This window comes from Parafrankia soli, from assembly GCF_001854695.1.
GTDB classification, from domain to species: Bacteria; Actinomycetota; Actinomycetes; order Frankiales; family Frankiaceae; genus Parafrankia; species Parafrankia soli.
On the sequence record NZ_MAXA01000214.1, the window covers coordinates 1 to 87,572 of the forward strand.

The following is an 87,572-nucleotide window of genomic DNA, read 5'->3' on the forward strand; positions in this document are numbered from 1 at the left end:
GAGGAGGGCATCGTCGCCGGCGGTGGCGTCGCGCTCCTGCAGGCCGCGACCAGCGCCTTCGAGAAGCTCGACCTCTCCGGCGACGAGGCCACCGGTGCGAACATCGTCCGTCTCGCCCTGGAGGCGCCGATCAAGCAGATCGCGTTCAACAGCGGTCTCGAGGGCGGCGTCGTGGTCGAGAAGGTGCGCAACCTCCCGACCGGGCACGGCCTGAACGCGGCGACCGGCGAGTACGTCGACATGGTCGCCACCGGGATCATCGACCCGGCGAAGGTCACCCGCTCGGCGCTGCAGAACGCCGCGTCGATCGCCGGCCTCTTCCTCACCACCGAGGCCGTCATCGCGGACAAGCCGGAGAAGGACAAGGCCCCGGCCATGCCGGGCGGCGGCGGCGAGATGGACTTCTGAGTCCTCTCCCCCACGCTCTCTGGCGAGCACAGAAGGGCGGTTCCGGCCATGGCCGGGGCCGCCCTTCGGCGTTTCCGGGCAGCCCGGGGCCTCTTCCGCCGGCAGCCCGGAAGCTCGAGCGGGGACGGTGGTCCGGGGGCGTGGTGGTCCGGGGGGCGTGGTAGTCGGTCACCCAGCCGCCGGGTGGGAGGTGCCACGGCGGCGGGTGACCGCCCGCGGGATGCGCCGATTGGGGACGGAGCCGGCGCGGTCAGTTCCCGCGGTGCGAGGCGTCCCCCACGGAATCTCCCTCCAGCCGCTCCCAGGCGGCCGGAGAAGGGATACCGCAAAGAGTCGCCCCGGTCGGTCCCGGGCCGGATGAGCCAGCCCTGATCGACTGGACGTGAAGTTACCAGGGAGTAATTAGATCAACAAGAGGTCGGCGCTTCACCAGGACATAGATCACGGGTATGAAATCGACCTTTCTGGACTTAGGCCCCGTTATCGGACCGTTTCTCCCACACCGAAGGAGCCAGTGCGGCAAGCACCATCGGGTGCTCGGCGGTCCGAAGCGCCCGGCCCGGACGACCCGGACAATCCGTGGGCGTCCCAACCTCGCCGCGCGGCCGCAAGTCCGTCCACGGAGGATCATCGGGGGAGCACTGGCAGACGACAACCGGACGGCTGCGCCCCGGCGCGCCGACGTGCGTCATCGGCGGGTCGACACCCACACCTTCGACAGCGGACGGAGCAACAGGCACGATGAGCACTGTGGTTCAGGCTCCCACCCCACTGCGATCCCACCGCCCGACCCTTACGCTGCCGGCCCCACCGGTGTCCGTCGCGGATCTCGACGCGACGGCCCTGGAGGACGCGCGTGTCGAGGTGCTCGACGGGCTGTGTGTCACCCGCCCCTGGCCGACTCCGCTGCGGGCCCGGGTCACCGATCGGCTGCGGGCGCTGCTCGCCCAGGCGGCGACCTCGGGCGCACAGGTGTTCACCGGCGTCCAGGTCGAGCTGTCGCCCCGGTGCCTGCTCGTGCCGGACGTGGCCGTGGTCGCGGTCGGCGACCCCGACCGGCGGCGGATCACCGAGACGCCGTTCGGCGTGGTCGAGGTCGCCGACGCCAGCACCCGCCGCTACGACCGCACGCTGAAGCTCGACGTGTACCGGGAGCACGGGGTCCCCGTGTGCTGGCTCGTCGACCCGGATTCGGCGACGATCGAGGCGTTCGAGCTGGTCGGCCGCGACTACGTGCCGGCTGGCATCGTGTGCGGCGACGAGGAGCTCAGCGTCCTGCGGCCGTTCCCGGTGACGGTGACCCCGGCCGAGCTCATCGACCCGCCCGACGACTGACCATCCCGGCCGTCAGGCCACGTCGGTCGGCCGACGTGGGTCAGGCCACGTCGTCGGCGTCGACGATGGTGTAGGCGTAGCCCTGCTCGGCCAGGAAGCGCTGACGGTGCGCGGCGTACTCCTGGTCGAGGGTGTCCCGGGAGACCACGGTGTAGAAGTGCGCGGAGCGGCCGTCCGCCTTGGGCCGCAGCACCCGGCCGAGGCGCTGGGCCTCCTCCTGGYGGGAACCGAAGGTGCCGCTGACCTGGATGGCCACCCCGGCCTCCGGCAGGTCGATGGAGACGTTGGCGACCTTCGACACGACCAGCGTCGTGATCTCGCCGGTCCGGAAGGCCTCGAAGAGCCGCTCGCGTTCCTTGTTGCGAGTGGAGCCCTGGATCACCGGCGCGTCGAGCAGGCGCCCCAGCTCGTCGAGCTGGTCCAGGTAGGCGCCGATGACCAGCACCCGGTCGTCGGCGTGGCGCTCGACGAGCCGGCGCACGACCAGGTTCTTGCTGTGCGCGGTGGAGCAGACCTTGTACCGCTCCTCCGGCTCGGCGACGGCGTAGGTCATCCGCTCGTCGTCGGTGAGGGTGACCCGGACCTCCGTGCACTCCGCCGGCGCGATCCAGCCCTGGGCCTCGATATCGCGCCACGGAGCGTCGTAGCGCTTCGGCCCGATGAGGGAGAACACGTCCCCCTCGCGGCCGTCCTCGCGGATGAGCGTGGCGGTCAGCCCCAGGCGACGGCGGGACTGGATGTCCGCCGTCATCCGGAAGACCGGGGCGGGCAGCAGGTGGACCTCGTCATAGACGATCAGGCCCCAGTCACGCGCGCCGAACAGCTCCAGGTGCAGGTACTCGCCCTTCCGGCGGGCCGTCATCACCTGGTACGTGGCGATGGTGACGGGACGGATCTCCTTACGCTCGCCGGAGTACTCGCCGATCTCGTCCTCGGTCAGCGTGGTCCGCCGCAGCAGCTCGGTGCGCCACTGCCGACCGGCGACGGTGTTGGTGACCAGGATCAGCGTGGTCGCGCCGGCGCGGGCCATCGCCGCGGCGCCGACGACCGTCTTGCCCGCGCCGCTGGGAAGGACCACGACACCGGAGCCGCCCTCCCAGAAGCCGGCCACCGCGCCCTTCTGGTAGTCCCGCAGGGACCACCCCTCCTCGCGCAGCACGATCTCGTGCTTCTCGCCGTCGACGTAGCCGGCGAGATCCTCGGCGGGCCAGCCGACCTTGAGCAGCGCCTGCTTGAGCCGGCCGCGCTCGGACGGGTGCACGATCACGGTGTCGTCGTCGACCCGGGCGCCGAGCATCGGGGCGACCCGCTTGGACCTGGTCACCTCGGTGAGGACGGCCCTGTCCAGCGCGCGCATCACCAGGCCGTGCACGGGGTCGTTCTCCAGCCGGAGGCGCCCGTAACGGTCCATCGTGTCGGCGACGTCGACCAGCAGCGCGTTCGGGACGGCGTACCTCGAGTAGCGGACGAGGGCGTCGACGACCTGCTCGGCGTCGTGCCCGGCCGCGCGGGCGTTCCACAGCGCGAGCGGCGTCACCCGGTAGGTGTGCACGTGCTCGGGCGAGCGCTCCAGCTCCGCGAACGGCGCGATCGACGCCCGTGCCTCCGGGGCGAGCGGGTGATCGACCTCCAGCAGGAGGGTCTTGTCCGACTGGACGATCAGGGGACCATCCGGCAAGCCGCCACCGCCTTCCGCGTGTTCCGCGCCACCGCGCCCGTCGGTACGACCGGCACCCGTCGATACAACCGGCGGCGGCAGGTACCCTCCGCCAGCCCGCCGCGCAGTCACCACGGGCCCGCCACCAGCGTACGGGTACGACCCGACCGGTCAGCGCGGGCCGGGCAGGTCGTCGGCCGCCGGCGGAACCACCCAGTCGCCGACGTCGGGCACCGGCGGGCCGCCGAACGCGTCGTCGATGTCGGCCACCCCGGTCACCCGGTGCAGGGCGAAGCGGCGGGGAGCCTCGCTGCGCTCGTCCCACGCGGTGAGCCAACCGCCCTCCAGCAGCGTCGGGCGCACGACCCGGTCGCTGGGAGTCCCCTGCTGGTTGACATAGCCGAGCAGGACGCGCCGGCGGTCCCGGACCGCGCCCTGCAGCATCACCAGGATCACCGGGGCGGAGCGTGCGAGCCCGAGCTGCGCCCCCGCGGCGTCCTGAGCCGCCCGCGCGGCGCGGGTGCTGTCGTCGCCCCGGCGCACCAGACGGACGACGTCGCGCAGCTGGTTCGACCTGGTCGGGACGGACTCCGCGGCGGGCGGGCGGGCGCGGGCGGGGGTGCGGTACGCCTCCGGGCGGGCCAGCACAATGCGCCCGTCCGGGGCCTCCGCCACCGGGGCGAAACCGGCCGCGCGCAGTCCTTCCAGCAGGTCGGACACCGGCAGGGAGGAGATGACGATCGTCGGGGCCACCCGGCGCATCGCGAGGGCCTGGGTGCGCCGGGACGCGACGACCTCGGTGAGCAGCGCGGTGTCGTCGCAGCGCAGGTAGGAGGCGGCCGGCCCGGACCGCAGCCGTCCGTGCCGGCGGGCCGTGTCGTCGATCAGGTAGGTCAGCGACTGCGGGACGCCGCCACGGGCGAGGTGGCCCAGCAGGTCGTGGAGGTCGTCGGCGGAGCTGCCGGCGTCCATCGCGCGCCGCAGCGAGCTCTCGGTGAAGCGGTACACGGTGGCCGCGCCCGCGGACTCGATGTCGGCCATCCGGGACAGTTCGGCGGCGACCCGCGGCACGAGCGGGCCGGGGGCGACGGCCGTCAGGTCGGTCTGGATGAGCAGTTCCTCGACGGGTTCGGGCAGCAGCGGGGCCATCGCGTCGGCGAGCAGGCGACACAACCCCTCGTCGGCCGCCGGGGACCTCCCGGAGCCACGCCCCGGGTCGTCGGCCTCGGCGGCGGCGAGCCGGCGCGCGACGAGCCGCCCGAGGGTGCTGGGCGCGCCACGCCCGGTGAACCCGACCACCTCGGCCTCGGTGAGCGTCCCGCCGATCATCCCGTCGAGCAGCGGGCCCGTCCGGCGCGGGGAACGCCAGGCCAGGCGGGCGCGCACCGACTCGGGGGTGGGCGCGACGCCCTCCGCCGCGGCGGCGACGGCGCGCAGCACATCGGCGCGCAGGTCCGGGGCGCCGGGACGGCGGGCGTCGAGGGACATCGCGGCGATCTGCCGGCCGCGCTCGTCGCGCCCGCCGACCAGCCAGGCCGCCGACGGCGAGCGCAGCCACCCTTCGGCGAGGACGGCCCACCGCATGGCCACCGTCTCGGTGCACCACCGGTCGTAGACGTTGGTCGGCACGAACTGGACGTCGGTGCCGGGTGTCAGGTCGACCAGCCCGGCCGCGGCCGCCGCCTCGATGACGACGGCCGCCTCGGTCTCGGGGACGTCCATCAGCCGGGCGCTGTTCTTGAGGTCGCGCACGCTGAGCCCGCCGGTGCGCAGCGGGGTGACCGGGGTGCTCCCCCAGGCGGTGAGCAGCGTGGTGACCGCGCGGACCAGCGCGTCGGCGGCCAGCGCGGCGGCCGGGTCGACGGCGCCCGCCCCCACCTCGCGGCCGGTGACCTCAGGCGGCTCGGGATGCAGCGGCCCGGCCTGGTCGGCGCCGCGCAGCACCAGGCCGACCTCCCTGGGCAGCTCGACGGTGCCCGGCTCGATGCCGATGAGCAGCCCGCGGGCCAGCAGCTCCTCGACGGGGCTGCGGGCGGAGGACACACTCAGCAGACGTTCGGCGTCGCTGGTGGCACCCAGCGCCGGGCCGGCAGCGAGCCGTTCGGCCAGCCGCCGCGCCCGCGCCGAGCACCCGTCGAGCAGGGCGGCGACGCGGTGGGGGTCCGCGAAGGCGGCCGACACCATCTCGATCATGCTCTCGCGCCGGACGGGATGGCTGCCGGCACCAAGGTGGAATTCGGAGTCGAGATCGAGATCGGAGTCGTCCGAGTCGCCGAGGCCACCCGAGCTGGCGGACAACCCGTCGGACACCGCGTCGGGCAGCCCCACGGCCGCCGCCAGCCGGACGAGCTGCGCCTGCCGGTAGCCGGCCAGGCACGCCCGCACCGGCCGCCCCAACCCGAGCGGACGCTCACCCAGCAGGTCGAAGGCGACGCCGACCAGGCGCAACGCCTCGTCCGGGCCCCAGACGACGAGTCGCTCCCGCAGGCTCTCGAGGGCGGCACGCAGGTCGAGCCCGCCGCAGAAGGCGGTCAGCTCGGCCACGGAGACCGGGCTCGGCAGCAGCGTCAGCGCCTGGACGACCTCGAGGGTGAAGGTGTCCAGCCGCTCCAGCGCCCGGCTCACGCTGCCGCGGATCTCCAGCCGCGCCGCGAGGATGTCGAAGTCCGGCGGGGGCGGGGTGGCGAGATCGGGCCGGAGTCTGAACAGCCGGACCAGGGTGTCGTCCGGCAGGGCGCGCAGCCAGTGGGCGAGCGTTCCGGGCGGGCCCGGGACCCGGCCTGTCGACGGGGACATCCTGATGACGGTAGCCGCCTCGCCGGACGGGGTGTAAGCGCGGACCTGCCCGGAGGCCGCCTGCCCGGAGCCTGGCGTGCCGACGGTTTCCCACAGCTCAGCGGCACTGTCGGTTGGATCGAGGGGGTCCGTTCGCGGATCGGTCACCGGAGGCGGTCGACCTGGTCCACGACGACCGAGAGGTGGTTGTCGCGGGCCCAGTCCGCCATGCGGGACAGGCTGCCCTGATCGCCGGGCAGCGCCAGCACACGGCCCACCGAGACACCGATGACGATCATCGCGCCGACCAGGGCAATCTTGACCAGCGTCAGCACGGGGTTCCGGCGGCGCCGGGGGGCGGGCACGTCCGCCTCGTCGGGGTCGTGGTCGAACCGACGGGGCAGCTCGTGCAGCTCACCCGGCCGGCGGTAGCCCTCGTCCGGCACCCCGCGGTACCCCGCGCCCGGTACGGAGTACCCGTCGGGGAGATGGTCGGCGACCCGCTCCTGGTAGCCCGTGGTGCTAACGGGCTCCAGCCCGGCCGCCCTCCGCGGCGCCGGCCCGGCCGCTCTCACGGGCCCCGGCCCAGCCGCTCTCACGGGCGCTGGTCCAGCCGCTCTCGCGTGCTCCAGCCCGGACGGCCTCGCGGGGCCCGGCGGCCGGCCCACCGACGGCCGCGTCGTGAGCTCGTCGTCGTCCATCCCGGACGAGAAGGGCGGCGGCGTCCGGTCACGCCGGGGCCCGGGGGGCTGCGGCCTGACGGAGCGCGGGCCGGCGGGGGCCGACCTTACCGGGCCGTCCGTAGCCGGCGCGGTCACCATGTCCGCGGGGTCGAATCCGGACGGATCGCCGCCGGTACGACCGGCTCCCGGAGAGCCGTAAACCGGCGGACCATAACCGACCGGACCGTGGCTTGGCGGGCCATCAGCCGGTGGGCCGTAACCCGGCGGGAAGCCGTCCGGCGAGAAGCGGGAAGAGCTCGGGGCGGCCGGTTGCGGCGGAACGGGCGGGGGTGCCGCGCCCGGGTCTGTTCGCGGGCCGCCGGTGCGCAGGTTCCCGAAGGTCACCAGGCGGGCGCCGGCCTGCCGCGGACGGCCCACCCCGACCGACTGCGTGGGATTACTGACAGCCCCCCCGGAACGGCCCGCCCCAGGCCGCGGATCGTCCTCGAAGGGGACGTGGTCCGTGCCGCCACCTGCACCAGCCCGGCCCGCACCGGGCTCGGCGGGAGAACCCCGGCCTTGAGCGACCACGCCCGCACCTTCCCGTCAGACGCCCCCCGACCTGGTCGATCCGTTCAACCTCGGCCGTGCCACGCCCACCACGCGAACCCGACAACGTAGCCACGACGACGAGACCGACGATGACGGCGACATCCACAACCATGACACTCAGGACAGGTTCTGCCGCACCCTGGGCAAGTCGAGCTACGCACGCCGTTGGTCGAGGTAGATCCGAGCACCCTCATCCCAGAGTAGCCCGGCCAATCACGCAATGGACAAGCGCCCAGGCAACAGCGAGTTACGGCCGGCGAAACCGGCGACGGAACCCGGCAGGGTCACCGCCGAAGTGAGTTGTCCGCTCAGTGGTCGCGGATTCGGCAGACGCGCTCGAGGACGAGCCCACCAGCCAGCAGGACCACCGTCGCGCCCAAGCCCAGGCCGGCGGCCAGCGCGTCCCCGCCCGCCGTGCCGAACTCGTCGGTCCGCGGGGCGGTGTAGGCGAGCAGGGCCGTCCACCCGCCGGCCAGCACCGCGGCGACGACCGACGTCGCCTTGGCGAGCGCCGCGAGGCGGGCGACGGTCAGCGGCAGGATCGGGCGGGTGCCCGGCCGGCCGGCGAGGCGGCGGCGGGTCAGCGACGCGGTCTGCAGCTCGATCAGCCCGACCAGCAGTACCGAGACGGACGCCGTCGCCGGCAGCTGCGGGAGCGACTGGTAGCTCCACCACAACAGCGCGTAGACGAGCGCCCCCACCGCCACCGCGATCGCGAGGAGATCACGGATGTGGGTCGGTCTCACCGACCGAGCCCGTGCGGGGTGCGCCGGAGCGCGGCCGCTCCCGGCACCGCTGAGAGGCGCGCGACCAGCTCCGCCACCCGGCCGTGACCGGGCAGCATCGCGTCCGGTTCGACGTCCAGCCAGGGGACGCAGACGAACAGGCGTTCGTGCGCCCGTGGGTGCGGCAGCAGGATCTCCGGATCGTCGCTGAGGGTGTCGCCGCAGGCGATGATGTCGACGTCCAGCGTGCGGGGGCCCCAGCGGATGGTGCGCTCGCGCGCGGCGGTCCGCTCGGCGGCGCGGGCCGCGGCGAGCAGGTCGTGCGGCGGCGCGGCGCCGACCAGGACGACCGCGTTGAGGTAGTCGTCCTGCTCGGGGCCGCCGACCGGCTCGGTCTCGTACACGGCGGAGACGGCGAGCACGCCCAGCCTGGCGTCCAGGTCGCGGACGGCGCCCCGCAGGTGGGCGAGCCGGTCGCCGATGTTGGAACCGATGGCGACCACCGCGTGCCCCGCATCCGCACCCGCGCCCGCGGCGGACGGCCCGGCGGCCATGGCGACGTCCCGGGAGCGCGTCGCGGCCACCTCCCGGGAAGGGCCCGTGGTCACGGCGGCGTCCCGGGAGCGGGCCACCGTCACGGCGACGTCCGTGAACGCGACGGTGATCGGGGCGGCGGGCTTGTGCACGGTCACCTCGGCGGCGGCCACCCGCGGGTCGGCCGCCAGGCAGGCCCGGACCAGCCGGTGCGCCAGGGTCTCGATCAGCTCGACGGGCTCGCCGGCGACGATGTCGGCGAGGGCCTGCGCCAGCTCGCCGTAGTGCACGGTGAGGGTGAGGTCGTCGGTGGCCGCCGCCGGGCCGGTGTCCAGCCAGAGGGTGGCGTCGACGACGAAGAACTGCCCGAGCTCCCGTTCCGCGGGCAGCACCCCGTGCCGGCCGTGCACGCGCAGGCCGGTCAGGGCGATCCGGTCGAGCCGGGCCGCGTCTGCCGCTGCACCGCCCGCCGGGACACCGCCGGTCGGAGCGGTCATCGGGATGGTCCAGCCGCGGGGGCGCTACCGGACACGGCCGCGCGGGGCCGGCCGGCGCCGGAGGCGCGGGCGGCCTGCTGCCAGGCCCGCACCACGCGGACGGCGTCCACCGCGGGGCGGACCGCGTGCACCCGCACCGCCCAGACCCCGGCGTCCGCCAGCAGAGCGGTCGTGGCCTGGGTGGCGTCGTCGCGCTCGTCCGGCGGGCGGGGCAGCTCGCCCGGGCCGCTCACCGCCGCGCCGAGGAACGACTTGCGCGAGGTGCCGACGAGCAGCGGCCGGCCGAGGGAGGCGACGGCGCCGAGGTTCGCCAGCAGCGCCCAGTTGTGCGCCGGCGTCTTCGCGAACCCGATGCCCGGGTCGATGATCACCTTGTCCTCCGCCACGCCGGCCGCCAGGACGACGTCCAGCCGGGCGGCGAGCTCGCCCACCACGTCGGTCACCACATCGTTGTAGACCGCGTGGGCGGCCATGTCCGTGCTGGACCCGCGGGAGTGCATCAGCACGTAGTGGACGCCGCGGTCGGCGACGATGTGCAGCAGCTCCGCGTTCCGGCCGCAGGAGACGTCGTTGACCAGCAGGGCGCCGGCGTCCACGGCCGCGGAGGCGACCGAGGCGCGGCTCGTGTCCACGCTCACCGGGACGCCGGCCGAGGCGAGCTGGGCCACCACCGGGAGCACCCGGCGCAGCTCCTCGCTGGCCACCACGCGCGGCGCTCCGGGACGGGTCGACTCGCCGCCGACGTCGATGACGTCCGCACCCTGCTCGATCATGAGCTGCGCGGCCCGGACGGCGTCGTGCGGATCCGGGTAGGCGCCGCCGTCGGAGAACGAGTCCGGTGTGACGTTGACGACGCCCATCACCCGGGTCGGGGCGTCCGGGGCGAACAGGTTGTCATGGGGTCCGGTCATCGGCTGGCCGTCCCGCCGCCGGCTCGGCCGGCCGCAGGCCACGCCGATGCCACGTTTTCCGATGCCACGTTCTCCGTCGCCGCGCGGGGCGCCACGGCGCTGCGCTGGAGCCCGGACGGTGCCGGCAGTCGCCGGTAGCTGTACCCGTAGACGGGACGGAACCCGCGTCGGGCGTAGAGCCCGCGCGCCACCACGCTGTGCCGCTCGACCTGGAGGTAGGCGCGCTCGGCCCCCCGCGCCCCGGCCCAGTGCGCGAGCTCGGCGAGCGTGCGGCCGGCGACGCCCACGCCACGGGCGGCCGGGAGGGTGGCCATGCTGTAGATCCCGAGCCAGCTGCCGTCCAGGACCCCGCGCCCGACGCCGACCGGACGGCCGTCGACGAAGACCGTCACGTAGCGCTGGGGCAGCTCCATCGCGCGAACCACCGCGAGCGTGCCGACGCGCTGGCCGGCGAACGTGGCCAGGACGTCCCCCGCCACCGCGAGCCAGCGCTCGTCGGGCAGGTCGGCGGCGGCGGACTCGACGCGGCGGTCGGTGCCCGGCCCGCCCGCCGGCCCGGGGCGGTGCTCCGCGGCGTCCGGTCGGGGCGCGCGCAGGGCGGCCAGGGGAGCGACGCAGACGTCGGTCGGGCCGCCGTCGTCGTAACCCGCGGCGTCCAGCGCGTCGAGCAGGCCGGCGGGCCGGACCACCGGGGTGATCTGGAACGTCGGCGGCAGGCCGGCCGCCGTGTAGAAGGAGTGGACCGCGCGCAGCGCCGCGGCCAGGTCGGGGACGTCGCCGCGGGCCCACACCGAGTTACCCCGGCGGGAGGAGCCCGCAGACTCCCGCAGCACCCACCCGCCGTGGGTCCGCTCGCGCAGCGGCGGCCAGGCGCGGTGTGCGACCTCCTCAAGCTCGCGGGCCAGCTCGACGTCCTCCGGGGGCAGCACGCGCTTCGGCGCGACCAGCGCATCGCCACCCGCGACACTCGCCGGATCAGCGGTCACGGGGCCCCCGGACGCGCAGCCACCCCGGCGCGCCCGCCACGCGACGGGTTCTCGTTTCCGGGTGGCCGGAGACACCGGACGGGCACGCCGGCACACCTCGGGGCCACCTCGCGGACACTTCGACCACGAGGATGAGGCTACCGAGCCGGCTCCCCCGAACGGGACCACCGCCGACGCGGACGGCATCATCGGCCCGTCGGCACGCCCCGACGCCACGATGAGCGGCGACACGGCGACTCCGAGTGGCATCGCGGGGGTCCTGGACGGCACGAACGGCCTGGCAGGCCGCTCGGCCGGTGCCACCGAGCCTGCCCGCCCGCGCGAGGCCACCGGACCACGCGAAGTCGCCGCGCCGACGGCCGCCGGCGCGGCGCGCGGGTCCGTCCGGAGACGACCGATCGCCATGCGTCCCACCCACACTCAGAAAACGGGAGCTTCGTCACTCCTGGACACGCGCGAGCGGCCGGGGCGCCCAGTGGGCTCCGACCGACCCGACCCAGCGACCGACCGACAGACCGATCACGGACGAAGATAAAACGTTATAGATGCCCCACAAGGGAAAGAACATCGTGCGTGGGCCGATCTCCAGAGTAGATCCTTCGCCGGAAGCTTCCACGGCGGGCCAGCCCAACTCACCCCACAAACTCCCATGTTTCGGACATTCCTCACACAAACCGACCAAGCCACATGTCTGTGACGCAAGGTCGTCACTTTCTGACACGCAAGCGCCGTAGCATCGGCATGTGCACCCGACAACCGCACCCGCCGTCCGGCGATGTCATCCGCACGACGCAATCGTTGGACGGCCATCCGCACGAGCATCGGCGTTCGCACGTGATGAGCACCAGCCCGCCGGCCACCCGGCCCCGGTTGATCGCGGCCCCGCACCCAGGACGACGAGCACGATCACCGTGGTCCGTCCGGTGCCCTTGCATCGATGCCTCGCCGCGGTCGGTTTGCTGTCACTAGCTTGACAGTGCAAGGTCACGAACGCCCATCGTGACGCACAGGAGGGATCAGGGCATGCCGCAGTCGGACGGACTCCCACCGCTGGCAGCGCCGGCATTCGACGAGATCTTCATCCCCCCGGCCCGCACTCCCCCGGACGACCGGCCCGAGGACTACCCGGCCGAGCCCCCGCGCCGGCAGGTGCCGGAGGACACGACCGAGCACCCAGAGCTCCCCGGGCGCCTCCGCGCGGCCGCCCCGCCGCCCCCAACCCCCGCCCCAGCTGGCGATATCCGCTCTGCGGGCGAGGCCTGGTCCGCGGACGCGGGCGAGGCCTCGCCCGCGGAGGAGATCCGCTCCGCGGACGAGCGCGAGGTGGCGGGGGCCACCGCTGACCGCAGGCAGTTCCACCGGTGCGCGGGGGCCGCCGTCGTGGGCGCGCTGCTCGCCCAGAGCCAGATCATGGAGGTGGCGGACGTGCTCGCGGCCAGCCCGGTACAGCTCGCCCTCGAGCGCGCGAACGAGGCGCTGGGCGAGCTGGTCAACACCCACGAGGTGGTCCCCCCCGCCCACGTGCGCGCGCGCACGGCCCGGCTCCGGCGCGGCCTGGAGCGGCTCGGCCGCCGGTCCATGGCGACGGAGGACTCCCGCCGGCTGCTCGTGCTCGCCGGCCGGGTCGCGGTGCTCGGCGCCGACGCGGCCTTCAAGCAGGGCGACGTCGCCTCCGCCCGCCAGCTCACCGCCGACGGCTACGCGGCCGGCCTCGAGGCCGGCGACGGCCCGCTGTGCGGCTCCGCACGCGAGGTCGGGGCCGTCAACGAGTTCTACGGCGGGCGTCCCGGCGAGGCCCTGCGCCTCGCCCGGGACGGCCTGCGGCACGTGGGCTCCGGCCCCGTCCGGGCCCGGCTGGTGTGCCAGGAGGCCCGCGCGCTGGCGGCGATGGGGGACGTCCGCGGCGCGGCCGGCAGCCTCGACCACGCCTATGACCTGGCCGACGCCATCCCGGCGGACCGCTGGGGCCGGCCTGGACCCAGCTTCGACACGTTCCACCCGGTCGAGGTCTCCTACAACGCGACCACCGCGCTCTGCCTGCTCGGCCGGCCGCGTGCCGCCCAGGAGCACGCCGAGCTGGCGCTGCCGAAGCTGGACGCGATGAACGCGCCCGGCTTCCGGTCGGTGATCCGGTTCGACCTCGCCCTGGCGATGGCCCGCCAGGGCCGGCTCGAGCTCGACGGCGTCTGCGAGCTCGCGACCGACGCGATCGGCATCTCCTGGGGGCGCACGGTCGCCTCGGTCTCCAGCCGGGCCGACCAACTGCTCGCCGCCACCACCCCGCACGGCGAGGTGCGCCAGGTCAGGGAGCTGGCCGCACTCGTGCGGGAATGGCAGCGCTCGGCATCGGGCCAGCGCCCTGATCCCGGCGCCGTCCCGGCACCGACACTGGATCTCTAGTACTGGTGCCGGGCGTGGCCGGCCCGCGCTCGGAGGCCGATCCGTGGATCCCGAACCAGGTGTCGCCGGGCGCTTCAGCGCGCAGCGGTCGCGGCGCGCGCTCGGTCGCATCTGTTCGAGCGTCGGCCTGGACGACCGCGACGCCGAGCCGATCAAGCTGACCGTGAACGCGGTGTACCGACTGCCCCGCGAGGCGGCGGTCGTGCGCATCGCCAGCTCCACCGCGATGAACCACCGGGTCGAGAAGGTCGTGCGGGTCGCGCGCTGGCTCGCCGAGCACGAGATGCCGGCGGTCCGGCTGTTCCCCGGCCTGTCCGCCCCGATCACCGTGGACGGGCACGTCGCCACCGTCTGGGTCGACGCGGCCCCTCCCACCGGCACGCCCGCGGCTCCCGGCGGGGCCGGTGGAGCCGCTGGCGCCCGGGATCTGGCGGCCATCCTGCGCCGGCTGCACGCCCTGCCACCGCCCGATCCGCCGCTGCCGGTGTGGGACCCGCTCGACGACGTCCGGCGGCGACTCTCCGACGCCGAGGGGCTCGGCGTCGACGACCGGCGGTTCCTGGAGAACCTCGCGCTGCGGGTGGACGAGGCGCTCTCGACCGTGCGGTACGCGTTGCCGCGCACCGTCGTCCACGGGGACGCGCACCTGGGCAACCTCATCCGGTCGGCGACGGGCGAGGTCGTGATCTGCGACTTCGACGCGACCTGCCAGGGGCCGGCGGAGTGGGATCTTGTCCCGGTGGCGGTGGGCGCGCTGCGCTTCGGCCGCCCGCCCACGCCGCAGCTCGAGCTGGCCCGCGCCTACGGATTCGACGTCACCGCCTGGGAGGGGTTCGGGGTGCTGCGCTCCGTGCGCGAGCTGAAGCTGGTGACGAGCGTCGTCCCGATCCTCGCCAGCAGCCCGACGGCCGCGGCCCAGTTCGCGGTCAGGGTGGGCAGCCTCCGCTCGGGCTCCGACCAGACGGTCTGGACCCCTTATCGCTGACGTCAACGCCGGTGCCGGCGCTGGTGGAGGGCCTCGGAAGCGGCAACACGGCGCGGCCGCCCGCGGCCGACCGTCACCCGCAGCGGTCCGCCCCCGGCGGCGGACCGCTGCCCGCCGTTGCCCTGGCAGCATCGGCCCATGGACTCCGAACGCCTCCGGACGCTGCTGAAGGCCGTGTCGAGCGGCCAGGTCGATCCCGAGGATGCCGCCGCGGCGCTGATCGCGGGGCCGCTCGGCGGCGACGGCTCGGGTTTCGCCGACCTCGGCTACGCGCGCGTGGACACCCACCGCGGGATCCGCACCGGTGATCCTGAGGTGGTCTACGGCGCGGGCAAGACCGCGGCGGAGACGGTCGGCATCGTCGAGACGCTCCGCCGGGCCTCGGGAGTCGGGACGCCCACGCTGGTCACCCGGGCCGGAGCGGCCACCGTGGCGGCGCTGCGCGAACGCTGGCCCGACGCGCGGGTCAGCTCCTCGGCCTCGGGCGACGAGCGGCCGGCGACGGTGGTCGTCGGCCCGCTGCCGGAGCCCTGCGGCCGGGTCGTGATCGTCGCCGCCGGCACCTCGGACGCACCCGTCGCCGAGGAGGCCGCCATGACGGCGGAGGCCGCCGGCGCGGGTGTGGAGATGGTCCGCGACGTCGGTGTCGCCGGCCTGCACCGCGTCCTGGCCGCGCGGCCGGTCCTGGACAGCGCCGACTGCCTGGTCGTGATCGCCGGAATGGAGGGCGCCCTGCCGAGCGTGATCGGCGGGCTGGTCGGCGTACCCCTGGTGGCCGTGCCGACCAGCGTCGGGTACGGCGCGAGCTTCGGCGGGCTCGCGGCCCTGCTGGGAATGCTCACCTCCTGCGCACCAGGCATCGCGGTGTGCAACATCGACAACGGGTTCGGCGCGGGCCTGTTCGCCGCCAGGGTCGCCCGCCGGGCCTAGTACCGAGTCGGAACCGACTCGGCGCCACGACCACTCTCGCCTGTTCCTCTCGCCCCGGTGCCGAGCCGAGCCGCCGGGCCGGTGCCGGGGCCCAGGGCCGTCGGCAGCCCGCGACGCGGCCCGGACCCGGACCAGGCGGGCGCGGCCCTGGGTAGGCGGGATACCGCCATCCGACGATGCGTGGCGGCTGGGTGAGTCCTGGCTGTCACTCAACCGCCGCGGTAGCTCGGCACCGTGCGCAGGGACCTGGCCGGCGTGCATATCTATCGCCTCCAGGGCCCCAGGACTCCTGCACACACCGCCGGCCCGACGACGCGGCCACCAACGGCGAGGCCCTTCGCAAATGCCGACGCACTGCCGGCTCCCGAACGCGACCGTGACAGGCCGTGCCGTCACGACCCTCCGACTCATGTCATCCTGGACCGACTCTCGTCGTTGACGGCCCGAACGGAGGAGCCGGGCTGGACAGTGTGCCGGGGCAGGGTCGACCGTGTGATTTCGCCGCACGGCGGCCGTTCATCTCAGGCGGGATCATGAGTACTCGATCATGAACAGGACCGACGACATCGGTGGCGGGGACCGCCCGTCGCCTCGGGACGGCATGTCCGTTGTCGAGGTGACCGGCCCGCAGGACGCTCACCGACACGACGCCCACCCACACGACGCTCACCGGCAGAGCGCTCACCGGCAGGACGCGGCCGTCTCCTACGGAGGAGCCTCGTCCTACGACGTGTCGGCGATCCACTCACCGCCGCCCGGCAGCGGGCCGTACGACGGCGGACCGCACGACGGAGCGGCCCGGCACAGATCGCCGTACGGCAACCACTCGCGTGACGCCCGGCCGCAGGGGTGGTCCGTTGGTGGTCCGGACGACGCCATCGAGGTCGGAGGCCCGGAAGGCTTCAACGATCCGCCGCCGTGGGCACAGCGCCAGCACCAGACACCGGGCTCGCCGCCCGCCGTCGATCCCGGGCGACAGATCTGGGCCGGCGACCCGCCGCCGCCCGCGGCGGTGCCCGTCGATCCCTGGCGGGACGACGCCGCTCCCGCGCCGTCGTACGGCCGGGAGCGCCCCGAATCATGGCAGCAGGCCCGTGGCGACCGCCCGGCGGCGCCCATGCCGCCCGTGCCACCGCCCACCGAGGCCATGCGGCCCTCACCCGCGCCCACAGAGGCCATGTCGCTCGGGCCGGCGACCGAGGCCATGTCGCTCCCACCCCCCACGGGAGGACTGCCGCTCGGGTCGCTCCCCGGGCCGCCGGCGCCGGGGATCGACACCTGGCCGTCGATCCGCCCGGCCTTCCGCGACCCGACTCCTCCACCGCCCCCGGCGGAGCAGCCGCCCCGGCCGGGCCACGTGATCGACGGCGTGGCCACCCGGACGTTCGACCCGATCCACGACCGGTTTCCCCCGGCCCCCGGCACCGCTTCCCGACCCGGCCCCACCCCGGTCGAGACGACCGGGGAGTACCGACCGTCCACGCTCTACCCGGCTCCGCCCCCGCCGCCGGGCGCCACCGGGGCCTCGCCGATCCCGCGAACCGACCCGCACACCTCCGGCCGGGTCGCGTCCTGGTTGCGCGATCCGGTGGGGCCACCCGCGCTGCCGCCGGCGCGCCCGCAGTCGGCCCCGCCGGCCCCGCCGGCCCCGCCGCCCGGCCCGGCGGGCACCGGCCCCGGGCTGTACCACGACGACGCCCCGGACCAAGCCGGCCGCGGCTGGGGCCACGGGTTCCACAGCGGCCCGGCCTACGGTGCCGGGATGCCCGGTTCCGAGATCCACGGCTCCGGGATCAACAGCGCCGGAATGCGCGGCGTCGACGTGCGCAGTGCCGAAATGCACGCTGCCGAGATGCACGCTCCCGAGATGCATGGCATCGAGGTGCGCCATGACCCGATGCCTGGTGACCGGGTCGACGCGGACGACGTCCACGACAGGTCCTGGCCGCGGGAGCAGACCTGGCCACCCGACGAGTACGGGCCGCGCGGTGACCCGCGCTACGACGACCCCCGGTCCGGCACGGGGCTGCCCCCCGCCGCCCTGTTGCCGGCGTCGCCGGACACCGCGTCCCGTGGCTGGCGGCGACTGGTCTACCAGGTGTCGGCCGGCGCGCTCAATCCCGGCCCGTCCCCGGACGAGGCCCGCTACCGGCGTCTGCTCGCCCGGATCCGCACCCCCCTCGACGACTGCCACCGCATCGCGGTGCTGTCCCTCAAGGGCGGCGTCGGCAAGACCACGACGACGGTCTCGCTCGGGTCCACCCTGGCCAGCCTGCGCGGCGACCGGGTCGTGGCGATCGACGCGAACCCCGATCGGGGGACGCTCGGCGTCCGGGTCGAGCGGACGACCCGGCACACCGTCCGCGATCTGCTCGCCGACGCCGATCAGCTGCACCGTTACGTGGACGTCCGCCGGTACCTGTCGCAGTCGGCGTCACGGCTGGAGGTGCTCGCCTCCGCCAGCGATCCGGAGATCTCGGACGCCTTCGCCGACGAGGACTACCGGGCGGTCGACGACCTGCTGCAGCGGCATTACTCGATCCTGCTGACCGACTGCGGCACCGGCATGCTGCACAGCGCGATGCACGGGGTGCTGGAGCTCGCCGACACGCTGGTGATCGTGAGCAACGCGAGCGCGGACGGCGGCGCGAGCGCCAGCGGCACCCTGGACTGGCTCGACGCGCACGGCTACAACGACCACGTCAGCGAAGCCGTGACCGTGATCTCGATGTTCCCCCAGCAGGGTGAGACGGTGGACGTCGACGCGCTCGAGGACCACTTCGCGTCACGGACCCGCCAGGTCGTCCGGGTGCCGTTCGACCCGCATCTCGCCAGCGGCGGGCACATCGTCCTCGACGAGCTCCGGCGGGAGACCCGCCGGGCCTACGAGGAGATCGCCGGAGCGGTGGCCGAGCGCTTCGGCTGACCCGCCCGGTGGCGGGCCACCCGGGAGCCGTCCGGAGCGCCGCCGGGTGGGCCACCGTGAGAGCCGCCGGTCAGGCCCGTCGCCGTCGTGACGGGCACCGCGTGGGACGCCCTGCCGGGCGTCAGCGGCCCAGCGCGGCGATGGCGGCGGCCATGCCGGGCCGGCGCAGCTGGCGGGCGATCGTGGAGCGGCCCTCGATGATCCGGCCGAACAGCCCGAACGTGCCCGGTACCCGGGTCATCATCGTGTGCATGAGCGCCGGACGGCGGGTGAACACCGCCAGCACCGACCTGCCCGCGGCGATCTCCGGCCCGAACACGCCCTCGATCCGGGCCGGGTACCGGTCGAGGGCCGTCGGGTCACCGGCCGCGCCGGCGGCGGCGCTGATGCCCGCGAGCCGGCCGGAGCGCAGCGCGAAGGAGATCCCTTCCCTGGTCCACGGGTCGAGCAGGCCCGCCGCGTCGCCGGCGAGAAGCACCCGGCCGCGCCGCAGCGGTGAGCCGGCGGCCCGCACCCGCGTCAGGTGGCCGGAGTCGTGCAGCCGGGGGGCGGCGGTGAGGCCGAGCCGCTCGACGAGCACGTCGTAGTAGCGGCGCAGTGCGGGCCCGTGCTCCCGGGCGCCGATGACCCCGACCGTGAGCATGTCGCCCTTCGGGAAGACCCACCCGTACGATCCGGGCACCGGGCCCCAGTCGAGCAGCATCCGGCCGGACCACTCGCCGGCCACCGGGGCGGGCACCTCGAACTCGCCCTCGAGGCCGACGTCCACCTGGTCGCAGGTGACGCCGACGTGCGTGCCGGCCCGGCCCGAGGTGCCGTCGGCGCCGACCACCACCCGCGCCCGCACCGCCGGCCCGGACCGCACCTGGACGACCACCTCACCACGCCCGGGCTCGGCCGTGCCCTCCTCGCGCAGCCCGGTCACGTGCACACCGGTGCGGACCTCCGCACCGGCCGCCTTCGCCGAGTCGAGCAGCGCCGCGTCCAGCTCCGAGCGCATCACCATCGACAGCAGCGGACGGCCGTCCTTGCTGCGCCGGGTGACCGGGTGCCGGCCGTCGAGGGTCATCGTGAGCGCGTCCACCCGCGACCGGACGAGTGGAGCGAGATCGATCCCGGCGTGGTCGACGGACAGGCCGACCAGGCCGCCGCCGCAGGTCTTGTACCGCGGCACGGCCATCCGCTCGAGCACGCACACCCGGGCGCCGGCCTCGGCGGCCGCGCGCGCCGCGCTCGTGCCGGCCGGCCCGGCACCCAGCACGACCACGTCAAAGACCGGCGATGGTGGCTCCGGTGGCACGGCCGTCCTATCGGAGGGTGAGCGTGCGCCCGACCACGCCGGCGCGGACCCGCCGCTCCTGCGCGGTCAGTTCCCGCTGATCGTCGAGGGTCTCACGCAGCGCCGTCCACAGCTGGGCCGCGGGCTTCTCGCAGGAGTCGGCGTCGGCGCCCGGCGCGAGATCCCACACCGGGACCACAAGACCGTCGGCGCGGAACGACCCGACGAACCGCGAGCCCTCGCCGACGCTGAGGCTGCCGGCGGCGGCGAGACGGGCGAGGGCGTCGAGGAGGGCCTCCTCCGTCCGGTCGGCGTCGAGCGGCAGCACCCAGCGCAGGTGCAGCCGGTCGCCGGGGCTGCACCAGTAGGCGGCCGGGACGGAGGCCAACCGGGTCGTCGGCACGACCGTCGCGTTCGCGCGGTCCAGGGTCGCCACGACGTCGGCGCTCGGCTCGGCGTCCTCCGACGACGGCACCCACCAGGTGAACCCGGGATGCACGGTGATCTCGAGCGGCGCCGGGTCGAGCAGGTCGGCGAGGCGGGGCAGGTCCGCCAGGCCCCCGGGCAGCCGCTCCACCGCCTGCGGCGCGGACACCGGCCCGCCGTCCACCACCGTGCCGGGCTTCGCCTCGAGCGCGGCGATCAGCGCGCCGGCGACGTCCGCCGAGGCGTCGAGACCGCCGACGAGGGTCTGCATCGCCAGCAGGATCTCGCCGTCGTCACGGACCACCGCGGGCGCGGCCTGCGGCAGCAGCGTGCCCAGGATGATCCGCCGGTCCGCGTGGCCGGGATGGGCGGCCAGGTGCTCCGCCGACAGGGTCAGGGGCGCGGTCGCGCTGGGGACGAACTCGCGCAGCGCGACCAGGTCCGGCTCGTCCGCGCGGCCCGCGAACGGGCGCAGCACCGGGGCCGCCCGGCGGCGCTCCCCATGGCAGGCCTTGTACCGGCGGCCGGAGCCGCACGGGCAGGGCTGGCGGGGGCCGACCGCCGGTACGTCAGCGAGAGCGGTGGCGGTGGCGGATCCGGGACGGCTGGGTGTCGTTCGGCGGGCGATCGCGAGCCTCCGGGGTCGGGCCCGAGGCGCCGAGCGCCGTGCGGGGCGGGTCGATGACGATGTCGGTACGTTTGCCTGGTGCGTTTGCCTGCACCTGGCGCTTGCGCCTGGTGCGTGTGTGCTGGTGCGTGTGTCGGCGCGAGCGCCGGCGCGGCCGGCGGCGAGGATCGCCGACGGTTATTCGTGCGGTAAGGCTAGGGCATGCACGGCCGGTGTCACGTTCGACATGCGCCGCCGGTGCGCGCGACTCCCACCCAGCAGCCATCACCGGCGACATTCCGTGTGCGTGCCGACGCGTTCACGCAGACAGGCCCGCTGCGCTGACGTTCCACCCGAACGGCGTCAATCCAGGTATTCAACTGGTCGCTTTAGGTGACCAATATGGGGGTTCAACCCCTACTCCTCCGAGTTAACCCTCTCCGACCTGGGAGTTTTCCCTTCGATCAGCATGCGTGGAGGTGGTTGCGAGGTCTCGGGCCGGCCCGGTGAGGGCACGATGGAGGCACAGGCCCTCCAACGCGGATCGCCGGACCGGACGACCAGCGTCCATATGAGGCACACAGGCGAACCACACAGGGCGGTTGACGGGTGGCGAAGGTCATCGTTGCAGGTGGCGGGATCGCGGGTGTCGCGTGCGCGCGCGAGCTGCGGGCGCGGGGCATCGGTGTCGAGGTGCGCGACCGCGGCCGGGTGATCGGCGGCCGGATGGCCTCGCGCTGGATCGACGGCCGGATCGTCGACGCCGGGGCGTCGTACTTCACCGCGCGCAGCCCCGAGTTCATCGAGGTCGTCGACGATTGGCTCATCCGTGGTCTCGTCCGCCCCTGGACGCACCGCTTCCCGGTGATCGACGGCCCGTCGGCGACGCTGTCCGAGCCGGTGCCGGGCCCGCTGCGGTACGCCGCCCCGCACGGCATCCGCTCGCTGGTCGCCGACCTCGCCACCCGCGGCGGCCTGCGGGTCTCGCAGTCGTCCCCGATCAGCATGGTGCGCCCGGGGCCGGTGGTGGACGGCGAACCGGTGGACGCCGTCGTCCTGGCGATGCCCGATCCGCAGGCCCTGCGCCACCTCGACCCCGATCTCGACACGGAGCGCACGGAGCTCATCGGACGGCGGTGGTCCCCGGCGCTCGCCCTGCTCGCGGGCTGGGAGGCCCGAGGGTGGCCCCCACTGGACGGCGCCTTCGTCCACGGCGACCCGACCCTCGCCTGGATCGCCGACGACGGCCGCCGGCGCGGCGACAACGCGCCCGTTCTGGTGGCGCACTCCACCGCGGAGTTCGCCGCCGGCCGGCTGACGGACCCGCGAGCGGCCGCCGGCGACCTCACCGCGGCCCTCCGCCGGCTCCTCGGCATCCCCACCGACCCGGCCTGGACATACGTCCAACGCTGGACGTTCGCTCGCCCCGAGCAACCACGGGAGCGGACCTACTTCCTCGGCCAGGCTCGGGTGGGGCTGGCCGGCGACGGCTGGGGCGAGCCCCGGGTCGAGTCCGCCTGGCGGTCGGGCACCGAACTCGCCCGGGCGATCGCCGAGGCCGTCGGGTGATCGCCGAGGAGGTCGGATGATCCCGCGTGAACGCCCGGCCGGGTCGCGCCGGCGGAATGCCTCCGATTGATGTCCGGTAGGCGGGGTACACCGAGCGATATGGAGATCAAACTCAGTCTGTCGCTCCCCCGTGATGAGATCTCCATTCCGATCGTCCGCCGTATTTGCACACAGGCACTGAAGGTTCTCGGCGTTTCACAAGAATGCATCGACGACGTCGAGCTTGCATTGACCGAAGCGTGTGCGAACGTGCTCCTCCACGCCACGGCGGACGACGAGTACGAGGTGTCGGTCGGCGTGGACAACCAGGTCGCGGCGATCGAGGTCGTCGACCACGGCGGGGGCTTCGACGCCCTGGCGGCCTTCGACGGCAGCGGAATCCCTGTCCGGGAGGATGTCGACGTCGCGTTTCACAACGGCGTCGACCCGGATGAGGCGAATCCCGGCGACGCGAATCCGGACGGGGCGGTTTCACGCACCGGTGCCTGGGTAACGCGCACCAGTCCCGGCCAGCCGCGGCAGGACCAGTCGAATCCCGACCAGCCGTATTCCGACCAGCAGTGGCTCGAACAGGTGCCCACCGACGCCGTCCCGGAACAGGGCCGTGGGATCTTCCTGATGCGCACGCTCATGGATCACGTGCAGTTCCACACCGTGGACGGACCACACCCGGGCACCCGGGTGCATCTTGAGAAATTGCTTACCTGGGATGAGAGCGCCCCCGGCGCCCAGCTCGGCCAGGTGCGCTCGAGCCGTGGGCCCTGGTCGGGCCAGCCCCGCGACCCCGCCCCGGACGGCGCCTGAGGAGGCACGCTGCCGGTAGGTTGAGACCCCGGCCGCGGCGCGGATCGCGCGGCACCAGGCGCGCGCCACGGCAGATCATCGCGGTGCGTCACCGCGGCTGCCTGGCGGGCGGGTCGAGGACGGTGGTGGGCAGATGGTGGGAGCAGCTGCCGGCGGCGGCGGCGCGGCACGCGCCCCGCGAGTCGGCGTGGTGACCTTCCCGGGTTCGTTGGACGACCGGGACGCCGCGGCGGCCGTGCGCCTCGCCGGCGCCGAGCCGGTGCCGCTCTGGCACGGCGACGACGAGCTGTCCGGGGTGGACGCGGTCGTCCTCCCCGGCGGTTTCTCCTACGGCGACTACCTGCGGGCCGGGGCGATCGCCCGGTTCTCGCCGGTCGTCGGCGCCGTCGTCGAGGCGGCCCGCGCGGGCCTGCCCGTCCTGGGGATCTGCAACGGGTTCCAGGTGCTGTGCGAGGCCGGGCTGCTGCCGGGCGCGCTGACCCGCAACGCGGGGTTGCACTTCGTGTGCCGTGACCAGCGGCTGCGGGTCGCGACCACCAGCACCGCCTGGACCAGCGCTTACTCCCCCGGCGAGGAGATCGTCGTCCCGGTCAAGCACGGCGAGGGCCGCTACGTCGCCGACGCCGCGACCCTGGCCCAGCTCGCCGCGCAGGACAGGGTGGTCGTCCGCTACGTGGGTGGCAACCCGAACGGCTCGGTGGACGACATCGCCGGAGTGTGCAGCGAGAACCGGCGGGTGGTCGRCCTGATGCCACATCCGGAGCACGCCGTCGAGGAGCTCACCGGTCCGGGCACAGACGGCCTGCGGATGTTCACCTCGGTACTCGGCGCGCTGCTCCGCCCCGCCGCCTAGCCCGCCGGCCCCGGCTGGCGGCCCGACTCCTCAACCGTTCTCCTGATCGGCGGCCAGCGAACGCCGCAGGGCGGCGTGCAGGGTGGATGGGGTGAGCACGCCGACCGGCGTGCCGCGCTCCCGTACCTCGACTCTGCCGTCCCCGGTGGCGAGCATCACCGCGAGCGCCTCCCGCAGCGAGGCACCGACCTCCACCCCCGCCAGGGCGTTGGCCCACTCCGCCGGATCGGCCGGATCCGTCAGGTCGGCGCGGCGCAGCGGGGTGACGGACAGGCGCAGCAGCATGCGGTCCGCGCCGGTGAAGTCGGCGACGAACGGGCTGGCCGGGGCACCCAGCACCTGGGCCGGGGTGTCCAACTGCTCCAGGCGGCCGCCCTGGCCGAGCACCGCGACCCGGTCACCCAGCCGGACGGCCTCGGCCAGGTCATGGGTGACGAACACGACCGTCTTGCGGATCTCCCGCTGCAGGCGGAGGAACTCCACCTGCAGCCGGTCGCGGGCAATCGGGTCGATCGCGGAGAACGGCTCGTCCATGAGCAGGACGGGCGGGTCGGCCGCGAGCGCCCGGGCGACCCCGACCCGCTGCTGCTGACCGCCGGACAGCTCCCGCGGATAACGCACCGATACGGTGCCGGGATCGAGCCCGACCAGCTCGAGCAGTGCCCGGACCCGCTCCCGGGTCCGCGACCGGCTCCAGCCCAGCAGCCGCGGCACCGTCGCCACGTTGGCGAAGACGGTCTGGTGCGGGAACAGCCCGACCTGCTGGATCACGTAGCCGATCCGCCGCCGCAGCCGCACCGGGTCCGAACGGACGACGTCCTCGCCGTCGACGGTGATCCGCCCGGACGTCGGCTCCACCAGACGGTTGATCATCCGAATGACGGTTGTCTTGCCGCACCCCGACGGCCCTACCAGGCACATCAGCTCGCCGGTGGCGACCGCGAAGGACAGGTCCGCGACGGCGACCGTGCCGTCCGGGTAGCGCTTGCCGACCCCGTCCAAGGTGATCATCGGTCGGGCCGTCGTCTCCACACGCGCTCCGTCCCACAGCCCCCACCGTGTCACCGGAGCAAACAGCGCCGCTCCCGCACCTCATCCCGCTCCCCCGGGTTTTCTACCGGTGGACGGCTACCGTGCAGTGGTGGCACTCCTCGCGGACGGCTGCCTGGAACGCAACGCGTGGATCTGTGGCGACTACGTGTCGTCCCGCTCGGACTAGATCATGGCCGCGTTACGCGAGCACGTCAGCCTCACCGTGAGCGCGGTCGGCTACGGCATGCTGATCGCCGCCCCGCTCGTTCTGGCCGCCCGCCGCCGGCCGGCGCTGGCCGCCTGGATCAGCGGCGCCACCAGCGCCCTGTACACGGTGCCGTCGCTGGCGTTCTTCGCCATCCTGCTGCCGTTCACCGGCCTGTCCCGGACGAGTGTGCTGATCGGCCTGGTCGCCTACACCCTGGTGATCCTCTTCCGCGGGTTCCTCACCGGGCTGGGCTCCGTCCCGCCCGAGGTGCGGGCGGCGGCGGTCGGGATGGGGCACGGCGGGCTCGGCGACCTCATCTACGACGGGCTGGGCAGCACGTTCAGGGCCGAGGTGCTGACCGCGTCCGTGCTCTGCGTTGCCCTGGCCGTCACCGCGGACCTGCTGTTCGTCGCGGCGCAGTGGCTGCTCACCCCGTGGCGGCACGGGGCACACACGGCACACGGAGCACACAGGACGCACGGGCCGCACGGGCCGCACGGGACGCGCGGCGGATGAGCCCGACATGAGCATGATCACCAAGACGACGTCGTGGCTGTCGGACGGCGCCAACTGGTCCGGCCCCGAGGGGATCCTCGCCCGGCTCGGCGAGCACCTCGTGCTCAGCGGCGCGTCTGTCGGGATCGCCGCCGCCCTGACGCTGCCACTCGGAACGGCCCTCGGCCACGCCGGCCGCGGCGGCACCCTGGCGATCAACATCTCGAACATCGGACGCGCGGTGCCCACCTTCGCCGTGCTCGTGCTGCTGGCGATCGGACCGCTCGGCATCGGCGACACGACGACGATCGCGGCGCTCACCCTCTTCGCGCTCGCCCCGCTGGTCACGAACAGCTACGTGGGCGTCCGGGAGATCGACGGTGACGCCCGCGAGGCCGCCCGTGGGATGGGCATGTCCGGCTGGCAGATCCTGCGCGGTGTCGAGCTCCCGCTGGCCGCGCCGATGATCATAATCGGGCTGCGGCTGGCGGCGGTGCAGGTCGTCGGGACGGCGACCATCGCCGCGCTGACCGGCGGCGGCGGCCTCGGCCGGTTCGTGGTGGACGGCCTGGCCCAGCACGACGATCCCAAGGTCGTCGGCGGCGCGGTGCTGGTGGCCGTGCTCGCGCTGGCGGTGGACGCCGTCCTGCTGTGCGCGCAGCGGCTCGTGGCCCCCCGCGGCGGCTCCACCGGGCGGGTCCGCGCCGGAGCGTGACGGCCCTGGCCCACGCGGACGTCCGGCAGGTCGCCGTCGGCCGGGGTTCCCGAGTTGCGGTCGTCCTGGTGACAACGGCCGGTCTGGGTTGCACTGGCAACTGGTCGCACGGCAGGGTGACCCGGGGCGGGGCCGGGCCGCACGCCAACGACAACGGCGACAGGACGAGGGATGGGGTCGGCGAACGTGAGCGAACCAACGTCGGTGGCGGCAGAGGCTGGGCAGGCCGTGCGCCGGCGCACCCGACGCACCCGACGGATCCGCCCGTGTCCGCGCCGTGCCGGCCGGCGCCGGGTGGGTGCCGCGGCGGCGGCCATGCTGGCTCTCGCGCTGACCACTGCGGCCTGCGGCGACGGCTCCGGCGGCGCCGGCCTTGGTTCACTCACCGTCGCCGACGCCGGCTTCACCGAGAGCAAGATCCTCGCCGACATGTACGGCGAACTGCTCACCAACGCCGGCTACAAGGTCGAGCGGACCTCGGTGCAGAGCACCGAGATCGCCCAGTCCTCCCTGGAGAGCGGGCAGATCGACGCCATGCCGCAGTATGTGGCGACCTACGCCGACCTGCTGAACTCCCAGGTCAACGGCTCCGGAGCCGCCTCGGTCTCGTCGTCGGACCTGAACGCGTCGCTGGCCGGGCTGCGCCGCCTCGCGAAGGGGCTGGGCCTGAGCGTGCTCGAGCCGGCCGACGCGGTCGACCAGAATGCCTTCGCGGTGAGCAGGTCCTTTGCCGCGGAGCACCACCTGACGACCCTGACCGACCTGGGTGCCAGTGGCCTGACAGTGAAGCTCGCTGCGGGCGCCGAGTGCGCGACCCGCCCGTTCTGCCAGCCCGGGTTGGAGAAGACCTACGGGATCGAGATCTCCGAGATCGTCGAAACCGGTGTGGCGACCGCCCAGACCAAGGCCGCGGTACGGGACAACACCGCGCAGCTCGGCCTGGTGCTCACCACCGACGCCACCGTCAACGACTACAACCTGGTCGTGCTGACCGACGACAAGAAGCTCCAGAACGCCGACAACCTGGTGCCGATCGTGAACACCGACTCGCTCGCCCCGGAGATCACCTCGGCACTGAACGCGCTGGCGCCGGTGCTCACGACGGCGGACCTGGCCGAGCTGAACAAGAGGGTGGACGCGGAGCGGGAGAAGTCCGAGGAGGTCGCGCACGACTTCCTGGCCGAGAAGGGCCTGCTGGACAGCTGACCGGTCACCGACCAGCGGCCGACCAGCCGCGCGCCCAGCCGGGCCTCGGCGGGACGAGCCGCCGTCCCTTCGGTGGGCTCTGTGGTGGGCCGGGGGTGGCGCCCGCGGCGTCGCCGCCACCCGACCGGCGCGCATCCGCCAGGATGGGGGCGTGACCGGAACGCCTTCCGCCCCCACGACCAGCCCCGACGACCAGGCCGACGGCCCGGGCGAGGGCACCGTCGACCGCCAGCCCTACCGCGAGCTGGGCCTGACCGACGACGAGTACGAGCGGATCGTCGCCACCCTCGGCCGGGTCCCCACCGACGCCGAGCTGGCCATGTACTCGGTGATGTGGAGCGAGCACTGCTCGTACAAGTCGTCCAAGGTGCACCTGCGCCAGTTCCGGGACACTCCGGCCACAGACCGGCTCCTGGTCGGCATGGGTGAGAACGCCGGCGTGGTGGATGTCGGCGAGGGCCTGGCCGTCACCTTCAAGGTCGAGTCGCACAACCACCCGAGCTTCGTCGAGCCGTACCAGGGCGCGGCGACCGGTGTCGGCGGCATCGTCCGCGACATCCTGACCATGGGGGCCCGGCCGATCGGGATCCTCGACCCGCTGCGCTTCGGCGCCGCCGACGCCCCCGACACCGCCCGGGTGCTGCCCGGCGTGGTCGCCGGCATCGGCGGCTACGGCAACTGCCTGGGCCTGCCGACCATCGGCGGCGAAGTCGTCTTCGACCCGGTGTACGGCGGGAACCCGCTGGTCAACGCCCTGTGCGTCGGCGTGATGCCGGTCGGGCGGGTGCAGACCTCCGCCGCCACCGGGGTCGGCAACGCCGTGGTGCTGCTCGGCGCGAAAACCGGCCGGGACGGCATCGGCGGCGTCTCGGTGCTCGCCTCGGCCACCTTCGACGAGGGCGGCGGCCCGGCCCGGCGGCCGTCCGTGCAGGTCGGGGACCCGTTCACTGAGAAGATCCTCATCGAGTGCTGCCTGGAGCTGTTCGACCGCGGCCTGGTCACCGGCATCCAGGACCTCGGCGGGGCCGGCCTGACCTGCGCGCTCACCGAGACGACCGCCGCCGGCATCGCCACCGGCCAGCCCGGCGGCATGGAGGTCGACCTCGACCTCGTACCGCTGCGCGAGGCGTCGATGGCGGCGCACGAGGTCCTGGCCAGCGAGTCCCAGGAGCGGATGCTGGCCATCGTCACCCCGGACGCGCTGCCCGAGGTGCTGGCGCTCGCCGAGCGGTGGGGCGTGATCGCCACCAACATCGGCACGGTGACCGACAGCGGCCGCCTCGTCGTCCGCTGGCACGGCGAGGTCGTCGTGGACGTCCCGCCGGGCTCACTCGCCGACGACGGGCCGGTCTACGAACGCCCGATGCGCCGCCCGGTCGACCTCGACCTGCTGCGGGCGGACACGCCGTCCGCCCTGGAACGGCCGCGCACCGGCGACGCGCTGCGGGCGACCCTGCTGCGGATGATCGCCTCCCCGAACCTGTGCTCGCGGGCCTGGGTGACCGAGCAGTACGACCGGTACGTGCAGGCCAACACGGTGCTGGCCCAGCCCGAGGACGCCGGCGTCCTGCGGCTGTCGGCCTCCGGGCTCGGCATCGCGCTGGCCACCGACGGCAACGGCCGCTACGCCCGGCTGGACCCGTTCGCCGGGGCGCAGCTCGCCCTGGCCGAAGCGTGCCGCAACGTCACCGCGGCCGGCGCCGAGCCGATCGCGGTGACCAACTGCCTGAACTTCGGCTCCCCCGAGGACCCGGAGGTCATGTGGCAGTTCGCCCAGGCCTGCGCCGGGCTCGCCGACGCCTGCCGGCGGCTCGGCCTGCCGGTCACCGGCGGGAACGTGTCCTTCTACAACCAGACCGGCTCGGCGCCGATCCATCCGACGCCGGTCGTCGGCGTGCTCGGCCTGTTCGACGACGTCACTCGCCGCACCCCCATCGGCTTCACGGACGAGGGCGACGCGCTGCTCCTGCTGGGCGACACCCGGGACGAGTTCGGCGGCTCCGAGTGGGCTTGGGCGACCCACGGCCATCTCGGCGGGACGCCGCCGGCCGTCGACCTGGAACGGGAGAAGCTGCTCGGCGAGATCCTCGTCGGGGGCTCCCGCGAAGGGCTGCTCACCGCGGCCCACGACCTCTCCGAGGGCGGGCTCGCCCAGGCGCTGGTCGAATCCTGCCTGCAGGGCGGGCACGGGGCACGGATCGAGCTGCCCGCCGGGGCGGACGCGTTCGTCGAGCTGTTCAGCGAATCGGCCGGACGGGCGGTCGTCGCCGTCCCCGCCGCCGAGCAGGACCGTTTCGCGCGGCTGTGCGCGGACCGGGGCCTGCCGTGCCGGCAGATCGGCGTCGTGACCGACGGCGAAGCCGACCGCGGCAGCGGAAGCGGAAGCCTGAACGTCGCCGGCGAGTTCGCCATACCGCTGGACGAGCTGCGGGCGGCCCACGAGGGCACGCTGCCCCGCCTGTTCGGCCGCGGAGCCTGAGGCCACGGCCCGAATGCGGGTCGGTGCGGGCCCGGACGCGGCGCGGTCGATGTCCGGTTCAAACAATTGAATTGAGCCTTACAAAACAACCAGAAACGCGCCCACAAGCCCCTTCCTGGCGACCAACATCCGCCACCCACACCCACACCCACACCCAAGCCAAGCCAGCCCGACAAATCATCGGCTTCCGGACACCCAAAAAAACCGTGGCGATTGAGTGAGTCCATGGACTCACTCAATCGCCACACATCATTTCGCCCGGCCCGACAGCAGGTGCCCGACCAGATCAGGAGTGGCCGTAGGGCTCCGGGCCGGCGTCGGCGTCGGCGGTGCCGGGGGGCTGGTCCGGGACTGAGCCCGGGGAGTGCGCGGCCACCCCGACCAGCTCGATGTCGGTCGGAGTCAGGTCGGAGGGGTCCTCGTCGAAGGGGACCGACTCCGGATGCGCCGAGGGCGCGATCAGCGCCTCCGAATGGGCTCCGCAGCCGTGGTCGACGGCTGTGACCCGGCCGTCATCCGGGGCGAGCTCGTTCGCGCACACCCCGAACAGGCGGCCGAGCGCACCGACGAGCCGGACATGGAAGCCGCAGGTCAGGCAGGCCGCCGGCGCGACCTTGGCGATGGACGCGTCCGGCCCGGAGTCACCGCCGTACCAGCGCTCGGCGGCTTCCTCCCGGCCGAAGGTCGACAGCATCCGGGGGCGGCCGATCCCGAGCCCCATCCAGGCCTCGGGGTCGTCGATCTCCTCCGCGTCACTCGCCCGCAGCGCCAGCCGGGGGTCGTCCACGGCCGTCGGGAGCAGGTCGCCCACGCCGACGTCACCCGGCCGCAGGCGCTCGGACCAGGGCACCCAGGCCGGGGCGAGCACCGCGCCCTCGCCCGGCGTCAGTATGACGTCGTTGACGGTCGCCTTCCGGATGCGCGACGCACGCGCGACGACGACGGTCCAGGTCCAGCCGACGTAGGCGCGGGAGAGGCACTCGAACCGGTGCAGGACGAGCCGCTCCGCCTCGGCCTCGACACCGAGGTGCCTGCCGACCTCTGCGGGCGAATCGGCCTCCTCCTCGGCCGCGGCACGGGCGAGGTCCACCGCGCCGGCGCACACCGCGTCGAGGACGGGCTCCCGCAGCAGACGTCCCGTCCGCGCGATCCGCGCCCGCGCCGCCGGCGCGGGGGTTTCGGGCTCGGATGTCCCGGGCACCGCACTTTCGTGCCCCGACACCGCACCAGCCGGAACGTCGACGGACGCATCAGCCGGCCCACCGGCGGGCGGGTCACCGGCGGGCGGCCCACCGGCGGGCGGGTCACCCGATGCGTCGGCGGCGGAGGCTGGCGCGTCAGGTGGCGTCGGGGGAGTGGGCTCGGCCGCTGCCGCCCGCGTACGGCGCGACGACCGGCGCACGGGCCGGCGTGGCTTCTCGTCCGCGGGGGACGGCGCCGTGGCCTCACTGTGATCCGTCGCAGTGCCAGCGGGGGGAACGCCGGCACCATCCGACGAACCCCGGGACCCACGGGCCCCAGCCGACTCGGAACGAACTTCTAGTGCTTCCACGGCACGTATTCTCACCCAACGACGGTCGCCCCGCCCGATGTGGTCGTGGTCTCGAGCGGTACTGGCGAGGACACTCGGCAGAGTGAAGCCGGGAAGCACGCTCACCGAAGGACTCAACCGCCTGCGTGCGACCATTCGCCGCGACGGCGCGCAACAGTCCGGGCTGTCCTCGCTGACCGAGTTGTCTTTCGTCAACGCGGCGGGCGACGCGCTCGTCACGGTGGCGCTGGCCGGCTCGCTGTTCTTCGCGGTGCCGACCGGCGAGGCCCGGTCCAAGGTGGCACTTTACCTACTGATCACGATGGTGCCGTTCGCCCTGCTGGCCCCGGTCGTGGGGCCGCTGCTGGACAGGGTGGCCTACGGGCGGCGCACCGCGCTCGCGGCCATCTGCCTCGGGCGGTGCCTGCTGGCCTGGCAGCTGGCCGGCGCGCTGGACGGGCTCGCGGTCTACCCGCTCGCCCTCGGGCTGCTCGTCCTGTCGCGGGCGTTCGGCGTCGCCCGCAGCGCCGTCGTGCCGCGAGTCACGCCGCCGGAGATGACCCTGGTCAAGGTCAACTCCCGGATCTCCCTGGTCAACATCGTCGCCGGCGCGATCGTCGCCCCGGTCGGCCTCGGGCTGGCCAACATCCCGTTCGTCGGCTATCCGTGGGTCCTGCGGGTGTGCGCGCTGATCTACATGGCCGGGGTGCTGCTGGCCTTCAACCTGCCCGGCCACGTCGACTCCGCGGCCGGTGAGCGGACGCTGCGCGAGCTCACCGGCCCGCGCCGGCGGGGCAACCTGCGCACCCGGTTCGCCGCGGCGCTCGGCGCGCTGCCCGTCGCGTTGCGGGCGACGCTGGTCCTGCGCGGACTGGTGGGCTTCCTCACCTTTTACCTGGCATTCCTGCTGCGGACGAACGGCGGCAACAACCTGTGGCTCGGCGCCCTCGCGGCGACGGCGGGATTCGGCAGCGGAATCGGCGTCCTCATCGGCGGGCGGCTCGGGCGCCGGCGTCCCGAGGGAATTCTCATGCTGGGCCTGCTGCTGGCGGCGAGCGGATGCCTCGTCGCCGCGGTGACGTACACCCGGTTCACCTCGCTGGTCGCGGCCCTGCTGGCGATGACGGCGGGCTCGATGGCCAAGCTGGCGCTGGACGCCATAATCCAGCGCGACATCGTCGAGGACACCCGGGGCTCGGCCTTCGCCCGCTCCGAGACTGCGCTGCAGCTCGGCTGGGTGACCGGCGGCGCGTTCGGGCTGATCGAGATGCCGGGCACGCTCGGCTTCGCGCTCGCCGCGGCGGCGGTCGGGCTGGCCCTCGTCCTGCAGTCCCGGGCGCTGCGGGAGGCCCGCCGCCAGGCCCGCGAGCGCCACCGGCCCACGGCCCGGGAGACCACCGGCGCCAAGCCGCCGTGGCCGGGCCCGCAGGCACCGGCGCAGCCGTCCGCGCCCGTCGCCGACACCGTTCCCGCGCCGGCCGGCTACGCGACAACCGGCTACGCGACAACCGACCACGCTGTCGCCGATCCCACAGCGACCGACCCCACCGCAGTCGGTCCCCCACCGGTCAGCACCGCACCCGCGGGTGCGGTGCCCACGGGTTCCATGAACGGCTGGTATGCCCCCGATCCGCGGGCCGACGTCCCGGTCAGTTGGCGGGGGCCCGCCGGCGGCGGACAGTGGGCCGGCGGCGATCCCGACGCTACGAACCCGCTGGGGCACCCGCCCGTCCCCGGGCCGGCGGCGGCCGAGGGCCCGGGCGGCGCGTACGGCCCGGCACCGCAGCTGCACCATGCCTATCAGCAGCCCTACCAGCTGGACTCCGGGCAACCGGGCCACCAGCAGAACGGCTACCAGCAGAACGGCTACCAGCAGGACCGACAGCAGTCGTACCAGCAGGAACCGGTCCAGGACAGGCCGCCGGGGCCGGGCGCAGGCGGGACACCCGGGCCGGGCGCGGCGGGGGAGGCGCAGCCCGGTTTGCCCACCCCCGCGGTGCCGCGGACACTGGAGGATCCCGACCCTCCGAACGGCTCCGCCCGCCGCGGCCGCTGGCGCCGCGACCGGCCACGATAGCTCCCCCAGGGCAGGCCACCCGCCGCGCCTGGAGATAACCGTGAGCGCCAGATCACAGCGGGTGCTCGGAACCACGGAGGGTCGATCGCGGTGCTAGGGTCCGTCAACTAAGTCCGGTTTGCACCACATCACAGGGATCGTGCCGTCACTGCGCCGTCCGGCACGGTGGCCTGGTCGCAGACCGGCGCCCCAACGGCGCGACGGAAGACGAGGACACGTCCAAACCATGATCTTGAGCAGGTCATGACCCGCACCCTCATCGTCACCGCGGTGAACGCCGAGGCGGACGCGGTGTGCGCCGGTCTGATGGGGAGTTGGTCGCGCGGCCGCTCGCGCACTCCGTCCGGGCCCGGCGGCCTGGTCTCGCCCGACTGGGACCGGCAGTTGCTGACCACCTCGACCCTCGGGCCCTACGTCGGGCGCCGGCGCGGTCCGGTGACCGTTCTCGCCGCCGGCCCGGCTGGTCCGGCGTCCGCGGCCGGGACGGCCGTCGCCCTGGCGGTCGCGAGCGCGGCCGGCGAGCCGTTCGGGCTGGTCATCTCGATGGGGATCGCAGGCGGTTTCCGCGGCTGGGCTGAGGTCGGCGACCTGGTGATCGCCGATCGGATGGTCGCCGCGGACCTCGGCGCCGAGTCCGGACTCGACGAGCCGGCCGAGCCGGCAGCCCCGGTCCGGATCAACGAGATGGACCGCAACCTGGGCTTCCACCCCGCCGGGGCACCCCCGTACCAGCCCGGCCCGCCACCGGGCCCGGTGGCGGCGGGCGCGTTCCTGACCATGGACGACCTGGGCCTCGGCTCGTCGACCCTGCAGCCCGACGCCGACCTCGTCCGACGGCTGACGACCGTTCTCGACATCACCGGGCGCAGAATCGTGAGTGGCACCGTCCTCACTGTGTCGACCGTGACCGGGACGGAGCGGCGGGCCGCAGCGCTCACAGCACGGCTGGACCCGGTCGCCGAGGCGATGGAGGGGTACGCCGTCGGGATTGCCGCGGGTGCGTTCGGTGTTCCGGTGACGGAGATCCGCGCGGTCAGCAACCCGGTCGGCCGGCGGGACCGCGCGGCGTGGAACACGCAGGCCGCGCTGGGCAGCCTGCGCACCGCGGCGGCGGCGCTCGTGGCACACCCGGAGGGCCTGGTACCCGCCCCCCGCGCGGAGAAGGAGTCGGGGCCGACGGGCTAGCCCGGGCCCTCGGGAGGCAACGGACCAGGAGGTCGCGCATGAGTACACCGCCGATCGGAAGCGAGGGCGGAGCGCCGGCGCCGGACCAGCTGACGCTCGCCATCTCACCGTGCCCGAACGACACCTTCGCCTTCCACGCGTTCATCCACGGGTTGGTCCCGGGCGCCCCGGCGGTGTCGACGACCTTCGCCGACATCGACGTGCTGAACGCCCGCGCCGCCGACGGCCGGGACGACCTGGTCAAGGTCTCCTACGCGGCCCTGCCGTGGCTGCTCGACCGCTACTCGCTGCTCACCGCCGGCGGCGCGCTCGGCCGCGGGTGCGGACCGCTCGTCCTGACCGCCGGGCGGACGGACCTGCGCGGCACCTCGGTCGCCATCCCGGGCACCCGCACCACCGCCTACCTGCTGTTCCGGCTGTGGGCCGAGCAGCTCGGCATCGGCTCGATCAACGTCGTGCCGTTCGACCGGATCATGCCCGCCGTCCGGGACGGCCAGTACGACGCCGGGCTGGTCATCCACGAGTCGCGGTTCACCTACCCGTCCTACGGACTGACCGCGGTGGCGGACCTCGGTGACTGGTGGGAGGGCCGGACGGGGCTCCCGATTCCGCTCGGCGCCATCGTGGCCCGCCGCGGGCTCGACACCGCCGCGCTGTCGGCCGCCGTGCGGGCCAGCGTGGCCGCGGCCTTCGCCGACCGGGCCGCCAGCGCGACCTTCGTGATCGAGCACGCGCAGGAGATGGCCCCCGAGGTCGCGAACGCCCACATCGAGCTCTACGTCAACGACTTCACTCTCGATCTGGGGGACGAGGGCTTCGCCGCCGTCCGGGAGCTGCTCGGGCGCGCCGCCGCCGCCGGCCTCGTCCCGGAGCTGCCCGCTGGCGCCCTGACCGCCACCGCCCTGGCCACCGACGGGTAGCCAGCGCCACGCCGCATCCGCCCAGCCCCGCGGCGGGTGGCAGGATGGCGCTGTGAGTCCCCAGCAGATACCGACCGTGAACGTGACGGAGCTTCCCGTCCACCTGCCCGCCGAGGGTGGCCCGCTGCTCGTCGACGTACGCGAGCCCGACGAGTGGGCCGCCGGTCACATCGACGGCGCGGTCCACATCCCGATGGGCGACTTCCTGGCCCGCATCAGCGAGGTCCCCCGGGAGCGGGAGATCGTCGTGGTGTGCCGTTCCGGCAGCCGGTCGGCCGCCGTCACCGCGCACCTGGCCCGTGAGGGCTGGCAGGCCCGCAACCTCGTGAACGGGATGATCGGCTGGCAGGCCGCCGGCCGCCCCATGATCAGCGAGACCCCGCTCGCCCCCACCGTGCTCTGACCGTGCTCTGACCGCCGCCGCCGCGGCTCACCGCGGCGGCGCGGCTCCGCCTAGTCGGCTTCCACCCGGACGACATAGTCCTCGATCACCGGGTTCGCCAGCAGCGTCGACGCGAGGTGCTCGATGCGCGCCAGCGCCTCGGCGTCGGCCTCGCCGTCCAGGTCCAGCTCGAAACGCTTGCCCTGGCGAACGCCGCTGATCCCGGCCACGCCGAGGCGCGGCAGCGCCGTGAGCACCGCCTGGCCCTGCGGGTCGAGGATCTCCGGCTTGAGCATCACATCCACCACAACCCTGGTCACACCCGCGGACCTTACCGGCTTTCGGCGGCCCGTCCGCCTGGCTGGTTAGGCTCGCCGGGTGTCCCCCTGGAGAACATCCACCCTGGTCGTCGGTTTCGACCTGGACATGACCCTGCTGGACGCCCGCCGCGGGATCGTCGCCACCTTCGCCGAGCTGGCCACCGAGACCGGCGTCACGATCGATGGCGAGGCCGCCGTGCGCCGTCTCGGCCCCCCGCTCGAGGACGAGATCGCCCGCTGGTTCCCGGCGGACGAGGTGGCCCGGCGGGCCGCCCGCTATCGCGAGCTCTACGCGGTGCACGCGGTGCCCGTCTCCGTCGCGATGCCGCACGCCACCGAGGCCGTCGAGGCGGTCCGCAGCGCCGGTGGGCGGGTCGTGGTCGTGACCGCGAAGAGCGAGCCGCTGGCCCGGGCCAGCCTGGAGCACATCGGGATCACAGCGGACCACGTCGCGGGCTGGCTGTTCGCCGAGACCAAGGGCGCGGCGATCGAGGAGCACGGCGTGGACGTCTTCGTCGGCGACCACGTCGGGGACGTCCACGGCGCGCGCGCGGGCGGGGCGGCCTCCGTCGCGGTGCCCACCGGCCCCTGCCCGCCGGACGACCTGACCGCGGCCGGGGCGGACGTCGTCCTGCCCGACCTGGCGGCCTTCCCGGCCTGGCTGGCGGACGAGGTGCTCCGCCGGCGCCTGGACACGCTCAGCGCACGGCTGGGTGAGCTCGGATCGGTGCTGGTCGCCTTCTCGGGCGGCGCGGACTCCGCCTTCCTGCTGGCCGCCGCCGCGCGGGAACTCGGCCCCGACGCCGTGGTCGCGGCCACGGCCGTGTCGGCGTCCCTGCCCGCGGCCGAACTCGACGCGGCCCGCCGCTTCGCCACCGGCCTCGGGGTGCGCCACCTGTTCCCGGCGACCGACGAGATGAGCCACGAGGGCTACCGCGCCAACAGCTCCAGCCGTTGCTACTTCTGCAAGTCCGAGCTCGTCGACACACTCGCGCCGCTGGCCGTCGAGCTGGGTCTGGCGCACGTGGTCACCGGAACCAACGCCGACGACGCGCGTGCGGGGTTCCGGCCCGGCATCGGCGCGGCGGCCAGCCGGGGCGCGCGCACGCCGTTGCTGGACGCCGGTCTGACCAAGGCCCAGGTGCGCGCCGCGTCCCGGGCCTGGGGGCTGCCCACCTGGGACAAGCCGGCGGCGGCCTGCCTGGCGAGCCGGATCGCCTACGGGGTGCGGGTCAGCCCGGCCCGGCTCGCCCGGGTGGAGCGTGCCGAGACGGCGCTGCGGGTGGCCACGGCAGCGGCCGGCCTGCACATCCGCGACCTGCGCGTGCGCGATCTCGGGGACGTCGCCCGGATCGAGGTGGATGCCGACCACGTGGCCGGACTGGTGGCCCGTCCCGATCTGGTCTCGGTGGTCGTCGAGTCCGGTTTCGCCCACGCGGAGGTCGATCCCCGGGGCTTCCGGTCCGGTTCGATGAACGAGCTCCTTCCCGCCCCTGGGCGCCAGACCGAGCCGGCCTGACACCCGGATCGGGATCAGCGCCTCAGAAGGTCGGGGCGCCCTCGCCCTGCTGCCGGGCGCCCCGCTCGACGTGCTCGCGGTAGGCGGCGGCCTCACTCGGCGTCACCGAGAGGCCGTCGGCCTCCCGCATCGCCGCGGCGTCGGCGGTACCTCCGTCGGCGTGCGCGTTCTCGTCGCGGCGACGGCTGTCCTCGGCCTCGGCGAAAGCGTCCGCGTCGCGGAAGTCGAGATCACGGTCGGGCTTCGACATGGAGCTCACTCCTCCGAACGATCGATTCTTTCTGGTTGCGCGTTGTGTGCTCCTGCTGGTGCGTCCGCTGGTGCGCGCCGTGTGCGCTTGTGTCCTGCAGCGCGACCGTTCCGCGTCACGCGCACGGCGGTCCTGCCCCGGATGCGTCTTCTGTAACGGCCTTGGGCTCCGGAAGAACTCGCCTTACCGGACAGACGCTCCATATTCCGCAGTCAGCCATGAAGTGTCCGGTGTCGGACGAACATCGGCGTGGTCATCCGGGGACGATGTCGGGCCCCGGCCACGCGGTGTCATCGTCCGCGAAGGGGCTACACATGAGGCGGGCGCCGGATAGCCTGGGAATCCGTCACCGCGTGTCAATCCGCCGATCCGCAACGCAGAACGAGGTCGCCCGTGCCCACCGGCAAAGTCAAGTGGTTCGACGTCGACAGGGGTTTCGGTTTTCTCAGCCGTGATGACGGCGACGCCGACGTCTTCGTCCACAAGGCCGCTCTGCCGTCCGGTGTGGATCGCCTCAAGCCCGGCGATCGGGTCGAGTTCGGCATTGCCGCCGGCCGGAAGGGCGATCAGGCGCTCTCGCTGCGCATTCTGAGTGCTCCTCCGTCCGTTGCCAAGGCCGCCGCGAACGCCTCACGGCGCAGCCCCGACGAGCTCCACAGCATGGTCGAAGACATGATCAAGGTCCTCGACGACGTCCAACGCGACCTGCGCCGCGGGCGCTACCCCGACCGCAGGGCGGCCCAGAAGGTGGCCAAGGTCGTCCACGCGGTCGCCAACGAGCTCGAGCGCTGACAGGCGCGACCCCCGGTCAGGCCCGGGGGTCGTCCGGCGGGGTGATCGTCACCCGGCGTCCGCAGCCCGCGCAGACCGCGACCACGGCGCCGGGCTCCTCGTCCGAGGGCACCAGGTGCGCCAGCGGCACCTGCCCACCGCACCAGGGGCAGGCCAGCCACGGCCCAGCGGTCTCGGTCATCAGCGGTGCTCCCGTCCGGGGTGTCGCGATGCGGACTGGTCCGGGGCGCACCGCTGCGCCGTCCGCTCTGGTATCGACGACTCTGACACCGACGACACCGACCCGCCGGGCGTTCCGCGCCGTGGCCGGAGAATCCGGCCATAGCTTCGGCACGCGCGGAGCCGTCGCCGCGTTGGTGCAGACTGCGAACAGGCGTAGAGCCGCTACCCCGGGCACCGAAGGTGGAACATCATCGTGGATCACAACGGGGAACGCGTCGCTCCGGCGGCGCGCGGGCAGCCGGGTGGCATGGCGCCACCCGGTGAGGTCCTGCACCCGCACGAACCCCGGGCGATCGGTCCGTACCGCCTGCTGCGCCGCCTGGGCGCGGGCGGGATGGGCACGGTGTACCTCGCCGAGTCCGCCGGCCGCCGGGTCGCGGTGAAGGTCGTCCGCCCGGACCTGGCCGCCGACGAGGAGTTCCGGCGGCGGTTCCGGCAGGAGGTCGACGCCGCCCGCCGGGTCGCGCCGTTCTGCACCGCCGAGGTGCTGGACGCCGACCCCGACGCCGCCGCCCCCTACCTGGTGACCGAGTTCATCGAAGGCGTCCGGCTCGACCACGCGGTGGAGAACGGCCCGATCAGCGGCTCCACGCTGACCGGGCTCGCCGTCGGCGTGGCCACCGCGCTGACCGCGATCCACGGCTCCGGTCTCGTCCACCGTGATCTCAAGCCGAGCAACGTGCTGCTGTCGATGTCCGGCCCCCGGGTGATCGACTTCGGCATCGCGCAGGCGCTCGAGGGCGCCAAGGCGAAACCCACCGCGTGGGGCTTCGGGTCCGCCGGCTGGATGGCCCCCGAGCAGGTGAACGGCCAGGCCATCGGCCCGGAGGCCGACGTGTTCACCTGGGGCATCCTGGTCGCCTACGCGGGCACCGGTCACCACCCGTTCGGCACCGGGACGGACCTGGAGCTCAGCACCCGTATCGTCGGCTCCCGCCCGGCCCTGGACGGCCTGCCGCACGATCTGAAGGCGCTGGTCGCGGCCGCCCTCGCCAAGAACCCCGACGACCGCCCGAACGCCCGCGACCTGCTGCTGAGCCTGATCTCGCTGCCGCCCACCCGATCCGGCGACGGCTGGGACGACGGCACCGGGCGGCCGAGCGCCAGCGCCGTCGGCCAGGCCGAGGAACTGCTGAACCTCACCAGGGGCACGACCCTGCCCGGCCTCGCGCCGACCCGGATCGCTCCGCAGACATCCGCCGGCGAGCGGGCCTCGGCCGGCCGCAGGGCCGGCCCGTCCGGTGTCGCCGTGCCGGCGCCGGCGGGCGCGCCGGCCTTCTCCGGGGCGCCCGGAGCGGCACGCGACCCGGCGACCGGCGGCGGCCCCGCGGGATTCGGGCCCTCCGGCTTCCGCCCCGCCGGTGCCGGCCCGGCGCCGCATCCACCCGCGCAGGGGCCGCACCCGCCCGTCCCCGCCGGTCCCAGAGGCCCGGCCGGAGACGGGGCCTCTGGGACCGGCCAGCCCCGTTCCACGTGGCACCGCGTGCTCCTGTTCGGCGCGGCCGCGCTCACGGTCGTCCTGGCCGCCTGGCTGATCAGCTCGGTCGCCGGCGGGTCGGACGACCCGGGCGCGCCCTCGGTTGCCGGCGGCCGGGAGGCGCCGTCCCAGCAACCGACGGCACCGCGCAGCGGGGGCCTGAGCACAGCGGTCCGCGACGACCAGCTCGAGTTCGTCGCGAACAAGATCAGTTGTGGCGAGGACCGCCTCGGCGACGGGTTCCTGGCCCGGCGCCCCAGCGGCCAGTTCTGCCTGGTGGACATGAAGATCACCAACGTGGGAACAGTCGAGCGTGTCCTGAGCAGCTCCAACCAGTATCTGCACACCTCGGACGGCGGCCGTCATACCGTCGACTTCCTGGCCCGTTACTTGATCAACGACGGGATCTGGGACACGATCCCGCCCGGTGCCACGGTCACCGGCACCTTCGTCTTCGACATCCCCGTGGACGCGGAGGCCGAGAAGCTCGAGCTGCACGAGCGGCCGGAAAGCCAGGGCGTCACGATCCAGCCGTAACGACCCGGGCCAGCTGCGACGACCCCCGGGGGCGTCAGACGAGCGGCCTGGCCGCCGCCGAGATCGCGAGCGCGTCGAACGGCATCGGCCCGACGTCGAGGACGGCGTTGCCGGAACAGGGCCGCAGGCCGTCAAGCAGGAGATCGAGATGGCGCCGCCAGACCTCGGGTGCGAAACCGTCGGTCAGGTCCAGCACGACCCGCATCGACCGGACCAGCACGATCAGGTCGGAGAGCACGACGTCCGACCGCACCGCCCCGGCCTGCTGCGCCCGGATGAACATCTCGCCGATCAGCGGGACCACATCGGCGAACAGCAGCTCGTTGGTCCGCCCGCTCCACAGCCGGCTCGACAGGAAGGCCCACTGGCAGACCTCGGTCGTGATCGACCGGATGAAGAACGACCGCAGCGCCACCGTCGGTGGCTCGGTGGCCAGCACGTCCTCGGCGATCGAGCGCAGATGATCGACGACCGTGCCGAGGATCGCCTCGATGAGCGCGTCCTTGTTCGGGAACCGCCGGTACAGCGTGCCCATCCCGACCCCGGCCCGCTTCGCGATCTCGTCGACGCCGACGTCGAGGCCCTGCTCGACGAACAGCTCACGGGCGGCGGCGAGCACACGCTCACGGTTGCGCTCGGCGTCGCGGCGCAGCGGCCGCGGCGAGCCGGGCGGCCGGGAGACCGGCCTCGCCCGCGCCGGCCCGGGTGGCACCGGGATTGAGCTCAGGTGCCGGGCGGGCGCGGTCTCCGCACCGGCCCGGCGCGAGAACACCGGCTCGGCACGCGGCCGGCCCAGATCATGGTCAGTCGTCCCGCCACCGGTTGGCCCGCCGTACATGCCAGAACACTGTATGGGCATCGGCCCGCCCATCCGGCCATTTCCCGGAGCCCGGCTGACGGGACCGGACACGGATCCGCATCGACGCAGGCTACGGTGGCCGTCACGGACGCAAACGGCCGTAGACGGACGGAACCCCGGACGTGCGAAGCGGGCCGGCCACGCCGAGCAGATCGGGGACAACAGTGGGCGAGAGCACGGCCGGCGCGGGGCCCACGAGCGCCACTGGCGCCAGGCGCCGCCGCGGAACGGGCCGTGGCGGAGCCGGCCTCGGCGGCGCGGGACGCGGGCGACTGGTCCGCGCCGCCGGCGCCCTGTGCGCGGTCGCGATCATCCTGCTGGTCGGCGGGTGCGACGAGGTCCTCGACGCCACGGCGGGAGACCCGACCGCCGCGCCCGCACCCGGCGGCGGGGTGAGCGGCGCGGGCGCCCCGCCCGGCGCAGGCTCGGCCCTCCAGGTGCTCGGCACGCTGTCGATCCGCGCGGAGGACAACTCCCCGCCCTACAAACGCAACGAGTTCGGGACGGCCTGGAGCGATGTCGACCACAACGGCTGCGACACCCGCAACGACATCCTGCACCGCGACCTGCGCAGCATCACCACCCGCAGCAGCGACGACTGCATCGTCCTGACCGGCGAGCTGCGCGACCCGTACACCACCCGAATCATCCGGTTCGACCGCGGGCGCAACTCGTCGGCCGTCCAGATCGACCACGTGATCCCGCTGGCCGACGCCTGGCGCACCGGCGCACTGGAATGGACCGCGAAGGAACGCCTCGGCTTCGCGAACGACCCGGAGAACCTGCTGGCCGTCGACGGCCCGATCAACCAGCAGAAAAGCGACCAGGACGCCTCCGAATGGCTCCCACCGAGCCCCGGAATCCGCTGCGCCTACATCGCGCGCCAGGTCGGATTGAAATCCCGCTACGGCCTCTGGGTCGAACAGGCCGAGGCGGATGCCATGCGGCAGGTGCTGCAATCCTGCCCGCAGCAGCCACCGCTCGGAATGGCCGCGGCCTCCGGCTGAACACCGAACACCCGTCCGGCCGGCGACCCGCCACTGCGCGGGCCACCGGCCGGACGGCGAACGACTCCGGTCAACGCACCGGCGGGTACCCGGCGCGCCCGTCCACGTCATAGTCCGCCGGGACGTCCACCTGCCGGGTGGTGCGGCGGTGCACCCGCAGGGCCTGGGCCGGGGGCTCCTCGTACGCCCCGGCCTCGGGGTAGACGTCCACATCCGACCGCGTCACGAGGGCGCGCCGCCGCCGGGGCGCGAACACCGCGAGCTCCAGGACGAGCCCGACCGCCCCGGCCAGCATGAGGATGATCCCGACGACCGCGATGTCGAGCCCGGAGATCGTCACGTCGACCGCGAACGTGAGGATCGCGCCGAGCGCCATCAGAAATACTCCGGCACCGATTCCCATTGCGTTACTCCCTCCGAGGGCCTGTCCGGCGGAGGACGCTGACGAGGTGACCTCCGACCTTCGTGATCGGGGTCGGAGTACCCGGTGCGCCGACCGGTACTCATCCCGATGTGGGAGACATTCCGGACCGCCAACCGGTCCACCCCCCATGGCCGCCCGCCCTGACCACGGTTTTGACCCTGGCTTGTGCTGGTTAAGGGACCGAATCCCGCTTCGCACGATCTCGGGGGTTTGCTTCGCCTAAAACCGGGCATCGGGGCGTCAGCCGCTTCTCCGGGGTGAAGCGCGCCACTGGGCCGGGCCGTCAACTTGAGTCGCTGCTCGCAGCCCCAGTCATTCCGCACGCCGCAGAGGCGGCAACGGGATCAGCGGTGCCCGGCTTCACGCCCGCCACCCGTGGCCGACCGGCTGGCCGTGTCGGCGCCCTCTGCCCTGGACCCGGACTCGAGCTGGCGGGCCGGGATGCCAAGCATGTTTCCAGACCAGCAGAGAGAGGCTGAAACAACACGCTCCGGAGCAAGACCCACGCCCCCGAGATCGAGCGAAGCGAGACCGAGCCCCCCGGCCAGCCCCCAACCAAAAAACCAGCCTTTGGGCCCACGCGCAGGAAGCCGAAGCGTTCGGAGCCACCGCACCCCAGCCCTCTGGGGGGTCTCGGGGGGTCACCCCCGGAAAGCGTGGCGGCCCGCCGCGCAGCCAACCCGAAGGGGCTGGCAAGCACGACGGGCCGGCTCGTGGGCGAGGGGGGAGTTGAACCCCCACGTCCGTTAGGACACACGGACCTGAACCGTGCGCGTCTGCCATTCCGCCACTCGCCCGAGTGGGACTATCTCCTTGCCGTGGGACACGCTATCACGCTGGAGACGGTAGCTTGCGCCGCCCCCCGGCCGGCCGCGGAGGCATGTCAAGCTGCCGAGCCGAGGGTTGGACCGGCCTGGGGGCATACGATCTCACAGACCGGGAGAAGGGAGGTCGGGCATGGGCGTGYTGCAGCGCTTCGAACGGCGCCTTGGCGGCCTCGTCGAGGGTGCGTTCGCGAAGGTCTTCAAAGGCGGGGTCGAACCCGTCGAGATCGCCAGCGCCCTGGCTCGCGAGACCGACGACCGGCGTGCGAACAGCTCGAACCGTGTCCTCGTCCCGAACGAGTTCGCCGTCGAGCTGGCTGGTGGCGACTTCGCCCGGCTGGCCCCCTACACCCGGGCGCTCTGTGACGAGCTGGCGGAGATGGTCCGTGAGCATGCCGCGGAGCAGCGCTACACCTTCGTCGGCCCGGTGACTGTCCGACTCGCGGAGGCCGCCGATCTCGACATCGGCGTCTTCCGGATCCGCAGCAGTGTGGCCTCCGCGGATCCCGCGGTGGTCGGTGGCCGCCGGCCGCGGCCGGCGGCGCCGGGTACCCCGCATCTACTGATCACGACACGCGCGCCGGGCGGGTCGGGCAGCGGCGAGCGGGAGTACCCGCTGGACGCGGAGACCACGGTGATCGGGCGCAGCGTCGAGTGCGACATCCGACTGAACGACACGGGCGTCTCGAGGCGGCACGGCGAGATCCGCCGCCTGCCTGACGGGCAGTTCCTGTACGTGGATGCCGGCTCCACGAACGGCAGCCTGGTCAACGGGCGCGCGGCGACGCAGGTGAAGCTTGTCAACGGCGACCGGATCGAGCTGGGGACCGCGGTCGTGGAGTTCCGGCGTGAGGAGGCCCGCGGCGCAACCGGCCCGCGTGGGCCGCGCACGCCGGTCCCGGCGCGCTCGTCACCGCCGCCGGGCCGCCCGACCCCGCCTCCGGCGGATCACCGCACGCCGCCGCCGTTCGACCCGCGCCAGCCGACTCCGTCGACCCGCCGGGGTACTCCGGCTCCGGACGACCGCTATGCCCGCCCGGAGCCGGGTGGTCCGGGCGGCCGCGAGCCCGGTTACCGCGACCGCCCCGGCCGGGATCCACGCGATGGCGACTACCGCGAGGGGCCGTCTCCGCGTTTCCGGGACGACCCGTCCGGCCGGCCCGCCGGCGACCACCGGCCGGACGCGTACCGCGAGGGGCCGTCGCCCCGCTTCCGTGACGATCCGGGCGCGCCGCCCGACGGTTACCGCGAGGGGCCGTCCGCGCGTTTCCGGGACGAGCCGCCCGCCCGCCCGCCCGCCCGGCCGCCGGCCGGGCCCCGGCCGGACGGCTACCGCGAGGGGCCCTCGCCCCGCTTCCGCGACGACGGGGCTCCCGCCCGGGGCCGCCCCGGGCCGACGCCGCCGCCGAACGCGCGCCAGGGCGGGGAGCGGGGTGACGGCGGCCGGCGGGCCCCCGGGCCGGGCCGGGAGCCCGAGTACGGGCGGGCCGGCAGGCCCGATCCGGGCCGCGGTCACCGCGGGGAGCCACCGCGTGCCGGCGCGCGCGGCGCGGGCGGTCCCGCCGACGAGATGTACCGCTCGTCCACCGATCCACGCCAGCGCCCGCCCGCGCGCGCCGACGACGGTCTCGAGGCGCTGGAGCCTCTCGACGGCTTCGACGACGCCGAGACCCGCCTGCCCAGCCGGGCGGCGAACCATCCCGGCGACGACCGCCGGCGCAGGGGCTGGTAGCCGATGGATCCCACCGCGCCGAGCGAGCTCGTCCTCCTGCTGGTGAAGATCGGCTTCCTGGCGCTGCTCTGGGGGTTCGTCCTGGTCGCCATCCGAGCTGTCCGCCTGGACATGTTCGGGCCGACCAAGCGCCAGCAGCGACGCCAGCCAGTAGTCGCGAGGGCACCGTCCCCCACTCCCGGGGGGCGTCCCGAACGTGTCAGATCGCCACGCCAGAGCCCACGCCCAGCCCCCGCGCCACCCATCAACCCGGCTCCGAGCCGGCTCGTGGTCACAAAAGGGCATCTTGCCGGCACAACAATCCCACTAGGTCCCGAGGCAATCACCATCGGACGGGCACCGGACTCGACTCTGGTCCTCGAGGATGACTTCGCGTCAGGACGGCATGCGAGACTCGTTCCTCACGACGGACAGTGGTTCGTCGAGGACCTCGGCTCGACCAATGGCACATTCCTCAACCGCACGAAGGTGACGAGTCCCATGCCGGTACCTCTCGGCGCGCCGGTCAGGATCGGGAAGACGGTCCTGGAGCTTCACCGGTGAGCCTCAGGCTTCACTTCGCCGTCCGCTCGGATGTCGGGCACGTCCGAGAAGGGAACGAGGACTCCGCCTACGCGGGAGCCCGCCTGCTCGCGGTGGCCGACGGTATGGGCGGCCACGCCGCCGGGGAGGTCGCGAGCTCGACCGTCATCTCCCGGCTGGCCGAACTCGACGAGCACCTCGACGCGACAGACCTGCTCGAGGAGCTGTCCGACGCCGTCCGGGACGCCAACCGTCGCCTGCGCGACATGGCGATGGAGAACAGCTCCCTGGACGGGATGGGCACCACGGTGACCGCGATGCTGTCCTCCGGGGAGCATCTCGGCCTGCTGCACGTGGGCGACTCCCGCGCGTACCTGTTGCGCGACGGCGTGCTGACGCAGATCACCCATGACCACACCCTCGTGCAGGACCTGGTCGACCAGGGTCGGATCACCCCGGAGCAGGCGAACACCCATCCGCAGCGGTCGCTGCTGATGCGGGCGCTCGACGGCCGCGAGGTCGAGCCGGACGTCTCGATGCGCCAGGCCGTCGACGGGGACCGCTACCTCCTGTGCACCGACGGCCTGTCCGGGGTGGTCAGCGAGGAGACGATCCTGGAGGCGCTGCTGCTTCCTGCGCCGCAGGATGTGGTGGACCGCCTGGTCGAGCTCGCCCTCAAGGGCGGCGGCCCGGACAACATCACGGTGGTGGTCGCGGACGTCATCGACGACGACCTCGACGACGACGCCCCGCTCGTGGCGGGCGCGGCCGCGGAGAAGCGCGTGGTCCCCGGGGCGGCGGCGGCCCGCACCGGACCCAACCCGCGCAACACCGACTCCGAGTCGGCGGCGGCGAAGGCGGCCCGCATCGGTCGGCCGGGCTTCCACCGCCGGGGCTCCGGCGACCGCCACGACGATCCCGACGACGACCCCGAACGAGGCACGGCCCACGGCGGCCGGCGCCGCCTGTTCATGTCGACGGTCGTGCTCGTCCTGGTGGTCGCCGGCGCGGCAGCCGGCTGGACGTACGTGCGCGGCCAGTACTACGTGGGCGTCGACGACGACCACGTGGCGGTCTTCCAGGGGCTGAAGGGGAGCATCGCGGGCATCTCGCTCTCGACGGTGCGTTCCCGCCACCAGCTCCTGTCCGAGGTCAACGAGCCCTTCCAGGACACCGTGCGCCAGGGCATCGAGGCCGACGACCTCTCCGAGGCCCAGCGCATCGCGGCCGACCTGCCCACGGCGTCCCCGGCCGCCTCGACCACCGACACCGCGCCGACCACGTCCCCCACCCGGGCGCCGGATGCGAAGACGTCCAGGTCGGATCCGCTCCCGACCGTCGACCCCACGTGCCTGGGCGCGGTGACCGGCGCCGCGCCGCCACCGGGCTGCCCCGGGGTGGGCGTGACGCCGTCCCCGTGAGTCCGGACGCGCAATGACCCTTCCCCCGCTGCGCCGGCCGAGGTCGGCGGACCTGACGGCGACGTTCGCCGGGTTCCCGCTGCCGAGCGGGCTCGAGCTGCCGCCGTACCGCCGCCGGGAGCTGTTCCTGCTCGGTTACGCCGGCGTGCTGGCGACGGGCGCGTTGGCCGCGCTGATGCTGGCCCACGACGGGACGATCGGCTTCCAGGTCTTCACCTACGGTCTCGGCTTCTTCTCGCTGTGGGCGCTGGGGCACCTGGCCGTCCGCCGGTTCGCGCCGGCGGCCGACCCGGTGCTGCTCCCGGTGGTGGCGGCGCTCAACGGGATCGGCCTGGTCATGATCTACCGGCTGGACCTGGCGAAGGCCGACAGCGCCCGGCGCGCCGGCAACCCGATCCCGACCGGCGCCGCGCAGACCCAGCTCGTCTGGACCCTGCTGGCGATCGTCGTGTTCGTACTGGTTCTGGCGGTCGTGCGCGATCATCGGGCGCTGTCCCGCTACGCCTACACGCTGGGCCTGGCAGGCCTGGTCTTCCTGGTCCTGCCGATCGCGCCCGGCATCGGGGCCACCATCAACGGGGCCCGGCTGTGGCTGCAGGTCGGGCCGTTCTCGTTCCAGCCCAGCGAGGTCTCGAAGATCGCCCTGATGATCTTCTTCGCCGCCTACCTGGAGAACAAGCGGGACGTCCTCTCCCTGGCGTCGCGGTCCTTCCTCGGCATGAAGATCCCGCGGGCACGTGACCTCGGGCCGGTGCTCGTGGCGTGGCTGGCCAGCCTGGGCGTCCTGGTGGTGCAGAAGGACCTCGGCTCGTCCCTGCTRTTCTTCGGGATGTTCCTGGTCATCCTGTACGTGGCGACCCAGCGCGTGTCGTGGGTCGCGATCGGCCTGGGCCTGTTCATGCTCGGCGCCGTGGTGGCGCACAGCCTGTTCAGCCACGTCCAGGTCCGCGTCGACGGCTGGCTGCACGCCTTCGACGGCAACAACCCGTCCAGCACGTCGTTCCAGCTGGTCCAGGGCCTCTACGGGTTCGCCGCGGGCGGGCTGACCGGCACCGGGATCGGCCAGGGCAGCCCGCAGCGGGTTCCGTTCGCCAACACCGACTTCGTCATGGCCAGCCTGGGCGAGGAGTTCGGGCTGACCGGCGTGATGGCGATCCTGCTGCTGTACGCGCTCGTGGCGGCCCGCGGCATCCGGGCGGCGCTCGGAGCCAAGGACCCGTTCGGCAAGCTGCTGGCGACCGGCCTCTCCGCGACCGTCGCGCTGCAGGTGTTCGTGCAGGTCGGAGGCGTCATGCGGCTCATCCCGCTGACCGGCCTGACGCTTCCGTTCGTCTCCTACGGCGGTTCGTCCATCGTCGCGAACGCCGCCATCATCGCGCTGCTGCTGCGGATCAGCGACGCCGCGCGGCGCCTGGAGGAACCCGTCCCGGACGCCCCGCTGTTCGACCCGAACGCCGTGGCGGAGAGTCCCACCCAGGTGGTGAAGACCACGTGAACACCCCGGTTCGCAAGGTCGCCCTCGCCTGCATGGTGCTGTTCGCCGCGCTGCTGGTGAACGCCAACTGGATCCAGGTGGGCCAGGTGGACCGGCTCAAGACCGAGCCGACGAACGCCCGCCAGATCACCGAGCGCCTCGAGCGCCAGCGCGGCGGGATCATCGCCGGCGAGACCGTGCTGGCCACGTCCGTCCCGGTCGACGACGAGTACAAGTTCCAGCGGCAGTACCCGAACGGGCAGCTCTATGCCAACCTGACCGGCTACTACACGCTGTTCACGGCCTCGGGCCTCGAGCGCTCCGAGGACGTCTTCCTCTCCGGCGACGACGACCGGCTGCTGGCGAGCCGGGTCACCGACCTGTTCACCGGGGAGGAGCGGCGCGGCGGCACGGTCGTGACGACCATCGACCCGCACGTCCAGCAGGCGGCCATGGACGCGCTCGACGGGCGCCGGGGCGCCGTCGTCGCGCTCGACCCGTCCACCGGGGCGATCCTGGCGATGGTCACGACCCCGTCGTTCGACCCGAACACGCTCGCGACCCATGACGAGTCGGCGGCGACCGACGCCTACCAGCAGCTGTCCACCAACAGCGACCAGCCGCTGCTCAACCGCGCCGCGCAGCAGACCTATCCGCCCGGCTCGACCTTCAAGCTGATCACCGCCGCGGCGGCGCTCGCGCACGGTACCGAGCCGGAGACCCGGGTCGCCGCACCGGATGAGCTCACCCTCCCGCAGAGCACCACAGTGCTACCCAACTTCGGGGGGGAACGCTGTGGGGACGGCCGGACCGATACCCTGACCCACGCATTGACCATCTCCTGCAACACAGCGTTCGCCCAGCTCGGGATCGATCTGGGTGACGACGTCCTCCGTGCCCAGGCGGAGGCGTTCGGTTTCAACTCGACGATCGAGGACTTCCCGCTCCAGCAGGCCCGCAGCGTCTTCCCGTCCGACCTCGACGGCGCGCAGACCGCGCAGTCGGCGATCGGCCAGTTCGACGTCCGGGTCACCCCGTTGCAGATGGCGGAGGTGGTGGCGGCGATCGGCAACGGGGGTGTCCGGATGAAGCCCTATCTCGTCTCCGAACTGCGCGGGCCGGATCTCAAGCGGCTCGACCACACCGAACCGACCGAACTGAACAAGCCCGTCTCACCCGAGGTCGCCGCCAAGCTCACGACGATGATGGAAAGTGTCGTGACGTCGGGCAGCGGCCGCAGGGCCCAGATCGACGGAGTGGACGTCGCCGGCAAGACGGGCACCGCCGAGCACGGCACCGACAAGCCACCGCACACCTGGTTCGTCGGCTTCGCTCCCGCCAGTGCCCCGAAGGTCGCGGTGGCGGTGATCGTCGAGGACGGCGGCGGTGAGTTCGCCACCGGCGGCGCCGTCGCAGCACCCGTTGCCAAGGAAGTCATGCAGGCCGCATTGGACACGCAACGATGAGCACATCCGCCAACAGTCCGTCGCCGTCGCAGCCGTTCGCCGGCGCCGCCTCCCCCAACACCGTGCTCGACAACCGCTACCGTCTCGACGGCCGCATCGCGACCGGTGGGATGGGTGAGGTCTGGCGTGGCCTCGACCAGACGCTCGGCCGTCCCGTCGCGGTGAAGCTGCTGCGCCCCGAGTACGCCAGTGACGAGTCGTTCCTGGTGCGCTTCCGCGGCGAGGCCCGGCACGCGGCGCGGCTGTCCCACCCCGGTGTGGCCTCCGTGTACGACTACGGCGAGGTCTCCACCGCCGACGACTATCCGACCGCCTACCTGGTGATGGAGCTGGTGGAGGGCGAGCCGCTCTCCGCGCTGCTGCACCGGGAGAAGCGGCTGAGCCCCGACCGGATGCTCGACATCCTCGGCCAGTCCGCCGACGCGCTGCAGGCGGCGCACGCCCTCGGCGTCGTCCACCGCGACGTCAAGCCCGGCAACCTGCTGCTCCGGACCGACGGAGCGGTGAAGGTGACCGACTTCGGCATCGCGCGCGCGGTCGACGCGGCCCCGCTGACCGCGACCGGGATCATGATGGGGACGGCGTACTACGTCTCCCCGGAGCAGGCGTCCGGGCGCCCGGTGACCCCCGCGAGCGACGTGTACTCGCTCGGCGTGGTTGCCTACGAGTGCCTGGCCGGGCGGCGGCCGTTCGACGACCGCAACCCCATCGTCGTCGTCATGGCCCACCAGCAGGACACGCCGCCGCCGCTTCCGTCGGACATCCCGTACCAGGTCAGGGCCCTGGTCGAGTCGGCGATGTCGAAGGACGCCTCGCGCCGGCCGAGCTCGGCGGGCGCGTTCGCCCGCTCGGCGGCCAGCATCCGGCGCAGCCTGTGGAACTCCGACGCCGGGCGGTGGAGCGGCACTCCGGGTGCCGGGGACGCCACCGCGCGCCATCCGGCGCCACCCGCGCCACCGCACCTGGGGCCGGTGCCCCCGCGGGCGCCGACCGCCCCGCGCACGCCGTCGTGGAACCGCTCCGGCGGCGCGTCCTGGACCCAGCAACCGCCACCGGCGGACCCGACCGCCGCGGCACCCGGCATGCCGGCCACCGCCCTGCAGCCCTCCCCGGGGCAGGGCGGCTCCGGGCCGGGCGCCGGGCGCGGCGGCGGCCCGGGACGGCTCTACGGGCCGGGCGACTACTCGTCCGACCCCCGCAACCCGTCCGACTACCGCAATCCCTCCGACTACCGCAACGACTATCCGCCCGGCGGCGAGCACGGCCCGGGGTGGCACGGCGGCCGGGACGACGGCGGGCACCGGGACGGCAGCGGGCACCGGGACGGCGGGCCCGGCGATCCGGCCAACACGCTTTACCAGCCGTCGCCGTCCTGGTCGGACCCGCCGGGCGACGGGCCGGGTGGCCGGATCGCGCACCGCCGGCCGGGCGCCGCGGCCCAGCGCCGGCGGCTCCCGCTGCCGGTACTCATCGCGCTGCTGATCCTCACCGTGTTGGTGGTAGCAGTGATCACTCGCACTGTCGCCGAGGCGGGCGGCTCCAAGGACGGGGCAGCCGCCACGTCGAATGTGCTATATCTCACACCCGCGGAGGGTGAGATCGTCGGCCCGGCCGGCGAGGCGGCTGGCACGGTGGTGGCCGGCRCTGCAGAGCCGACGACGGGTGACAACCTGTGACGGATGTAACTGACAGGTACGAAGCTCAGCCGAGACTGGTCGGTGAGCGCTACGAGCTCGGTGGCTGCATCGGCTACGGCGGCATGGCCGAGGTCTACCGGGGCCGCGACATCCGGCTGGGCCGCGAGGTCGCGGTCAAGACGCTGCGCGCCGACCTCGCCCGCGACCCGACCTTCCTGGCCCGGTTCCGCCGGGAGGCGCAGTCCTCGGCCTCGCTGAACCATCCCGCGATCGTCTCGGTGTACGACACCGGCGAGGACGTCATCAACGGGACCCAGCTCCCGTACATCGTCATGGAGTTCATCGAGGGCCAGACCCTGCGGGACGTCCTGCAGGCGCAGGGCGCCCTCGACGAACGACACGCCATGCAGGTCACCGCGGAGGTCTGCGCGGCGCTGGACTACAGCCACCGGATGGGCATCATCCACCGCGACATCAAACCCGCGAACGTGATGCTGGCCTCCGACGGCTCGGCCAAGGTGATGGACTTCGGCATCGCCCGCGCCACCACCGCCACGACGTCGAACATGACCGCGACGTCCGCCGTGATCGGCACGGCGCAGTATCTCTCCCCCGAGCAGGCCCGCGGCGCCCGGGTGGACACCCGCAGCGACGTCTACTCCACCGGCGTGCTGCTCTACGAGCTGCTGACCGGCGAGCCGCCGTTCCGCGGCGACAACCCGGTCGCCGTCGCCTACCAGCACGTGCGGGAGATCCCGCCGCCGCCGTCGAGCCACGACTCCCGGATCTCCCCCGAGGCCGACGCGGTCGTCCTGAAGGCGATGGAGAAGGACCCCGACGACCGGTACGCCACCGCCGGCGAGATGCGTGACGACCTCGAGCGCGCGCTGAGCGGGCACCGCGTCCACGCCATGATGATGGGCGCGGGCGACGAGACGATGCTCGGCGGTGCGGGAGCGGGCACGGCCGGCACGGCGCTGCTCGGCCGCTCCCGCGGCGGCTACGACGACCGGTACGAGGGCGGCGGCTACCAGGGCCGCTACGACGACGGCTACGACGAGCCGGGCGGCTACGACGACGGCTACGGCGAGCAGACCCGCGTGCGCGGGGAGCCCTATGACCGCTACGACCAGACCGGGCCCGTCGACCGCTACGGCAACGCCGGCCCCCCCGGTCACCGCGCCGGCGACGACCGGGACCGCGAGGGCTCGTCGACCTGGAAGTTCGTCCTCGCCGGGCTCGGCGCGGTCGTCGTCTTCGTGGTGGTCGCGCTGCTCGCCTCCTCGCTGCTCGGCGGCGGGGGCGGCGGTGACGACACGGCCGCGGCCGAGGTCACCATCCCGTCCGGGCTGAAGGGCCAGCCCTACGACGCCGTCGTGGGCCGGTTGCAGAGCGAGGGCTTCACCGGGCGCTTCGACAAGCAGACCCAGGAGAGCACGGACGTCACCCCGAACTCGGTGCTGGAGATCTCCCCGGGCGAGGGCCAGACCATCGCGGCGGACGGCACGATCTCCATCACGGTGGCGATCGCGCCGGGCCAGGTGACCGTCCCGCAGGGCCTCGCCGGCATGACCCAGCAGGCGGCGACGGACGCGCTGACCGCCCTCGGGCTGCAGGCGTCGCCGATGCAGTACTACGAGGCGGCGAACCAGGGTGTGGGCAAGGTCGAGAAGACCGAGCCCGAGGCCGGGCGCCCGGTCGACTCCGGTAGCTCGGTCACGATCTGGGTGGTCAGCTCGACGGTCAACGTGCCCAACGTGACAGGCAAGGCAGCGCAGGCGGCCATCTCCGAGCTGCAGCGGTACGGCCTCACCGCCGTCCAGGAGACCGTCGTCAACAACGCCCAGCAGCCAGGCACTGTCACTGACCAGAGCCCGTCCGGCGGCGCCGTCAACCGCGGCTCGAAGGTGAAGATCTTCATCGCGGCGCAGAGCCAGCAGCCGACCACCCCGCCGGCGACCGCCACCACGGCGCCACCGACCGACACTCCGCCGGTGATCATCGATCCGACCACCCCGCCGGCGACCACCCCGACAGCGGTCCCCACCACGCCGGCCGGCGGCGGGGCACCGACGGGTGGTCAGCAACCCGGTGCGGCCGGGCCTGCCCGAAACGGGCTTACCCGAACGAACTAGCTCCTGATCCACGGCTGACCATCCCGCCTGCCCGTCTCCCAACCCGTTGGGAGACGGGCAGGCGGGGCCGGTAGACCGACCGGGAGATCAGGCGAAGGCGGCCAGGCGCAGGGTCTCGACCTCGGCCGCCAGGGCGGGGGCGAGCCGCATGGCCGCGCCGCCGTCGCCGCAGATCTCCAGCCAGCGGGCGAGCATCAGGTGCCCGCCCTGGGTCAGCACCGACTCGGGGTGGAACTGGACACCCTCCAGCGGCAGCTCGCGGTGCCGCATCGCCATGACCACCCCGCTGTCGGTGCGCGCGGTCACCTCGATCTCCGCCGGCAGCGTGCTCTCCTCGACCGCCAGCGAGTGGTAGCGGGTGGCGGTGAACGGCGAGGGCAGATCCGCGAGCACGCCGACGCCCTCGTGGTGGACCACCGAGGTCTTGCCGTGCAGCAGCTCGGGCGCCCGGTCGACCGTGGCCCCGTGGGCGACACCGAGTGCCTGGTGGCCCAGGCACACGCCGAACAGCGGCAGCCGCCGCGCCGCGCAGGCCCGCACCATCGCGATGCTGACCCCGGCCGCCTCGGGGGTGCCCGGCCCCGGCGAGAGCAGGACGCCGTCGGCCCCCAGCTCGTCGAGGTCGCCCGGCTCGACCTCGTCGTTGCGGCGCACCACGCACTCGGTGTCGAGCTGGCCCAGGTACTGCACCAGGTTGAACACGAACGAGTCGTAGTTGTCGACGACCAGGATCCGCATCGGGCCTCCCCGGAGCACGGCACCCGGTGAGGTCATCCGCCCGGGCGGGGAGCCGGACACCGGGCGCGGCGCGCCCTCGGGTGCTGGCTCCATCCTGCCTGACCCCACGGGGCAACCGAAACGATCACTCGATCAGATGATCACTGGCCGCCGGGCGCCGACGGGGTACCGGACGCGGGCCGGGCCACCGCCCCGGACCCCGCCAGCAGACTCCCGGCGTACGCGGGCAGGACGACGTCCGTGCCGGACGTCACCTGGTACCCCAGACCATAGGCGTCGACGTACTCCCGGTAGAGCAGGACGCCGGGGTCGGTGTCCAGCGCGGCCCGCAGCACGTCGGGGTCACCGATCGCGCTGATCCGGAACGGGGGTGAGTACACCTGCCCCTCCAGCAGCAGCGTGTTCCCCACGCACCGCACGGCCGTCCGCGGGGTCACCCGGTGATCCATGATGGCCATGGCCTCGGCGCCACCGGCCCACAGCGCGTTCACGACCGCCTGGACGTCCTGCTGGTGCACGACGAGGTCGTTCGGGCCGGGCGGGGGGACGCCGGGGGGCAGCGACCGGCCCCGGCTCTCCCGCGGCGCGTCGTCCAGCTCGACCGTGACCGCCGGCCCGCGCATCGCGGTGAGCCCCACCTGGGCCGCGAGCGCGGCACGACGGTCGAGCGGATCATCCACCGCCGGCTTGGGAAGTGTGGGCGTCGTGGCCGGCGCGGCCGGGACCGCCGACGATGCCGGGTTCGCCGCCAGCGCCTCGCGCTCGGTCTGGAGCCGGTCAAGTTCCGCGTCCACCCGGCGGCGGTCCTGGGCGACCAGCCCGGCGACGCTGACGACCCCGGCGCCCCCGACGCGCCCGCCCGCCGATGGCCGCACGGCCGCCGCGGTGAGCAGCGCGGCGCAGGCCACGACCAGGCCGACCAGCGCGATCCGCCAGGCCGTGGCCCGCCGCCGCGCCGCCGGCGTGGGCGCCGGCCCTTCTGTCTCGTCCGTCTCGTCCGTCGTGCTTCCGGCCTTCCGTGCCGGGCCACCGCCGGGCAAGGCCCGGGTGCCGCGATCGTCCCCCGCCGCAGGGTACGCCGCGGACCACGCTCCGCTGCCAGGGCGGTCACTCGCGGCGCGCCGGGGCGCGGCGGGAGCGCCCGTCACCACGTCCGTGGCGGTGCACTGTCTACGCTGGTGGTGAACATTTGGACGGTGCCGGCCCGGCGGCCTGGTCGGCGCACCGTGAGAACCTGGTCACGAGGAGCCCGCAGTGCCCGAATCCCGACGCCGGAAGCCGAAGAAGACCACGGTGGCGGCCCCGCAGACCAGCACGCGCGCACCGAAGCGCAGGCCGCCGTCAYCGCCATGGTTCGGCGGCATGATCCTGGCGTTCTTCCTGATCGGCATCGCCTACCTGCTCGTGTACTACTTCTCGAACGGCGGCGTGCTGGGGATGGAGAGCCTCGGCGGCTGGAACATCCTGATCGGCTTCGGTTTTGTCGTCGTGGGCCTCGCCGTGTCCACCCAGTGGCGCTGACCGGCCGGTTTCGGACAGCGCCCGGGGTGCCTGGCGGACCGGTCCGCCAGGCACCCCGACACAGGTGTGACTTGCACAGCTGTCATTCATCCACAACCGTTGTCCACAATGTGGATATCGGGGTTCTGACCCCCCATCCGGGTGGTTGTGTCCCCGGTGCCCGGTGCCCGGTGCTCAGTCCCCGGTGCTCAGTCCCGCGCGCCGGAGCCGGGCGGCGCCTCAGCGCCCCGGCGGCTAGGAGCGGGTGAAGGACTCCCCGGACTCGGCCCGGATCACGTACATGACCGCGTTGATCAGCGCCAGGTGGGTGAAGGCCTGCGGAAAGTTGCCCAGGTGCCGGCCGTCGGCCGGATCGATCTCCTCGGCGTAGAGGTCCAGCGGGCTGGCCAGGCTCAGCAGCCGCTCGCACAGCTGCCGGGCCCGGGTGAGCTCACCGATCTCCACCAGCGCGGAGACGAGCCAGAACGAGCAGATGAGGAAGGCGCCCTCCTCGCCCTCGACCCCGTCGTCGGTCTCGTCCGTCCGGTAGCGCAGCACCAGGCCGTCCACCGTCAGCTCGTCGGCGATGGCGAGCACGGTCGCCTTCACCCGGTCGTCCGTCGACGGCAGGAAACCCAGCAGCGGCATCAGGAGCACCGAGGCGTCCAGCGACGTCGAGCCGTAGTACTGGGTGAAGACACCGCGGTGGTCGACGCCGTTCGCGAGCACGTCGGCGTGGATCTCGTCGGCGATGTCGTCCCAGCGGCCCGCGGTTCGCAGGTCACCGCGCATCTGCGCGAGGCGGCGCCCCCGGTCCAGCGCGACCCAGCAGAACATCTTCGACGAGGTGAAATGCCGCGGCTCGCCCCGGACCTCCCACATGCCGCGGTCCGTCTCCCGCCAGTGCGCGGCCGCCGCCTCCACCAGCCGGACCAGCACCGGCCACAGCCGCTCCGAGAGGTAGTCCCGCGACCGGGTGTGCAGGTAGACCGAGTCGAGAACGGCCCCCCACACGTCATGCTGGCGCTGCTTCGCCGCCTCGTTACCGACCCGCACCGGGACGGCGCCGTCATAGCCGGACAGATGCCCGAGAATCTCCTCGTCGATCTTCGGCTCGCCACCGACCCGGTACATCACCTGGATGTCGTCGGCGTGCTCGGCGACGTCCGCGATGAAGGAGAAGAAGTCGTTGGCCTCGTAGTCGAGCCCGAGGGTGTACAGGCCCCACAGGGCGAACGTGGAGTCCCGGATCCAGCTGTAGCGGTAGTCCCAGTTGCGCTCGCCCTGCGGCGTCTCCGGCAGCGAGGTGGTCGCGGCGGCGAGCAGCGCCCCGGTCGGGGCGTAGGTGAGGCCCTTGAGCGCCAGTGCGCTGCGCTGCAGGTGCCGGCGCCACGGATGGTCGGGGAACCGCCCACGTGAAAGCCACTGCCGCCAGAACTCGGTGGTGCTGTCGACGGCGGCGCAGGCCTGCGGATAGTTGCCGGGCAGCAGCGGGTCCTCGGCCCGCCAGGTCATCGCCACGAACGCGGTGTCGCCCTCCCGCAACGTCGTCCGGGCCAGCGCGCGGCGGCCGTCGAACCCGAGCCGCAGGTCGGTGCGCAGCCGCAGCGCGACGCCCGCTGCCGGGTCGCCGGCCGGGGAGTCGTGGGTGATGATCCCGGTCGAGTAGTCCTCATCCTCGTACCGCCAGGACGCCGGGCTGCGGCCGTAGTCGAAGTTGGGCTCGCAGACGAGGCTGAGGTCGACGTCGCCGTGCTCGCAGCGGGCCAGCCGGAGCAGCACGTGGTCGGCGTCCCAGTCGCCCGGGGTGCGCCGGTGCGTCTTGGAGCGCCGGTGCGTCCGGTGCCAGCGGCCCACGACCAGGCAGTCGGTGACGATCAGCCAGCCCGTGGGCGTCTGCCAGGTCGTCTCAAGGACGTTCGTGCCGGGCAGGTACCGCCGGCCGGCCGGAATGAAGGTCCGGTCCGGGCCGAAGCGGAACCCGCCGGCCGAGCGGTCGAGGACGGCACCGAACACGCTCGGCGCGTCCGGGCGTGGCACGCACATCCACTCGACGTTGCCGCTGGGCGCCACGAGGCAGTTCGTCTCGCAGTCGGAGAGGAACCCGTACTCGGCGATCGGCGGGAACGGGCTGCCCCCGCCACGCCGCGTCGGTGTGTGCGCCACCGCTCCCCCTTCACCCGCGCCGCCCGCGCGGCGCCGTCGCGTGCGACCGGACGCCGTCACCGACGGATCAGGGCAACCGTGTCGCTACTTTAAGTAAAGTTAAGAACGCGAATGGTAGCCGTCGGGCCGTGGTGCGCAAGCCCCCCTGCCGGGGAGTCGCCAAGGCGACAGTCAAGGTGACACCCGGCCGCGATGATCGACGAAGGCCTCCTCCGCGACCCAACCGGCGAACCGGTCCGGCCCCAGCGCCGCCAGCGCGCCCGCGGTCTGCGAGGCGTGCGCCCGCAACGCGGCGACCTTGCGTTCCAGCAGCCGTCCAGCCAGGTTCAGCCGTACCGCGAGCGCGCCTGGCGGGACGACCGGGCCGTCGTCGCCGTCGAGGTCCGCGCCATCCACCGCGATGCCGAGGAGTTCGTCGACGTCCCTCGTCCGCTCACGGTGGTCGGTCGACGCGGCCGCGTACAGCAGGCGGGCGCCGTCCGGGGCCGCCCGCGCGAACGCGGTGGTGGTCCAGGCCGAGACGGCGCGGTGGTCCGGATGGCCGGTGAACCCGTCCGGCCCGAACGTCACGACGACCGCCGGGCGGAGCTCACGGATGATGCCCGCGATCCGTTCCACCGGGCCGGCCGGGCCCGGCGGGCCGGCCGGGGCGACCTGGGCGCAGCCGCCGTCGGGGAGTCCGAGCAGAACCTGCTCGCGCACCCCGAGGACGTCCAGCGCCTCGGCCAGCTCGGCCACCCGCAGCCGGTCGAGGGTCAGCCCCGGGGGCGAGCCGGGCGGGACCAGCCCGCCCAGCTCGCCGCGGGTGGCGGTGACGCAGACGACCCTGGCGCCGAGATGCGCGGCGGTGGCCATCAGCGCCCCGGAGAGGTAGGTCTCGTCGTCCGGGTGCGCCCAGACGCCGAGCAACGGTCCCGGGGACGGCGCCCCCGCCGGTGCGGTCGCCGGGGGTGCCGCCGCGGCGCGGCCCGCGGTGAGGAGGTCGAGGACCACCGCCGCCACCTCGGGATCGACCGGAGCGGCGGCCTCCGTCGCGGCCGGCACGGAGGTCACGACCGGGCCTCGACGACGATGTTCACCATGGTCTCGGCGGCCACCCGGACGGAGCCGAACCCCGCCGCCGTGAGGACCTCGCGCAGCCGCGCCGGCCCGGCCATGCCGCCGAGCGCGTCCGTGGCGTCGCCGTCGCCGTCGTGGTCGTGGTCGTGGCCGCCGTCGTGGTCGTGGTCGTGGCCGTGCTGGGACAGCGCGTCCGGCAGGCACACCAGGGTGGAGGCGGCGTAGAAGGTCAGCCCGACGACGTCGGTGTTCTCCTGCACGCTGTCCCCCGCGCGCGGCTCGACCAGCATCAGCGTGCCGCCCGGCGCCATCGCCCGGCGGCACGCCGCGGCGGCCGCCACCGCGTCCCGGACGTGGTGGAAGGAGTCGAAGAAGCAGACGAGGTCGTACCCGTTGCCGATGTCGCCGGTTACCGGGGCGACCGAGAACGTCGTCCAGTCGGCCACCCGGGCGCGGTTGGCGGCCGTCCGCGCGGCATGGATCGACTCGGGGTGCGGGTCGACGCCGTGGAAGGTGGACATCGGGAACGCCTCCGCCATGAGCAGCGTCGAGGTGCCGTGGCCGCAGCCCACGTCGAGGACCTTCGCGCCGGCACGCAGCCGCTCGACGACCCCGTCCAGCGCGGGCAGCCACTCGCTCACCAGGCTGGCGCGGTAGAGCGGACCGAAGAACCGGTCGACACCGCTGTAGAGCCGCGGGTCGTGGGTCCCCCAGCCGATGCCGCCGCCGGTGCGGAACGCCTCGACCAGCCGGTCCGCGGCCGCGTAGAAGCCCATGAGCGACTCGTAGCCGCCGGCCGAGGCCACCGGCGAGTTCGGGTCCGCGAGCACGGCGGCCCATTCCGCGGGCAGGTGGAACCGCCCGCTCGCCGGGTCATGGCGCAGGTTGCCCGCGGCGAACTGGGACGCGAGCCACTCGCGCAGGTACCGCTCGGCGAGACCGGTCGCCGCCGCGAGCTCCGTGCTGGTGACCGGGCCGGCGGCCGCGAGGGCCGCCCACAGCCCGAGCCGGTCGCCGAGCCAGCCCAGCGCGCCCACGGTGGCGACCGCCTGGTCCTGGGCGATCTTGTAGGTGAACCGCTCGACCTCCGCGAGGTCCAGGCCCGCGGGCGGACCAGCCTCGGCGACCGCCGCTCCAGCCGTCTCGGGGGCACTCCCGGGGACGGTCCCGTCGGTGGTCCCGGGCGTTGCCTCTCGGCTCGTCTCGCCGGCCGTCGTCTCGATGGTCGTGTTCGTCATGGCTGCCTCCTCGCTGTGTCGGATGCCCGGCGAGGTGTCAGGCACCCGTCCGGACGATCCCGGTGATGAACACCTCTGAGACTGCGGTCACGGACTTGAATGGGACCTGCACGCGGGATGCGCGACGGTCCCGGCGGATGCACGGCCACCGAACGGCGGATGCACGGCCGTCCCGGGGGCGGAAACGTGCCGATGGGCGGAAATCGAGGGATTCGGGGGGCGACAACGTGGACGACGCGGACACGGGCGTGGAGATCGACGTGCTCGGCCCGATGCGGCTGCGTGTCGACGGCGCCGAGGTGGACGTCCCCGGTGCACGGCGGCGGGCGTTGCTGGCCATGTTGGCGATGTCGCGGGCGCGGGTCGTCGGGGCCGGCGCGCTGATCGACGCGGTCTGGGGCGCCGACCCGCCCGCCTCGGCGGACGGCACGCTGCACAGCCATCTCTCCCGCGTCCGGGGCCATCTGGGGCCGCGGGCCGGCCGTCTCGTCCGGGACGGCGCTGGATACCGCCTGGTCCTGGGCGCGGACGCGCTCGACGCCACCCGTGCCGAGGCGTTCGCCGCCCAGGCCCGCGCGCTGCGCCCCACCGACCCGGCCGCCGCGGCGGACCGGCTACGGCAGGCCCTCGATCTGTGGCGCGGTGACGCCCTGGCGGAGTTCGGCTCCGCCGGTCCGCTCGGCGCCGAGGCGGCCCGGCTCACCCGGCTGCGGCAGACGCTCGTGGACGGCCTGCTCGACGCCCGACTGGCCTGCGGCCCGGCTGGCGCGGTGATCGGAGATGCCGAGCAGGCGGCCACCGCCGACCCGTTACGCGAGTCGGCGCTGCTGCTGCTGGTCCGCGTGCTGGCCCTGGACGGCCGGGCACCCGAGGCCCTCGCGGCGGCCCGTGACTTCCGCCGCCGGCTCGCCGACCAGACGGGCCTGGAGGCGTCGCCGGCGCTGGCCGACCTCGAACGCGCGGTCGCCCGCGGCGACCTCGCCGGTCCCGTCCCAGGCGCCATCCAGCCCGGCCCACCGGTCACGGCAGGCCAGCCGGTCACGGCCAGACCGGCAGTGGCCGCGGTCACGACACCGGCACGGCGGCCGGATGACCCGGACGGCCGCGGTGCCGGGCCGGCCAGGGCGCGCGTCCCGCGCTCGCCCACCCCGCTGCTGGGCCGCGCGGAGGAACTGGACCGGCTCGCGGAGCTGCTGCACCCCGACCGCTGCGTCACCGTCGTCGGCCCCGGCGGAGTGGGAAAGACCCGGCTGATGCTGGACCTGGTGCACCACGCCGCCCCGCGATGGCCGGACGGAGCCACCCTCGTCGAGCTGGCGCCCGTCCGGGACGAGGCGACCGTGCCGTTCGCGCTGGCCCAGGCCCTCGAGGTCACGACCAGGGGGGACCTGCTCCGCGCGGTCATCGACTATCTGGCGACCCGCCGGCAGATCCTGGTGATCGACAACTGCGAGCACCTCCTGGACGCCGTCCGCGACCTGGTGGGCGAGCTGCTCCGCTGGGTACCCAACCTCACGGTGCTCGCGACCAGTCGCGCTCCGCTGGGAACGTCCGGGGAATGGGTGTTCCGCCTCGGGCCGCTGCCGCTGCCCGCCCCGGACACCGATCCCGCGGGCGCCGCCGCCGTTCGGCTGTTCCTCGACCGGGCACGCCAGGCACGGGGCGGCCGGGATCTGCCCGCGACGGCCCTCGAGGACGCCGCGGCGATCTGCCGACGCCTGGACGGGCTGCCGCTGGCCATCGAGCTCGCCGCGAGCCGGCTGACGGCGCTGAGCCCGGCCGACCTGCGCGCGCGGATGGACGCCGGGCTCGACCTCGGGCGAGGCCGGCGACCGCCCGTCGACGACGACCGCCATCACACCCTGCGCGGCACGATCGCCTGGTCCTACCGGCTACTCGACGCCCAGGCCCAGCGTCTCTTCCGCCACCTGGCGGCGGTTCCCGGCCTGTTCGACCTCTCGATCGCGGAGGCCGTCGCCGACGCCGTCACCTGCTCCGAGGATCCCGAGCCGGCGGAGGATCCGATCGCCGCCCTCAGCACACTTGTCGACGCGTCGATGGTGGAAACGGTCACCGACCCGGCCCATCCCGATGACGGCACCGCGTTCCGCATGCTGGACAGCATCCGCGCGTTCGGCCTGGAGGCCGCTCGGGCCGCCGGGGAGCTCGAGACCGCCCAGATCCTGATCGCGGCGTGGGCCCGCGAGTTCACCCAGTCGGCGGCGGGCGGCCTGCATGGTCCGGACGGGCCGCGCTGGGGCCGGCGGATCCTGACCGCGCTGCCCGTGCTGCGTGCCTGCCGCGAGCGGATGCTGAAACACGGCGACCTGGCCGGGGCGGCCCGGATCAGCATCGATCTCGGGGAGTTCGCGGCCTGGCACAACAACGCCGAGCTGTGGGCCTGGGCCCTGGAGACCGCGGACGACCCCGGCCTCGCCGAGCTGCCCGAGGCCCCGCTGCTGTACGCCGCGGCCAGCCACGCGGCCTGGCGGGCCGGCAGTCTCGGGAAGGCCCGCGAGCTGGCCGACCGGGCCCTCGCCACCGCCGTGGACGACGCCGGTGTCGCGACCGCCCGGTACGCGCTGGGCGTGACCGACCTCTTCGCGGGCGAGTTCGCCTCATCGATCGACCACCTCGTCGCGGCGGCCGCGCTCGACGCCGACCTGGCCGCCAACGAGATGGCCGTCGCGGCGTTGGCCGCGGCCTACGGCGGCGATGCCGACCGGGCGGACGCGCTGGTCACGCGGGCACGTCAGCTCGTCGGCACGGCGGGAGGGCCGATCATCTGGTCGTTCGTCGAGTACGTCCAGGCCGAGATCCACATCCACGACGATCCCGTTACGGCGCGCCGGCACGCCGAGCGTGCCCTGGCCGCGGCCCGCGCCGGCGGCGTCACCTTCGCGGTCGGGATCTCGCTGGTCACCCTCGCCTCGTCCGCGGTGCGGACGGGTGACCTGGCGACCGCGACCGCCCACTACCCGGAGGTGATCCGGCTGTGGCTGCGCACCGGTAGCTGGCCGCAGCAGTGGACCACGCTGCGCAACGTGGCGGACCTGTTCGGCCGGTTGGGGCGGGACGCCGAGGCGCTGCTGCTCTCAACGGCCGCCGACGCGGACCCGGACTCCTCCGCCGTGGTCGGAGCGGATGCCGAGCGGGTCCACAACCTGGTTGAGCAGCTGCGGGACAGGCTCGGCGTGGACGCGGTCGCGGCGATCCGGCGGCAGGCCGCCCAGCTGACCCGGCTGGAGGTCGTGGACCGCGCCCTGACCACGCTCGCCGAGCTGGAGCACCAGGGGGCCGGGACGCCCGCCCGCTCGCCCGCGCCACCTGTGGTTGGTTGACGTCCTCCCCCGCGTGAGCGCGGGGGACTCCAACTCCTACACACCCACCAGAAGGGGTGCGCAGTGTTGAGGTTCGCGGTTCGCGGGCACGGCCAACGCCGCGCCTCCCCGCGCAGTCACGGCCCGTCCGGCCGCGATGTTCCCAACCGCGATGTTCACCGCCGCGTTCACGTCGGCGTTGGCCGTGTACCCGCAGACCACGCACCAGAAGACCGCTTGGCTCTCACGGTTCCCAGGCGCCACATGCCCGCAGGCAGAACAACGCTGACTCGTGTACGCGGCGGGGACCTTCTCCACCCGGCCGGAGGCCTTCTGCTTCAACCGGCGGACAAGCAGACCCCAACCGTTAGCCAGGATGCCCCGGTTCAACCCGGCTTTCTGCCGGACGTTGCTTCCCGGCGCCTCGACGGTGCCCCGGGCAGAGCGGGTCATCCTCCCGATCTTCAGGTCCTCGACACTGACAATGTCGAACCGGCGGGCGAGATCGGTACTGGTCTTCTCGACCCAGTCCTTGCGCCGGTCAACCTCCCGGGCACGCAGCCGTGCGATCCGGGCCTTGAGACGCCCGCGTCGCTGCGACCCACGCCTGGCCCTCGACAGCCGGCGCTGCAACCGGACCAGCCGAGCCCGCTCCCCAGCTCGCAGACCCGGACAGGACAGCAGCTCCCCGGTCGACAGCGCCACCGACACCACCACCCCACGATCCACCCCGACAACCCCGCCCGTACCCGGCGCGGGAATCGGATGCGGGGCCACGGCGAACGCCACATGCCAGCGACCCGCACGATCCCGCGTCACCCGATACGACCTCGCGCCCGACACAGCACGGGACCAGCGAAACCGCACCCAGCCCGCCTTCGGGACACGCACCCGCGCCCAACGGCGATTCACCCGCCGGACGTCGCCCGGTTTCACCGCCACGATCCGGAACCCCTCACCACGCCCACGCCTACGGAAAGTGGGCCTGCGATGCGAACCGCGGAAGAAGTTCGCCATCGCCGTCGYGAAGTCACGCAAAGCCTGCTGCTGCACGATGACACTGCCCGCCGCCAGCCACGGATTCGCCGACCGGGCCTCGGTCAACTGCCGGTTCTGCTCCGCATAACCCGGCACCCGGCCACGCCACGGCCGATACCACGACTGCTGCTCACACGCGAGGTTCCACACGAACCGGGCATGCCCACAGTGCACCAACAGGGCCTGTTCCTGCACCGCGTCGGGATACAACCGGAACCTGGACACGGCCACACCCTAACATCACCGCACAACGACGAAGAATCCGAACATCCCACTCTCGGACGACCCGCGCACCCGCCTCACCGAAATCGCGAAAGAAGACATCTAATTTCCACGCAACGAGATCATCCACCTGTTGCATTGCGCTTTTCGACGGCTGTCCGCCTCGCGGCGGATCGCCTGCCCCTGCCCCGCTCCGCGGGAGACCGAATTCCTCCCCGGCCTGAAGGCCGGGGCATCCCCCGGGCGCTCTGGTGAGGCGGATGAGCACGCCCCCGGTCGACCTCTCGTGGTCCCCGCCGATCTGGCGGTGCGCGGCCTACGCCGCGGGCGGCGCGGTGCTGCTTGTTGTGGCCGCCGTCGAGGACCTCGCCTGGCGGGTCGCCTCCCTCGACGGCGCGGGACGGCTGCTGGTCGGGCTGGTCGGGCTGGGCCTGGTGGCACTCGCGGTCAGCGACGCGGTGTCCCGACCGACCCTGCGGCTCGGCCCCGGCGGGATCGACTACGTGGAGGGCCTGCGGCGGCGGCACCTGCCGTGGGCCGCGGTGCTCGGCGCGCGGTCAGGCACCCTCACCCACGGACGGCGCCTCGTCCACCTGCGGACCCTGGAGATCGAGACCATCGACGGGCCCGTACTGCTCAGCCGCCGCGCGCTGGGCGCCGACCCGGAGCGGGTGGCCGAGGCCGTCGAGGAACTCCGCCTCCGCCTGGGCTGACTCCCGACGGCGGCAGGGGGCCGCTAGGCGAAGGCGGCGGTCAGGTCCGCGCTTTTGATTACGGCCGCCGCGAAGAGCAGGCCGACAAGCGCCAGCACCCCGGCCGCCTGCACGACCGTTCGACGCGGTGGGACGTAGGCGTAGAGCAGGCCGACGAGCACCCCGGCCGCCAGCCCCCCGACGTGGCCCCAGCGGTCGATGAAGGACAGCGTGAACGTGAGCGCGAAGTTGATCCCGATCAGGATCAGGATCTGCGTGGTGTCGGCGCGCAGCCTCCGGGCGATCACGTAGTACGCGCCGAAGAAACCGAAGATCGCGGTGGACGCGCCGACCGAGTTCACGGACGCACCGTTCACCAGGTAGCTCAGGGTGTTCCCACCGACGGCGCAGGCGACGAACAGGGCCACCAGGCGAAGCCGCCCGAGAATCGCCTCGAGCTGGTAGCCGAGCACGAACAACGCATACAGGTTCACCAGGACGTGCAGGTAGTTGACGTGCAGGAAGGCGGCGGTGAGGAGCCGGTAGTACTGGTCGTCCCACGCGAGAGACACGCCGTACAGGCGGAAGTCGGCGCTGAACTGGTTCAGGGAGCCGGAGTCGCGCGCCAGCCCGGGCAGGCCCTGCAGGACGAACGCGACGAGGCACAGGCTGATCAGAACCTGGGTGACCAGCCCGCGGCGACCGGCTCCCGGCCGGCCACCGAAGTCCGTCCGCGGCTCTCGGCGGCGCTCGGGGCGCCCGCCACCGCCGGCGCCGGACTCCTCGGGGCAGTGGAAGCCCACCGCCGCCGGGCGCATGCAGTCCGGGCAGATGGGACGCCCGCACCGCTGGCAGGTGACGTACGTCTCCCGCTCGGGATGCCGATAGCAGTGGGGCAGGCTCGGCGCTCCCGCCGGCGGTGGGGTCCACCCGGCGTGACCGGCGGGCGGGCCGGTCTCCGGCCGCCATCCGACCTGCTCGTGCGGCGGGCCGCCCGACGCAGGGCCGCCGTTGGGAGGGCCGCCGGCGGGCGGCGGCTCGCCTGCGGCGGGCAGGGGGGACGCGGGACGCGGGATCTCGGCTTCGCCGGCACTACCGGCCCCACCGGAACCCCCGGGCGCATCAGAAGAGCCTTCCGGCGCACGGGTCGGATCACCCGCTGGCGAGTCCGTCACCGCCGGACCCGCCGCGCCGAGCACCTGCGATCATCCCGGTCGGTCGCGCGCGCCGCCCCTGCCCTCATGATCGACGCTTCAGGCCGGGCGGCGTTCGACGACGATCTCCTGAACCACCACGTCGGTCTTGGGGCGGTCCTGAGCGCCGGTCGGCGTCTTACCGATCTTGTCGACGACGTCCGTCCCCCGGGTGACCTCGCCGAAGATCGTGTGCTTGCGGTTCAGCCAGTCGGTGGCCGCCGTGGTGATGAAGAACTGGGAGCCGTTCGTGCCCGGGCCCGCGTTCGCCATCGCGAGCAGGTACGGACGGTCGAACCGCAGGTCGGGGTGGAACTCGTCGGCGAACTGGTAGCCGGGGCCGCCCCGGCCGCTGCCGAGCGGGTCGCCGCCCTGGATCATGAAGTTCGGGATCACCCGGTGGAAGATCGTCCCGCTGTACAGCGGCACACCGGTCTTCTTCTCGCCGGTCGCGGGGTCGGTCCACTCCCGGGACCCGGTCGCGAGCCCGACGAAGTTCTTGACCGTCTTCGGCGCGTGATCCGGGAACAACCTGATCTCGATGTCGCCCTGAGTCGTGCGCACCGTCGCGTACAGCTCCTCGGCCATGGGGCCTCTCTTCTCTCCGTCTTTTCGGCACGTACGGCGTGTCCTGGCCCCGATCGTATGCCGCACCTCCGACCGGAACCTGGCGCGCCGCCCGCGGCCGGCTCCCGGACATCCCGACAGGCACGCCGGACGCCGCCCCGGCCCCGGGCCGTACCCGAGCGGCACCACGGTCCGCGCCCACACGGGACCACGGTGATCGTCGGTACCCGGGACAGCACAGGGCATGTGTCGCAAGGGTAGGTGACACGACCCGACGTCCCGTCGCGTTGTTAGGAGCCACCGAACGGGGTACGGGACACTGCACAGATCTTGACGGCGCGTATCAACACACGCCGGTGGAGCCGTGGCCGGCCGCCGGCGCGATCCGGCACCAGGATCGCGACAGGCCACGACGCAATAAGCGAAGGGATGCCATGAGCACGACACTCAAGGACAGGCTCGCGCACGTGACGGACGCCGCGCCGGTGAGCGGGCTCCCTGGCGCGGCGAAGAACGCGGCGGATCGCGCCGGCGCGGCGGCGTCGAAAGCCGCGTTGAAGGCCGGCAGCACCGCGGGCTCGGCGGCGCACGCCACCCGTGACGCCAGCAGCACACTCGTGCACCGGGTCTCCGACGTCTCCGGCGCCGGGGGGACGGCCGCGGGCAAGGCTGCCGGCAAGGCCGCGGGGCTCGCCGTCGGCAAGGCGTCGGCGGTGTCGGGCCGGACGGCCCGGCGGATCGAGAAGGCCCGCTCCAGCGCGGAGCTGTCGGCCGAGCGGGCGCGGATGGCGACCGAGCTCCGGTTGGAGAAGTCGCGGTCGCGCAAGGCCGTCCGCTCCGAGTCGAAGGCCCGCCAGCGGGCCGACCGCGCTCAGGAGCTACTGGAGAAGCGACTGGAGAAGGCCGAGGTGAAGCTCGCCCGGGTGCACCGCCGCCGGCGGCGCGGAGTCGTGACGCTGTTCCTCATCGGCGTCGGCGCGGCCGCCGCCGTCGCGGCGCGCCGCTACCTGGCCAGCGCCGACACCGAGACGATCACGGCCGAGCCGGTCACCCCGCTGCGCTCCGACCTCGCCGACGGCGTGAGCCCGGAGGTGACCTCCGGGCTCGAGGAGATGCCCGGCGTCGACACCATGACCGAGGCTGGCCGGCGCACCTGAGCGGCGCGTGGTGCCCGGCCCTTCCTCGGGCCGGGCACCGCCTGCCGTCGGCTCAGACGCCCCGCTGGTTCCGATACCGCCGGCTCGTCCGAGGCCGTCAGTTCAGACGTGGCCGGGAAGGGGCTGGGATGCGCCCTCGGCTGCACCAGCCGACTCCAGCCGGCCGCCGAGTGATCATGAACAGCCCGACGAGCATCGCTGCCGGTCACATCCAGAAATGTGATTCTGATCACAACTTACAGGGGAGTCTCCTGGCCACCGCCAGCTACCGCATCCCGGGCAGATCCGTATTCGTGCTAGTCAGGGTACTTATTTCATAATGTCCCGGTGCGTCCGCGGGCACCGCCGGGTTCCGCGGTGCCACCGGCGCGATCCGCCGGTACGCCGCGCCCACCGGCGGGCGGGGGTCGGTGTCGCCCCGGTTCGGCCAGAAGGCCATCGCCCGCTCCGCCATCGCCGTGATCGTCAGCGAGGGGTTCACCCCGAGGTTCGCCGGCACCGCCGAGCCGTCCACAACGTGCAGGCCGGGATGACCGAAAACCCGGTGATACGGGTCGATCACGCCCCGGGCGGGATCAGCGGCCAGGACCGCCCCGCCGAGGATGTGCGCCGTCAGCGGGATGTCGGCCAGCTCGGTGATCGCGCCTCCCGGATACCCGCCCAGCCGCTCCGCCACCAGCCGCGCCGCCTGGTTGCCCTCCGGTATCCAGGTCGGGTTGGACTCCCCGTGGCCAGCGTGGCTCGTCAGCCAGGACGTCCCGAACGGCCCGCGGCGCCGGCTGACGGTGAGCGAGTTGTCCCGGGACTGCATGACGAGAGCGATCATGGTTCGCTCCGACCACCGCCACGGCAGGGCGAGCAGCGTGAGGTACGGGCGGCGGGYCAGCAGCAGCAGGTGCTTCGCCCAGCGTGGCAGGGAGMCGCCGCCGTCGGTCATGGCACTCGACAGGAACGCCATGAGGTTGCTGCCCCGGCCGTACCGGACAGGTTCCACGTGCGTGTGATCGTTCGGGTAGAAGGACGACGTTATGGCCACCCCCCGGGTGATCCGTTCATCCGGCCGCAGCCGGGTCGCGCCCAGGATCGCCTCGGAGTTCGTCCTGGTCAGGTGGCCGACCCGGTCGGAGATGCCGGGCAGGTGCCCCTGTTCGCGCATGCCGAGCAGGAGGCGCTGGGTTCCCAGGGCGCCCGCGGCGAACACGACCTGGCGGGCCGTCCAGCGCCGCGCGTCCCGCCGCCGGCTGCCGGTGCGCACCGTCTCGACCTCGTAGCCACCGCGCCCGTCGGGGCACACCGAGCGCACGGTCGTGTCCGCCACGATGCGGGCGCCCAGCCCTTCGGCCAGGTGGAGGTAGTTGCGGTCCAGGGTGTTCTTCGCGCCGCGCCGGCATCCCGTCATGCACTCGCCGCACTCGACGCAGCCCGTCCGGGCCGGGCCGGCGCCGCCGAAGTAGGGATCGGGAACCGTCACCCCCGGCTCGCGCTGGCCGTCGCGGCCGAAGAACACGCCGACGTCGGTCAGGCGGAAGGTGTCCTCGACGCCCATATCCCGTGCGACGTCCCGGAAGACCTCGTCCGCCATGGTCATCGACGGGTTCCGGGTGGAGCCGAGCATGCGCTCGGCCTGGCCGTAGAACGGCCCGAGCTCGGCACGCCAGTCGGCGATGTCCGCCCACTGGGGATCGTCGTAGAAACCGTCCAGGGGCCGGTACAGCGTGTTCGCGTAGACGACCGATCCACCGCCGACCGCTGCTCCGGAGAGCACCAGCACCCGCCCGAGCAGGGTGATCTTCTGGATCCCGTGGCACCCGAGCCGCGGCAGCCACAGGTACCTGCGGATGTCCCAGCTCGTCTTCGGCAGTGTCGCCGGGGTGAACCGGCGGCCGGCCTCGACGACCGTGACGCGGTAGCCCTTCTCGGCCAGGCGGAGCGCGGTCACGCTGCCCCCGAACCCGCTGCCGATCACCAGGACGTCGCAGTCGTCCCGAGGCTCGATGTCCGCGCCCGACCGCTCGGTCTCGTCGCCGCCCATGTGCCCCATCATGCCGCCAGGCATTCAGGTGCGCCGGGGCGCCGGGAACGGAGCGTGACGGACGACCATCGCGCTCTACTCAATCTTCCGTGAGCGGCTCCGCTTCCTGGCTCGTACCGTTCTGCACGCCCGCGGTGCCCGGCGGGGTCTGGGCCGATGAGCCCTCAACAATCGAGTCACCGCCCACCAGGTCACCAGGCTCCGAGTCACCGGCCGCCGAGTCACCAGGCTCCGAGTCACCGGCTGCTGAGATACCGGCCGTCTGGAGTCGCTTCGCCTCCTCGTTGCGTCGGGCCTCCTCCGCTCCGGCGGCCGCCGCCGCGGCGATCGCGGCGAGATCCGGCGGCGGGGGCGGCGGGGGCGGCGGGGGCGGCGGGGGCGGCGCGGCAGGCGACTGCTCCACCGGGCCCGCCCGATTCACCTGACTAGCCGATTTAGCCGAACTCGCCTGGTTCGCCACGACGTCCGAGGTCGAGGCCGGACGGGCCGGCGGCGCCGGAGGGTTCGCGGCGGGGGAACGCCCGGGCCGCACCGAGCCCGTCTTCGTCGCGGCGGCGGTGGTGACCGCCGCGACCGGACCGGCCGGTGGCGGTCCGGCGGCCCGCACCGGGGTGGACGTTCTCGCGGACGCCCCCGCCGCGGACGGCCCAGGCGCCGACGGCGGTGCCGGTCGCGGCGGACGCTCCGGGGCGGCCCGCCAGCCCAGGCAGGACTTGCAGCCACACTCGGTCACGCCCAACGGCAGCCGGTCCATCCGCCACCGGATGTTGTCGGCCACATCGTCGCCGTTCACCCAGACACCGTTGGCGACGAAGTTGACCAGGTGGGTGGCCAACTCCACCGGAGCCCAGTCTCCTTCGGAGAGAACCTCGTAGACCCGCCTGTCCAGCTCCGCGAAGTCCTCGACCTGGCGGCGCAGCATCTTCGCGAGGATTTCGATCACCTGGCGGGTTGCCATCCGGATCTCGTCCACGACAGGTGACTCGACCGGTTCCGGCTCGGCTTCCGGCTCGGGTTCCGACTCCGGCTCCGGTGCCGCTGCCCGCGGCTGCGGCTGCGGCTGCGGCTGCGGCTGCGGCTGCGATTCAAGCGACGGTGCCTCGGCGGTCGGCGCAGTCGTAGCCGGCGCAGTCGTAGCCGGGGCGGGCGCGGGCGGCTGAGGCGCGGGCATCGTCGGCTGGGACGCGGGCGCGGTCGGCGCAGGGGGCTGAGACACGGGCGCGATCGGCCCGGGCGCCGTCGGCTGAGGCGCGGGCACGGGCACGGGCGGTGCAGGTGTGATCGGCGGCTCGGCGCTCGTCGCGACCCCGCGGAGGGAGGCCTCCGGCGCCCGGGCCGCACCGGCTACCCGCTCGCTCACGGGGACGATCGGCCGCGGCCCGAGTGAACGGCCCGAGGCCGCCGATGCCGAGATGGCCGACGCGGACGCCGACTGCGCGGACGCCGACTGCGCGGACGCCGACTGCGCGGACGCGGACTGCGCCGTCGCAGAAGGTACAGACGATGAAGGCGCAGACGCCGACTGTGCGGACGAGGCTGACTGTGCCGTCGGAGACTGTGCCGCGCCGACGGCCCCTGTCGAGACGTCGGACACTGCGCGGACCGGGCCGCCCGCTGTTCCGGCAGCGACCTCGGAGCCCATCTGGCCGCCACCGAACGGCACGTAGCTCGTCTCGCCGACGGCCATCGGGCGCGCCTCGTCCACCTGCTCCGGGCCGGCCGCGGAGGCTGTGTCTCCCACGGTCACCGGCGCCACCGAGGACGCGGCCACGATCACGTCCGTGACCGCCGAGGGGGGGAGCGTGCGCGGCTTGCGCCGCACCCGGACAACCCCGCGGCCGCCCGCGCTGTACGTCGCGCGCTTGCGGCGGCGGACGAGCGCCGGCCGCTCCAGGGTCCCGGAGGCGAGGCACCCGAAGCCCCGGCCGGGCTCCGACGGCCCGCCCGGTGCCGGGGGGGTCGTGAGCATGCGATCCGACGACGTCACCGCGGCGAGGCCAGGGGTGCGGCGGGCCGGCGCGGCGGTCGCGCCAACCAGCTCCGTGTCCCGCTGCTCGACGTCCTCGCCGGCAAGCCGGTAGCCGCCCGCACGCGCGACCGCGACGGGCACGCTCAGCAGATACCGCGCCGGCCGGCCGGCCGCGGGCCGGGTGATCGTCACGAGCCAGCCGTTCGCCCGCAGCCGCGACAGTTGCCGCTGCGCGTGGGTACGGCTGTAGTCCGTCTGCTCGCAGAGCAGCGACAGGCCGAGCGAGGTGGCGTAGGCACCGCTCGGCGCCGGCCGGTCCGCCGGGGCGCAGTGCCTGGAGATCGCGAAGGCGACGACCTTCATCGCGGGCGTGACGCCCGACTTGGCGTTCAGGAGAGCGTCGTTCCAGTCCTCCGTGCTCGCGACCGGGACACCTCGATCGGGAGTACTGACCATCACTAGGGCGCCAGGAATGACTAACTGGGTCATGGTGTCGGAAGCCACGTTCCTCCTTCCCTCAGATGGCGGGCGTCTCCCGGTGCCGGAGGCCGCCGCCCCCGCGGCTCCTCCGCTCGCGACCGACCGGTCACGGGTACGCAGCCGCCGACTGGCGCGTTCGATGGTCTTTGGTATCAGTCGTGGAGGCCGTCCAGTGATGCTGAGATCGCGTTGTTGTGCGGTCTCGTAGTTGTCCGATCGCTTTATCGGGCATTTAGCCAGGAACTCAGGGTGCGCGCTCCCGGGGGCACGGCGCTCACCCCCGGAGCGCGCAGGTTGTCGAATGCACCTTTGTCATCTGAGCCAGGCCGCTCCGGCAGCACCCGGAACCCCGGCGGGGAGACAACGATACGCGGGCCTTCGTCCGCTCACGTACGTTACTCCGCCCCCCGCGGCGACGCGCCGGGGCCGACCACCGCCCACCCACGTCCAGAACACAGCTCCCTCACCGCGTCGTGTGACCGCGAAGTCACCGGGTGCTCCAACCATCGGCGGTGACCTCGATGCGCGGACGCAGAGCATACAAAGAGCGCACACCGGCCGGGGAGGGAATCGTCCGTGCCAGTCCGGAATGATCGGCACCAMCCGGTTGGGCCCGCCGGCTCCGAGCCAGACTGCGCACAGTGAGGCCACGCTCCGGCCACAGCGCATGATTCGATCGAATTTTCTCTGCTGCGCCGAGGTCAAAAACCTCTCGCGAATCACAACGTTGAGGATCTTTATTCGCAATCATCGGCACACATCAGAGTCGAGCTCAACCCAAAAAAGCGACAACTGATTGATGTCACAGCGGTGTCCGGCCGCCCGCCACCCCCACCCGGCAACAACGATCTGCTCGCCAGACAGCTCGGGTTCCCGCTCGACGAGCCGGGTAGGTCCGCTCCGACGGCACGTCCCGCCGCCGTCGCCGAGGTGCGACCCGGGACGGACAGATCGCGCCGAGCAGGAGGACAACGATGACCGACGGCGCCCCGACCGGCACGCAGGCGGACCAGACCCCGGAACGAACCGGCGCGCCGGCGACCGAGCGGCACAGCGGCCCTACGGTGGGCACAGCAGCCGACATCGTGGTCGGGATCGACGGATCCCCCGGCTCCGCGGCGGCGTTGACCTGGGCGGCCGCCGAGGCCGGCCGGCGCGGCCTGCGGGTGCGCGCCGTCCTCGGGTCCTGCGCCGACGAGCAGCCCGCCGCCGTACGCAGGTCCGCCGACGCGATCGCCGGGCCGCACGACGAGGCCACCTTGGCCTTCGCGGCCAGCCACCTCCTGCATGAGACGATCAGTGCTGCCCCCATCCCCGCGGGACTCGAGGTCCTCGAGGAGGTGGTGGACGCTCCTGGCGCCGAGGCCCTGCTCACCGCCGGCCGGGACGCCGCCATGATCGTCGTCGGAGCGCGCGGGCGCGGGCTCCTGCACCGCCTGCGGCTCGGATCGGTGAGTACGTCCGTGGCCGTCCATTCCCCCGTGCCAGTGGTCGTCGCGCGACTCCCCCGTTCGGGGGATGCCGGCGAGCCCGATGCGGACGGCCTCGCCGGTGCCGGGCCGGTCGCCGACGGGCGGCTGAGCCCCACGAGCGCACCGGGGCAGGGCCCGCCGCACCGGCGGCCGGTGGTCGTCGGGGTCGACGGCTCACCCAACTCGCTGGCCGCGCTGCGGTGGGCCGCGGTCACGGCGGCACTGCGTGGGGCACCGCTGCATGTCATCCACAGTTGGCTCGCCGCGGTCCCCCTCCCGCTCGCCGAGACGTCCGGGGAGATCGTGCAGGCGCTCGAAGGCCAGGCGCGGGCCGTGCTGGACGAGTCCCTCGAACAGGTCCTCGGCCCGATCCCCGGCGGCGAGCCAGGGGAGCCCGCCGAGCCGGGCGGTACGGAGCCCGCCGTGCTCCGGCTCGCCGCTCCGGCGCCCGGCTCCGGGGAGATCGACGTCTGCCGTCAGCTGGTACCCGCCTCTGCCACCCGGGCCCTCCTCGAGGCCAGCCACGACGCCGACCTGCTGGTCGTCGGAGCCCGGGGCAAGGGCGGATTCGCCGAGCTCCTCCTGGGCTCGGTCAGCCACCAGACGATGCTGCACTCCGCCGCCCCCGTAGCGATCATCCGGGCCTGACGCCCGGAGAAGGTCGCTCATCGAGCCGGCGGACCGCGGCCGGTCGAAGCCCACTGGACGCCCGCCAGCGCCGGCTTCAGGCCGTCCCAGTCGCGCCAGTCCAGCCGGTTGTCGGTGCCGGTCTGATCCCACGGGTTGCGGAGGAGGACCTGCCCCGTCCGCGCGTCCGCCTTCAGTACCGCGTAGGCGTGGTTGGGCACCAGCCCGCAACCCGGCGGCAGGTCCGAACGCGTCACGACGGTCACCACCCCACCGGCTGCCAGCCTGGCGGCGAGCTCGTCGACACCCACGGCGGACGGCGGGCGGCGGGCGGCGGTTGTACCGGTCAGGTACTCCATCGCGGTGGCGGGGTCACCGCCCTCAAGACGCGCGTAGCTGCCAGCCATCCGCGCACAGGCCTTCTCGTAGAGCGCGGCCCAGAGCTCCGGCTCGCCCGCGGCGTTGTCCGCGTCCGCGGCGATCTCCTGCCCGGCCCCCGCCCGGGCAGGCAGGCTTCTGGTGACCGTGACCGGGACCGCRCCGGTAGGAAGGTGGACGGTGACGCTGACCGTCCCGTTCGGGTTCTCCCGCAGATTGCGGCGCAGCAGCCCCGGATCGGCCTGCGCGATACCGATGAGCGCGGCCAGGAGGTAGCAGTCCCCCACCGCGCCCTGGCCGACGTCCGACGGGGTGACACCGCTCGCCCAGACCGGATCGCGACCGTGGTCGCGCATCGTCAGGTCGCCGGTGGACGGCGGATGCCCCGCGGTGTACGCCCACGGCCGATACCGCCCGCCCATGGACGGTTCGAGGCCGGGGAACAGCCGCGCGATCTCGGCCACCATCGACGCCGGCGCCCCGCGCAGGAGCAGGTCGCCAAGGGAGAGGACGGCCGGCAGGAGGCCCAGCGTGCGCAGCTCCACCCGGGTCGGCGCGATACGGACCGCGGCGGCGAGCACCTCCAGCGGGCGCCCCCGCAGCCCGCCGATGACCGCCCGCAGCTCGGCCGGGCCGAGTCGGCCCAGCCGGGTGGACAGCTCGCTCAGCTCACGCGGATCGAGGCGGAACGGGTCCGCGCCGATCGACGCGGTCAGCTCGGCCACGGTGCGCGCTGTGTCCGCGCCCGCCGACCGCGGTTCGGTGAGCCGGGCGGCGTGCTGCATCTCGGGACCCGGCGCCCGCTCCACGGCCGGAGCGGATGTCGCAAACCCGCCGGACCCGCCGAACCCGGCAGACGCGCCAGACGCGCCAGACGCGGCGTAGGCCAGTCTGCCGTCGATGGCGCCGGCCATGTCGGGTGCCTCGGCCGCCACCCGGTCTAGGCCCCGACAGCACCCCTCCGCCGCCAGGGCACCACCCATGTCACCGGGCAGGGCGTGCGCCACGCGCCTGACCTCGGCCGCGAGCCGGGCCGCGTCGTCCGCGGCACGCCGGAGCCGGCGGGCCAGCTCCGCGAGCCGCTCCGGAGAGAAGGCAACGCCCACGACGGCCGGATGAGAGACGGGCGAGCGCGGGGCGCTCACCGCCGCCGGCCCGAGCGTCACGGCCCCCCAGGCGCCCCGAGCCGCAAGGAACTCCAGACGCACCGCCTGCTCCCGCGCCGCACGGGCGCCGGCCGCGAGCGCGGACGTCCACTCGTCGATGCGGCCATGGCAGCGGCGCTGCCAGGGTGACCGCCAGGTCTTGTCGTCGTCCAGGACGATCACCGGCGCAAGCAACGACGAGCTCTCCACCGCGACCCGGCGCAGCACCGCCGCCGCGGCGGCGACCGGAGCCCTTTCGGCCCACTGCCCTTCGATCCACTGCCCTTCGATCCGCTGCCCCTTGATCGACAATAGTCACACTCCGACCACATCTGTGACACGAAACGTGATGATCAACGGTATCCGCGTTCCACCCGCGGTGGACCAGCGCGTCGGTAGAGGACAACAGACAGTTCCGCCAGTCAGAGCAGCGGCCGCAGGTCGAGGGCGGCGCTAGAGGCCGGCCGCCGCCATCACGCGCAGGCACCGCTTCTCGAGGTGTGTGACGACCTGCCAGTACTCGCGGAACGCCGGGTTGGTCGTCTGGCCGTGGTGGTAGCGGAAGTAGATCTGCTGCGCGATGACAGCCAGCCGGAACAGCCCGAACACCTGGTAGAAGGGCCATCTGCCGACGTCCAGCCCGCGCCGTGCCGCGTAGTACTCGACGATCTCCGCCCGGGTGGGCATGCCCGGGCTGTGGGTCGGCTGGCGCCGGGTGAGCCGGAAGAGGTCGTCGTCGTCAGCCTGCACCCAGTACGCGAGGGCACCCCCGAGGTCCATCAGCGGATCGCCGAGGGTGGCCATCTCCCAGTCGAGGACGCCACTGATTCGGGGGAGGCCGTCGTCGTCGATACGGGCCACGTCGAAGACCACGTTGTCGATGCGGAAGTCGTTGTGGATGACGCACGTCGCGACGTCCTCGGGGGCGTACTCCATGAGCCAGCGCACGACGACCTCGAAGGAGGGCACGTTCGGCGTGCGGGCCTCCCGGTAGCGCCGGGCCCAGCCGGTCAGCTGCCGATCGACATACCCGGCACCGCGTCCCAGGTCGGACAGCCCGTGGGCGACCGGGTCGATGTCATGCAGGGCGACCAGGAGATCCACGACGTGGAAGGCGAGACGGCGCGTCCGCTCCGGGTCGAAGGTGAGTGAGCGCGGGAACTCCGAGCGCGGGATGACGCCGGGCACCCGCTCCATGATGTAGAACTCCGAGCCGATCACCGTGGGGTCGTCGCAGAAGGCGACCATCCGCGGGACGTACCGGAACGCCGGGCGCAGCCGGGCCTGCACCCGGTACTCCCGCGCCATGTCGTGTGCGCCGGACGCCTTCCGCCCGTGCGGCGGCCGCCGCAGGACGAGGTCGCGGTCCTCGTAGCGCAGGAGGTAGGTCAGATTGGACGCGCCGCCGGAGAACTGCCGGACCTGCGGGCGGCCCGGCGGCGGGATGGAACGGGCGACGGGCGGGCGCTCGGTCAGCACCCCCGCGCCGGTCGCGACCCCCATCTCGGCCGCGCCGACCGCGGCCCGCTCCTGCAGCCGGCGCCGAAGCCAGCCGTCCACCGCGGGTACGTCGAACGCGTCCTCGTCGCGCACCGGGCGTGACCCCGCGAGATCATCCACCGCCATCCGCCGAGCCTAGTGCCGGGAACGGCTGTCCGACCGAGGCATCGGCAGGAGTGACCGCGGACGATCGGCGGCGGTCAGCCGCTCTCGCCGTCGGCGGATTCCACCGCGGCGACGTCGGCCCGCGCCGCCGTGTGCGGACGGTCCTCCGGCTCGGTGCCGCCCGATGGGAGCGGGCCCGGTGGGAACGGACGCTGTGCGGGCAGGTCAGCGCGGGGAGGCCCGCCGCGCGCGGCAGGAAGCACCGCCGTGAGGACCACGGAGGAGGGCACGCCCACCGGGTGGTCCATACCCGTCCCGTGGTCTGTTCCAGTCCGCGGATCCGTATCAGTCGTGTTCCCGACACCCGCGCCGACACCCACGCCACCGAGGGCTCCGGACGGCGAGCCGGCAAGCGACGCGGTGGCCTCACCCGCCCGTCCCCACAGCCGCTGGCCGGCGGCGATGGTCCACAGTCGCATCCGGGCGTGCGCCTCGAGCCGGGTGAGCTGAACCGCCGTGGCCACCAGGCTGCCGCCGATCACGCCGTCCAGCCAGTAGTGGTTCGCGGTGATCACGACGACGACGGTTGTGATCACCGGGTGCGCGATGATGAGCCACCGCGCGCGTGAGCGCAGGATGCGCACCACTCCCCAGGCGACCAGGATCGACCAGCCGACGTGCAGGCTCGGCATGGCCGCGTACTGGTTGGCCACCGCGTCACCGGCGGTGTACGGGGACGGCCCGAAGACCGCGCCGGTGTCGACGAGGGTGACGTGCGGCAGTTCCTGCGGCAGGAACCGGGGCGGCGCCAGCGGGTACAGAATGTGGATCATGAGCGCGGCGCCGGTCGACACGAGGATCACCGTGCGCACCCGGGGCCAGTAGTCCCGGTGGCGGATCATCACCCACAGCAGGAACGTGATCGACGCCGGGAAGTGGACCCCGACGTAGAAGCGGTTCGCCAGCTCCAGCAGCTCCGTGGAGTGCAGCGCGAGCTGCTGGACCGCGGACTCGTTGGGCAGGTCGAGCAGGCGTTCCAGGCTCCAGACGTCCCGCGCGTTGGCCAGCGCCTCGGGCTCCCGGCCGACGGCCATCTGCCGCCCCATGCGATAGATCATGTAGAGCGCGGCGAGCAGCAGCACCTGGCCGGCGAAGAAGAGCGTCGTGGCCGCCACGCGACCGGTGCGGGTCGCCCGCCACCCGGCGCTCCCCGAGCCGACCGTGACAGACCCGGTCGCGGACCCGGCCCGCCCGTGCGAAGGAAACGGAATGCTCACCATGAGCCGCCCCGGTGCATCTCACGCCCTCCCGCCGACATGCCCCGTTAACCTCACGTTCCTACCGGCCGATCGGTAAGTAGAGCAAGCTCCTGGGAAGTGTGACCCCGCACTCATCCCCCGGAGACGGCCACGCACTGACCCTCAGTCGCCACGCTCGCTGCGGTCCGCCATCAGCCCGGCACGCATGCGACACGCCGGTCGCCACGACGGGTGACAGTGAGATAAACCAACGGCGAACAACCCTCGGCTATTTCCATCACATCGGGCACTTTCACCCACCGTCGTGTCAGATGCCCGACACCTGTCAGCCACACTTGTGCCCGGCTTGGGCACCGGCATGCCAACAACATGCGGATTCGGTGGTCCGTGGGCGAAGTGTCCGGACTGGACCCACCGTGCACGTCAGGGCGAGACATGGCGCACACCGGGACGTCGGAGCCGACGACTATAGCTGAAATCACATAGTCAGCTCACGGCCGCGGCCGCCGCGGCCGCCGCGGCACCACCCGACGTCCCGCCCCCCCGCGCAAAATTGATGAAACGGACCTTCGCGGCGTTCCGCCCCCTCCAAGCTGCCCGTGGCCGCGAACCGTGTTACTCCGGAACTACCGCTCCACCGGGGCGGCGCCGGCGCTCGCGCCCCGGGCCGGCCGCGCCGGAGGAGCCCGCCGGACAGCCGTGGCGGGCGTGCAGCGATGCGCGTCGCCTCGGTCGGCGGCGTTGCGCACCAATGGCCGAAGGGAGACACATCATGTACGCATCCGTCGGGGACCGCTTCGTCGTCCACGGCCGGACGGTCGGGTCCCCTGAGCGCCATGGGGTGATCACCGAAGTCCGCGGCGTCGCCGGTGGCCCTCCGTACCTGGTCCGCTGGGATGACGGCCATGAGGGCCTGTTCTTCCCGGGTGCCGATTCCACGATCGAGCTGCGGCCGGCGCGGGAGCACGCGAGGACCTGACAGCACCTGACAGCACCTGACAGCAACCGAAGGCGCCCGTCGCCCGGTCCGCCGGGCGTCCGGGCACCTCGCCCGGACGTGACGGACGCTCCGCACACTTCCTGAGCGCCCACACACGCTCGTCCGGACACCCGTTTTTCCGGAGATCGATAGACCGCACGTGCAGTGCCGATCCGAACCCGGCGCACCCGCTCGTACCGGCGGGACTCCTCCTACCAGGGGCAAAGTCCCGCTACCAGCATCAACTGGTCGGTGGTGAGCGGAAYCGTCCGAGGCCGTATGCCGGCCTCGGGATGATTTCCTCCCGCGCAAGGGGTCGGCATGCAGATGTGACGTGCGCTATACACCTTGGAAACCGTTCACGGACGGACCTCACAGGCCCCCCGCGAACATCTTCGATCCCCGGAGCAGCCTGATGCCAAGCTCGCCAGCGCCGTCCGACCCGTCCGCCCCATCTGGTGGGTCGGCGCGATTCTGGTCGGGCCTCGGACGCACGGTCGGCCGCCGGACGGGCGTGGTGGCCGTGGTGGCCTTGATCATCACCGCGGTGCTCGGTCTCGGCCTGACCAAGCTGGAGTTCACCACCGGCCAGGACAACTATCTCAATTCCGACTCGCAGGTCGCCAAGGACAACGTCGCCTACCAGAACCTCTTCGGCGRCCAGGCGATGATCGTCCTGTTCACCACGAAGCCTGGCGCGGATCTCGTCGACCTCTTCACCACCGGCAATGTCAAGAAGTTCCGCGATCTCTCCGCGCGGCTGGAGAAGGACCCGCGCATCGAGAGCGTGATCACCCCGCTCACCGCGCTGCAGTTCACCGCGAACCTGGTCACCAGCCCGGACGGGAATCCGATCAGCAGCCCGGCGGGCCAGATCCTGCTCGACGCCCAGAGCCGCGATCCGAATCCGGACTCCGCGAAGCGGCGGCTTGCCGACTCGCTGCGCACCCTGGAACGAATCAACGCGATACCCGCGGATCGGCGTGACTTCGACGATCCCGACTGGGCGGACTTCCTGCTGCACGACAACACCGGTGCCGTCCGCAAGTCGCTCGAGTCGTTCTTCCCGACCGACCGGACGGCGCAGATGATCGTCCGGTTGAAGGGGAACGCGTCCATCAAGGAAGAGGGCCGCGGAGCGTCCGCCACCGAGGCCGCGGTGCGGGACCTGACCTTCGACAACGCCGACGTCATGACGACCGGCGCCGCCGTGCTGCTCCGTGACATCAACGACTACCTGCGCGGCGGCTTCCTCACGCTCGGCGCCATCTCGCTGGTCATCATGGCCGGGCTGCTGCTGGTCGCCTTCGCCGTGCGTTGGCGGCTGCTCCCGCTGGGGGTGGTGGCGGTCGGCCTCGTCTGGGCGTTCGGGCTCGCGGGCTATCTGGGCGTGCCACTGTCGGTGGTGACCATCGCCGGCATGCCCGTCCTGCTCGGCGTCGGCATCGACTTCGCGGTCCAGCTGCACAGCAGGGTCGAGGAGGAGGCACAGCTCGACCGGGCCCGCGATCCCGTCGCCGAGGCGCTGGCCCGGCTGATGCCGGCCCTGGCGGTGGCCACCGTCGCCGGAATCGTCGCGTTCCTCGCGCTGGAGTTCAGCAAGGTGCCGATGATCCGCGACTTCGGCGTCCTGCTCGCGATCGGCCTGCCGGTCATCGTCGTCGCGACCGTGCTGCTGAGCGCCGCCTCGCTCGGGTTCCGGGAGCGCCGCTCCCCCACCGCGCCGAAGGACTACTCACGAGGCCCGCTCGGACGCGCGGTGGTCGCACTCGGCTCGCTACCTCGAGTGACCRCCATCCCACTCGTCGTGCTCGCGGCCGCGATCTTCGCCGGTGGGCTGGTCGTCGAGGGCGACCTGAAGGTCCAGACCGACCCGGAGAAGTGGGTGAGCCAGGACTCCCAGGTCGTGCACGACATCCAGGACCTCAAGGCGCAGACGGGGTCCAGCAGCGAGCTGGGCGTCTACATCCAGTCCGGTGACGTCTTCGACGACAGGACGGTGAAGTTCGTCCACGACTTCACCTACCAGCAGCTCAAGGAGCACCCCCAGAAACTGCTGACGGCGTCCAGCCTGGTGACGACGATCAGCTTTCTCATGGAGGTGCCCGACACCACGCTCCTCGCCCCGACCGGCGCGGACATCGAGCGGGCCTACCGGGTCACGCCGGAAGCGATCCAGAAGAGCACGGTCAACCTGGACGGCAAGGCACTCAACCTGATCTTCCGGACCGGGCCGGGCGCGCTGGAGGAACGCGCGGTCGTCGTCGACGACATCCGGGCGACGGTCAGCCCGCCCGAGGGGATCCGCGCGACGCCGTCCGGCCTGGCCGTCGTCGGCACCGGCCTGCTGGAGAACTTCGAGAAGAACCGCGTCGAGCTGACGTACTTCGCGCTCATCGGCGTGTTCCTGATCCTGCTGCTGTGGCACCGGAACATCGTCCGCGCGGTGGTGTCGGTGATACCCGTGCTGATCGCGGTGGGGCTCACCGCGATCGTCTCCTGGCTCGCCGGCTTCGACCTCAGCCCGCTGACGGCGGTCGGCGGGCCACTCGTGATCGCGCTGTGCACGGAGTTCACGACACTGATCGTCATGCGGCACATCGAGGAGCGCCGCCGCGGGCGCGACCCGCTGGCCGCCATCGAGGAGGCGGCGGCCCGCACCGGGCGTGCCTTCATGGTGTCCGCGCTCGCCGCGGTGATCGGGATCGTGGTCCTGGCGTTCAGCTCGTTGCCGCTACTGCGCGACTTCGGCCTGGTGGTGGCCCTGAACGTGGGCGTCGCCCTGCTCTCCGCGCTCGTCGTGCTGCCGCCACTGCTGCTGTGGGCGGACGAGCGCGGCTGGGTCTACCGCGGCCCGCGGCTCGCGGCCGGCGCGATCCCGCTGCCCACCCCGGCGACCGCCGGCACCGGGCCGGCCGGGTCGGACGGCACCTCGGCACCGCCCGCCGGGAGCGCGACCCCGCCCGCCGCGGGGGGCTCGGCCGGGCCCACCCCCGAGAGCTGACGGCGCGGTCGGCTCCGCCCTTACCGGACGGGCCGACGGACCCGGTCCGGTGTGACGCGGCCGGACCGGGTCTTCGTCGTTCGGCACCCCTGTGGCACGCTCGACTGACTCGCGCTGTCGCGGCGGACGGCTGTCCGCCATGCCGGCAGCCCGGAAGCGGAACGTGACACCGCCGTACAGGCTCGGCAGCCACCGAGCGCAATGAGGAGAGGGCATGACTTTCGACTTCAAGGTCGCGGATCTCGCGCTGGCCGAGTTCGGCCGCAAGGAGATCCGGCTTGCCGAGCACGAGATGCCCGGGCTGATGGCCACCCGCGCCGAGTACGCGGCCAGCCAGCCACTCAAGGGCGCCCGGATCATGGGCTCCCTGCACATGACGATCCAGACCGCGGTCCTGATCGAGACGCTCGCCGCCCTCGGCGCGGACGTCCGGTGGGTGTCCTGCAACATCTTCTCCACGCAGGACCACGCCGCGGCCGCGGTGGTCGTCGGGCCGAACGGCTCCAAGGACGACCCGAAGGGCGTGCCGGTCTTCGCCTGGAAGGGCGAGACCCTCGATGAGTACTGGTGGTGCACCGACCAGGCGCTGTCCTGGCCGGACGGCGGCGCGCCGAACATGATCCTCGACGACGGCGGTGACGCCACCCTGCTCGTCCACAAGGGCGCCGAGTTCGAGAAGGCCGGCGCCGTCCCGGCGACCGACGCCTCGGACTCCGAGGAGTACGCGATCATCCTGGAGACGCTGCGCCGCACGATCTCCGAGAAGCCCGGCCGGTGGACGACGACCGCGACGTCGGTCAAGGGTGTCACCGAGGAGACCACCACCGGCGTGCACCGGCTGTACGAGATGGCGAAGGCCGGCACGCTCGCCTTCCCCGCCATCAACGTGAACGACTCGGTCACCAAGTCGAAGTTCGACAACAAGTACGGCTGCCGCCACTCCGTCATCGACGGGCTGAACCGGGCGACCGACGTGCTCATCGGCGGCAAGGTCGCGGTCGTCGCCGGCTACGGCGACGTCGGCAAGGGCTGCGCGGACGCGCTGCGCGGCCAGGGCGCCCGCGTCATCGTCACCGAGATCGACCCGATCTGCGCGCTGCAGGCCGCTATGGACGGCTTCCAGGTCGCCACGCTCGAGGACGTCGTCTCGACCGCCGACATCTTCGTGACGACCACCGGCAACTACGACATCATCACGGCCGCGCACATGGCCGCGATGAAGCACCAGGCGATCGTGTCGAACATCGGGCACTTCGACAACGAGATCGATATGGCCGGCCTCACGAAGACTCCCGGCATCGAGAAGATCAACATCAAGCCGCAGGTCGACGAGTGGGTGTTCCCGGACGGGCACTCGATCATCGTGCTGGCCGAGGGCCGGCTGATGAACCTCGGCTGCGCCACCGGCCACCCGAGCTTCGTGATGTCGAACAGCTTCACCAACCAGGTGATCGCCCAGATCGAGCTGTTCACCAAGACCGAGCAGTACCCGGTCGGCGTCTACACGCTGCCCAAGCACCTGGACGAGAAGGTCGCCCGGCTGCACCTGGACGCCCTGGGCGTCAAGCTCACAACGCTGACGAAGCAGCAGGCCGACTACATCGGCGTGCCGGTGGAGGGCCCGTACAAGCCGGACCACTACCGCTACTGAGCACAGGCGCTCGCCTCGCCGAGCCGCCGTGAACACGAGGGCCGTCCCGATCGATCGGGACGGCCCTCGTCGTCGTTGGGGCCCGGCTGCCGCCCTGGGAGTTCGCGGCCCACGGCCCGCGGCGCAGGTGGGCTCAGGCGGCCGGGGCGCCGGGATCGGTCTGGGACCAGCACAGGGTGGTCCAGACGACCGTGCCGGCGCCGTCCCCATCCGGCGCGGTGCCGCCGCCGGTGAACGCGCCGGCCTCGGTCACGCCGCCCCCGGTCGCGGGGCTGGTGCTCTCGGGGCCGGCGGCACCGGGACTGGTGAGCGCGGTCTGGCCGGGGCCGGGCTGGTCCACAGGAGTGACCGGACCAGCCGGACCAGCCGGACCAGCCTGGTCAGGCAGATCGGTGGGCTGGGTGCTGGCCGGTGCCGACTCGGGATCCAGCGACGGGAGCGAGTACCAACCGGCGGGCAGCAACGCCCCGGAATCCGCGATGACGGGCGTCTCGATGTCGGTCGGGATCACGTCAGGGACCACCAGCTCGGAGGCACCGGACGGGCATGTCAGGCCTGGGGTATCGGTGACCTGGGCGGACGGCTGGTCCGTGCCCGACTCCGTGCGGCACAGCACCGCGGACCGGGGCGGCCAGAAGGACGCGGTGTGCGCGTAGTAGCCGGCCTCGAGCCGCACCGGCGGGCCGGGGTCCGGTTCGTCGCCGGTGACGGCGACCTCGAACTCCTGCCCGCTTGGGCACTCGGCCCCCGGGGTGCCACCTGCTCGGGCCGCCGTCTGGCCGGTGATCGCGAACGTGCCGGCGATCAGAACGGCCACGAGCCCCGCCCGGCCCACTGAGAACGATCGTGCGACGGTCATGGTGACACCCTCCCTCTACGGACGATCAGACAAACACGCCGGGTGAACATCGGTGCCGAGTTCGCGGGCAACACACGGCCTGTCAGCTTGGCGACAGGGCACAGCCGGACCACCACGACCGCGGCGCGGCGCGGCGACGCCCACCGCGCCGGTACAGCCGTGCCAGCCGCGGCACCGCCGGAGTCGGCCCGCTCGGCCGACCCAGATGTGACGGGTTCCCAGCGCAACGGTAGGAATCCCTCTTGTACGGATCGCCGTGGGATCGCATGCGAAACAGCCTGGGGCCGACCACCAGACGGCGGCCGCGGGCCGCGGCCGGGCCACCCGGACACCACACAGACGCGAAGAGGAACACGTGACCCATGAAACGTAGCGTGCAGGCCCCGTCCTTCAGGGCGGGGTTAGCGCGTCGACTCCGCCGTCAGGGTGACAGTCGAATGATGTATTCTGCCGGTCGTGGGGAGTCGGGTTGTGAAGCGGGCCTACAGGTACC

Annotated in this window: 66 protein-coding genes and 1 tRNA gene; 36 read left to right on the forward strand and 31 right to left on the reverse strand. The window is 73.4% G+C overall.

All coding sequences use genetic code 11. The features are described 5' to 3' along the window. The coding region (locus BBK14_RS17640; RefSeq protein ID WP_275078497.1) for a TCP-1/cpn60 chaperonin family protein at positions 1–408 on the forward strand (408 nt) is incomplete at its 5' end. Between the two features lie 741 nt (positions 409–1,149). Further along, on the forward strand, positions 1,150–1,743 hold the full coding sequence (locus tag BBK14_RS17645) for a Uma2 family endonuclease (RefSeq protein WP_012157618.1): 594 nt from the start codon (positions 1,150–1,152) through the stop codon (positions 1,741–1,743). Between the two features lie 40 nt (positions 1,744–1,783). On the opposite strand, the gene BBK14_RS17650 is transcribed toward BBK14_RS17645, so the two are convergent. The 7 genes from BBK14_RS17650 to BBK14_RS17680 form a co-directional block, all read right to left on the reverse strand. Further along, a complete protein-coding gene (locus BBK14_RS17650; protein ID WP_071063925.1) occupies positions 1,784–3,421 on the reverse strand; it encodes a DNA repair helicase XPB in 1,638 nt (545 codons plus the stop codon). Positions 3,422–3,571: 150 nt separating this feature from the next. Next, the gene (locus tag BBK14_RS17655) at positions 3,572–6,196 is read right to left on the reverse strand and encodes a helicase C-terminal domain-containing protein (protein WP_071064013.1); all 2,625 of its coding nucleotides are present in this window, start codon (positions 6,194–6,196) and stop codon (positions 3,572–3,574) included. A 143-nt stretch (positions 6,197–6,339) separates the two neighbouring features. Then, on the reverse strand, positions 6,340–6,750 hold the full coding sequence (locus BBK14_RS17660; protein WP_071063926.1) for a hypothetical protein: 411 nt from the start codon (positions 6,748–6,750) through the stop codon (positions 6,340–6,342). A 1,007-nt stretch (positions 6,751–7,757) separates the two neighbouring features. After that, the gene (locus tag BBK14_RS17665) at positions 7,758–8,195 is read right to left on the reverse strand and encodes a DUF3180 domain-containing protein (RefSeq protein WP_071063927.1); all 438 of its coding nucleotides are present in this window, start codon (positions 8,193–8,195) and stop codon (positions 7,758–7,760) included. Further along, complete coding sequence (gene folK, locus BBK14_RS17670; protein WP_071063929.1) at positions 8,192–9,205, reverse strand: 2-amino-4-hydroxy-6-hydroxymethyldihydropteridine diphosphokinase; 1,014 nt, start codon at positions 9,203–9,205, stop codon at positions 8,192–8,194. Before folK ends, BBK14_RS17665 begins: the two co-directional genes overlap by 4 nt. Beyond that, positions 9,202–10,116 (reverse strand): dihydropteroate synthase, encoded by a 915-nt coding sequence (folP, locus tag BBK14_RS17675; protein WP_071064015.1) that lies wholly within the window; start codon positions 10,114–10,116, stop codon positions 9,202–9,204. Before folP ends, folK begins: the two co-directional genes overlap by 4 nt. Next, positions 10,113–11,102 carry a GNAT family N-acetyltransferase gene (locus tag BBK14_RS17680; RefSeq protein ID WP_071064017.1) on the reverse strand — a complete coding sequence of 330 codons (990 nt, stop codon included), beginning with the start codon at positions 11,100–11,102 and terminating at the stop codon, positions 10,113–10,115. The genes folP and BBK14_RS17680 overlap by 4 nt, the downstream gene beginning before the upstream one ends. A gap of 1,023 nt (positions 11,103–12,125) precedes the next feature. Between BBK14_RS17680 and BBK14_RS17685 the strand changes: the two genes are divergently transcribed. The 4 genes from BBK14_RS17685 to BBK14_RS41350 all read left to right on the forward strand — a co-directional run bounded on the left by BBK14_RS17685 (position 12,126) and on the right by BBK14_RS41350 (position 18,343). After that, positions 12,126–13,502 (forward strand): NsdA family TPR-like regulatory protein, encoded by a 1,377-nt coding sequence (locus BBK14_RS17685; RefSeq protein ID WP_071063931.1) that lies wholly within the window; start codon positions 12,126–12,128, stop codon positions 13,500–13,502. Between the two features lie 43 nt (positions 13,503–13,545). Beyond that, positions 13,546–14,487 (forward strand): aminoglycoside phosphotransferase family protein, encoded by a 942-nt coding sequence (locus BBK14_RS17690; protein WP_071063933.1) that lies wholly within the window; start codon positions 13,546–13,548, stop codon positions 14,485–14,487. A gap of 138 nt (positions 14,488–14,625) precedes the next feature. Continuing rightward, on the forward strand, positions 14,626–15,417 hold the full coding sequence (gene larB, locus BBK14_RS17695) for a nickel pincer cofactor biosynthesis protein LarB (protein ID WP_071063935.1): 792 nt from the start codon (positions 14,626–14,628) through the stop codon (positions 15,415–15,417). Between the two features lie 547 nt (positions 15,418–15,964). Beyond that, positions 15,965–18,343 carry a nucleotide-binding protein gene (locus BBK14_RS41350; protein ID WP_275078498.1) on the forward strand — a complete coding sequence of 793 codons (2,379 nt, stop codon included), beginning with the start codon at positions 15,965–15,967 and terminating at the stop codon, positions 18,341–18,343. 121 nt (positions 18,344–18,464) lie between these two features. On the opposite strand, the gene BBK14_RS17705 is transcribed toward BBK14_RS41350, so the two are convergent. Continuing rightward, entirely contained in the window at positions 18,465–19,643 is a 1,179-nt protein-coding gene (locus tag BBK14_RS17705; protein ID WP_071063937.1) for a geranylgeranyl reductase family protein, read from the reverse strand. A gap of 7 nt (positions 19,644–19,650) precedes the next feature. After that, entirely contained in the window at positions 19,651–20,676 is a 1,026-nt protein-coding gene (locus BBK14_RS17710; protein ID WP_071063939.1) for a DUF5926 family protein, read from the reverse strand. Positions 20,677–21,264: 588 nt separating this feature from the next. On the opposite strand from BBK14_RS17710, the gene BBK14_RS17715 reads away from it, so the two are divergent. The 3 genes from BBK14_RS17715 (at position 21,265) to purQ (ending at position 23,881) form a co-directional block, all read left to right on the forward strand. Next, a complete protein-coding gene (locus BBK14_RS17715; RefSeq protein ID WP_071063941.1) occupies positions 21,265–22,224 on the forward strand; it encodes an NAD(P)/FAD-dependent oxidoreductase in 960 nt (319 codons plus the stop codon). A gap of 99 nt (positions 22,225–22,323) precedes the next feature. Then, complete coding sequence (locus BBK14_RS17720; RefSeq protein ID WP_071063943.1) at positions 22,324–23,028, forward strand: ATP-binding protein; 705 nt, start codon at positions 22,324–22,326, stop codon at positions 23,026–23,028. Positions 23,029–23,161: 133 nt separating this feature from the next. Continuing rightward, positions 23,162–23,881 carry a phosphoribosylformylglycinamidine synthase subunit PurQ gene (gene purQ / locus BBK14_RS17725; protein ID WP_071063945.1) on the forward strand — a complete coding sequence of 240 codons (720 nt, stop codon included), beginning with the start codon at positions 23,162–23,164 and terminating at the stop codon, positions 23,879–23,881. Positions 23,882–23,911: 30 nt separating this feature from the next. Here the strand turns inward: purQ and BBK14_RS17730 are convergent, their stop codons facing one another. Continuing rightward, positions 23,912–24,913 carry an ABC transporter ATP-binding protein gene (locus tag BBK14_RS17730; protein ID WP_112109380.1) on the reverse strand — a complete coding sequence of 334 codons (1,002 nt, stop codon included), beginning with the start codon at positions 24,911–24,913 and terminating at the stop codon, positions 23,912–23,914. A gap of 190 nt (positions 24,914–25,103) precedes the next feature. Between BBK14_RS17730 and BBK14_RS17735 the strand changes: the two genes are divergently transcribed. The 4 genes from BBK14_RS17735 (at position 25,104) to purL (ending at position 30,016) form a co-directional block, all read left to right on the forward strand. After that, the gene (locus BBK14_RS17735) at positions 25,104–25,637 is read left to right on the forward strand and encodes an ABC transporter permease (protein WP_071063947.1); all 534 of its coding nucleotides are present in this window, start codon (positions 25,104–25,106) and stop codon (positions 25,635–25,637) included. Between the two features lie 7 nt (positions 25,638–25,644). After that, positions 25,645–26,331 (forward strand): ABC transporter permease, encoded by a 687-nt coding sequence (locus tag BBK14_RS17740; protein ID WP_071063949.1) that lies wholly within the window; start codon positions 25,645–25,647, stop codon positions 26,329–26,331. Between the two features lie 171 nt (positions 26,332–26,502). Continuing rightward, positions 26,503–27,537 (forward strand): ABC transporter substrate-binding protein, encoded by a 1,035-nt coding sequence (locus tag BBK14_RS17745; protein WP_083391040.1) that lies wholly within the window; start codon positions 26,503–26,505, stop codon positions 27,535–27,537. Between the two features lie 151 nt (positions 27,538–27,688). Then, positions 27,689–30,016, forward strand: a complete 2,328-nt coding sequence (purL, locus tag BBK14_RS17750; RefSeq protein ID WP_071063951.1) for a phosphoribosylformylglycinamidine synthase subunit PurL — start codon at positions 27,689–27,691, stop codon at positions 30,014–30,016. Between the two features lie 286 nt (positions 30,017–30,302). On the opposite strand, the gene BBK14_RS17755 is transcribed toward purL, so the two are convergent. Next, the gene (locus BBK14_RS17755) at positions 30,303–31,217 is read right to left on the reverse strand and encodes a DUF3027 domain-containing protein (RefSeq protein WP_241831624.1); all 915 of its coding nucleotides are present in this window, start codon (positions 31,215–31,217) and stop codon (positions 30,303–30,305) included. Positions 31,218–31,605: 388 nt separating this feature from the next. Between BBK14_RS17755 and BBK14_RS17760 the strand changes: the two genes are divergently transcribed. The 4 genes from BBK14_RS17760 (at position 31,606) to BBK14_RS17775 (ending at position 36,132) form a co-directional block, all read left to right on the forward strand. Beyond that, a complete protein-coding gene (locus BBK14_RS17760) occupies positions 31,606–33,624 on the forward strand; it encodes an MFS transporter (protein WP_420849172.1) in 2,019 nt (672 codons plus the stop codon). A gap of 243 nt (positions 33,625–33,867) precedes the next feature. Continuing rightward, positions 33,868–34,809 (forward strand): futalosine hydrolase, encoded by a 942-nt coding sequence (gene mqnB, locus BBK14_RS17765; RefSeq protein ID WP_012157596.1) that lies wholly within the window; start codon positions 33,868–33,870, stop codon positions 34,807–34,809. Between the two features lie 38 nt (positions 34,810–34,847). Beyond that, complete coding sequence (locus BBK14_RS17770; RefSeq protein ID WP_071063957.1) at positions 34,848–35,729, forward strand: 1,4-dihydroxy-6-naphtoate synthase; 882 nt, start codon at positions 34,848–34,850, stop codon at positions 35,727–35,729. A 52-nt stretch (positions 35,730–35,781) separates the two neighbouring features. Further along, the gene (locus BBK14_RS17775; RefSeq protein ID WP_071063959.1) at positions 35,782–36,132 is read left to right on the forward strand and encodes a rhodanese-like domain-containing protein; all 351 of its coding nucleotides are present in this window, start codon (positions 35,782–35,784) and stop codon (positions 36,130–36,132) included. 50 nt (positions 36,133–36,182) lie between these two features. On the opposite strand, the gene purS is transcribed toward BBK14_RS17775, so the two are convergent. After that, positions 36,183–36,431: a phosphoribosylformylglycinamidine synthase subunit PurS gene (purS, locus tag BBK14_RS17780; protein WP_083391041.1), complete on the reverse strand. Its 249-nt coding sequence runs from the start codon at positions 36,429–36,431 to the stop codon at positions 36,183–36,185. A 58-nt stretch (positions 36,432–36,489) separates the two neighbouring features. On the opposite strand from purS, the gene larE reads away from it, so the two are divergent. Continuing rightward, positions 36,490–37,950 (forward strand): ATP-dependent sacrificial sulfur transferase LarE, encoded by a 1,461-nt coding sequence (larE, locus tag BBK14_RS17785; protein WP_275078499.1) that lies wholly within the window; start codon positions 36,490–36,492, stop codon positions 37,948–37,950. Positions 37,951–37,972: 22 nt separating this feature from the next. Here the strand turns inward: larE and BBK14_RS17790 are convergent, their stop codons facing one another. Continuing rightward, positions 37,973–38,200 (reverse strand): hypothetical protein, encoded by a 228-nt coding sequence (locus BBK14_RS17790; RefSeq protein WP_071063962.1) that lies wholly within the window; start codon positions 38,198–38,200, stop codon positions 37,973–37,975. Between the two features lie 393 nt (positions 38,201–38,593). Between BBK14_RS17790 and BBK14_RS17795 the strand changes: the two genes are divergently transcribed. After that, positions 38,594–38,992, forward strand: coding sequence for a cold-shock protein (locus BBK14_RS17795; protein ID WP_012157590.1), 399 nt, complete (start codon positions 38,594–38,596; stop codon positions 38,990–38,992). Positions 38,993–39,008: 16 nt separating this feature from the next. Here the strand turns inward: BBK14_RS17795 and BBK14_RS38980 are convergent, their stop codons facing one another. Further along, positions 39,009–39,173, reverse strand: coding sequence for a hypothetical protein (locus BBK14_RS38980; RefSeq protein WP_165938627.1), 165 nt, complete (start codon positions 39,171–39,173; stop codon positions 39,009–39,011). Between the two features lie 234 nt (positions 39,174–39,407). Between BBK14_RS38980 and BBK14_RS17800 the strand changes: the two genes are divergently transcribed. Then, on the forward strand, positions 39,408–41,228 hold the full coding sequence (locus tag BBK14_RS17800) for a protein kinase domain-containing protein (protein WP_071063964.1): 1,821 nt from the start codon (positions 39,408–39,410) through the stop codon (positions 41,226–41,228). Positions 41,229–41,262: 34 nt separating this feature from the next. On the opposite strand, the gene BBK14_RS17805 is transcribed toward BBK14_RS17800, so the two are convergent. Beyond that, entirely contained in the window at positions 41,263–42,066 is an 804-nt protein-coding gene (locus BBK14_RS17805; protein ID WP_071063966.1) for a TetR/AcrR family transcriptional regulator, read from the reverse strand. A gap of 185 nt (positions 42,067–42,251) precedes the next feature. Here BBK14_RS17805 and BBK14_RS17810 point away from each other — a divergent pair, with 185 nt between their 5' ends. Beyond that, entirely contained in the window at positions 42,252–43,094 is an 843-nt protein-coding gene (locus BBK14_RS17810) for an HNH endonuclease family protein (RefSeq protein ID WP_083391043.1), read from the forward strand. A gap of 70 nt (positions 43,095–43,164) precedes the next feature. Here BBK14_RS17810 and BBK14_RS17815 read toward each other — a convergent pair whose 3' ends face one another. Together BBK14_RS17815 and BBK14_RS17820 are read right to left on the reverse strand one after the other, a co-directional pair. Continuing rightward, positions 43,165–43,497 carry a DUF6458 family protein gene (locus tag BBK14_RS17815; RefSeq protein WP_071063968.1) on the reverse strand — a complete coding sequence of 111 codons (333 nt, stop codon included), beginning with the start codon at positions 43,495–43,497 and terminating at the stop codon, positions 43,165–43,167. Between the two features lie 735 nt (positions 43,498–44,232). Further along, positions 44,233–44,315 (reverse strand) — tRNA-Leu (locus BBK14_RS17820). A 160-nt stretch (positions 44,316–44,475) separates the two neighbouring features. Here BBK14_RS17820 and BBK14_RS17825 point away from each other — a divergent pair. From BBK14_RS17825 to pknB, 7 genes are read left to right on the forward strand one after another with little or no spacing between them, the layout of a single operon-like run. After that, positions 44,476–46,074 carry a DUF3662 and FHA domain-containing protein gene (locus BBK14_RS17825; protein WP_071063970.1) on the forward strand — a complete coding sequence of 533 codons (1,599 nt, stop codon included), beginning with the start codon at positions 44,476–44,478 and terminating at the stop codon, positions 46,072–46,074. 3 nt (positions 46,075–46,077) lie between these two features. After that, positions 46,078–46,617 (forward strand): FHA domain-containing protein FhaB/FipA, encoded by a 540-nt coding sequence (locus tag BBK14_RS35475; RefSeq protein WP_083391044.1) that lies wholly within the window; start codon positions 46,078–46,080, stop codon positions 46,615–46,617. Beyond that, on the forward strand, positions 46,614–48,017 hold the full coding sequence (locus BBK14_RS17830; RefSeq protein ID WP_012157582.1) for a PP2C family protein-serine/threonine phosphatase: 1,404 nt from the start codon (positions 46,614–46,616) through the stop codon (positions 48,015–48,017). Before BBK14_RS35475 ends, BBK14_RS17830 begins: the two co-directional genes overlap by 4 nt. 13 nt (positions 48,018–48,030) lie before the next feature. Continuing rightward, positions 48,031–49,512, forward strand: coding sequence for an FtsW/RodA/SpoVE family cell cycle protein (locus tag BBK14_RS17835; protein WP_071063972.1), 1,482 nt, complete (start codon positions 48,031–48,033; stop codon positions 49,510–49,512). Further along, on the forward strand, positions 49,509–50,957 hold the full coding sequence (locus BBK14_RS17840) for a peptidoglycan D,D-transpeptidase FtsI family protein (protein WP_071063974.1): 1,449 nt from the start codon (positions 49,509–49,511) through the stop codon (positions 50,955–50,957). The genes BBK14_RS17835 and BBK14_RS17840 overlap by 4 nt, the downstream gene beginning before the upstream one ends. Beyond that, positions 50,954–52,633: a serine/threonine-protein kinase gene (locus BBK14_RS17845; RefSeq protein WP_071063975.1), complete on the forward strand. Its 1,680-nt coding sequence runs from the start codon at positions 50,954–50,956 to the stop codon at positions 52,631–52,633. The genes BBK14_RS17840 and BBK14_RS17845 overlap by 4 nt, the downstream gene beginning before the upstream one ends. Then, on the forward strand, positions 52,630–54,729 hold the full coding sequence (pknB, locus tag BBK14_RS17850) for a Stk1 family PASTA domain-containing Ser/Thr kinase (protein ID WP_071063977.1): 2,100 nt from the start codon (positions 52,630–52,632) through the stop codon (positions 54,727–54,729). The genes BBK14_RS17845 and pknB overlap by 4 nt, the downstream gene beginning before the upstream one ends. A gap of 87 nt (positions 54,730–54,816) precedes the next feature. Here the strand turns inward: pknB and BBK14_RS17855 are convergent, their stop codons facing one another. Beyond that, positions 54,817–55,467, reverse strand: a complete 651-nt coding sequence (locus tag BBK14_RS17855) for an aminodeoxychorismate/anthranilate synthase component II (protein WP_071064030.1) — start codon at positions 55,465–55,467, stop codon at positions 54,817–54,819. A 140-nt stretch (positions 55,468–55,607) separates the two neighbouring features. Continuing rightward, positions 55,608–56,615 carry a DUF881 domain-containing protein gene (locus BBK14_RS17860; protein WP_420849173.1) on the reverse strand — a complete coding sequence of 336 codons (1,008 nt, stop codon included), beginning with the start codon at positions 56,613–56,615 and terminating at the stop codon, positions 55,608–55,610. A gap of 106 nt (positions 56,616–56,721) precedes the next feature. Here BBK14_RS17860 and BBK14_RS17865 point away from each other — a divergent pair, with 106 nt between their 5' ends. Next, positions 56,722–56,988: a cell division protein CrgA gene (locus BBK14_RS17865; protein ID WP_071063982.1), complete on the forward strand. Its 267-nt coding sequence runs from the start codon at positions 56,722–56,724 to the stop codon at positions 56,986–56,988. Positions 56,989–57,222: 234 nt separating this feature from the next. Here BBK14_RS17865 and BBK14_RS17870 read toward each other — a convergent pair whose 3' ends face one another. The 3 genes from BBK14_RS17870 to BBK14_RS17880 form a co-directional block, all read right to left on the reverse strand. Further along, positions 57,223–59,133: a glycoside hydrolase family 15 protein gene (locus BBK14_RS17870; RefSeq protein WP_071063985.1), complete on the reverse strand. Its 1,911-nt coding sequence runs from the start codon at positions 59,131–59,133 to the stop codon at positions 57,223–57,225. A 171-nt stretch (positions 59,134–59,304) separates the two neighbouring features. Next, on the reverse strand, positions 59,305–60,186 hold the full coding sequence (locus BBK14_RS17875; RefSeq protein ID WP_071063987.1) for a PIG-L deacetylase family protein: 882 nt from the start codon (positions 60,184–60,186) through the stop codon (positions 59,305–59,307). After that, a complete protein-coding gene (locus tag BBK14_RS17880) occupies positions 60,183–61,430 on the reverse strand; it encodes a class I SAM-dependent methyltransferase (protein ID WP_241831625.1) in 1,248 nt (415 codons plus the stop codon). The genes BBK14_RS17875 and BBK14_RS17880 overlap by 4 nt, the downstream gene beginning before the upstream one ends. A gap of 227 nt (positions 61,431–61,657) precedes the next feature. On the opposite strand from BBK14_RS17880, the gene BBK14_RS17885 reads away from it, so the two are divergent. Continuing rightward, the gene (locus tag BBK14_RS17885; protein ID WP_071063989.1) at positions 61,658–64,771 is read left to right on the forward strand and encodes an AfsR/SARP family transcriptional regulator; all 3,114 of its coding nucleotides are present in this window, start codon (positions 61,658–61,660) and stop codon (positions 64,769–64,771) included. Positions 64,772–64,807: 36 nt separating this feature from the next. Here the strand turns inward: BBK14_RS17885 and BBK14_RS17890 are convergent, their stop codons facing one another. Continuing rightward, entirely contained in the window at positions 64,808–66,019 is a 1,212-nt protein-coding gene (locus BBK14_RS17890; RefSeq protein WP_198541327.1) for an RNA-guided endonuclease InsQ/TnpB family protein, read from the reverse strand. A 251-nt stretch (positions 66,020–66,270) separates the two neighbouring features. Here BBK14_RS17890 and BBK14_RS17895 point away from each other — a divergent pair, with 251 nt between their 5' ends. Continuing rightward, the gene (locus BBK14_RS17895) at positions 66,271–66,723 is read left to right on the forward strand and encodes a PH domain-containing protein (RefSeq protein WP_071063991.1); all 453 of its coding nucleotides are present in this window, start codon (positions 66,271–66,273) and stop codon (positions 66,721–66,723) included. A gap of 23 nt (positions 66,724–66,746) precedes the next feature. Here the strand turns inward: BBK14_RS17895 and BBK14_RS17900 are convergent, their stop codons facing one another. Both BBK14_RS17900 and BBK14_RS17905 read right to left on the reverse strand, forming a co-directional pair. Further along, a complete protein-coding gene (locus tag BBK14_RS17900) occupies positions 66,747–67,877 on the reverse strand; it encodes a rhomboid family intramembrane serine protease (RefSeq protein ID WP_083391047.1) in 1,131 nt (376 codons plus the stop codon). Between the two features lie 78 nt (positions 67,878–67,955). Then, the gene (locus tag BBK14_RS17905; RefSeq protein WP_071063993.1) at positions 67,956–68,483 is read right to left on the reverse strand and encodes a peptidylprolyl isomerase; all 528 of its coding nucleotides are present in this window, start codon (positions 68,481–68,483) and stop codon (positions 67,956–67,958) included. A gap of 413 nt (positions 68,484–68,896) precedes the next feature. Between BBK14_RS17905 and BBK14_RS17910 the strand changes: the two genes are divergently transcribed. Continuing rightward, positions 68,897–69,619 carry a hypothetical protein gene (locus tag BBK14_RS17910; protein WP_071063995.1) on the forward strand — a complete coding sequence of 241 codons (723 nt, stop codon included), beginning with the start codon at positions 68,897–68,899 and terminating at the stop codon, positions 69,617–69,619. Between the two features lie 265 nt (positions 69,620–69,884). Here the strand turns inward: BBK14_RS17910 and BBK14_RS17915 are convergent, their stop codons facing one another. Beyond that, positions 69,885–71,651, reverse strand: a complete 1,767-nt coding sequence (locus BBK14_RS17915) for an FAD-dependent oxidoreductase (protein ID WP_083391046.1) — start codon at positions 71,649–71,651, stop codon at positions 69,885–69,887. Positions 71,652–71,730: 79 nt separating this feature from the next. Beyond that, the gene (locus tag BBK14_RS17920) at positions 71,731–74,124 is read right to left on the reverse strand and encodes a hypothetical protein (RefSeq protein WP_071063997.1); all 2,394 of its coding nucleotides are present in this window, start codon (positions 74,122–74,124) and stop codon (positions 71,731–71,733) included. A gap of 950 nt (positions 74,125–75,074) precedes the next feature. On the opposite strand from BBK14_RS17920, the gene BBK14_RS17925 reads away from it, so the two are divergent. Next, positions 75,075–76,220 carry a universal stress protein gene (locus BBK14_RS17925; protein WP_071063999.1) on the forward strand — a complete coding sequence of 382 codons (1,146 nt, stop codon included), beginning with the start codon at positions 75,075–75,077 and terminating at the stop codon, positions 76,218–76,220. A 17-nt stretch (positions 76,221–76,237) separates the two neighbouring features. Here the strand turns inward: BBK14_RS17925 and BBK14_RS17930 are convergent, their stop codons facing one another. The 3 genes from BBK14_RS17930 to BBK14_RS17940 all read right to left on the reverse strand — a co-directional run bounded on the left by BBK14_RS17930 (position 76,238) and on the right by BBK14_RS17940 (position 80,607). Continuing rightward, a complete protein-coding gene (locus tag BBK14_RS17930) occupies positions 76,238–78,034 on the reverse strand; it encodes a C2 family cysteine protease (RefSeq protein WP_071064001.1) in 1,797 nt (598 codons plus the stop codon). A 141-nt stretch (positions 78,035–78,175) separates the two neighbouring features. Further along, positions 78,176–79,348, reverse strand: a complete 1,173-nt coding sequence (locus BBK14_RS17935) for a phosphotransferase family protein (RefSeq protein WP_235013775.1) — start codon at positions 79,346–79,348, stop codon at positions 78,176–78,178. Positions 79,349–79,422: 74 nt separating this feature from the next. Beyond that, positions 79,423–80,607, reverse strand: a complete 1,185-nt coding sequence (locus tag BBK14_RS17940; RefSeq protein WP_071064003.1) for a phosphatase PAP2 family protein — start codon at positions 80,605–80,607, stop codon at positions 79,423–79,425. 751 nt (positions 80,608–81,358) lie between these two features. Between BBK14_RS17940 and BBK14_RS17945 the strand changes: the two genes are divergently transcribed. The 3 genes from BBK14_RS17945 to ahcY all read left to right on the forward strand — a co-directional run bounded on the left by BBK14_RS17945 (position 81,359) and on the right by ahcY (position 86,220). Further along, positions 81,359–81,565: a DUF1918 domain-containing protein gene (locus BBK14_RS17945; protein ID WP_071064005.1), complete on the forward strand. Its 207-nt coding sequence runs from the start codon at positions 81,359–81,361 to the stop codon at positions 81,563–81,565. Between the two features lie 415 nt (positions 81,566–81,980). Next, positions 81,981–84,569 (forward strand): efflux RND transporter permease subunit, encoded by a 2,589-nt coding sequence (locus BBK14_RS17950; protein WP_071064007.1) that lies wholly within the window; start codon positions 81,981–81,983, stop codon positions 84,567–84,569. A gap of 214 nt (positions 84,570–84,783) precedes the next feature. Then, positions 84,784–86,220 (forward strand): adenosylhomocysteinase, encoded by a 1,437-nt coding sequence (ahcY, locus tag BBK14_RS17955; RefSeq protein ID WP_071064009.1) that lies wholly within the window; start codon positions 84,784–84,786, stop codon positions 86,218–86,220. 133 nt (positions 86,221–86,353) lie between these two features. On the opposite strand, the gene BBK14_RS17960 is transcribed toward ahcY, so the two are convergent. Continuing rightward, a complete protein-coding gene (locus BBK14_RS17960; RefSeq protein ID WP_071064011.1) occupies positions 86,354–87,079 on the reverse strand; it encodes a hypothetical protein in 726 nt (241 codons plus the stop codon). Between the last annotated feature and the right edge of the window lie 493 nt (positions 87,080–87,572).

Coding starts and splice junctions, on each gene's coding strand:
- BBK14_RS17645 (WP_012157618.1), top strand. CDS start 1,150: ATGAGCACTGTGGTTCAGGCTCCCACCCCACTGCGATCCCACCGCCCG.
- BBK14_RS17655 (WP_071064013.1), bottom strand. CDS start 6,196: ATGTCCCCGTCGACAGGCCGGGTCCCGGGCCCGCCCGGAACGCTCGCC.
- folK (WP_071063929.1), bottom strand. CDS start 9,205: ATGACCGCTCCGACCGGCGGTGTCCCGGCGGGCGGTGCAGCGGCAGAC.
- folP (WP_071064015.1), bottom strand. CDS start 10,116: ATGACCGGACCCCATGACAACCTGTTCGCCCCGGACGCCCCGACCCGG.
- BBK14_RS17685 (WP_071063931.1), top strand. CDS start 12,126: ATGCCGCAGTCGGACGGACTCCCACCGCTGGCAGCGCCGGCATTCGAC.
- larB (WP_071063935.1), top strand. CDS start 14,626: ATGGACTCCGAACGCCTCCGGACGCTGCTGAAGGCCGTGTCGAGCGGC.
- BBK14_RS41350 (WP_275078498.1), top strand. CDS start 15,965: ATGAACAGGACCGACGACATCGGTGGCGGGGACCGCCCGTCGCCTCGG.
- BBK14_RS17720 (WP_071063943.1), top strand. CDS start 22,324: ATGGAGATCAAACTCAGTCTGTCGCTCCCCCGTGATGAGATCTCCATT.
- BBK14_RS17735 (WP_071063947.1), top strand. CDS start 25,104: ATGGCCGCGTTACGCGAGCACGTCAGCCTCACCGTGAGCGCGGTCGGC.
- BBK14_RS17740 (WP_071063949.1), top strand. CDS start 25,645: ATGAGCATGATCACCAAGACGACGTCGTGGCTGTCGGACGGCGCCAAC.
- BBK14_RS17745 (WP_083391040.1), top strand. CDS start 26,503: ATGGGGTCGGCGAACGTGAGCGAACCAACGTCGGTGGCGGCAGAGGCT.
- BBK14_RS17760 (WP_420849172.1), top strand. CDS start 31,606: ATGTGGTCGTGGTCTCGAGCGGTACTGGCGAGGACACTCGGCAGAGTG.
- mqnB (WP_012157596.1), top strand. CDS start 33,868: ATGACCCGCACCCTCATCGTCACCGCGGTGAACGCCGAGGCGGACGCG.
- BBK14_RS17770 (WP_071063957.1), top strand. CDS start 34,848: ATGAGTACACCGCCGATCGGAAGCGAGGGCGGAGCGCCGGCGCCGGAC.
- BBK14_RS17790 (WP_071063962.1), bottom strand. CDS start 38,200: ATGTCGAAGCCCGACCGTGATCTCGACTTCCGCGACGCGGACGCTTTC.
- BBK14_RS38980 (WP_165938627.1), bottom strand. CDS start 39,173: ATGACCGAGACCGCTGGGCCGTGGCTGGCCTGCCCCTGGTGCGGTGGG.
- BBK14_RS17805 (WP_071063966.1), bottom strand. CDS start 42,066: ATGTACGGCGGGCCAACCGGTGGCGGGACGACTGACCATGATCTGGGC.
- BBK14_RS17815 (WP_071063968.1), bottom strand. CDS start 43,497: ATGGGAATCGGTGCCGGAGTATTTCTGATGGCGCTCGGCGCGATCCTC.
- BBK14_RS35475 (WP_083391044.1), top strand. CDS start 46,078: ATGGATCCCACCGCGCCGAGCGAGCTCGTCCTCCTGCTGGTGAAGATC.
- BBK14_RS17855 (WP_071064030.1), bottom strand. CDS start 55,467: ATGCGGATCCTGGTCGTCGACAACTACGACTCGTTCGTGTTCAACCTG.
- BBK14_RS17880 (WP_241831625.1), bottom strand. CDS start 61,430: ATGACGAACACGACCATCGAGACGACGGCCGGCGAGACGAGCCGAGAG.
- BBK14_RS17895 (WP_071063991.1), top strand. CDS start 66,271: ATGAGCACGCCCCCGGTCGACCTCTCGTGGTCCCCGCCGATCTGGCGG.
- BBK14_RS17905 (WP_071063993.1), bottom strand. CDS start 68,483: ATGGCCGAGGAGCTGTACGCGACGGTGCGCACGACTCAGGGCGACATC.
- BBK14_RS17910 (WP_071063995.1), top strand. CDS start 68,897: ATGAGCACGACACTCAAGGACAGGCTCGCGCACGTGACGGACGCCGCG.
- BBK14_RS17925 (WP_071063999.1), top strand. CDS start 75,075: ATGACCGACGGCGCCCCGACCGGCACGCAGGCGGACCAGACCCCGGAA.
- BBK14_RS17935 (WP_235013775.1), bottom strand. CDS start 79,348: ATGGCGGTGGATGATCTCGCGGGGTCACGCCCGGTGCGCGACGAGGAC.
- BBK14_RS17940 (WP_071064003.1), bottom strand. CDS start 80,607: ATGGTGAGCATTCCGTTTCCTTCGCACGGGCGGGCCGGGTCCGCGACC.
- BBK14_RS17945 (WP_071064005.1), top strand. CDS start 81,359: ATGTACGCATCCGTCGGGGACCGCTTCGTCGTCCACGGCCGGACGGTC.
- ahcY (WP_071064009.1), top strand. CDS start 84,784: ATGACTTTCGACTTCAAGGTCGCGGATCTCGCGCTGGCCGAGTTCGGC.
- BBK14_RS17960 (WP_071064011.1), bottom strand. CDS start 87,079: ATGACCGTCGCACGATCGTTCTCAGTGGGCCGGGCGGGGCTCGTGGCC.